Genomic DNA, 115,343 nt, shown 5'->3' with positions numbered 1-115,343 from the left:
GGCATTGCCGGACATCGGCCCCTACGATTTCTCCAACGCCACGCGCGTGACCGATGCCATGCCGCTGGGCAGCACGGGTGCGGCCATTCGCATGTCGCTCACACCGCACGCGGATATGCCTCAGTACGTCGTCAAGGCGTGCCCGAGCGCGGGGCATGCCGCGCAGGCATGGCTGGCGTCGCGACTCTTCGGCGCAGTGGGACTGGCGACGCCTACGGCCGTGCTGGTGCGCGGGTGCTCGCAAGCGTTCGATGGGACGCACGATCCGGCGCGCGTCTATCTGGCAACGACGTTTCTGTCCCGATATCAAGATCTCGGCGACTGGCTGGAGAGTGACGATGCGTGGCGTGTCTTCGAAGGCGCATCCGGTGCCGATGGACCCGGCGCGCGCGACATCTCCCGGTTGCAATCGGCGAGGGACGAGGCGACGGCGGCGGGACGGCAGATGGCGGGAATGGTGGCATCCAACGGCGCGCCGTTCCATGCGCTGAGCGGCGAGGCGGCGAAGGGGTATGCCGATGCACTGGCGCGTCGCAATGTCATGCGCCATCGGCTTTGTCACGCGTTGCCGGACGTCTATCAATGTGCGCTCGAGCGTCACTATGTCGCCGCGCTCTGGCTCGGCAACCGGGATATGTGCAACGTCTTCATGGAGAACATCGGCGTCTGGCGGGACAAGAACGACCTGCCGTATGCGATGTCGCTCGACTTCGACTCGGCGGATTTCGCCGCCACGCTTGAGGCTAACGCGCTAGCGGATGTCTCTCAACCCTACGGCGATCGTTACGCACCCTTTGCCCGTCGTCTGAAGGGACTCACGGGCGGGGCGTCGAACAAGACAGTGCACGACGAATTGAAGAACCCGGTCGGCGTGCGTGCACTGGCGGCCGAAATGGCCTACCGGCTCGGCCGGATTTCTGCGCAGGACATTCGGCCGTGGGCGCAAAGCGCGCATGCAGTGGCGAGGGCCGGAGATGCGGCGTGCGGTACTTCACCCGGCGCTGCGGCCGCGTGCTGCGAACCGGATGCGCTCGTGCCCCGGCTGCTGGCGCAACGCGATCACTTGGTGGAGCGCCTCGGCGGCACGTGGGCCGCGCAAACCTGGGCGCACATGTATGGCACGCGTGCTAAGGCGATTGATGCTCGGCAGGCGCCGTTCCGGTGTGCGGGGCAGCGTTAATCGCCGACGGTGGCCTCAGACGCTTCGGCGTCTGAGCGCCATCTGACCGTCAGGTCGCCGACGGCATCCCCAGCAATGCCGGTGCGGCGCTCACGAGCGTATCGATGGCGGCGCGCAGCTTGGGAGACGGATGACGCGTGTCGGGCCAGACCAGATGCAACGGTGTGCCCGGCACGCGAATCTGCGGCAGCAAGCGCACCAGTGTGCCGTCGTCGATCGCGCGCATGATGACCCAGTGTGGCATGCAAGCGATGCCGAGCCCCTGTTCGGCGGCTTCCACGAGCGCGATCAGATCGTCGAGGATGAAGCGCGGCGAGCGATGCGGACCGTCGGCGGGCATCATCGGCGTGGGCCATCGATACAGATTGCCCGCACGTCCGTACATCAGACATTCGTGAGCGGCGAGATCTTCAACCGTCTGCGGTGTGCCGTACGTTGCCAGATAAGCAGGGGACGCGCACAGCATCATCGTCTGCTCGCCCAGCGAACGCGCTTTGAGTCCGGGCGTATCGTGGAGCCGCCCGCTGCGCACGGCCAGATCGTAGCCTTCCTCCACCAGATCGATGCGGCTGTCGCAGAACGCCATCTCGAGGCGCAATTGCGGATGCGCCTTCGCCAGCGTCAGCAACACGGGCGCGATGCACTGCCGCCCGATGTGCACGGGCATCGTTACGCGCAGCTTGCCCATCGGCGTTTGCGAACCGGCGCTCAGTTCGTCTTCTGCCTCGGACAATTCCGTCAGCACCTTCGTGCAACGTTGATAGAACGTCTGGCCTTCGCCGGTCAGGTGCTGGCTGCGGGTGGTGCGGTGGAACAGACGTACGCCCAGCCGCGTTTCCAGTCGACCGATACGTTTGGCGACGGCCGAGCGGGTGAGGTGCAGCCGTTCGGCCGCGCCCGCAAAGCTTCCGGCGTCGACCGCCGCGACGAATGCCGAGATGCCCGAAAGCCGGTTGGGTGTGTAGGTCTCATTGGTTCTCATAAGTCGCCAATTAGTAGAGAATTTACCGTCACTGCTGCGAAGTATTCTCCAATAAGCTGATCCTTGTCCACCCGGCACACTGGGATATCCGTTTTGAAAACGTCGACGAGGAAATTGGCAATGACAACGATGCAGCAATGGCAAATGACGACGCTGGGCGAAGCCTCGCTCAAACTGGCGAGCGTGGAAGTCCCGACGCCCGGGCCGGGCCAGGTGCTAGTGAAGGTCAACGCAGTGTCGCTCAACTATCGCGACGCCCTCATGATCGACACCGGCATGGGATTGCCGGTGACATTTCCGTTCGTGCCCGGTTCGGACATGGCAGGGGAAGTGGTGGCCGTGGGCGATGGCGTGACGCGGGTGAGCGTGGGCGAGCGCGTTATCAACACGTTCTGGGATCGCTGGGACGAGGGGGAACTGGCACCGGCCGGTTTGCAGATCTTCGGTGGCACCTTACAGGGTGTGCTTCGGGAGTACGCGGTATTTGACCAGGCGGCGCTGGTGCGCGCGCCGTCCACGCTTGACGATGTGGCCGCGTCGACGTTGACGTGTGCCGGGCTGACCGCGTGGTTTGCGCTGTTCGGGACTGGCCGCAAGCTCGCGCCTGGCGAGACGGTGCTGTCCATCGGCACGGGCGGTGTGGCATTGTTTGGCGCGCAACTGGCGCTTGCACGCGGGGCAAAGGCCATCGTCGTGAGCGGCAGCGAGGAAAAGCTGGCCCGCGCGGCGGCGCTGGGGGTGACGCACGGGGTCCAACGTCGGGAAGGTTGGGCGGACGAGGTCCGTCGACTGACCGAGGGGCGGGGCGTCGAGCAGGTGCTGGAACTGGCTGGCGGCGACATGCGCGAGACGATGTCGGCGCTCGCGCCCAACGGCAAAGTCTCGGTGATCGGCACGCTGGGCGGGGATTTCCTGCAAATCCCGGTCTATCCGGTGCTGCTCAAGCGGGCGCATGTGCAGGGCATCGGGGTGGGGCACCGGCAGGGGCTGGAGGCGCTCAGTGCGATGATCGACCGCCACGGCATTACGCCGGTGGTGGACGCCGTCTACGACTTTGCCGACGCCGCGCAGGCGCTGTCTCACCTGCGCCGCGGGGCGTTCGGCAAGGTGGTGGTGCGTGTCTCCGGGTCAGTTGCCTAACGTCCCAAGCTCGCATAAACTATCGACGCCACAAACCCCGCGTGACTGGCGATTAGGGCCCACACCCTTGTGTGCCCGAGGTGGAGCAACCCACCGGGAAGCGCCGGGGTCTTATTTGCCGTTCGCCTGGGCAGCCGTGATGGTTGGTGCTGCCCTGTCTATCGTCTTCCGAAGCACAAAGGAAGACGCGCCGCAGCATCCCCTCCCGGAAAATCTGTTCAACTCAACGGAACCGCCATGTTCGACAAATCGAAATCTACCGTTGCCTCCGTCGATCCCGACGTCTGGGCAGCGATTCAGAAAGAAAACCAGCGTCAGGAAGATCACATCGAACTGATCGCGTCGGAAAACTACACCAGCCCGGCCGTGATGGAAGCGCAGGGTTCGCAGCTGACCAACAAGTATGCGGAAGGTTATCCGGGCAAGCGCTATTACGGCGGTTGCGAGTATGTCGACGTCGTCGAACAACTGGCGATCGACCGTGTGAAGGCACTGTTCGGCGCAGAAGCCGCCAACGTGCAGCCGAACTCGGGCTCGCAGGCTAACCAGGGCGTGTACTTCGCCATGCTCAAGCCGGGCGACACGATCATGGGCATGAGCCTCGCGCACGGCGGTCACCTCACGCACGGTTCGCCGGTCAACATGTCGGGCAAGTGGTTCAACGTCGTGAGCTACGGCCTGAACGAAGCCGAAGACATCGATTACGACGCCGCCGAGAAGCTGGCGCAACAACACAAGCCGAAGATGATCGTGGCAGGCGCCTCGGCCTTCGCGCTGAAGATCGATTTCGAGCGCATGGCCAAGATCGCCAAGTCGGTCGGCGCTTATTTCATGGTCGACATGGCGCACTACGCCGGTCTGATCGCCGCGGGTGTGTACCCGAACCCGGTGCCGCACGCCGACTTCGTCACCACGACCACGCACAAGAGCCTGCGCGGCCCGCGCGGTGGCGTGATCCTCATGAAGGCGGAGTTCGAGAAGTCGATCAACTCGGCCATCTTCCCGGGCATTCAGGGTGGTCCGCTCATGCACGTGATCGCCGGTAAGGCCGTCGCGTTCAAGGAAGCCGCATCGCCGGAATTCAAGGAATACCAACAGCAAGTCGCGAAGAACGCACGCGTGATGGCCGAGACGCTGGTCAAGCGCGGTCTGCGTATCGTGTCGGGCCGTACCGAATCGCACGTGATGCTGGTCGACCTGCGCGCCAAGAACATCACAGGTAAGGCTGCCGAAGCCGCGCTGGGCGAAGCGCACATCACCGTCAACAAGAACGCGATTCCGAACGATCCGGAAAAGCCGTTCGTGACGAGCGGTGTCCGTCTGGGCTCGCCGGCGATGACCACGCGTGGTTTCAAGGAAGCCGAAGCAGAAAAGGTCGGCAACCTGATCGCCGACGTGCTGGACAACCCGGAAGACGCTGAAAACCTGGCCCGCGTGCGCGCACAAGTGGCTGAGTTGACCAAGCGTTTCCCGGTCTACGGCTAAGCCACGGCGTCGCACGCATGCGCTGCCCGTTCTGCCGGCACGACGACACGCAGGTCATCGACTCGCGTGAAGCGGAAGACGGCGCCGCCATCCGGCGGCGTCGGAAATGCCCGTCGTGTGACAAGCGCTTCACGACTTACGAGCGCGTCGAACTCGCTATGCCGGTCGTCGTCAAGAAAGACGGCAGTCGCGCCGAGTACGACCGCGCGAAAGTGCGCGCCAGTATGCAGTTGGCGATTCGCAAGCGCCCTGTCAGTGCCGAAGCGATGGATGCCGCGATTGCGCGCATCGAGTACAAGCTGCTGGCCGGTGCCGAGCGTGAAGTGATCAGCCAGCGCATCGGCGAACTCGTGATGCGCGAGTTGAAGCGGTTGGACAAGATTGCGTACATCCGCTTCGCGTCGGTGTATCGAAGCTTCGAAGACATCGCAGAGTTCCGCGATGTCCTTGAGGAAATCGACAGTCCGGACGTCAAGCCCAAGCGCAAGCCGGTGACCTGAGCACGGGAGGCATACGCTGCCAGCGTTTAAGACTGCCGGACAGACCTAGGTGGGGAAAGCCCTCGCCGGTCGAATGAATGACGAAAAACCCGTCGAGCCTGAAAGGGCGCGACGGGTTTTTTTATGGGCATCCGCACGGCATCCTCATACGTTGATGACCGACATCCTCGACGTGGAACTACCCGAAATTCACGCATGGGACGCGGCTGAAAGGTGCTGTCACGCTGTTGCGCGGGCGCTGTACGCATCGACGCTTTTGGGGAAATAAGAAGCGGAATAAACATTGTTTTGGGATGACTCTGAAGATATTTAAATGATTATTATAAGAATGATCCCAAATGAAAATTCTGATTGAATTATAGGGTAAGTACTAAAAATTATCCGAGTTGACAGGATTTCGATAGTTCGTCTCTAGAATTCACAACCTTGATGGTGGCAGGCGTGTCGCCGTTTTGGCGATAGCGAGTTAATTCGCTATTTGATGTGAATTGAAATAAGAGATTTATCGAATGCAAAGGAATCATCCGAAGTCGAATGTCCTGCGTCAGACGAAGATTTGTGTGGCAGTTGCAGCGGTGGTGACCGCCGTGTTGCCCGTCTACGTTCAAGCGCAAGCGGTGCCACAGCAGCTTGCACAATGGGAAATTAATCGCAATGATCGAATTTCGGAAATTGCGAGTGCAATCGGAGGTTTAAGGGGGGATATCGATAGGGCGAGAATTACATCACGTTTTGCCGATGGAATCGATATTCAATTGTCTTTGGTAAATAAGGTTGTTGCCGATGCTGTGGGGAACGAGGATAGGGAGAAATCTTTCAAGCATCTGGCGTCCTCCATTGCCGATGATCTAAAGATCGAAGATGCGCTGCTTACCGATGCGGGTCGTAAGCAAAAGCTTGCACTGTCGGCGCTTAAGGAAAAGCTCGAAGAAGCCGCTGCCGCAGCAGGGGGTGGTCGGCAAGACGACATCGATCGTGCGCAAAAGGCACTGGAAACGGAGGTCGCAAAGCATGCTCGTTTTCTCGCCGACAGTGAACAGGCGTTGGAGGCGCTCAAGCGCGAAGCGCGTCTGCTGGGGACGAAACGCGACCGCGTGCAAGGTGTGACGTCCGAGGTCGAGCTCAATGGACTCACCAATACCCGTCAGCTCCGCGTCACCACGTCGAACGTAGCGACGCTTGGGGGGGCGCTGACGTGGAGCGACAGACATCTGACGAATTTCATGGGGGCGGACGCGACGACCGACACCCACAATGCGCTTGGCAAGGACAGCATTCTTGAATTCACCCGTCGCTCGGGAGAGGAGTCGGATGCGATCGGAGGAACGGGCGGCGTGCGCGACGTGGGCACGCTCCACGCGCGCGGGTCAGCGGACCACGATGTGCGGGTCGACGGCGGTACGCTGAATGTTCACCGGAAGATAGGGGGCGAAGGCCGACTCGGCGTCACGGTCGGCAAGGGAGGCACGCTGCACTTTGCCGACGGTGGCATCGGCGTCTCGTCGCATGCGAAGGACGTGACGTTGTGGGCCGGTCAACGACATCATCGAGGGCCGGGTGGGCGGTGCAGTCCTCGGGCAGTTGGTGCTGCTTCCCGCAGGCTCCGCCGAGCAGCGTCGTGCGGCGCGCATGCTCTCGGGCGAATCGCTTGTGAACAATGCGGATGCTGCTCATAACGCGTCAGACGCCTTTCGCAGCAGCATGCAGACGCGTATGCTCGCGGGCGGCTCGCTGCCCGACTGCAATGCAACCAACGGGCAGCGCGCGGGCCAGAACGGCGTGTCGGTCTGGGGCTCGTTCAAGGGCGCGGGCGCGAATCGAAGTGACGGCGAACAGAGCTTCTCGATCTCGGGCATCGACGGCGCCTTTGGTGTCGACAAACGCCTCAATCAGAACGCGCTCGTGGGTGTCGCGTTCGGGTTGGGCAGCCGGACGTCCCGCGCCGACGATCTGCCAGGGGACGCCAGCATCAGAAGCGCCAGCGTCGGCCTGTACGGCTCGTATCTGAGCGACGCACGCTGGTTCGCCAACGGCGGCCTCTTCTTCACCAACCATAACGTGACGACCGAGCGCACCGTGGCCGCGCGCGATGTGTCTGCACGTGTGTCCGGCAAGACCAGTGGCCGCACGCTCGGGCTGTTCGGCGAAGTCGGTCAGCGTGTGCTTGCCGGCGGTATGAACGTCGACCCGTTTATCGGCATGCGGATCGCCTCGACGCGTCTGAACGGCTACGACGAAACGGATCGCGACGCCGGACAGGGCAACAACGGCCTGCACGTCGGGTCGCAGATCAGCAACTCGCGACGGGCCATTCTCGGCGTGCGTCTGTGGCGCGAGTTGGTGAATACGAGCGGCGGCAGCGTGATTCCGTCATTAAGGCTGGCGTACGAACACGAGTTCGGCGATACGCAAAGCAGCCTTACGAACGCCATTTATGGTGCACCGCGTGCGTTCACTGTAAAGGGTGTCAAGCTCGGCCGCGATATCTTCACCGCCGATCTGGGCGCAGACGTGCGCGTCACCCGGCAACTCAACGTCCATGTCGGCGGCAATCTGAGCCTGCGCTCGGGGGAGAAGGCCATCGCGGGTGGCGTAACGGCGAAGTACATGTTCTGACGTGAACGCCAACGACAGGCGCCACAGCGCGTGTCGCAACAAGGAGGCCCCCAAAAGCAAACCGCCCGGTCAACGCCGGGCGGTTTGCTATTTCTGTGGTGCGTCGATGTCGTCAGAACGAGTGCGACACCCCGATGTAGGCACCCATCTGATTCTTGCCCGCAGGCGGATTGTCCAGCGAGTCGCTCGGAATTGCCGCTACCGAGAAGCTCTGGCCCGAGCTGTTCATCACGTACGCGATCGTGCCGTACAGGAAGGTACGTTTCGAGAGGTTGTAAGTGGTGCCCAGTTCGGCCATCGTGGCGTGCCCGAAGCCGCCTGCCACGTTGACGTGATAGACCGCCGCGTTCGCGGCCCAAGCTGCCGTCGCCTGATACTTCACCCCGGCCCAGTAGTGGTCGGCGCGTGTGGCGAAGTTGGGGGCGGGTGCGTCCGGCGCTGACATGTGCGTGTAGCCCAGCGAGATAGTGAAGCGGTTCAGGAAGATATTCGCACCGGCGAAATATTCCCGCGAGGTAGCGAATATGTCGGTGAAGCGTCCGTTGGTGTCGCGAATTTCGTCATACAACGCGCGCAACTGGAACCGGTCGTGCGTGTACGTCAGCTGTGCGCCCATGCCACGGCCGTTGTTGAACTGCCCGGCGATGTTGGAGAAGGCGTACTGACCGGCAATGTCGAACCCGCGCCAGTTCGGGCTTTGATAATTGACGGTATTGCTCGCCTGCGGCCAGTTACGTCCGCGTACCAGCGACGCCGACGAGAAGGCCTGCTGCTGGAACGGATCGAAGTCCCAGACACCGTTGCTGATGAACAGGTTGCGTCCGAGCGTCAACTGGCCCCACGAGCGGGAGTTGAAGCCGACCAGGGCACGGCGATCGAAGATCGAACCCGAGCCGTTGTTGTTGTAGCCGTTCATCAACTGGAAGCCGCCTTCCAGATTGAATACCGCATGCAATCCCTGTCCGAGATCTTCGTAGCCGCGCAGGCCGAACAGGCTCGTGCCGTAGTCGCCGCCCTGTGCGCTGAAACGCGAGGTGGTGCCGCCGTTGCCGTCCTGCAAGTTATTCATGAACTGAAAGCCGCCGTCGACGCGGCCATAGAGTTGCACGCTCGATTGCGCGTGCGCAAACGTACCGATGCCGCAAAGCAGGCTTGCTGCAATGAGCTTCTTCTTCATGATCTGCTCCCCAGGTTGCGTTTTGCCCCGCACCTTCTTTTGCGTGGTTATGCCCGTCGTCGTCGCGACACGCCCGCGCGGGGGCGTGCACAGACATCGGCGGAAAAGCCTGAAATTTCGTTACGAGTGACGAGAAATCGGCAAGCGGGGTCGCCTGGGCAACGGGCGCCGCGTGGGGGAACGCGGCCGGTTGCGAGTGATGCCTGCACGTTCTGCATATCCATTTCGGACACTTCGAACGTCACGCTCTGGCTTTCAGAGATCGTCGTCATGGCAGTCCACTGGCGTTGGGTCGGCGACAGCGCGATGCGCGCGCTGCCATGCGACCGGAGTGCGTGGCGGGAAGGGGCGTAACGATCCAGCTTGTGGGTCGATTAAGTTCGCATTACGTACGATTTCTCGACGCGATACAAACGCACCTTCGCCTGATTGGCTTCTTTATATCCGAATTCCTCCTGATGCAACATAAGGGAAAGGCTTAGTTTTTCGACTGTTGCGCGCCAACAACCAGAAAGCGCCCGGCGTGATATTCCTTTGGCGAAAAGTCCCGTGGGGACGTTTCAGTCATCCGTTTTGGTCTGCGGCTCAGGCACGTCGGTCCGGCGCACCAAAGGCTTCCATCTTGCTGGCGAGGTGCGTGAGCAAGCGGTTGGCGGCACCGGACAAGCGTCGCCCGGCGCGCGTAATCAGATGCGCCTCGGCACTGTTGAGAATCGGATGGTCGATGGGCAGGGCGCGCAACACGCCAGCGTCGATTTCCTGCGAGACGGCAAAGGTCGGCAAGAACGTTGCGCCGAGACCGGCCCGCACGAAGTGCTTGAGCACAGAAATCGAGTTGGTCGTGACCGTTGGCACGAGCCGGTGCTTCTCCGACTGCTCGGCCAGTTCCATCAGTTGACGCGTGCCGTAGGCGCCGTGCATGAGCGCGAGCGGCGCATCGTAGAGCGCGTCGAGCGTGAGCGTGCCGAGCTTGTCCGCCTTCGCGATCAGGGGCGAGCCGGGGGCGACGATCGCATGCACCGGTTGCGCCAACTGGGCGCGAGAGACGATCTTGGGCTCGGCGGGCGGGTTGTAGACGAGTCCGATGTCCGCATCGTCTTCCGCCACGAGCCGCATCACTTCGTTCGTCCCTGCGAGATCGAGCGTGAGGGTGATGTCGGGATAGCGCTTGCAGAAGAATTGCAGCGGCGCCCCCATCAGATCGCTGACGAAGCCCTCGCCGACGGCCAGCCGGATATGGCCGCGCCGCAGTCCGCGCACTTCCTGAAGCTTGGCGAGCAAGTCCTCCTGGTGCGCGCGCTGCTCGCGGTAGTACTCCATGAGCAAACGGCCAGCCTGCGTCAGGTGGACCCCGCGCTTGTGACGTTCGATGAGCGGTAGCGCCAATTCGGCCTCCAGCAAGGCGATCTGGCGGCTGACGGCGGACGGGGCGATGTCGAGTCTGTCGGCGGCGGCGCGCACCGTGCCGCACTGGACGGCTTCGAACAGATACGACAGACGGCTTTCGTTGATGGCGGGTGTCATGCCCTAAAGACTAATAATTAGAACAAAAATGTTCAAGCGTTGTCATTGAGCGTCATTTTTTTTCAATCCACACTGCGAAGCATGCGGATCGGCCCCGACGCCGTGCAACGAACCCAGGCGAGGCCCGGTGTCGGCGGTCCGATTCCGCGCCACTCACCCCTCGGAGGCACCCGATGAGCCTGACGATTCCACCGCGCAATTCGCGATTCGGCATCGATCATCCGCTGGTGACGGTCCATGACCATCCGCGGCGGCTGGCGCATTACGAGCGCATGGGATTTGCCCCGTCGCCGGTCTCGTATCACCCGTGGGGCACGGTCACGTCGCTGATGATGTTCGGCGACAACTTCATCGAACTGATCGGCGTGGACGACGCGAGCAAGTTCGGCACGAACGCCGTTGGCGACTTCTGCTTCGGACGCTATCTCGGCAGCTTCCTCGCCCGCGAAGAGGGCGTCTCCCTGGTTGCACTGCACAGTAAGGACGCTCGCGCCGACCATACCCGCCTCACGCAGGCCGGGCTGGAGACGCAGGGCATCATCGATTTTCGCCGCGCGATGCGCAAACCCGATGGCGCGCCCGACGAGGCCGTGGTGGCGCTGGGCCTGTTCATCGACGACGCGCTCGGTGACGCTTCCAATTTCATCTGCCACCAGCATCGCCCCGAGCTGATCTGGGTGCCCGAGTGGCAGAACCACGCGAACGGTGTCACCGGCATCGTCGGTATTACGTACGTGACGCCCGACACGGTGTCGTTGCGCACGCTCGCCACACGCTGGCAGCGCATGTACGGTGCACGCCACGTCGATTTGTACGACGGCGGCGCAGTGGCCGACACGGGGTGCGGGCACTTGCGGGCGATGTCGCCGCAGCGCGCCGAAGCGCGTTATGCCGCCGTGGGCCTGCCGATGGCGCAGGGCTTACGCACGCACGCCGTGGCGATCACGCTGCTCACGCCGGATCTGGCGCACGTCGAGGCGTTGTGGCGGGAGAACGGCGTGCCCTATGGCTATAACGAGCATGGACTGGTAGTGGAGCCCGAATTCGCGGGCAATGTGGTGCTGGAGTTCGTCAATCACTAGCGCCCGCCGCAAAACGCATCAACACATAACGATCCCCTGAATTTACTCACCGACCGGATGTCACGGGCGGTGTCGAGCAACGCGGCGTCGCCCGTGGGGGCGGCGTCATCTTCGCAGTCAAATTGGAGTCAACATGAAAATCATCGGAGTGGTCGGACTGGGCAATATGGGACGCGGCATGGCGCTGTCGTTGCAGCGCGGCGGTTTCACGGTGCTTGGGTTCGATCCGTCGCCGGCCGCCGGTGCCGCGCTGGCGCAGGCCGGTATCGGTCTGCGCGCGTCGGTCGCCGAACTGGCTCGCGAAGCCGACGCCCTCGTGCTGTCGCTGCCGACGTCGCAAGTCGTCGAGGCCGTGGTGAACGGCGCGGACGGCATCGCCGCGAACGGGCGTGAAGGTCTGGTCGTGGTCGACACGTCGACGGCCGATCCGGAAAGCACCCGCGCGCTGGCCGTGACGCTGCGCGAAAAAGGCATTGCCCTGGTCGACGCGCCGGTCTCCGGTGGCCCGAAGGGCGCGCTGAACGGCGCACTCACGATGGTGCTGGGCGGCTCGGCCGAAGACGTCGCCCGCATCGAGCCGGTGCTCGCCGCCATGTCGGCCAAGCGCGTGCACATCGGTGACGTGGGTGCCGGTCACGTGACCAAACTGATCAACAACCTGATGTGCGCCGCCCACCTCGTGGTGGCCGGTGAAGCGATGCGTCTGGCGAAAGCTGCTGGCGTTGCCCCGGAGCAAGTGCTCGAAGGCCTGAACGCTGGGTCGGGCCGCAGTGGCATCACGCAAACCAACTATCCGACGTGGATCCTGAACGACGCCTTCGACTCCGGCTTCACGATGAAGCTCATGCGCAAGGACGTGCGTCTGGCCATGGCGCTGGCCGAGCAGACGGGCACGCTCGCCACGGGCCCGCTGTCGGCGGAAGTCGGACGCCTGTGGGCCGCGAGCGCCGCGACCGTGGGCGACGACGAGGACTTCAACCGCATCGTGCAATTCATCGAGCCGGGCCGCGCCTGAGCGCCGCGCACCTGCATCGATGCTTTACGACGTACCTCTCTGATTTTTTGTTTTGACGACACGATGCGCACCTGAGTGCGCATCGCACGGAGCTTTCTCATGGCAGACCAACAAGCCACCGCTTTGCTCGGCGCATTCGCCAAGTTTTTCCCCAACGCCACCACCATCGGCTCGTTCGTCAATGGCGAACTGGTTGAAGGCTCGGGTGAGTCGAACATCGACATCGTGAACCCGGCCACCGGCCAGACCGTGCTGACCTATCGCGATGCGGGTGCCGCCGTCGTGGCGCAAGCCGCCGATGCCGCGCAAGCTGCACAAAAGACCTGGTGGGCGCTCACGCACGCCGCGCGCGGTCGTGTGATGCAAGCCGTCGGTGCGAAGATTCGCGAAAACGCCGAAGCGCTTGCCCAGCTCGAGTCCATCGGCGCAGGCAAGCCGATCCGCGATTGCCGTGGTGAAGTCGGCAAGGTGGCGGAGATGTTCGAGTACTACGCTGGCTGGACGGACAAGTTCTTCGGCGATGTCATTCCCGTGCCGAGCACCCACCTGAACTACACGCGTCGCGAAGCCATGGGCGTGGTGCTGCAAATCACGCCGTGGAACGCGCCGGTCTTCACGTGCGGCTGGCAACTGGCCCCGGCGATCGCCATGGGCAACGGCGTGTTGCTCAAGCCGTCGGAACTCACGCCGGCCAGCTCGCTGGTCGTTGCCGCCCTTGCCGAGCAGGCCGGTGTGCCGCGCGGTCTCATCAATGTGCTCGCCGGTTTCGGCCATACGACGGGCCAAGCTGCGATTTCGCATCCGGTCGTCAAGAAGGTCGTGTTCGTCGGCTCGCCCGCCACGGGCAGCAAGATCGCCACGGCCGCTGCGCAACGTCTGTTGCCGAGCGTGCTGGAACTGGGCGGCAAGTCGGCCAACATCGTGTTCGACGACGCCGACCTCAAGCGTGCCTGCCTCGGTGCGCAGGCCGCCATCTTCTCGAGCGCGGGTCAGAGCTGTGTGGCCGGTTCGCGTCTGCTGGTGCAGCGCGGCGTGTACGACCAGATGATCGACATGCTCGCGCGTGGCGCGGAAAAGATTCGCGTGGGTGAGCCGATGGACGACACCACCGAAGTCGGTCCGATCTGCAACCGCACGCAGTATCAGCACGTCATGAACATGATCGACGCGGGCGTCGAAGGCGGCGCGCGTCTGGCCGCCGGTTCGCAGCAACGCAGCGACGGCGGCTTCTTCGTGCGCCCGACCGTGCTGGCCGATGCCAATAACGCGATGGGCGTGGCCCGCACCGAAATCTTCGGCCCGGTGGTCGTCGCGATTCCGTTCGACACGGAAGAAGAAGCGCTGGCGATTGCGAACGACAGCGAGTTCGGTCTGGCCGGTGCCGTCTGGACTCAGGACGTGGCCCGCGCGCACCGTGTGGCGTCGCAGGTCAACGCCGGTACGTTCTGGATCAACGGCTACAAGACCATCAACGTCGCCTCGCCGTTCGGCGGCTACGGCCACAGCGGTTATGGTCGTTCCAGCGGTGTGGAAGCGCTGTATGAGTACACGCAGACGAAGAGCGTCTGGGTTGAGACGGCCGCCAATCCGGCCACGCCGTTCGGCTACGTCTGAGCGTGACACGCCGGGTGGCCGGGGGCGAAAGCCCGCAGTCGCCCGGTGGGAATTGCTGTCATCGTGCGTTCAGTTGTCGGGAACGCGTGGCGATAGGGCAATAAATGGGTAGTGAGTTTGCCGGGCACCGGTCGTGAGACGTTGTGCGGCACGCGAGCGTTTCAGCCTGCGGGACAGGGGGCCGAAACGGTGTTTTTGACCGCGTATAATGCCGCCCTCGGGTGGTTCGGCGCGGGGGATTGATTACGCTGTTGCTGTCACTAGGGTCTGTTCACATTAATACGGGCTCGTGTTGCCCGGCCAAAGGGGCGAGCGCAAGGAATGAGCCGAAGCGAATATCGGGAATATTCGCGAGGATCATGACGCCGCGATCGCCCCTTTGGGTGGAAAACCCGAAGGGAACGTGCCCTACCGGCCGTCTGGCGGCGTTGCCCGCAGCTTGCTTGGGGCGACCAAGCAAGCTGCGAGCGCCTTGCCAGCCAGCCGGTAGAACACGTTCACGAGCCCGTATTAATGTGAACAGACCCTAAGGTATGCCAACATGGCGGGCGTTCAGCCGCCATGCCCCAAGAGTTCGCCGGTGTATCCCGTCAGGATCGGATCGACGGAGTGGACCGGACGGACGGCGTGCCGAACTTCCTTAACTACCGAAATGGTGGCCGACCCGCCGAATAGCTCGACGGCGCACGGCATCGGACCGGCTCAATAGCAAGTGCAGTGGAGACCCAGATGGCAGTCATGGAACAAAAAGCGGCCAAGCCGCAGGGAGGCGCCTTCAGCGATGGCGTGCGCCTGTATGTTTGGGCAATCGTGATCCTGGTGGTCGCGGAGCTGATCGGTGCGATCAGCATCAATGCCGGTCACGGCAAGATCGTGTTGTTGCCGATGGTCTGGGCCTTGTTGCTCGGCGCGGCATTGGGCCTGTCGCAGGCGCGCTTGCCGCGTTTCGCACAGATCGACTTGTCGATGCAGCACAAGGCAGCCGCCATTCTGCAACCGGCGCTGCTGCTGTTCGTGGCAAAGCTCGGCCTGCTCGTGGGCGGCTCGCTGCCCAAGCTCGTGGCCGCCGGCTGGGCGCTGGTGTTCCAGGAGTTCGGCCACTTCGTCGGCACGATCATTCTGGGCCTGCCGGTCGCACTGATGCTTGGCATCAAGCGCGAAGCCATTGGCGCGACCTTCTCGGTCGGCCGTGAGCCGAGCCTCGCGATCATCGGCGAAAAGTACGGTTTCGATTCGCCGGAAGGCCGTGGCGTGCTCGCCGAGTACCTGACGGGCACCATCTTCGGTGCGGTGTTCATCTCGCTGTTCGCGGGCTTTGTCGCCAGCCTGAACCTGTTCCATCCGCACTCGCTCGCCATGGGCGCCGGTGTGGGCTCGGGTTCGATGATGGCCGCTGCTGCGGGTGCGATTGCCGCACAGCAGACGCCGGAAGTCGCCAAGGAAGTCGCCACGTTCGCCGCTGCGTCGAACCTGATCACGACGACCATCGGCACGTACTTCACGCTGTTCATCTCGCTGCCGCTCGCCGTGTGGGGCTACCGCGTGATGGAGCCGGTGCTGGGCCGCATGAGCAAGCGTGGCCGTGCCAACGCCGAAGCCGCTGCCGTGGCCGACGCCGAAGCCGCCAAGGAACTCAAGGAAGCCAGCAAGGCGCACACCGTCGAGATGAACTTCGGCGCACGTCTGTTCGCATGGTTCTTCTCGGGCGCCCTTGCGCTGGTCGGCAACAGCATGGCCTTCAAGACGCCGTTCCTCGACGGCGTGCCGGGCATGCTGATCATCATCGGTGCCGTGCTTGTGGGTGAAGCGCTGTACTTCGTCACGCGCCGCAAGGTGCCGGCCGTGTGCTGGGTGTCGCTGATCGCGATGTTCCTGACGTCGCCGGCCTTCCCGTTCGCGCCAGTCGTCGAGCAGTTCACGGGCAAGATCAACTTCCTGTCGCTGGTCACGCCGATGCTGACTTACGCCGGTCTGTCGGTTGCCAAGGACGTGCCCGCCTTCCGTCGTCTGGGCTGGCGCATCGTGGTTGTGTCGTTCCTCGCGAACGCCGGTACGTTCCTTGGTGCCGCGATCATCGCCGAATTCTTCCACGTGTAATGCCTGATGGCGAACGCGCGACGGTGACAGGTCGCGCTTTCGCAGGCAGTCGGAAGACGCAATAGCTGGAATGCTGGAAAGCGAAGGGCCGGGTCCTGCGGTATGCAGGCCCGGCCCTTCGTGTTTTAAGGCGGAGGAAAATCATGGCTTCGTCGTAGCGGCGTCAGCCTGCGCCCGGTCGTGATAGTAGCGACGGAAGAAGCTGCGGATTTCCGCGGCCGAGAGCTTGCCGTCGCGATTGACGTCGATCTCGTCGAAATGCTGGTACAGGAACGGCTCCGAGGCGGCGGCTTCGTCGCGGCTCAGATAACCGTCGCCATCCTTGTCGGCCGCCTTGAAATAGCGCTCGAACGTGGCGCGACGTGCCTGCAACTGGCTGCGCTGATACGCGGCCCATTCGTTGCGGTCGATCTTGCCGTCGTGATTGGTATCGATGGCGTCGAACGAACGCTGCAGGTACAGGCCGAGTGCGGCGTTCTGATCGGCGGCGTCGCCGTAGTCCGGGCCTGCCGTGGGCGGCGGCGGCGGATTCGGCGTGGTCGGCACGACACCGTTGACGGGCGGCATGCCCGACTGTGCGAAGCTCGGCATCGCGGCCAGCGACAGGGCGGCCACGCCCGCACAAACGGTCACGACAGCGAGGGTCCGGCGGCCGAGGCGTCGTGTCTTGAGCGTGCTAAGCGTACGCTGGCGAAGGGTGTCCTGGGAGTTCATAGCTCGCTTCTCCTTATTGCATCGTCAGTTGAGCGGGGGCCGTGCATCGCCCCTTAATGACAGCAGTCGGCTGCCGTCGGTCTTCGGCATGGATCAGCGACGACGGCGATCGTCCGTGATGACATTACCGATCACGCCGCCGACGACGGCGCCGCCCACGGTCGTGCCGAGGTCACCGCCGGAGATGAGGGCGCCGCCCAGTGCGCCGACGCCAGCGCCGACTGCGGTATTACGCGATTCGCGCGGGGTCATCCCGCCGCAACCGGCCAGCGTACCAATGAGCGCAGCGCCCACGAGGATCGGGGCGACCGAGCGCGAAAGACGTGAGATTTGCGAGATCCGTCGTTGTGTGGTTTTCATGACGCATGACTCCTTCGGGTGGGGCGCCAGGCCCCGGGATATCCTCAGGCAGTTCGCGGTCCGTCGGCTTCGACTCGCTGCCGGATGGCGCACCGCCTGCTGTTCGTAAATTCGTTGATTCGACGTTGATGGCTGACGTTCAGTGGGCTGTGGCCGAGCCGTTCTCCGGCGCGGCCACGCCGTCGGCCGGGTTCGATTCCCGATAAGCCGGCGGAGGCGGGGGCGGCGGATACGGTCGTCCCTGTGCATCTGTCGGATACGGGCGGCCATAAGCGTCCGTCGGCGGATAAGGGCGACCGTAGGCGTCGGTGTTCGGGACCGGTGCCGCGGGGGCTGCATACGGGCTGCACGCAGAACCCGGCGCATACGGCGGTGGCCCGCAGTTCGGATCCGCCGATCGATATGACGGATTCGTACTTTCGATACCTCGATACGGCAGTCGCGGCTGAGGCGGCGCTTCATACGCGCAACCTGCCAACGTCAACATTACCGACGCGAGTCCGACTGCTGAGGACACCTTGGCAATGCGCGACTTCATGTCACACGCCACCTCTGTATTGGCAACACCTTCACGGTTCATTCTCATCATGACCTCCGTTCGAGCGCGGTGTTTGTCCCGCCCTTCGCCATCATGGATTGCGTGAATCGAAACGATCCACCCAGGTTGGACGCAGATTGCGGGATTTGGATCGCTGCATCTTGTAAATCTTTGTAATTGCTTCGCGATGCACCGTTTCACGCGGCTTTGAGGGCATATTGCGCTGCACACAACACATCTCATATTTCATGCAGTCCGAAGTAATGTAGGAGTGCGCTGACGGTGTATGCCTACGGATCGAACAAAATGTGCTTAAGCCGAAGGCGTGAGCGTCGGATACGTGAAGTGCGTACTCATATGGGTATCTGCCGATTTCGGAGCGCGATTTTCGTATTCATTTTGTATTCGCGTTCATATACGAAACTTCCGGTGCGTCGATGCGCTTCCCATGCGAGAAATGCATGACATCGAAATTGTTCAATTTTGAAATATCGGATGGGCGACGTCGGCGGCAAAGCGGTTTTCCGGCGGCATGCGGCCAACTTGCGATAACCCCACGCATTACGCGATGTCTGTCATCGTAATTCGCGTCGTGTGCGTGGAAATACCGGGAAAGTCCGGGGGAGTGTTTGCGCTTAGTTTTCGCCGCAAGCTGCGTTTGCGCTGGCATACTGTGCGCGCTGACATTGTGTATCGATGTCAGCGGACGTTGAGAATTAACGATCGAGGTGCCCCGCCTAACGGTGCAGGCTCACATATGCCACAAGTCAAGAAAGAAGACATTCGTCTCGCCATTCTCGAAGCCTCGCATGCCCTGTTTCTCGAAAAAGGGTATGTGGACACCACAATGGTGCAGATCGCCAAGCGTGCAGGAATTTCGCACGCGAACATTTACAGCTACTTCACTGCGAAGCTGCAAGTCTTCTTCTGCGTCTACGACAAATGGTTCAAGGCGCGTATCACGACGCTTGAATCGGAAGTCATGTCGGCACACGGCGCGCATGCCCGCATGCGCACGCTGCTCGCTGGCCTGCTAGTCGACACGCCGAGGCTCGACAACGGCTTCTCGCACAATCTGGTGCAGGCGCTCTCCACGGTGACGCCGGGCGATCCCTACGATCCGTCGTTGCTTCAGTGGTTCAGGGAGCGCTTGTCGGCGATGCTGGCGGCCTGTGCGCCGAGTCTGGCGCGTGATGGTGTGCGACGCGCACGTCTTATCGACATGCTCGTGCTGACCTTCGACGGGTGCCTCGTGAACCTCCATGTCAACCCGGCCTCGCTGCCGGACGTGGCCATGCTCGAGGAGTACGTTGCTGCCTTCCTGTCGACGGAGCCCGCTGAGTCGGCGCCTGCGCCGCAGGGGGCAGATTCGGTGACGGCGTCCGGAACGACTGCGACAGCCTGAACAGGACGCCGATGCGATCACTTCCCTGGACAGCCCTTAATCTCGGACGAAAGCTCAAGTTTCACCAGCTTCAGGTCTTCGACCGCGTGCTCGAAACGGGTTCGCTCGTGCGCGCCGCTAACGAAACCGGACTTACGCAGCCTGCGGTGAGCAAGATCGTGCATGAGCTGGAAGCCTGTTTCGAAGGCCCGCTTTTTGTGCGCAGCAATCGCGGCATGCAACCGACCGAACTCGGCGAGCTGCTGGGCCATCGCGTGAAATCGCTGATGGCCGAATTGCGCTACCTGACGGACGAAGTGAACGCGTTCAGTGCGGGCACGAGCGGGCATGTGATTGTCGGCACGCTCATTTCGGCCGCCGCCGACTTGTTGCCGCGCACGATCGCCATGCTCAAAGAGCGTACGCCGGGCGTGCTGGTGACGGTGCGTGAAGCGACGACTGCACAGCTCTTTCCGGCGCTGGCCAGCGGCGATCTGGATATCGTGGTGGGACGCTTGCCCGAGCGCTCGCTGCCGGTGGCCAACGCCTTCGCACTGACTCACGAAATTCTCTTTAACGAATCGCTTAGCGTGATCGGCGGCAAGCGTCACTGGACGCATCTGCCGGACCGTGTGCCGCTCGCTGAACTGCGCGAAGGCGCGTGGATTCTGCCGGTACCCGAGTCGCCCTCGCGTCTGGCGGCGGAGCGTCTGTTTCACGATGCCGGGCTCGCGTTGCCGGAAGACGTGGTGGAGTCGCTCTCAGTGCTCACCAACATCGGCCTGATGCTGGAGACGCCTCGCGTCGCGCTCATGCCGCGTGCGGCGGCCACACCGTTCGTGGAGTCGGGCTTGCTGCGCGTGCTTGCCGACACGATGTCGGGCAGCTTCGGCGACGTCGGCTATTCGCTACGCGCGGACAAGTCGCCCAGTCCGGCCTGTGCGCGCTTCGTCGCCTGCTTGCGCGAGGCATGCGGACTTAAGCCGTAGCGGTCGTGGAACACAGAAAAAGGGCGTGCCGAGGAATCGGTACGCCCTTTTTTCATCCCGCGACGCAAGGACTTACAGGCGCGCGAGCGAAGACACCAGCCCCGGGTTCTGTTGGACCAGCCGTATCAGGCAGGCGGCCTGGGCGTTCGGGCGCGCACGCCCTTGCTCCCAGTTCTCCAGCGTTCGGGGATTGGTCCGGAGATAGTGGGCGAAGACGTTACGGGACATGCCCAGATGTTTGCGCAGGGCAAGCAACTCGTCGGGGAAGACTTCCAGCTTGGGAAGCGGTGTACGCGGCAGCTCCTTGATGTTGAGCGGGAGGTCCGCAGGGAGCCCGTTCTTGACGTGAGCAGGCTCGGCGGGCGGCGGCGCACCGGTGTCCTGCGTGAGCAGCCAGCGGAAGGGATTCGAAGGCGTATTGGTGTAAGCCATAGTCCTGACCGGTGTCGTTAGTTGTGGATCGGGTGCGCTTGCAAAGGCAATCAAGCGGAGCCGATTGCACCACATCCATTTGCTGGGTGCTTTCACAAAACACTCCCGATTTTCGCGTCTGACACCTATCGAGTACTACGCACCTCGTGGAGACGAGGTGCCGTAGAGTGTACGCAGACAGGGGATGCGCGTGGCTTGGCTTGCGCCTCAGACCCCGAGGTAGGCCTGCAATTCCGGCAACGACTGACGCAGCTTCGACGAGTCGCCTTGCCACGCCACACGGCCTTTATCGACGATGTAGTGCTGGTCGCCGAGTTCGAGCATCGGTGCCAGATTTTTGTCGATGCAGAGGATCGACAGGCCGCTGCCTTTGAGTTGCTTCAGACATTGCCAGATTTCACCGCGAATGAGCGGAGCGAGGCCTTCCGTCGCTTCGTCCAGAATGAGTAATTTCGGATTCGTCATCAACGCACGGCCGATGGCGAGCATCTGTTGTTCGCCGCCGGACAGATTGCTGCCGAGGTTTTTCTCCCGCTCGCGCAGACGCGGAAACAGGCCGTAAATACGCTCGAGCGTCCACGGCGACGCCGCGCCATGCCGGTTGCCAGCGGTCGCCACGAGGTTTTCGCGCACGGTGAGCGTGGGAAATATCTGACGGCCTTCGGGGACCAGTCCCATGCCCGCCCGCGCAATGCGGTGCGACGGACTGGCGTGTACCGGTTGCCCGTCGAACACGATCTCGCCGCGTGCGGGGCGCATCAGCCCCGTCATCGACCTGACGGTGGTCGTCTTGCCCATGCCATTACGCCCGAGCAGGGTGACGAAAGCGCCGCGCTCGATGTTCAGTTGCATGCCGAACAGCGCCTGACTCGCGCCGTAGTACGATTCGACGCCGGATAAAGACAACAAGGTGCTCATGCTGTCGCTCCCAGCATTTCGTTGCGGGTTTCGTCCCCGAGATAGGCTTCGCGTACACCCGCGTCGCGGCGGATGGTGTCGGCGTCGCCGCAGGCGATAGCACGTCCGTAGACGAGTACCGTGATGCGGTCGGCCAGCGCAAACACGGCATCCATGTCGTGTTCCACCAGCACGATGCCGTAGTCGCCCTTGAGGTCGGCAAGCAGGTGCGTCATCTGTTCGGACTCGGCCTGAGACATACCGGCCATCGGTTCGTCGAGCAGCAGCAGTTTCGGTCGGCCAGCCAGCGCCATCGCCAGTTCGAGCTGACGGTGTTCGCCGTGCGCAAGCGCGCTGGCGGGGACGTTCATGCGGGCGGCCAGCCCGGTGCGCGCCAGTATTTCGCGCGCGGGTTCGACCAGCGCCGCTTCGCGGATCGCGGGACGCCAGAAGCCGAAGCTATGCCCCTGCATCGCCTGCACGGCGACGAGCACGTTCTCCAGCGCCGTGAATTCCCGGAAAACCGAGGTGATCTGATACGAGCGCGCCAGCCCGGCACGCGCACGTTGCTCGATGGGCACCGAGGTGATGTCGTGCCCGTCGAAATGAATGCTGCCTTCGTCGGAGCGCAGCTCGCCCGCCAGTTGGCCGATGAGCGTGCTCTTGCCCGCGCCGTTCGGTCCGATGATGGCGTGCAGCTCGCCCGGTGCGACGTCGAGACAGAAGTGATCGGTGGCGGTCAGTCCACCATAGCGTTTGACCAGTTGGTCGACATGAAGGAGGCTCATGCTTTGCCCTCCACGGTGCGCGTGCGACGCGACAGACGCACTTGCAGGTCGCCCAGCAGTCCGTACAGACCGCGACGCGAGACCAGCACCGCCACGACGATGAGCGGCCCGAAGATGATCATCCAGTGCTCTGTCATGCCCTTGAGCCATTCCTCGATGAGCAGCATCGCAGCGCTGCCCAGCACCGGCCCGAAGAACGAGCCGAGGCCACCCAGCACGACCATCACGATCAGTTCGCCCGAAGCGGTCCACGCCATATAGGCGGGCGAGACGAAGTGCGTGAGATTGGCGTACAACATGCCCGACACGCCGCAAACCATCGCGCTGATGACGTAGGCCACGAGCTTGTAACGCAGCGTCGGGTAGCCGAGGGCGCGCATGCGGCGGTCGTTCTGACGCGCGCCGCGAATCACCATGCCGAAGCGCGCTTCGACCAGACGGCGGCCCGCCCACACGCACAGGCACAGCACGGCGAACGCGACGTAGTACAGCACCGCCGGGTCGTCGAGCGTCACACTCCCGAAGCGGCTGCCCGCGTTGACGGGCAAGCCGTCGTCGCCGCCGTACTGCTTCAGGCTCACGGCGAGGAAGTAGAACATCTGCGCGAACGCCAGCGTGATCATGATGAACGCGATGCCGGTCGTGCGCAGCGACAGCAGGCCCGTGAGCGCGCCGACGAGCGCGCACAGCACCAGCGTCACGCCCAGATGCAGGAAGCCGTTATCGATGCCGTGGAAGCTCATGATGCCCACGACGTAAGCGCCGAGGCCCAGATACAGGGCATGCCCGAAGCTGACCATGCCGCCGTAGCCGAGAATCAGATCGAGCGAGACGGCGGCGATGGCGAACACCACGATGCGGCCGAAGAGGGTGAGGAAGAACGGTTGCTGAGCAAACGTCGCGTAAATGGGCACCAGCGCCAGCAGGACTAGCAGCAGTATCGGCACGGCGGTGCGTAGGTTGAGTTTCATTTCCATCGTTTCCATCGTCAGCCGTGTTTCACCGGGAAGAGACCTTGCGGACGCACCGCGAGGACCGCCGCCATCACCAGATAGATCAGCATCGACGCCAGCGCGGGACCGGCGGTGTCAGCCGTGCTGCGCTCCATCATGCTGCGCAGTATCGAGGGCAGGGCAGTACGGCCCAGCGTGTCGACCACACCGACGATGAGTGCTGCGAGGAACGCCCCGCGCACCGAGCCGATGCCGCCGATCACGATCACGACCATCGTCAGAATCAGGATCGGCTCGCCCATGCCCGGCTGCACCGACAGAATCGGCCCGGCCATAAGACCGGCAATCCCGGCGAGAATCGCGCCCAGCCCGAACAGCAGCGAATTGAGCAGCACGATGTTCACGCCGAGCGCACCGACCATCTGCCGGTGCGTCGAGCCTGCACGGATCAGCATGCCGATACGGGTGCGGTGAATCAGCAGGTAGCAGCCGAGCGCGACCACGAGTCCCACCACGATGATCAGGAAGCGATAAGCCGGATAGTCGAGACCGAAGAGGTTGACCGTCCCGGACAGCCATTCGGGCACTTCCATGTAATACGGCGACGGGCCCCAGATCATGCGCGCCAGTTCATTGAAGAACAGGATCAGACCGAAGGTCGCGAGTACCTGGTCGAGGTGATCGCGGTCATAGAGCGTCTTGAGCGCGACGAACTCGACGATCAGGCCGATCAGCAGCATTGCCGGAATGATCGCAATGGCGGCCAGCGCGAACGATCCGGTGTAGTTGTAGACGGTGGCGGCGATAAACGCCCCCATCATGTACAGCGAGCCGTGCGCGAGGTTCACGAAGTTCATGATCCCGAACACCAGCGTGAGTCCGGCGGCCATCAGGAACAGCAGCACCCCGAGTTGCAGTCCGTTCAGGCACTGCATGATGAAAAGCGTGAGGCTCATGTCGCCTCCCGGGGCAGGCCCATCTGACGGAAGATGGCTTGCGTGAGCGGGCTTTGCACGTCGTTCAGCGTGAGCACGATGTCGAAGTGGTTCGTGCCCGGCATCGGGACGTACTCGCCCGTGTAACCCTTCTCGCGCCACGCGGCGAGATAGTCGTCGGTCTGGCGCTTGAACTCGGGCGTCTCGGTCTCGCCGTAAGACACGACGAGCGGGCAGCCGCGCACGGGCAGGCGCAAGCACGGGCTGTTGCGTTGTGCGTCGTTTGCCGAGAGCTTCATCCATTCGTTGATGTGCGTGAACGGAATCGGCGTGAGGTCGAACAGACCGGACAGCGGCGCGGCGCCCGCGACGACATCTTCAGGTACACCGTATTCGGCATGCCAGCCCTGCGCGAGCAGCATGCCGACGAGATGACCGCCTGCCGAACTGCCACAGATGTGAATGCGGCGTGCGTCGCCGTGATGCTCGCCGATGTGACGATGGACCCACGCGAGTGCGCGACGCGTCTGGTCGACGATGGTGTCGAGCGACGCGCCCGGCGCGAGTGAGTAGTTGATAGTGACGACCGTGGCACCCGCTTGCGTGAACGCCGGAGCCATGTTGCTCGAATCGCTCTTGTTCAGCGCGCGCCAGTAGCCGCCGTGAACGAAGAAGAACACCGGCGCGCCGGGCTGCGGCGCGGGGAAGATGTCGAGCGTTTCGTCGGGGTGGTCCCCGTAGGCGACATCGAGCACGCACGGCACGGTGGCGCGGGCGTGCGCGCTCTGCTCGGCGTATTGCGTGAGGATGTCGAGAATGTTGGGGGTGGTGGCGCGAGCGTTGTACTGAACGTCCAGCTCGGCTTCGTCGAAATTGCGGTAGCGCTTCATAAACCCTCGATAGTGCTCAAAGACCGCGGGGGCTGGGCGCCCCCGCTTTACTGCATTGCACAACGTTGAGCGGCTTACGAGCGGATCTTGCACATCGACGCGAGGTTGGCGCGCGTCTTGATATCGATCTTGCCCTTGTTCGCGAAGGCGGCACCGCTGGCGTCCTTCACTACATCCACGCGATAGAACGGCGCGATGGGAAACTGGTTGCTGGCGAACTTGAACGATCCGCGCACGGACTGGAAGTCGGCGGACTTGAGCGCGGCGCGCAGCGCCTCGCGGTCGGTCACGCTGCCTTTCGTCTTGGTGAGTGCGGAGTCGATCAGGTTCGCGGCGTCGTACGACTGCGCGGCGTACATCGACGGCACGCGGTTGTACTTCTTCTGGAAGGCCGCAACGAATTGCTTGTTCTGCGCGTTGTCGAGGTCGGGCGAGTAGGGGGCGCTGGTAATGCTGCCTACGGCCTGTTCCTTCAGTGCGGGCAGGGTCGAACCGTCGATGGTCGACACGGAGATCAGCGGAATCTTGCCGAGCAGACCGGCCTGGCGGTACTGCTTGACGAAGTTCACGCCCATGCCGCCCGGGTAGAACACGTAGACGGCGTCCGGCTTGGCGGCGGCGAGTTGGGCGATTTCAGCCGAATAGTCGGGCTGGTTGACCTGCGTGTACACCTCGTCGACGATCTGGCCCTTGTAGTCGCGCTTGAAGCCGTTCACGGCGTCGCGTCCGGCCTGATAGTTCGGGGCCATCACGTACATCTTCTTGTAGCCGAGATCGGTCGAGAGCTGACCGCCGGCTTCATGCAGTTCGTCGTTGTCCCACGAGGTCGAGAAGAAGTTCGGCGAGCATTGCTCGCCCGCAATCGGCGTCGGGCCGGCATTCGAGCCGACCATGACCACGCCTGCGTTCGTCACGTTCTTGTGGATGGCCATCATGACGTTCGAGAACGTCACGCCGGTAATGAGCGAGACCTTGTCGCGCTCCACCAGTTTGGTCGCGGCCTGCACGCCGACGTCCGGCTTGAGCTGGTCGTCTTCCTTGATCACCTGCACCGGCACACCGCCGAGCTTGCCGCCCTTTTGCTCGACGGCGAGCATGAAGGCGTCGTACTGGTCCTGCCCGAGCGCGCCGCCCGGGCCGGAGAGCGTGCCGATGAAGCCGATCTTCACCTGAGCATGGGCACCGCCCGATGCGAACATCGCAGCAGCGGCTGCGATGGCACCCAGCACGGCGATGGCTTTGCGTTGCGTGGTCTTCGTTCCCGTCATCATGGTCTCCAAACGATGAATTCAAGCACTGTCAGCTGCGGACTCGCGCCGGGATACTTGACCGCTTCTTCACGTCGGTCATGGCAGGCCAGGCGCGTCAGACTAATTCAAAACTTCCAGAATTGTTTAAGCATCAAATATTTCTATGCCCAGCCTAAACGACGCCTTTTGCGTAGGCAAGCATTTTCAAAAACACCTCGGGAAAGCACCAGTTACAGCCCGAAGAACTCCAGTGCGTTCCCGGCCAGAATGCGGTGCCGCGCGTTGTCGTCGAGGCCCGGCTGATCGGCCACCAGACGCCCGATGTCCTGCTCGCCGAGCGGGAACGGGTGGTCGGAGCCGAGCATGATGCGCTCCACGCCCATCGTGTCCACGAGCAGACGCAGGGCGCGCGGATCGAACACGGCGCTATCCACGTAGAAGCGGTCCAGATAGTGCGACGGCGGGTGCGGGCTGTCGGCGCGCACGATGTCGCGGCAATGCCAGGCGTTCTCGGCGCGGCCGAGCAGGTAAGGGAAGGCGCCGCCGCCGTGCGCGAAGCACAGCTTGAGCGAGCGCGGCAGGCGCTCGAACGCACCGGAGAGGATCAGCGATAGGATGGACAGTTGCGTCTCGGCGGGCATGGCCACGAGCCACGGCATCATCCACTTCTTCATACGGCCGTCGGTCATCATGTCCCACGGATGCACCAGCACGGGGATGTGCTCGTCGCCGCAGTGCCGCAAAAACGCCACGAGCTGTTCGTCGTCCAGATCTTTTTCACCGAGGTGGTTACCGATTTGTACGCCGACGTGGCCGGTGGCCTTGGCGCGCGAGGCTTCGGCGCAGGCCAGGTCGAGGTCTTGCAACGGCACCTGCGCCATTGCCTTCAGACGGTTCGGGGCGTAGGCGCAGTGCTCGAGCGCGAGGTCGTTCATGCGCTGGACCCAGTCCATGACGGCGCGCCCGTCGTAGCGATAGCCGAACATGATCGGCGTGGCGCATACGACTTGCAGGTCGACGCCGTGGCGGTTGAGTTCTTCGATGCGCAGCGACGGATCCCACAGGGCGCGGTAGACCGGACGGAAGGCGCGATTGTCCAGCATGATGTTGCCGGTCTCGCCGCCCTCGTCGATCCGCAGCCACGGGGCGGTGGCGGCGTCGAGGCGGGCCGCTTCTTCCTGCGTGATGCGCGGGAAGAAGTGGGCGTGCATGTCGATTTTCTTCATGACGTGACGTGTGAGTGTCTGTGTGCCTGAGTGACGCGGCCGATCAGGCCGACGTCGCAGTAGTCTTGGGTTGTGCTGCGCGGCCCGGATGGATCTCGCCGCAGCCGGGGCAGCGACGCAGCGATTCGTTACCGTAGAACGCCTCGAAGAGCGGCGGCAGATCGGTCACGATGCTCTTGAGTTGGACTTCCACGCGGTGCACCAGCGTGCCGCAGCTCAGGCAGTACCACTCGAAGCCGTCGAGCAGACCGGCCGGGCGCTGGCGCTCGATCACGAGGCACAGACTGCCTTCCTCGGGACGCTGCGGCGAGTGGCGCACATGCGGCGGCAACAGGAAGATGTCGCCTTCCTTGAGATCGATGCGCTCGGGCTTGCCGTCGATCCAGAGATTGACCCAGGCATTGCCCTTGAACTGATAAAAGAACTCTTCGAGCGGATCGTCGTGATAGTCGGTGCGATGATTCGGACCGCCGACGACCGTCACGATGAAATCGCTGTCCTGCCAGACCTGCTGATTGCCGACCGGCGGCTTGAGCAGGTGCGCGTGATCGTCGATCCAGCGCTGGAAATTGAACGGCTTGCCATACGTCAACATGCTTGTCTCCCGGGTCATGTCGCGCGATGTTATGTGTGTCAGTCTGCGTGAGCGAAGGCTCAGCGTGCGCGCGGCGCATAGGCCACGCACTTGATTTCGATGAGCAGCAGCGGATGCGGCAGCTGATGCACGGCGACCGTCGTTCGGGTCGGGCCGTTCTCGTCGAAGTATTCGCCGTACACCTCGTTGTAGCCGCCGAAGTCGTTCATGTTCACGAGGAACGAGCCGACTTCGACGACGTCCGCCAGTGTCGCGCCCTCGCTCGCGAGAATGTCGCGAATGTTCTCGATGACGGCGCGCGTCTGCTCGCGAATGTCGAGCTGCGTGACGCCCAGCGCATCGACCTGCGCGCCGGCATACGAGTTATCGGGGCGTCGCGAGCTGGTGCCCGAGACGAACAGGAAGTCGCCTGCGCGTTTGATGTGCGGGAACTTGCCGCGCGGCTTGGCTTTGCCTTCGACCACGCGGGCCTGGGTGTCTTGCGATGCGCTCATGGATTCGAGTCTCCGTTGTGTTCTTGTCATGGGACGGCGCGCGGGTGCGGCAGCCTCGACCCCCATCGAGATTGCCGCACCGTCGCCTCCCTACATGGCTCTGACGTGCCGCGTTGTTTATAGCTTGATGCAGATGTTCGTGATTTCGGAATAAAAATCGAGCGAGTGACGTCCGCCTTCGCGACCGAGGCCCGAGAGCTTCACGCCGCCGAACGGCGTGCGCAGGTCGCGCAGGAACCACGTGTTCACCCACACGAGGCCCGTCTGGAACTGACGCGCCACCCGGTGCGCGCGTGACAGGTTCGTCGTCCACACGCACCCGGCCAGGCCGTAGTCGCTGTCGTTCACGCGGCGGATGACTTCGTCTTCGTTATCGAACGGGGCGACGTGGCACACCGGGCCGAAAATTTCTTCGCGTACGCAGCGGGCCGTGTCGGGGAGTCCCGTCCAGACCGTGGGTTGGACGAAAGCACCTTCGTCGCGGGCGTCGCCAAAGGTCGGGACACCGCCGCCGGTGACCACCGTCGCACCTTCTTCGACCGCAAGTTGATAGTACGAGAGCACTTTCTCGCGATGCTTGCGGGAAACGAGCGGGCCCATCTGAACGCCTTCTGCGTCCGGTGCGTCGATGCGCAGCGCGGCGGCACGCTCGGCGAGGGCGGCGACGAAGCGATCGAAGATCGGGCGCTCGACGTAGACGCGCTCCGAGCACAGGCAGACCTGGCCTGCGTTGGTGAACGACGAACGCACCACACCGTCGACCGCTTTGTCGAAGTCGGCGTCGGCGAACACCACGGCAGCGTTCTTGCCACCCAGTTCGAACGAGATTTCCTTCACGCCGTCGGCCACGGCTTTCATGATCGCGCTGCCGGTGCGTGACTCGCCGGTGAAGGTGATGGCGGAGACGTCCGGATGCTTGGTCAGAAACTCACCGGCTGAGTTGGGACCGAAGCCGTGCACGAGGTTGAAGACACCGGGCGGCACGCCAGCGGCGTCCATAACTTCGGCAAGCAGCGTGGCGGACGAAGGCGTTTCTTCCGAGGGTTTCGCAACGACGCAGTTGCCCATGGCCAGCGCCGGGGCGACCTTCCACGTGAAGAGCAGCAGCGGCAGGTTCCACGGCGAGATGATGCCGATCACGCCGAGCGGCTTGCGCGTCACGTAGTTCATGACGTCGCCGCCGTCGGCTGCGCGCATCTCATAGACTTCGCTACCTGCGGTCTTGATGAGGTCCGCAAACATACGGAAGTTGGCGATGCCACGCGCGATGTCGAGCGTGCGGGCCTGTTCCTCGGGGCGGCCGGTGTCGGCGACTTCGGCCGCGACGAACTCGTCGAAACGTGCCTGAATGCCGTCGGCGATACGGTGCAGCACGGCGGCGCGCTCGGCGGGCGTGGTCTTGCCCCACGGGCCGTCGTGCAGGGCGCGACGGGCGGCGCTCACGGCGCGGTCGACGGTGGCGGCATCGGCTTCGCACACTTTCGCGACGAGGTGGCCGTCCACCGGGCTGACGTTATCGAACTGGCGATCGGTGGCGACGAACGCACCATCCACGTAATGCCGCAGCAGCGGCGCATTCGCAAGGCTCACGAGGTCTCCTGGAGCGGATTGTTTTGCGGGGCGGCAGGTCGCCGGTGACGCCGTGCAACGTAGCGCCACGGCACAACCGCCGGATGCTCACAAGTCTAGGCAACCGTCGATATAAAAAATAATGAAATCTATCGTGGTGTCTATTCCTTAATGGAATAGATGAGGGGGAGGCGCTGGTGGGACTTCCGGGACGTCTCCCCTGCATTCGTTAGGATGCCGCCCGAACGGCACCAAAGTCGTGTCGAAAGCCGAAGATCTGCGGAGGTCTCATAAAGTGATGCGCCGCATAGAGGCCAGGATGGAATCTCCTACCACCTGAAGGAGATTCGTCATGATGGAAGTTACCCAGCAGTCAACTGTGCCTGTCGATGTCGCCTCGCAGCAGGAGCCGCCGCAGGCGCGGGGGCAAGAACATATCAGCACAGACTTCGCCGGTGCTGCGCACCTCGCGAATCAGAGTTCGGCAAATGTAACGACAGAAGGCCTTAGTGCTTGTCGGGACTATATGGACACGCCGCCGTATTCCCACTATGCCCTGGCGAGTGCTCAAACAAGAACCGATACGGGTGGGAGCAACGCGTACCTCGGCGGCAAGTTCGTATTCGGCGAGGGTGGGGAAACGGTTTTCATACCGTCACCGGACACCTGCACTGGAACCCCATACGGTGCGAGCGGGCTCGGGTTTGCCCGCGATGTACACCGTTCGATCGCTCCGACATATGAGGGACCAGACGACCATTGGGAGGATGGCGCGCCACGCAATATCGATATGCTGGGACGGCGTGGAAAGTGGCCAGCACCGCCGCCATGGGGATTGCTTTCGGATGGCCAGCGAGCCTATCGGATAGGCAGTGGTGGGTTTGGCGGTAACGCACCGCTCGAGGGTGAGCGCAACAACGGCGGGGGGATGGGCGATCTTTTTGACATGACGGATGTGCAAGGATATTCGGCGGGCCTGCAAACCCATCGGATTGCAGGCGCGGGGCCTTCGGGTGTTTGGCCCGACGATCGCCTGTGGGACGGAGATTTTTCTCAAGTAAGGCACGGAAGATTGTCTTCGACGGGTGAGCAGCCACCCCGGGTGCACGCCACGTTCAATGTCGCCGCAAACGTGCCAGTGAGCGTTCAATTTACGACCCCGGAAAGCTCTGATGCCCGTCAAGGATCGAATCGACAGATTCCCACAGGTTATTCGCAGCGCGTCGCGACGGGCACCGATCAGGGGAGACACCTTCTGGCCGCACCCCGAAACGGTGCTGTCGGTTTCGCCGCGGCACCATCGACTCAAGCGGCGCCGCCGAGTGACCATCATATCGACGAGCCCACCCAAAAATTCGTTGCCGAGTGGTCGGCGGTGATCGGCAAAGGGCCCGAGATTAGCAACCAGTTCCTTATGGGGATAATCGACAACTCCGTCACAGCAGTCAAAAATAGGATCCACGCGGGGCTGGAGCGTGCATTGATCATGATGCTCGGACAGATGGCCGAGCATCTGAGATTTCCGACGCTCAAGAAGCTTCTCACGCAACCGAACGACAATACCTTGGACCTTGTCGAGAAGCATCTGCCGGATATCGGCAAGGTGATCCCAGAAAAACAAAAGAAAGAACTGACTGACCTTCTGGAAAGCGTTGGCATCAAGTGGCCGAAGTTGTTTGGCTGAAGCAGCGCGTATTCGTACGCCCCATGCGACGCCGCTTATATGCTGGCGTCGCATTGTCACAGCTATTACCGCCGATCCTGATGGGACGGCTCCCGCCGCATTCGTTGGGACGCCGCCTGAACGGTGTGCACGCCGTGTCGAAAGCAGAAAATCTACGGACGTCTCATGAAGTGATGTGCCGCATAGCGGCCAAGATGGAATCTCCTACCCCCCGAAGGAGAACCGTCATGAACATTGGAATCACCCCCACAACGTTGTCTACCGTTGTCGCCTCGCAAGAGTCACCGCAGACGCAGCGGCCGGAACACATCAGCATAGACTTCGCCGGTGCCGGACACTCTGCGAATGTGGGGGGAGGCATGCCATATGCCCTGGATATTGGAGGCCAGAATGCCCCGGAGAGGCTCCTTCCGACAGCCACTGGAGCCGGTGCTGCGAATGTCGCGGCCGCCCCGAGTCAAGCGATGCCGCCGAATGCCAGTCGTATCGACGCGAACAACGAAAAATTCCTTGTCGATTGGGCGAAAGCGGTCACAGAGGGGCCTGACACTTGGGACAAGTTCTATCTGGGAGTCATCGGAAATTCCGTCGCTGCGGCCGAAGCGAGGCTCCACACGGGGCTAAAGAGTACATTGATCACGCTGCTCGACAAGCTGCCCGAACATCTGAGACTGTCGGCGCTCACGCAGCTTCTCACGCACGGGAAAGGCAATACCCTGGACCTTGTCACGAAGTTTCTGCCGACGATCGAGGAGGCGATCCCTGAAAAGGATAAGAAAGCACTGACCGGCCTTCTGGATAGCATTGGCTTCGAGCCGGAAAAGGCAACTGCCTGAAGCGGTGAGCAATCGCACGCCCCATGCGACACCGCACTCATGTCGGTGTCGCAGTGGCTAGCGCAATCCCCCGCGCCTCAACGATGCGAATCGTGACTCACACGCGCCCGCGCTTCACGCAGTTCGCGCGGATCGCGCTCCTTGCCTATGGCTGCTGGGGGCAAGTCGCTGTCCAGACATTCGACCAGATGGGCGTTGAGCACGGCAGCCAGCCCTTCTCCGCCGCGTCGCATCACGTAATTGTGGTTCCAGCGGAACAACGGTCGGGCCAGCGGCGCGAGCTTGTTCATCCACTCACGCCGCGTATGGACGTCCCACGCATAGCGCACCACCGTAATCGAGCCTTCCGTCTCGAAGCGCCAAACCCCCGTGCCTTCGGCCTCGCCCGTGGCGACACTGCGCACCTCGCGCATCGGGTCGATGTGCGTGATGCGGGTTTCGAAGGTCAACGAGTAGGGCAGCGCCCCGTGCCACGTCAGCTCGCGTACGGCGCCGATACCGTCGGCGTCGCCAGGATCGAGCGTGCGCACCTCCCGCACGCAGGGCCACCAGCGGGCCCAGTGGTCGACGTCCCGTAGCGTGTCCCAGACTTCGTTCAGCGGCGCGGTGAGCCGCCACAAGGTGAGGAAGTGATAGTCGTTCATGGCCGTTCCCGGTCGTGGGTGGTGAGTGTCCTCATGCCGTGATGCCCCCCGTCGAGAGGGGGGATTTTCAGTATAGGCGGCATCCCGAAGAGCGTCGGAAGGCCCGTTTCGATAGCCGCAAATGGCTACGTCCGGGTGGACAAGGCGCCGATCCAGCGTCCATGAGGTTTCCCGGACTGTCATGAATCCGTCAAATTGTCTCCATAGAATCCCGGAGTGAAAACGTTTTCGTAAACGTTTACATTTGCGTAAAATCCGTCAACTTCAAAATTCGACGGTCCAGATAAAAGGAGCGGGTGTGGCTGATATTCGGGATGTGGCGCAGCGGGCAGGCTGTTCGATCGCGACGGTGTCGCGCGCGCTGAATTCGCCGCAACTGGTGCGTCCCGAGACGCTCGCCCGCGTGCAGGCGGCCGCCGCCGAACTCAAATTCCGTCCCAACGCGCTGGGCCGCCAACTGCGTGGCGAGCGCACCGGCCTGATCGGCGTGATGCTGCCCACGCTCGGCAACCCGGTCTTCGCCGATTGCCTCGAAGGCATCGAAGCCGCTATCGACGGCACGGGCCGCCGTCTGCTGCTCGTGACCACCCAATATGATCCGGAGCGCGAGCGCAACGCCATCGAAACCCTGCTGCAACAAAGGGTCGACGGCTTGCTGCTGACGCTCGCCGATGCCGAACACAGTGCGCTCGTCGACGACCTCGCGGCTGAGGGCGTCGCGTGCCAGCTAGTCTACAACGACGCCCCCGAGCGCCCGTGCGTGTCCGTGGACAACCGCGCAGCGGCCGCGCAGGGCGTGAACATGCTCATCGAAGCCGGACATCGCGACATCGTGATGGTGACGGGGGCGCTGCATGCGTCCGACCGCGCCAAGCGGCGCTATCTCGGCTACGGCGACGCCATGCAGGCCGCCGGTCTCACGCCGTTGCCCGCGTTCGAAATCGACTTCAACAGCGGGGCACGCGGCGAACGGGTGCGCGAATGGCTGGCGCAACTTGAGCGCGACGGCGCGCGCCCCACGGCGCTGTTCTGCTCCAACGATCTGCTCGCGCTCGGTGTCATGCGCGCGCTGCGCGAAGCCGGTCTGCGTGTGCCGGACGACATCTCAGTCCTCGGCTTCGACGGCCTCGCCGTGGGCGAACTGCTCTCGCCGACGCTCGCGACCGTGGTGCAGCCCAGTGTGGAGATCGGCCGTCATGCGGCGCAGCGTCTGCTTGCTCAGATCGATGGACGCGTAGGGGCCGCCGGTGTGACGGCGTCGCACGACCCGTCGCTCAGCCACGCCCTCATCCTGCCGCACGAGATTCGCCGGGGCGGCACAGTGTCGGCCCCGCCCGCCAGACAAGCATGACGATACGCACCACCGGTTTCGAAGCAATCGCAGCACTGCAGTACGTAGGACCCCAGTACTAGCAAGCAAGAAAGTGGCCGACGACCGACTCCATCAAGAGAGTGCGGCATTGGCCGAGGCAATCAGGCATCGGGCCGCAAGGCCTGTACCACACGGTAGAAACGTAACCTGCGGCGGCACACGCGTGCCGCCAACGCTCAGACTTTCAGGAGCCCAGAAATGAAGCTTTGGATCACCCGCGCCGCTCGCACGCTGGCGTTGTTCACCTTGCTCGGCGCTGGCGCCGCGCATGCCCAGCAGACGGCGATCTGCTACAACTGCCCGCCGGAATGGGCGGACTGGGCCGGTCAGGTCAAGTCGATTGCACAAGACACCGGCATTCGTGTGCCGCTGGACAACAAGAACTCGGGACAAGCGGTCGCTCAGCTGATCGCCGAACAGAAGGCCCCGGTCGCCGATATCGTCTATCTGGGCATCACGTCGGCTATCGAAGCGGCGAAGAAGGGCCTGCTCGCGCCGTACAAGCCTGCAAACTGGGATCAGGTGCCTGCCAACCTGAAGGATCCGAACGGCATGTGGACGACGATCCACTCGGGTACGGTCGGCTTCTTCGTGAACCGCGATGCCCTGGAAGGCAAGCCGGTGCCGCGTTCGTGGGCCGACCTGCTCAAGCCGGAATACAAGGGCATGGTGGGTTATCTGGACCCGAGCAGCGCCTTCGCAGGCTACGCGGCCGCGATTGCCGCCAACCAGGCGCTCGGCGGTTCGATGGACAACTTCGGCCCGGCCATCAGCTTCTTCCAGAAGCTCAAGGCCAACGCGCCGATCGTGCCGAAGCAAACGGCATATGCCCGCGTGCTCTCGGGTGAAATCCCCATCCTGATCGACTTCGACTTCAACGCTTACCGCGCCATCTACAAGGACCGCGCCAACGTGCAGTTCGTGATTCCGATGGAAGGTTCGGTGTCGCTGCCGTACGTGATTGCGCTTGTGAAGAACGCGCCGCACGCCGACAACGGCAAGAAGGTGATCGATTACACGCTGTCGGACAAGGGCCAGGCCCACTGGGCGCAAGCGTTCCTGCGTCCGGTTCGCGCCAGCACCATGCCCGCCGACGTCGCCGCGAAGTTCCTGCCTGCTTCCGACTATGCCCGCGTGAAGCCGGTCGATCTGCAAAAGCTTGCCGCACAGCAGGACGCGTTCGGTCAGCAGTATCTGAAGAACGTGCGCTAAGTCCTCGCGACTGAACGCACGGTAATGTCCAACGAGGAAGAGGAGCAAAGCAAGCGATGCGTGACCTGACTCTGCCGCGCGGCTGGCGCGTGGCACTTCTGCTACCGGCACTGGCGGTCTTTCTGGCCTTCTGGCTTTTGCCGATGGCCGCACTTGTGCAGGTAAGCGGCGACGGTCACGCGTTCGAGACCTATCGCGCCATTCTCACCAATGCGCGTTATCTCGATAGCCTGTGGCAAACCGTGGTGCTGTCGGCCCTTGTCACACTGGCTACTCTGGCGTTGTCGCTTGTGGCGGGCCTCTTCCTCACCCGTCATGACTTTCCGGGCAAATCGGCACTCGTGTCGATGTTGACCCTGCCGCTGGCGTTCCCCGGCGTGGTGGTCGGTTTCATGGTCATCATGCTCGCGGGACGTCAGGGTCTGATCGGCGATCTGACGTCGAAACTCATCGGCCACAAGGTCGTGTTCGCGTACTCGCTCACGGGCCTGTTTCTCGGTTATCTGTATTTCTCGATTCCGCGTGTGATTCTGGCCGTGATGGCCGCCGCGGAATCGCTCGATCATTCGCTCACGGAAGCGGCGTCGTCGCTGGGCGCAGGGCCCTTCGCGATTGCCCGCGACGTGACGCTGCCCGCGCTCGCCCCCGCGCTGATCGCCTCGGGCGCGATGTGCTTCGCGACCTCGGTCGGCGCGTTCGGCACGGCCTTCACGCTTGCCACCGACATCGACGTGCTGCCAATGACCATCTACACCGAGTTCACGCTCAACGCCAACGTGGCGACGGCGGCGGCCCTTTCGGTGATTCTCGGCATCGTCACGTGGGCAGTGCTGATGCTTGCCCGCAATTTCACTGGGCAGGCTGTCGCCGCCGGAGGTTGATCCGCATGCTCAAGAAAACCCTTTTCACGCTGCAACTGCTGCTCACGCTGCTGATGTGCGCGTTCTTGCTGATACCGGTGGGGATGTCGATTCTCGCCGGGCTGTCGGTGAACTATTTCCGTGGCCCGTCGGCCGGTCTCACGTTCAAGTGGGTGATTCAGGTCTGGCAGGACTATCACGACGCAATTCTGAATTCGTTGTACGTCGGCGTCGCCACATTGGTGCTGGTCGCGCTGCTCGGCGTGCCCGCCGGTTACGTGCTCGCCCGCTGGCAGAGCCGTTTCGCGCGCTGGATCGAAGAACTGCTCACGTTGCCCATCGCGCTGCCCGGACTGGCGAGCGCGCTGGCGCTCATCAGCGTGTACGGCGGCATGCGCGGCTTTCGCGAAAGTCTGGCATTCATCGTCGTGGGGCACGTGATCTTCACGCTGCCGTTCATGGTGCGTGCGGTGGCGGCGGCCTGCGCCGACTCGCGCATCAAGATGATGGAGGAGGGCGCAGCGAGTCTCGGCGCGAGCTTCCTGCGACGTTTCATGACGGTGGTGCTGCCTAACATCCGCGGCGAAATCGTGGCGGCGGCGCTGATCGTCGTGACGCTCTCGCTCGGCGAATTCAACCTCACGTGGATGCTGCACACGCCCGACACCAAGACCCTCCCGGTGGGGCTGGCGGACGCCTACGCGTCGCTGCGTCTTGAGATCGGCAGCGCATACACGGCAGTGTTTTTCGTGCTGATCGTGCCGCTGCTCATCGTCATGCAGATGACGGCCCAACGGGCAAAGGTCCGCAATTCTCGCGGGCGCACCTGATTACGGATATGACGATGAAACTGACTTCCATCCCCATTCATCTCGAACGCTGTGCCAAGACGTTTCACGGCAACACCGTCCTGCAGCCGCTCGATCTGACGATCGGTGCGGGCGAGACGCTGGTGCTGCTCGGCCCGTCTGGGTGCGGCAAGACCACGACCCTGCGCATGATCGCCGGGCTTGAGCGCCCCGACGCCGGCGGACGCGTTCGCTTCGGCGACGAAGACGTCACGCGCCTGCCTATCGAGAAGCGTCGCGTTGGCATGGTCTTTCAGAATTACGCCCTGTTCCCGAACTTCACCGTACGCGGCAATGTGGCGTACGGTCTCAAGTTGCGCGGTCTGCCCTCGGCGCAGATCAACAAGCGTGTGGACGAGTTGCTTGATCTGGTGCATCTCACGCCCTACGCAGACCGCGCGATCGCACAGCTCTCCGGCGGTCAGAAGCAGCGCGTCGCACTGGCGCGTGCGCTCGCACCGGAGCCGCGTGTGCTGTTGCTCGACGAACCGCTCACTGCCCTCGATGCCAAGCTGCGCGAGACGGTGCGCGCGGACATGGACCGTCTGCTGCGCGGGCTGGGCGTGACGACGGTGTACGTGACACACGATCAGGACGAAGCGATGGCGCTCGGCGACCGCATCGTGGTGATGAGCGCGGGCCGTATCGAACAGATTGGCGCGCCGCGCGACATCTATTACCAACCGGCGTCGCGTCACGTGGCGAACTTCGTCGGCACGCTCAATCGTCTGGCCGGTGTGTGGCGTGACGGGCACTTCCATCTGGAAGGCGGTCGCGTCGAATGCCCGAACGTGCGTGCCGATGTGCAGGAGTTGTACTTCCGCCCCGAGGACGCCATGGTCGTGCCCGCTGGCGACGCCCCGCTGACCGGGCAGGTCGAAGAGGTGCAGTTCCTCGGCGACCGCACGCGTCTGACGCTCAGTGGCGTGTCCACGGCCGGTGCGGTGCTCGTCGAAGTTTCCAGCCGTCGCGAGTGCCGCGTCGGCGATAAGGTGGGCCTGTCGCTGCCCGCCGCCCATGTCTTTTCGCTTCACGGATAAACCGCTCATGCTGTTCGCGCAAATCAGCGACCTTCACATCAAACGCCCCGGCAAGCTGGCCTATCGCCGCGTCGATACCGCCGCTTATCTTGAGCGTTGCGTGGCACGTCTCAATACGCTTACGCCGCGTCCCGACTTCGTCGTGCTGACGGGCGATCTCGTCGACTTCGGCGCGCGCGAGGAATACGAGCATCTGCGCCGTTTGCTCACGCCGCTGGAAATCCCGTACTACCTCGTCATCGGCAATCACGACGGACGCGACGCGCTGCGCGAAGTGTTCCCCGAGCACACATATCTCGGCAAACCGGGCGACTTCGTGCAATACACGGCCATGTTCGGGCCGTTGCGGCTCGTGGCGCTCGATACGCAGGATCCGCCCAATGGCGGCGGGAAGTTGTGCGACGAGCGTCTGGAATGGCTCGAAGCGACGCTCGCTAGCGATACGCAAACGCCGACGGTCGTCGCCATGCACCATCCGCCGTTCTCGTGCGGCATCGAGCATATGGACGTTCAGGCGCTCGACGCTGCCGATGCGGTGAAGCTGGCCGCGATCGTGCGCCGCTTCGACAACGTGGAGCGTGTGATTTGCGGTCACGTGCATCGTCCGATTCACACGCGCTTTGCGGGCACCGTAGCAAGCGTGTGTCCGTCGCCTGCGCATCAGGTCGCGCTCGATCTGCGCGAAGGCGGACCGTCCGCGTGGGTGCTGGATCCGCCGTCGTTCCAGTTGCATCGATTCACGCCGCAGACGGGACTCGTCTCGCATCTCGCATTTGTCGATGACGCAGGCGGTTCGCATCCGTTCTATGACGCGGCGGGTAAGTTGATCGACTGAGCAGGTTGCGGCAGCGATGTCGCGCTAAATACCCTCATGCAAAAAGGCTCCCTCGGGAGCCTTTTGCGTTGCGGGTGTGACAAACGTTTGCGAAGGATTACAGCAGGTGATCCAGAGCGTCCGGCCCGAAGACTTCGCGGCGCATGCGTCCTGCGGGCACACCGGCGTCGCGCAGGGCACGCCATTGCGTCTGCATGAAGGCGGACGGGCCGCACATCAGGTAGTCGGCGTCGGCAGGCAGCGAGAGACGCGAGAGGTCCATGCGCCCGGCATGCGTGTAATCGACGTCTTCACGGTCCGTGCTCAACGGCACTTCAAGGAACGTGACGGTGCGCAGATTCGGCAACTGCGTCTTGGCGAACGCCAGATGACGGCGCAGCGCCACGTGCGAGCCGTTGCGACCGGCGTGGGCAAACAGCACTTCGCGACGCGAGCCCTTGGCGGCCAGCGCTGCGACCATCGACATCATCGGCGTGATCCCCACGCCGGCGCTGAGCAGCACGAGCGGACGGGCGGAATCTTGCGGCAGCGTGAACTCGCCGTAGGCCGGACCGACCAGAATGCGATCGCCTGCCTTGACGTTCGCGTGCAACCAGTTCGAGACCATCCCTTCGGGCTTCGATGCATTGGCTTCTTCGCGCTTGACGGTGATGCGCCAATGCGGGGCTTCGGGGGCGTCCGAGAGGCTGTACTGGCGACGCTGTTGCAGGCCGTCCGGCAGCGTGACGGCGACGCTCACGTACTGGCCCGGTGCGAACTCGCCCGGCGAGCCGCCTTCCGGCGTGCGCAGGTAGTACGACACGACGTGTTCGGTTTCGCGGTCGACGTCGGCCACGACCAATTCGCGCAGTGCGCCCAGCGGTGCACGCGATTGCTCGGACAGTCGCGCTTCGGCCGCGATCAGTTCGCCCGCGAGCAGCCAGTAGGCTTCGTCCCAGGCGGCGATGAGTTCAGGCGTCGCAGCGTCGCCCAGCACGGCCTTGATGGCGGCGAGCAGATAACGTCCGACGATCGGGTAGTGCGCCGGCGTAATGCCGACAGAGACGTGCTTGTGAACGATGCGCTCAAGCACGGGGGCGAGGGCCGCCGCATTGTCGATGTTCGCAGCGTATGCAAAGACGGCGGAGGCGAGCGACTGCTGTTGTGCACCGCTTGCCTGATTACCCATGTTGAAGAGATTGCGCAACTCAGGATGCGCTTCGAACATGCTCGCGTAGAAGTGGCGCGTGATCGCAAGACCGTGTTCGCGCAAGACCGGAACGCTTGCGTCGATGTAGGGGCGGGATGCGGCGGAAAGCATGGCAAGACTCCTGAATTTATAAGATGCAAATTAAATGCATCTTTTTGGTCGTACTTGTGGGTGTTTCATCGATACCGTGGACGCTCACGCTCTGGGGCGTCCACGGTGCGGCATTCGGTCGCCGGTCCCCGGGGCTCACATCATGGACAACTCGCACAACTCGACAACAACTTTCAGGGGGCCGGCGGAGTGATTATAAGATGCAAATTAAATGCATGTTATATGGCTGCGGCGGAATGTCGCAACGGGTCGGCTGGCGCAGCTTGCTGTGAGGGCAGTTGTTGTCCCAGACGAGGTGCACGGCGGCGCTCGACGATTTGCACCGCGCGCTTGCGTGTCTGATCGATGAAGAAGAAGCCTGCGCGCACGAAGCGAACCCGTTCGGACGAAAGCGCGGTGAGCGCTGTGTTGCCCGCGTTGTTGGGCCGGGTCGGATCGCCGCCGTAGCGCAACGCCGTGTTGAGCAGGTAATCGGCGTAGATGGCATCGCGTGGATGGTGCGTCGTCGCGGCAAGGAAGTGCATGATCGAGTTGCCTTCGTACACGGGTGCGTTGCAGTCGGGATGAAGGGCGAGCAGTACCTCGGCTGCACCGCAAAAGCCCCGCGACGCGAGCCAAATCACCGGCGGTGTGCCGTCTGCATGCTGCTGGGTCAGATCCATGCCGCGTTGCTGGAGCCGCGCGGCCAGCGCAAACAGCGCCTCGTGCGCGAGCAAGGGGTCTTGACCGGCATCGCACAACCGCTTCGCTTCGTGCATCATCGCGGCGCTGGCGGCGGTCACGTTCTCCGTCGTCTCGTTGCCGGGTAGCGTGTCTGGGTTGGTAATGACGTGCACGGCGCGCTCGCGTGCCTGCTTCACCATCTTCTGCGTCAAACGAAGGTAACTCACAAGACTGTCCGGCAAGAGCGAGACGGGGGTGATGCCCGCGTCGTTGGTTCGATCAGGATCGCCGCCGTAGCGCACGGCGAGGATGAACAGAAAATAGGCGGAGAACGAGTAGGGCCGCAACCGTGTGGTGGCCGCGAGCTGATGCATGAGCGTGTTGCCGTCACGGCCGACCTCCGCCGTGCTGCAGGCGGCACCCAGCGAGAGCAAAACGTCGGCCGCTGCGCAGTAGCCGTTGAACGCCAATAGCACAACGGGAGGTGAACCCGTGAGCGCCGGTTGTGTGAGATCAGCACCGTGCGATACGAGCATCTTTCCCAGACGAAAGAGCGAATCGTGTGCCACGAGCAGGTCACAACCGTTCAGATGCAGACGCTCGGCTTCGGCGGCCATCGCCGTGGCAATGAGCGGCACGCCGTTCGCTGTCGCCTGATTGACGTCTGCACCGAGGTCCAATAGAGATGGCAACCATTCCACGGCAACGTGACCGCACAAATGGGTCAGCGGCAGATGAACGTCTCCTGCGAGCTCGGACACCGGGACGTTGTTGGTCTTGTCGCGACCGCACGCAATCAGCACGCGCAACGCATTGGAAACGGTCGGCGACGGGAGTGTGGGGAATTCGTTGGCCATGAGTGCGTCAACGAACACCGTAGGGTAGGCGGACGGCTCCGCTGCGTAACGGAGCCAGAGTTGCAGGCCCATGTCGCTTAGCAACAGATCGGCGTTATCCGGCTCGAGGTCGTCGCGTGCTGACCGGTTAATGAAGACACCGGCATTTTCAAGATCGCTCAGGGTTCTGTGCTGCACCGGTGTGCAAAACAGCGTGGACATCGAGAAGACCAGTCCCCCGGGATTTTCCGGTCTCGCTAAGGAACAACTGTCGTGGAGTTCTCGGCCGGCGGCCGTCGCAGGGCTCATCAAGATGTCCCACACTTGGCGCGATGTACAACGCGCCTCGCGCTGCGCGCGCAGGAGTGCTTCGAGCGTGAGGCCGTCCGGCAAGGCAACACTGTCGCTCACGGAACCTAGATGCGTCGCTGGCGATATCGAGTGGGGCGTGACTGAGGGTATGGGCATGTCGGGCGAGAAGGTCAGCTAAGGGCTCTGATGCGACGAAAGGCGGCTGTGCGGACGGTCGTGAGGAATGCGTCGTCGACTTGCGGGCCGAGCAATGTGGGTTCGGGCAAGCATGAGCGGGCCGTGTGTCCCGCTGTGTTCGGCACATCCAGATTGCCGCCGTGGTGGAGGGCTAGGATCAGGACGTAATGAGCGAGCCTGGCGTTTTCCGTATGCGCTGGGGACTCGCGCATGTGAATGGCATGCGCCAGGTGATGCATCAATGTGTTGCCATGCTGGTCGATCGCATTTGGACTGGCTCCGCTCGCGAGCAGCGCTTCGGCCGCACCACACAGCCCGTGAAACGCGAGCAGCGCGACAGCGGGCACGCCGCGCCCGTTCGGTTGTGTCAGATCGGCGCCGTGCCGTTTGAGCAGTTCGGCGAGTTGTCGAAGTGAGGTGTGCGCGCACATGAAGTCTCGCCCGGCGTGGTGCAGCCGGATCGCTTCGGCACGCATGGCGTTCACAATCAGCGGCACGCCCCGTTGGCTCATCTGATGCGGGCAGCCGCCGAGTTCGAGCACGCGACGCAACCAGTGCGGCGCGACCTGACTGCACAGATGAGAGAGCGGATTGATGGGGGGGAGGTCGGACGGATTCGACGGCGTGGCGGCGGTGCGATCGCGTCCGCAGGCTACGAGAATCCGCAGAATCTTGGCAATACGCGTCCGGTCGTGCATGGACGTCGCACCGAAGATGTCGGAGCCGTCGAACACCCTGAAGTAAGCCGTCGGTGTCGCGGCGTATTGCAGCCAGAGGAGCAGTCCTTCGTTACTGCGTAGCAGGGCCGCGTCTTCGGGGCGCAGATGTCCGGCACGCGCCGGAATGAGGAAGACGCCCGCGTCCGTGAGTCGGTCCACTGTGCGCTCCGATTCGGGCATGGTCAGCAGCGTCACCATTTCGAGAAACAGCGGACCGTTCGGCGACGCAGCTTCGCAAGCGCTACGCAACTCGCGCCCCGCACAACTCTGCGGATCGACGAGCATGTTCCAGATGTCCTGTGTGCGGTATAGCGAGCCACGTCGCACGTCGAGCAGGTCGACCAGCGACGTGGCCGACAGATGACGGCCTTCGGGCTGCGGATGAGAGGCGGGGACGCTGTCGCGCGTACTGTGGGAGTAGGTGCTGTGCGCACTGGTAGTGATGGGCGGGGTACCGGGCATGGTCGTTGGACGCGTGGCGTGAAGAAGCCGCATGGTCGCGCACACGCCGGGTGCTGGTTTTGGCATTCGCCCCGTCGGGTTCTCCAAGACGGACATGCCGACGCGGTGCGAATGCCGCACTACAATGCGGTATTCATGAATCATCGCCACGCATTTGTATGACGGAGAAAAACATTCCAGACGCCGCGTCCGCCACGAACCCGTTGCAGACGCAGGACAACGAGGCCGTGATTGCGGCGACGCGCCACTGGCTCACGCGCGCCGTGATCGGCCTGAACCTTTGCCCCTTTGCGAAGGCGGTGCACGTCAAGGATCAGATCCGGTATGTCGTGAGCGCCGCGCGCGATATGGAGGGCGTGCTGCTCGATCTGGAGAGGGAGTTGCAGTGGCTGGCGCAGGCCGACCCGCAAGCGGTCGATACGACGCTGCTGATCGTGCCGGACGCGTTGCTCGACTTCCACGAGTACAACGACGCATTGTTCTTTGCCGAGCGGATGCTCAAGCAGTTGCAGCTCGAAGGCGAACTACAGATCGCGAGTTTCCATCCGGACTATCAATTCGAAGGCACCGATCCGGACGACGCCGAGAACTTCACGAACCGCTCGCCGTATCCGATACTGCATTTACTGCGCGAAGCGAGCATCGACCGCGCGGTGGAAGCCTTCCCGGAAGCGGAAACGATTTACGAACGTAACGAGGCGCTGATGCGCAAGATGGGTGTCGCGGGCTACCACGAATGGATGGCGCAACCCGCCGAAGACGAAGACGGTGCGAACGACAATGCCATCGATGCTGACGAAGGTAACGCCGCAAAGTGATGAGGACTGCGGAGAGGGGGAGGATTCGATTCCTCTCTCCGGTATTAGCGATACGCCGAAAAACAAAAAAGCCGCGCGACATAATCGGGCGGCTTTTCTGTTGACTGCTGAGTACTTCGTCTTGCTTGCATCACCAGGGACTGAGTAAGTCGCTGGTGCCGGAGAGAGGAATCGAACCCCCGACCTTCTCATTACGAATGAGCTGCTCTACCGACTGAGCTACTCCGGCGCTGCGAAGAAGTGAGATATTAGCAGACTTTACGGATTTGTCACTACTTTTTTCGAAGATTTTTCGCTGTGACTGCGTCAGTCACGCGTAAATCATTGAAATTTCAGAAATCCTGCGCTTCCGTCGCCGCGAAAAAATTTTCACGACATTGCATCGTCTTCGCGACGACGAATCCGCGTCTTTACATCGCTTACTTCTTGTCGGCTTCGTGGTGATAACCGGTCACACGTTCGACTTCGTTCTTCGAGCCGAGGAACACTGCAACACGCTCGTGCAGCTTCTGCGGCTGAATGTCGAGAATGCGCTGCGTGCCGTTCGTGGCCGCGCCGCCCGCCTGCTCGACGAGGAAGCTCATCGGGTTCGCTTCGTACATGATGCGCAGCTTGCCCGGCTTGTCCGGATCGCGCTTGTCGGCCGGATACATGAACACACCACCGCGCGTCAGAATGCGATGCACGTCCGCCACCATCGACGCGATCCAGCGCATGTTGAAGTCCTTGCCGCGCACGCCTTCCTTGCCTTGCAGCAACTCGCCGATGTAACGCTGCACCGGCGGATACCAGTGACGCTCGTTCGACATGTTGATCGCGAATTCCTTGGTGTCTTCCGGAATGCGCATGCCTTCCTGCGTCAGCACCCACGAGCCCATCTCGCGATCGAGCGTGAAGCAGTTCACGCCATGACCCGTCGTCAGCACCAGCACAGTTTGCGGACCGTATACCGCATAACCGGCCGCCACTTGCTGCGTGCCCGGTTGCAGGAAGTCCTTCTCGGTCGGATCCGTCACGCCTTCCGGGCAACGCAGCACCGAGAAGATCGTGCCGATCGACACGTTCACGTCGATGTTCGACGAACCGTCGAGCGGGTCGAACATCAGGAGGTATTCGCCTTGCGGATAGCGGTTCGGAATGTGGAAGACGTCTTCCATCTCTTCCGAAGCCATCGCCGCCAGATGGCCACCCCATTCGTTCGCTTCGAGCATGATCTCGTTGGAAATCACGTCGAGCTTCTTCTGAACTTCGCCCTGCACGTTCTCGCTGCCGGCGCTGCCCAGCACACCACCGAGCGCGCCCTTGGACACGGCGTGGCTAATGGACTTGCACGCACGTGCGACGACTTCGATCAGCAGACGAAGTTCGGCAGGAATGTTGTTGAATTCCCGCTGCTGTTCGATCAGATATTGGGTAAGGGTCTTGCGCCGCATGTGGGCCTCCGGGAAAGCGAAAAAGCGTACATATCGAGATGCCCGCAATTTTACTCGTAAAGCGACACTGCCCCCGCGAAAAATCCTTGGGGGCAGTGCAGTATCGGCATCATCCGACGAACGATTCGGATTTCTCCGATGCGTTCGCGGCGTGCGAAATCAGTCGAGGCCGTCGAACAGCGCGTCGTCCGGACCGATGTGCGACGGCGAGCGCCAGGCGGCATCGCGCATGCTGTGCTGGACTTGCTTGTCCACGCCGAGCAGGATCGCGAAGATCGCCATGCGCACCGGAATGCCGTTGTCCGTCTGACGGAAGATGGCCAGACGCGGATCGTGATTCAGGTCAGTCGACAGATCGTTTGCGCCCGGGCGGCTGTCTCGCGGCAGCGGGTGCATGATGATCGTGCGGCTATCGCAGTACTGGTTGATCAGCGCTTCGTTGATCTGGAAGTCCGGCGTGTAGCCTTCGATGGCCTCGTCGGCAAAGCGCTCCTTCTGGATGCGCGTCGCGTAGACCACGTCCGCACCGGCCAGATCGGCGAGCGAATTGCTCTGCACGATGACGTGGCCGTTCTGCGAGATCTGGTCGAGAATGTACGTCGGCATTTCCAGCGACGGCGGCGAGATCAGCGTGAACTTCAAGCCGCGATACAGCGCGAGCAGCTTGATCAGCGAGTGCACCGTGCGGCCGTAGCGCAGGTCGCCGACCATCGCCACATGGGCGCCGTCGACCAGCTTGCCCAGACGCGAGAACTCGCGGCCGATGGTGTACAGATCGAGAATGGCCTGACTCGGGTGTTCGCCCGGGCCGTCGCCACCGTTGATGACGGGGATGTTCGTCGCGCGTGCGAATTCGGCGACCGAGCCCTTTTCCGGGTGACGCACGACAAGCGCGTCGACGTAACCGCTCATGACACGGCTCGTGTCGTAGATCGATTCGCCCTTGGCCATCGACGAGAACGTGAAGCCGGTCGTGTCGCACACCGAGCCGCCGAGGCGGCAGAAGGCGGAGCCGAAGCTCACGCGGGTGCGGGTACTGGCTTCGAAGAACAGATTGCCGAGCACTGCGCCTTCGAGCACGCGCGAGATCTTCTGGCGGCGCGCGATCGGTTGCATGATGTCGGCAACGTGGAACAATTCTTCCAGCGAATCGCGCGAGAACTGATCAACGGAGATCAGATGCGGCTTGCCGTCGAGGCCCATGCGTTCGCGCAGCGGCTTGTGTGCGCTTTGCGTAGATTCCGCAGACGGCGCTTCGCGACCGAGAATTTCACCGACGAATTTCTCCACGATGCTCGGCATCGTGCGATATTCGCTGGAATCTTCGGGCAGCAGCCAGGTGTCGAGGGCGCGCCGACGAACGCCGATGCGCTCGGCGAAGGTGTCGCGGGTCATGTTCAGGCGACGCATCGCGTCGCGCAGGAAAGTCTGCTGTGCACTCATGGTCGGGTCGGCAGGAATGTGTACGCGATGCGTATAATAGGCGTCGATTCGTTGTTTGTCCAGCAAAAGACGTGCCCCTCGCGGGGCCGCGCCAGCCGGGCGTTTCCGGCATTTCCGGTGTATTGCCGTACGGGTATGGAAAACCTTCTCCGCAAGCTTGACCTCACTTCTTTGCGTCTTTTCGTGGCCGTCTGCCAGGAGCGGAGCATGGCGCGTGCTGCCGAGCGCGAATTCATCGCGCCTTCCGCGATCAGCCGTCGCATTGCCGACATCGAAGCCATCGTGGGACTCCCGCTTATTCAGCGTCACCAGCGCGGCATCACCGTCACGCCGGTGGGCGAGACGGTACGCCGTTACGCTGAACGTATTCTAGGCACGATCGAATCGCTGGGTGCCGAGCTGTCCCAATTCCATGAAGGCGCGCGCGGCAGCGTGCGCATTGCGGCCAATCTGTCGGCCATTGTGCAGTTCCTGCCGGAAGATCTGGCGGCGTTCGGGCGTGTCTTTTCCGCCGTGGATGTCGAGCTCGACGAACAGCACAGCAACGAAGTGCTGCAACGCGTGGCCGAGCGCGCGGTGGACGTGGGCATCTGCAATGCCGTCGAAGGCATTGAAGCGTTCACGATGGTGCCGTACCGCCGCGACCGGCTCGCGGTGATTCTGCCCGCGGGGCATCCGCTTGCGGCGCGTACCGGCGAGATTCCGTTTTCCGCGTGCGTCGGCGAAACGCTTGTGGGGCTTCAGGGCAACAGCGCGCTCACGCAGATGCTGCGTCAGCAGGCGAGTGCAGCCGGTGAGTCGTTGCGGATCAAGATCCGCGTCTCCAGCCTCGACGCGCTGTGCCGCATGGCTCACGCCGGACTTGGCATCGCCATCGCCCCCGAGCAGGTGGGGCAGTTGTACGTCGGCAAGCTGGACATCGTGGTGCGCCCGCTCACGGACGAGTGGGCGCATCGTCAGCTCTGGCTGGTCTTCCCGTCGCGTGAGCAACTCAGTGCGACGGCGTCGGCCGTGGTGAATTTCCTCGCGCAAGGACAGGGTGCACAGAGCCCACAGAGCCCACAGAGCCCAGAGAGCCTTTAAGCACCCAGGCGCCCACGCTTTCCCTCCTTCGCCATCGGTCACGCCCGCCTTGCCGAGACGGCACGGCAGGACGACGACACGGCCGCTATGCTGTCTTCCGGAGGTGAATGCCGCATGGAAGACATCATTCGTTTCGATGGCCGCGTGCTGTTTCTGTCCGACGACCCGGCCATCGTGCGCCGCCAGTTGTCGGGCGAGTCCGTCACGCGCGCCGAGGCTGGCGTGCTGCGCGACAACGTTTCAACGGACGAAATCACGCCCGTCACCGTCATGCTGACGTACGACGAGCGACTCGGTCGCTATCCGTACGTCGGTTTCAAAGCGGGAAACGAGATGCCCGTGGGCGAGCACGAGGTGCGTCGCGGTGGTTTTCAGGTCACCGTCGCTGGCAAGCGCTATGGCAAGGGCTCGTCGCGTGAGTCGAGCCCGCTGGCGGAGTTGTCGGCGGGTATCCGTCTGATCGTTGCCGAGAGCTTCGAGCGCATCTATCAGCAGAACTGCGACAACATCGGCATTCTGACGACGACCGATTTCGGTGTGCTCGACCGCATTCTCGCGGGCGAAGCCATTCCGATTACCGAATTTCTCAAGGGGCGCGATGCCCTCACGCAGCAGATCATCCGCAGCGGCGGTCTGCTCGCGTACAGCAAGTTTGCGGAGTGGCCTGCGCCGCGTGCGCATGACGACGCAGCGACGACGCCAACCCAGTCGCCCCGCACCCTCGTAGAAAAGATCATGGCGCGCCGCCTGCATCCGGCCACGCCGGGTGCCGAGCATGGCGACGGCGTGTTCGTGCGCGTCGACTGGCGTTTCTCACATGATTACTTCACGGGGATGTGCGCGCATTTGATGCATCGTGCATTCGGTGAACCGGCGGCGCTGCACGATCCGGCGCGCATCATCGCGTTTCAGGACCATCTGGTGCTCGCGGCGCAGAGTTTCCCGCACGTCTCGCAAGGGCTGTTGCCCGGTGTCGCGAATCTGACTAGCGGTCATCGCGAGTTCGTCGCGCGCTATCCGGTGCTGGCGCACGGGCAACTCGCAGACGACGGTGAACACGGTGCCGACGGCATCTGCCACGCGCTCATGGCCGAGCGCTACGCGTTGCCCGGCCAGATCGTGATCGGTACCGACTCGCATACGCCGCACGCGGGCGCGCTCGGTTGCCTCGCGTTCGGCGCGGGGGCTACGGACATCGCGAACAGCTGGGTGACGGGCTACGTGCGCTGCAAGGTGCCGCAGACGTTGCGCATCGAGATCGACGGCGACCTCGCGCCGGGTGTGACGGCCAAGGACGTCGTGCTGCATCTGCTGCGCCTCGACGCCATCCGAAGCGGCGGCGCCATCGGCCTCGTCTTCGAATATGCGGGGAGTGCCGTACGGGCCATGTCGGTCGACGAGCGCGCCACGCTCACCAATATGGTGGCCGAGCTGGGCGGCTTTACCGGCATCGTCGCACCGGATGAGAAAACGGTGGCGTTCCTCAAGGAGCGGCGAGGCATCGACTTCACGCTCGAACCGTGGATGACGAGCGACGTCGGTGCGCGCTATCGCGACGTGATCCGCATCGATGCCGCCGCGCTCACGCCAATGCTCGCGCGTCCGGGCGACCCCGGCAACGGCGTGGCGCTCGCCGAGTTGGACGCTCCCGTCGCCATCGACATCGCCTACGGCGGTTCCTGCACCGCAGGCAAGCGCGACGACTTCGACGCTTATCACGACGTGCTCGCGTGGGGTGTCGCCCACGGACTGCGCGTCGCACAGGGGCGGTCGCTGTTCCTGCAATTCGGCACGATGGACGTGCGCGCCTACTGCGAGGTGCAAGGCTATCTGAAGACGTTCGAAGAAGCGGGCGTGACGCTCATCATGCCGGGCTGCGGCGCGTGTGCGAACTGCGGGCCGGGGCAATCGACGTCGGCGGCGCAGGTCACGATCAGCGCGATCAACCGCAACTTCCCGGGACGCTCGGGGCCGGGCAGCGTCTGGCTCGCGAGTCCGTATACGGTCGCGGCGAGCGCGCTGGCGGGGCGCATCGTCAGCTTCGACGAATTGAAAGCGACGGCATTGCAGTAACGCGCGTTGCGACGGTTTCGCTGTGTGCGACGCATGCCGCAGCACATCGACGATTCGATACGATGTGCTGCGCACCGTCACATCGGAAAGAGGCTGTGCTGTTGTTGGTGAACATCGCAATTTTTCGTAGTACGTGGCAAAGGTGACTGGCGCGGTGTCATTCGTGGCACAATTTCGGCCTCGCGCCTGTCGATTCATGGTGTATCCGATGTCCGAAGAGACGTCGGACTGTGAGCAGTTCGGCCATGACCGAACGGGCCCGGAGACGATTTCCATGCCATCCCCCGACGTATCAATGCCTTCCATGCCTCGCGCCGCTCAAGCAACGACAGCGGCAACCCGCCTGACCGCAGGCGACATTTCCGCACGACTCGACCGTCTGCCCCCGACCCGCACTGTCTGGAAACTGGTGGTGCTGCTCAGTCTCGGTTTCTTCTTCGAACTCTACGACTTGCTCTATACCGGTTACATCGCACCGGGTCTGGTGAAAAGCGGCATCCTCACGCCCACGACACCGGGCCTGTTCGGCACGACCGGTGTGGCGAGTTTCATCGCCGCGCTGTTCTCGGGCCTATTCATCGGCACCATTGCGTGCGGCTTTCTCGCCGACCGCTTCGGGCGTCGCGCGGTGTTCACCGGCTCGCTGCTCTGGTACACCGTCGCCAACGTCATCATGGCGTTTCAGGAGACGGCCACCGGCGTGAACTTCTGGCGCTTCGTGGTCGGCCTCGGCATCGGCGTGGAGCTGGTGACGATCGGCACCTACATCGCGGAGCTTGTGCCCAAGCAGATTCGCGGGCGCGCCTTCGCGTGCGAACAGGCCGTCGGTTTCACGGCGGTGCCGGTCGTGGCGCTGCTCGCGTATTGGCTCGTGCCGCGCGAATTCCTCGGTCTGGAAGGCTGGCGCTGGGTGGTGCTCATCGGCGCGCACGGTGCGGTGTTCGTCTGGTGGATTCGCCGTGCTCTGCCGGAGAGCCCGCGCTGGCTCGCGCAGAAGGGGCGTCTGGATGAGGCGGAGCGTGTGCTTTCGGCGCTCGAAGCCAAGGTCGAGCGCGAGTACGGCAAGCCGCTGCCTGCGCCGGGCGTGCCGGAGCCGGTCGTGCCCAAGAGCGCGTTTCGCGACATGTGGGTGCCGCCGTATCGCAAGCGCGCCATCATGATGATTCTGTTCAACATCTTCCAGACGGTCGGCTTCTACGGCTTTGCGAACTGGGTGCCGACGCTGCTCATCAAACAGGGCATCACGGTGACGACGAGTCTCGCATATTCGAGCGTGATCGCGCTGGCCGCACCGGTCGGCCCGCTGATCGGGCTATGGATGGCCGACAAGGTCGAGCGCAAGCACGCCATTGTGTGGACGGCCGGTATCGGTATCGTGTGCGGGATGGTGTTCTCGCAGGTCACGTGGTCGGTCATGCTGATCGCGATGGGCATTGGCCTGACGCTTGCGAACAACATCATGTCGTACAGCTATCACGCGTATCAGACGGAGTTGTTCCCCACGGGCATTCGCGCACGTGCGGTGGGTTTCGTCTATTCGTGGAGCCGCTTCTCGGCGATTTTCACGGCGTTCCTGATCGCGTCGGTGCTGCGCAATTTCGGCGTGACCGGCGTGTTCGCTTTCATCTCTTGCGCCATGCTGGTCGTCATGCTCGCCATCGGTCTGATGGGGCCGCGCACGAAGGACATCGCGCTGGAGAAGATTTCGCAGTAAGACATTGCAGTAAGACATGCATCGCGCCGACGAGGGCGATTCCCCGTCGCTTCGTGGCGCGACCGCTCACCGCATACCCGAGATCCCGATCATGGCGGATTTGCAGACCGAAGCGGCCTATGAGGCCAATGCCGAACGCTACAGCGAGGACTGGCTGGAGCAACCGCCGCCGGACGATATGTACGCACTGCTTGTCCGTCATTTCGTTCCGGGCGGCCGGACAATCGACGTGGGATGCGGTAATGGGCGCGACGCCGCATGGCTCGCTCGTCAAGGTTTCGACGTCGCAGGCTACGACGCCTCACCGGCGCTTGTGGCGCTCGCGCGCAAGACCTTCCCGTGGGTGATGTTTCACGTCGACCGTTTGCCGTCGATGGAAAGCGTGACGACGCAGTTCGACAACGTGATCTGCGAGACGGTACTGATGCATCTGCCGGTAGATGAGGTGGCTCAGGCCGCAGATCGGTTATGGACGCTGGTGCGTCCGGGCGGTGTGCTCTACGTGTCGTGGCGCGTGACTGAAGGGGCCGATCTGCGCCACGACGACGGCCGTCTCTATAGCGCGTTTGATCCCGCAGTCGTTCGCGCAGCGCTGCATGAGGGCGTTGTGCTCCATGAAGAAGACGTCACGAGTGCGAGTTCAGGCAGGCGCGTCTGCCGCCTGATCGTGCGGCGCCCCGCCTGACGACTGGCAACACGGCGGAGGTTTCGCTCCGCCCGCACACGTCGTCAGATCAACTCGATGCCTGGCAACGTCAGCAGACTTGTCTCGCGCATGATCGAGACGAATTCGCCGATGTACGGGCGTGCCGTTGTTGCCGGTAGCGTGGCGGCCCACAGTTCGGCCGTCAGCCCTTGCGGCGTGATGGGCCGTGCGCTCACGTAACGACGCTCCAGATAGCCGGTAATCGCCCACAGCGGCAGTGCGGCCAGCCCGCGACGGCTCGCCACCAGTTGCAGGATCGCCACCGTCAGCTCGGTCGTGCGGCGTGTCGGCTCGATGCCCGCCGGGCGCAGCACCTGTCGCACGATGTCGAGCATGTCGTCGGGCACGGGATAGGTGATGAGCGTCTCGTCACGGAAATCCTCGGCGTCGACATGCGACTTGGCAGCAAGCGGATGGTCGTTCGCCATGAGCGCCATCATCTGAAAGCGGAACAATGGATGGAAGTCCACCGCTTCGCCTTCCTCATGCTCGGAGATGATCGCCAGATCCGCGCGGTCCTGATGCAGCAGCCCGATCGGGTCGGCATGAAAGCCCGACACGATGTCCAGTTCCACTTCCGGCCAGCGCTGACGAAACGCATCCATCGCGGGCATCAGCCAGTCGAAGCACGTATGGCATTCCACGGCGATGCGCAATGTCCCCTGTGTCCCCTGAGCGAGCCGGGTGAGATCGCGCCCCGCTTCGTCGACGGCGGGGACGACGTCTTCCGCGAGCGCCAGCAAGCGCTTCCCCGCCGGAGTGAACACGAGCGGGGCCGACTTGCGGATGAACAGCGGCAAGCCGTAGAAATCCTCCAATGCCTTGATCTGATGCGACAGAGCGGATTGCGTCAGGTGAAGCCACAACGCCGCGCGAGAGACGCTGCCGGTGTCGCGCAACGCCAACAAGGTCTGCAAGTGACGAAGTTCGATAGGGGTGCGTTGCATGAGCAAAATTAATCGAAAATGTAAAAAACGTTCGTTTTGATAATACACGCGCACCCAGGATACTGCCAGAGGCTCACGCACCCGGCTTGTCGTGCATAGGCGTGCAGCCGACCGCCGCGCACAGCGCGACGTTGGCCTCGACTGAATCGGCGTGGGCGCCTTTCAATGGTGCGACAGGTGCTTTGGAAGGGAGGGGGCGACGCAGCACCTGTCAGGGTTGACAGGTGCGCAATTGCATCGCGTTGACTAGACTGCGCTCCAAATGGCGCGCATGCATGAGAGAAACAAGAAATAGCAAGTTGCGCGCCTATGCGGGTGACGGCAAGACACGCTCGCGGCAACGACTCGGAATTGCAGAGCAGAAGTCGGGAGGTAGCGCATGGATGAGTTCATTCTCCTTTCGCGCGGTGATCTCGTGCCGCCAGTTTCCGTCGACAGCCGCTATCCAAGGGTGATGATCGACGAGCAGGGAACGCCGGAACGCGCAGCGTTGCACTACGACGGCTGCATGAAGTCGTGGTGCTACGACGGCGAGGAAAAGCGGCGTTTTCTGCCTGTCGACGTGCGGCTGGATGTCGTGGATGGCTCGCCCCACTGGTGGAGTGTGCGTGCGGAAGTACGCTCACCGGTTGCGTCTCACTCGGCGTTCGACGAGTCGCTGCGCCTCACGTTTCGCTCGCACCTGCGCAACGGCACCTACGAGGTCGAGAGTCCGCCGGACGCCGACGTGATGATGATCTATCAACTGACGTTTCGCGACCCGCCCGCCTATCCGGGACAGGATGTGCACATCACTGTCAGTGCGATGAGCGGAAAGGTGACGTTATGCAACGATCCCGCCAACTTTCTCATGGGCGGGACGTTCGAGGATGTGGTGATTCCGGTGCCGGCGCTGCGGCCGTTGATCGGTGCGGGGCCGCGCTGGCCTTACAAACTTTGCCTTACCTGCGGGTACTTCGAAGTCATGCGGCCGTGACGGTGATCGCCCCCGGCCGCATGCCTTTGACATCGATCAGGCGAGCGCCTTCTCGACGATCTCGCGCACGTCTTTCGACAGCGCCTGATGCTGCGCCACTTGCTGCAAGGCGTCACGCATACGCTCGCGCAGCGCGGGCGTGTACTTGCGCCAGCGGTCGAGCACGCGCGCCAGTCGGGCGGCGACCTGCGGGTTGAGCGCATCGAGCGCCAGCACCTGCTCGGCCCAGTACTGATAGCCCGAACCGTCGGTGGCGTGGAACTGCGCCGGATTGCCGCTGCAGAAGCTGAAGATCAGCGAGCGGGCGCGGTTCGGATTCTTCAGCGTGAAGGCCGGATGCCCCATGAGCGCGCGCACCGCATCGATCACACAGTGGCTGCCGTCGCCACGCTGCATCGCCTGAAGTGCAAACCACTTGTCGATGGCGAGCGGTTCGTTCTCGAAGCGCTGATAAAAGTCCACAAGCGCTTCGGCGGCGTGGTTCGGGCCATGAGCTGCGTCGCCTTCGCGTGCCGCACCGCCGCGTTGTACCAGCGCGGTGAGCGCGGAGAAGCGGTCGGTCATGTTGTCGGCCGTGTCGTATTGCGTGCGGGCGGTTTGCGCCACGCCGGCGTCGGACAGTTCCATCAGATACGACAGGGCGAGGTTCTTGAGCGCACGCTCACCGGCCGATGCTGCGTCGGGCTGATACGGGCCCGGCACACGATGGTTGTGATACGCCGCGAGCCATTCCGTATGCAGCGATGCGGCCAGACGTTGACGCAGATACTGACGCGCCGCATGAATGGCGGCCGGATCGATCTCCGTCATCTGCTCGCCGAGATACGACTCAGCGGGCAGCGTGAGCGCCTGCGCGCGGAACGCCGGATCGAGCGTTTCGTCGCGCAGCACCTGGCGGAAGGCTTCGAGTACATAGCTGTCCACGCTCGGCAACTGGCCCATCTGAATCGATTCGACGAGGGCGAGCAACTGACGCGTCGCGAGACGCTGTCCGGCTTCCCAGCGGTTGAACGGATCGCTGTCGTGCGCCATCAGGAACGCGAGTTCGTCGATGGTGTACTCGTGTTCGACGATCACCGGTGCCGAGAAGCCGCGCAGCAGCGACGGCATCGGCGTGTGAGCGACGTCGACGAACGTGAAGCTCTGACGCTCCTGCGTGAAGTCGAGCACGCGCGTGGTAGATGCCGGTGCATCGGCCGCTTCACCGTCGAGGCGCAGCACCATGTCGCGGCCGTCGCGATCGAGCAGTCCCACGGCGAACGGAATGTGGAACGGTTGCTTGACGAGCGTTTCGACCTGCAACTCGACGCCGACCTTCGGGCAACGTTGCGTGAGCGTGAGGGTGTACGTGTGGGCGGCTTCGTCGTAGACGGCATCGACCGTCACACGCGGCGTGCCAGCCTGGCTATACCAGCGGCCGAACTGTGTGAGGTCACGCTGATTGGCGTCGGCCATTGCGGCGCGGAAGTCGTCGCACGTGACGGCCTGACCGTCGTGACGCTCGAAGTACAGGTCCATGCCGCGACGGAAGCCGTCACGGCCGAGCAACGTTTGATACATGCGCACGACTTCGGCGCCTTTCTCGTAAACGGTAACCGTGTAGAAGTTGTTGATTTCGACGTAGCTCTCGGGGCGCACCGGGTGGGCCATCGGACCGGCGTCTTCCGGGAACTGCGCCTGACGCAGCACGCGCACGTCGTCGATGCGCTTGACTGCGCGGCCCGACTCGGAGCCCATCATGTCGGCGGAGAATTCCTGATCGCGGAACACCGTCAGACCTTCCTTGAGACTCAACTGGAACCAGTCGCGGCAGGTCACGCGGTTGCCGGTCCAGTTGTGGAAGTACTCGTGGCCCACGACCGCTTCGATGTTGCCGAAATCGTCGTCCGTCGCCGTGGCGGCGTCGGCCAGCACGTACTTCGTGTTGAAGATGTTCAGGCCCTTGTTCTCCATCGCACCCATGTTGAAGTCGCTCACGGCGACGATCATGAAGCGATCGAGATCGAGCACACGGCCGAAGCGCTCCTCGTCCCAGCGGATCGAGTTGACGAGCGAATGCATGGCGTGTTCGGTCTTGTCCAGATCCTGCGGCTGCACCCAGACCTGGAGGAGCTTCTCGCGGCCGTCGCCAGCGACGATGCGTTCCTCACGGCAAACCAGACGTCCGGCGACTAGCGCGAACAGATAGCTCGGCTTCTTGAACGGGTCGTCCCAGACGGCGAAATGGCGGCCGTCCGGCAGATCGCCCTTGTCGATCAGATTGCCGTTGGCGAGCAGCACCGGATACACCTCGCGGTCGGCGCGCAGCGTCACGGTGTACGTCGCCATTACATCCGGACGGTCGAGGAAGTAGGTGATCTTGCGGAAGCCCTCGGCTTCGCACTGCGTGAAGAAGTTGCCGCCGGAGACGTACAGCCCCATGAGCGACGTGTTCTCTTGCGGACGGCAGCGGGTGACCAGCGTAAGTTCGAACGTTTCGGGCGGTGCAACGACGGTGAGCGATTCTTCGCCGGTGCGATAGCCGGACCACGGCTTGCCGTCGATTTCGAGGCTGACCAGTTGCAAGCCCTGGCCCACCAGTTCGAGGTCGCCGCCGGGGCCGGCCGGATTGCGGTGGATGCGCAATCGGCTGGTCACGGTGGTCACGTCGGGGGCGAGGTCGAAGTCGAGTTGGACGGTGTCGATCAGATACGCCGGGGGCGTATAGTCGGAGCGTTGGATGACACCTGCGAGGTCGGTTCTGAGCATGGACGGTAATGTGCGGACGGCCAAGGATTCACAAATTGTAACGGAGTGGCGCGCGCTTAGTGTCCGAGCCGACAATTTGCTGAATTTTCGTTCAACGCAACCGTCAAACGATTCGGATGTGCGCGAGATGCCGTCCTATGCTTAAATCGTCGCAACAAAATGACCAATGAGGCTGATGAGGCGCAGCGGCACCGAGGCGTCTACAGCGGGTTTCGGAATCGGGAGTACAGAATCATGTGGAAACGATGGGGAATGGCGACGTTGGCCGTCGCCAGCGTGTTACTGGCCGGATGTGCCAGCACGGTGACCAGCCAGGTCACGGCGTTCGGCACTTCGCCGGGCTTCGAGGGGCCGCGCACGTATGCGCTCACGCGCACCCCCGAGCAGCAGAACAATCAGGAGCATGCGACATACGAGCAGTGGCTGCGCACGCGTCTCGCGGGGGACGGTTTCAGTGAGCAAAGCCCGTCGAGCGCGCACTATCTGATCGGCATGTCCTACGGCATTACGCAGCAGGTGATGCGCGTGACGGAACCGGCCTACGACCCGATGTTCGCCCCCGGTCCTTGGGGACCGTGGGGGCGTCCGTGGGGCTGGTACGGTTATCCGTACGGCGCGCCGCCGGCGTACATCCAGCGCGATTACCCATACGGCCTGGCTGGCTTGCAACTGCGCTTTACGGACCGTCCGACGGGCAAGGAGGTGTATCGCGTGCAGGCCGAAACGAGCGATGCCGGAACGTCGATGGCCTCGGCCATGCCGTTTCTGATCGACGCGGCGCTCAAGCAACTGCCGTTCCCGAGCGGGCAAACCGTCAACGTCCAGCAAAAAGTCGGGCAGTGAAGGTGTGATTGATGCAAAGAAGACCGGCCGATCCCAGGCCGGTCTTTTTCGTTTACCGAAGTGATGGCGAGATCATTACTGCATCAGCGTGATGACGCCGAGCACGAGGAAAATCACGGCCGCCACGGCATGCACGGCGCGGGTCGGCAGGCGTCCCGAGAACTTGTGGCCGACGAGCACGGCAGGCACGTTCGCGAGCATCATGCCGAGCGTCGTACCCGCCACCACACCGAAGAAGTCCTGATAGCGCGCGGCGAGCATGACCGTCGCGATCTGCGTCTTGTCGCCCATCTCGGCGATGAAGAACGTGATGACGGTCGAGAGGAATACGCCGAACTTGCGACGCGTGTCGGCCTCTTCGTCGTCGAGCTTGTCGGGTATGAGAATCCAGATCGCCATGCCGATGAAGGAAGCCACGACGGCCCATTTCATGATGGCGGGACTGATGGCCGTCGACAGCCATTCGCCGACCGCCCCGGCAAAGCCGTGGTTGACGAGCGTGGCGACGAAAATGCCGAGAATGATCGGTACGGGCTTCTTGAAGCGCGCAGCGAGCACAAGGGACAACAACTGGGTTTTATCGCCGATTTCGGCAAGCGCGACCACACCGGTCGATACGAGGAATGGGGACACCTTATTTTTCTCCGCCGGGCCGTGTACATGCGAGCCAATGACAATGCGTCCCGGCCCGGGTGGCGGAAGCATCGTCATCGGTCTCGCCAGGCCCGAGGGCTGCGCACGCCATAGCCGGAACCGGCCAAGTCTGTTGACGTACGCCCCTGCCGAAGACTGATGTCTATGACAGGGCGGCTACTCCCCAATGAATCGAGGCGGATTATAGCATCGGCGCAGGGCTATCGCGCAAGCGACGGTTCCGTGACATCGCGGTAACCGGCGACGCAATGCAAAAAAGGGCAGCCATCGGCTGCCCAAGGAGATCCCCGACCGTTTGCCCCTTGCGCACGGTCGGCGACCGCGAGGGCGCGCGCGTCGCCAGAGCGACGACGCCCACGCCTCGCGTAAGACATCAGGCCTGCGGCATGCGCCAGCAGACCGGATCGGTGCAACGACTGCGATCAGCGCATCAGGCCATCATTCCATCAAGCGGCCGCGCGGTGATGGACCGGCTTGCCAGCGGCATACGTCTTGGCAATCGCGCGATCGTCACCGAGCATGGCGAACGCGAACAGCAATTCCTCCAGCGACTCCGCCAGCGCCGTACGACGCGCGAGCAACGGCGTCGCCTTCGGATCGAGCACCACGAAGTCGGCCTCGGCGCCCACGGCGAGCGTGCCGATGGTGCCGTGCAGATCCAGCGCGTGTGCAGCCCCTTCGGTCGCGAGGTAGAACATGCGTTCGGCCGAGAGGTGATACCCCGACAGACGCGCGACCTTGTGCGCTTCGTTCATCGTCTGCAACATCGAGAACGTGGAGCCGCCGCCCACGTCGGTCGCGAGCGTGACCGGCATGCGCGTCGCTTCGGCAGCAGCAAAGTCGAACAGGCCGCTACCGAGGAACTGGTTGGACGTCGGGCAATGCGCGGCCACCGTTCCCGTCTCGAACATACGGCGACGATCATGCTCGTCGAGCCAGATGCAGTGACCGTACACGGCGCGCTTGCGCAGCAGCTTGTAGTGATCGTAGACGTCGAGATAGCTGCGATGACCGGGGAACAGCGAGCGTACCCATTCGACTTCGTCGGTGTTCTCGGCGACGTGGCTCTGGATGAACACGTCCTGATACTGTTCGGCAAGTTCGCCGCACACGCCGAGCTGCGCCTCGGTCGAGGTCGGCGCAAAGCGCGGCGTGAGCGCATACAGCTGACGCCCCTTGTTGTGCCAGCGCTGAATCAGCGCTTCGCTGTCGCGTGCGCCGGTCTCGGCCGTGTCGCGCAGGAACTCGGGGCAGTTGCGATCCATCATCACTTTGCCCGCGATCATGCGCAGGTTGCGCGAGTCGCTTTCCTTGAAAAACGCGTCGGCCGAGCCGGGGTGCACCGTGCAGTACACCAATGCGCTCGTGGTGCCGCCGCGCAGCAATTCGTCGAGGAAGAACTGGGCAACATCCGCCGCGTATTCCGGATTCTCGAAACGGCGCTCGGTCGGGAACGTGTACTTCTCGAGCCAGGGCAGCAGCCCCGGCGCGGGCGACGCGATCATATCCGTCTGTGGATAGTGGATGTGCGTGTCGATGAAGCCCGGTGTGATGACTTTGTCGCGCAGATCCTCGATGGGTGTGCCGGCGGGCAGCGTCGGCGCAACCTTGGCGTAGTCGCCGACGGCCGTGATGCGGCCGTTCTCGAACGCGACGATCCCGTCCGTGTGGTGAACGGTGCCCGGCGTGCCATCGAGATAGGCGCGCGCCGGATCGTGCGTGAAGTAGACCAGTTGCGCGCGGACGGCGCGCAGGGCCTGCGGCGTCGTGTTTGTGGTGGACATTAGCGGGGTCCTTGTGTCGTTACATTTGCGTGAGCAGCAGCACCGCGAGCGCGGCGACGATCCACATCGCAGGCTTGATTTCCTTGATGCGTCCCGTGAACAGCTTGAGGACGACGAAGGCAAGGAAACTGTAGGCGATGCCGTCGGTAATCGAATACGAAATCGGAATCATCACGAGCGCGATGAAACTCGGGATGGCTTCGTCCATGCGATGCCACTCGATGCGCGCCACAGATTCCATCATAAACACACCGACGAGAATCAGCGCCGGGGCCGTGGCGATAGCGGGCACGAGCGAGAGCATCGGCGACAGGAACAGGAACGGCAGGAACAGCAGCGCGCAGACGACAGCGGTCAGGCCGGTGCGGCCGCCCTGTGCGATACCCGCCGCCGACTCAATGTAGGCGTTTGCCGGGCTCGTGCCGAGCGGGCCGGAGATCAGCACCGAGAACGAGTCGACGATCATCGCTTGACGCATGTTGCGCGGATTGCCGTCCCGATCCTTCATGTTGCCCGCTTCGGCAATGCTCATGAAGGTCGAGAGGGTATCAAAGAACGCCGTGAAGAGCATCACGAAGATGAACGGCAGGTACGCCACCTTCAGCGCGCCCAGCAGGTCGAGCTGGCCGATGCCCGAGAAGTCCGGTGCAGCGAAGAAGCCCTGGAAGTTCACCAGCGTGGCCGTGGCGATTTCCTTGGGGAAGTAGCCGCTGCCGTCGCCCCAGAGGCGGCCGATGGGCACGGCCATGAGGGTGGTGACGACGATACCGATCATCAGCGCGCCGTTCACGCGGCGTGCGACGAGCACGGTCGTGAGCGCCAGGCCGATGAGGAACGTGACGGTCGGCGGCGACAGGTGCGCCAGACGCACCACCGTGACCGGATCGCTGACCACGAGCTTCGCGTTGACCAGCCCGATCACCGTGATGAACAGACCGATGCCGCACGAGATCGCGTAGCGCAGGTTCGAGGGAATCGCTTCGACGACGAAGCGTCGCACGTTGAGCGCGGCGAGCAGCGCGAACAGAATGCCCGACCAGAACACACAGCCCAGCGCCGTCTGCCAGGGCATGCCCACGCCGTGCACCATCGTGAAGGCGAACAGGGCGTTCAGGCCCATGCCCGGCGCAACCAGCACCGGATTGCGCGCGTAGAGACCCATCGCGCAACTGCCGAAAAAGCTGATGAGCACCGTAGCAGTGAGTGCCGCCGGGAAGGCCATACCCGTCTTCGACAGAATGGCCGGGTTCACGACGATGATGTACATCGCCGCGAGGAAAGTCGTGATACCCGCTATCACTTCGGTGCGGAACGTGGAGCCGAGCGACGTGATGCCGAAATAGCGGTCGAGTGTCGACGTGGGTTGCGCGCCCGCCACGCGCGTGTTGTCGTGTGCTGCGTCCGGTGCAGCCGGGGCTGCACCCAGCGTTGCCGCTGCTGCCGCTGCTGCATTACTCGCCGGGGGGCTGAGCGATGAGTCCATGGGGTGTTGTCTCCGATATTTTCTATGTGATGAGCGCCCGGCGTTGCGCGGTGTGGGGGCACCTCGCGACGTGTATCAGGGCACGCTCGAAAAATAGCATCGGGCCCCAGCGAAAATATTCCTTATGGGGAATGTTCGACATCATCGGGAGGTAATGTGACGACCCACCCAAACGTCGATTTGCGCCGCGCAGACATAAAAAAACGCCCGAATGATTCGGGCGTTTGACCTCAGGCGAGGCGAATGCGCGATCAAACCGTTTGCGCCGCGCGGAATTGCTCCAGTTCGCCGATCAGACGCTGCTTCTCGCTGTCGTCGATGAACGAGGCGTCGAAGCTATTCCTTGCCATCGTGTAAGCGTCGTCGAGCGTCATGTCGAGGGCGTCGAACGTCGCAAGGAAGTTCTCGTTGAGATAGCCTCCGAAGTAAGCGGGATCATCCGAGTTGATCGTCACGGCCAGTCCGCGTTTGAGCAGTTGGTGCAGCGTGTGCTGCCCCATGTGATCGAACACTTTGAGACGCACGTTCGAGAGCGGGCACACCGTCAGCGCGATCTTTTCGCGGGCCAGACGGTCGAGCAGCGCTTCGTCTTCGATGGCGCGCACGCCATGATCGACGCGCTCCACGCGCAGCATGTCGAGCGCTTCGTGAATGTACGCGGGCGGACCTTCTTCACCGGCATGCGCCACGATACGCAGCCCGAGCGCACGGCAGCGCTCGAAGACACGCGCGAACTTGTTGGGCGGGTGGCCCTGTTCCGACGAATCGAGCCCCACACCCACGAGACGATGGCCGTGGCTGTTGAAATAGGGCAGCGCAGTTTCCAGCGTTTGCAGGGCGTCTTCCTCGGGCAGGTGGCGCAGGAAGCACAGGATCAGACGACTTGTGATGCCTTGCTGTGCTTCGGCTTCAGCCAGCGCGCGTTCGATGCCGTTCACCACGGTGGCCATCGACACACCGCGCGACGTATGCGTTTGCGGGTCGAAGAAGATTTCCGTGTGACGGATGTTGTCGGCGGCGGCGCGCGCCATGTAGGCGCGCGTCATGTCGTAGAAATCGTCTTCGGTGAGCAGCACGCTCGCGCCGGCGTAGTAGATGTCCAGAAAAGACTGGAGATCGGTGAAGGCGTAGGCGTCGCGCAGGGCTTCGACGCTCGGATACGGCAGCTTCACCTGATTTCGCTCCGCGAGCCGGAAGATCAGTTCGGGCTCCAGCGTGCCCTCGATGTGGAGATGCAGCTCCGCCTTGGGCATGGCGCAAAGGGTCTTGGCGAGTTCTGGCGTGAGGGGCATGGTGTGTCTTCTTGGGGGGAGATGGGCGGGATTTTACCGTCGCAGGCGTTTGTCGTGCATTGGCGCGTCGGGTGGTCGCTCCGGTGTCCGGGGGGAGGCAGGCCGCGTTTCAGACAGGAATACCGCTGTCCTGCGCACCGGCCGGTGCGCTCTGGCGCATCTGTTGTTCACGCACGCGCAGCAGTTGTGCGGTCACGGCAATCGCAATCGTCGCAGGCGCTTTGCCGGAGATGCCCGCCACGCCGATGGGGCAGATCATCTGCTCGAAGCGCTCGGGCGGCACGCCCCGGTCGCGCAGACGATGCTCGAACTGGCGGCGCTTGGTCATCGACCCGATCAGCCCGAAATAGGCGAAATCGTCCCGTTTGAAGATCTCCTCGCACAGACGCTGGTCGAGCGCATGGTTGTGCGTCATGACGAGGAAGAACGCGCCCGGCGGCGCTTCGGTGACGAGGGCCTCGGGGGTGTCCGTGGATTCGACGACGGTGTTCGGCGGCACCGTCTCGGGGAACGTTTCGGTGCGCTCGTCGGCCCAAGTGACGCGGCACGGCAGCGTGGCGAGCACCTGCACGATGGCCTGTCCGACGTGTCCCGCACCGAACAGCACGATGTGAAAGTCGCTCGGCGCGAGGCGCTCGCTCAGCCACAGCCAGCCGTCGCTGCCTTGCCAGAAGGAACAGGCGGCGTCGTCGGCGTCGCGGGTGAGGGTGTGCGGGTGGGCGAGAGGTTCGTCAGCATCGAGTTCGGTCAGCATGACCGGCCCGCCCTGATGCTGGCTGGCCGCAGCGTCTGCGCCGGGTGCGCCAAACGCTACGCTGCGCAGGCTCGCCTCACCGGCCGCCAGACGTTTGTGCAACGCGCTCACCCAGGCCAGATCGCCCAGCGTGAGCACTTCGAAGGCGAGGGTGACCGCACCGCCGCAGCACTGCCCGAGGCTCGGGCCAAGGGCGAAGCGCTCGACGTGACGCGCGCCTTGCTGTCCGTACTGACGCAGCAGCTGACGGGCGACGTCCATCGCTCGCCATTCGAGATGGCCGCCGCCGATGGTCTCCCACACGTGCTCGCGCGTGACGAGGAGATGCGTGCCTGCCTCGCGCGGTGCAGAACCCTCCACGCGCGCGATCGTCACCAATACGGCGGCCTCACCGCGTACGAGCAGTTTGTGGGCGGCGTCGACCCAGCGATGCATCAGGCGGCGCTCCGCGTGCGCAACTCGGTGATCGCCATGAGCAGCGCTTCGGACGTGGCCGGCGCGTTCAGCACCGGTTCGTCGCGATAGTCGTTCACGCTGGCTACGGCGTCGCGCAGTGCATTGAAGACCGAGAACGGTAGTAGCAGCGGCGGTTCGCCGACCGCTTTGGAGCGGTGGATCGAGTCCATCACGTTGGCGTTGTCGAACAGATTCACGCGGAAGTCCGTCGGGCAATCGCTGATGCCGGGGATCTTGTACGTGGAGGGGGCGTGCGTCATGAGCTTGCCGTCCTTGTTCCACCACAGTTCTTCCGTCGTCAGCCAGCCCATGCCCTGAATGAACGCGCCTTCGACCTGTCCGATGTCGAGCGCCGGGTTGATCGACTTACCGGCGTCGTGCAGCACGTCGGCGCGCAGCAGACGCCACTCGCCGGTGAGCGTGTCGAGAATGACTTCCGAGACCGCTGCGCCGTACGCGAAGTAGAAGAATGGGTTGCCGTTCATGGTCTTGGCGTCCCATGACAGGCCCGGCGTGGCGTAGAAGCCGTCCGACCAGAGTTGCACGCGCGCCCAGTAGGCGGCTTCCACGAGATCGGGGAAGGGGATGTGATTCCCGTTCGCGCTGACGACATCGTTGGCGAACGTCACTTCGTCGGCGGCGCAGCCGTACTTCGTTGCCGCGAACTCTGCCAGGCGCTGACGGATTTGCCATGCAGCATTCTGTGCGGCCTTGCCGTTCAGGTCCGCACCGGTCGATGCGGCGGTGGCCGACGTGTTCGCGACCTTGGTCGTGTCGGTCGCCGTGACACGCACGTGCGAGAGGTCGACGCCCAACTCGTGCGCCACGACTTGCGCGACCTTGGTGTTCAGGCCCTGACCCATCTCCGTGCCGCCGTGGTTCACGAGCATCGAGCCGTCGCGGTAGACGTGCACGAGTGCACCGGCCTGATTGAAGGCCTGCACGTTGAACGAGATACCGAACTTGAGCGGGGTGAGCGCAAGGCCCTTGCGCAGTACGGGACTTGTGCGGTTGAACGCCTGCACGGCGTCGCGACGCGCGCGATAGTCGCTCGTCTGTTCCAGCTCGGCGACCAGCTCGTGGATGATGTTGTCCTTGACGAGTTGCCCGTACGGCGTGGTGTTGCGCTCGGTCTTGCCGTAGAAATTCACACGGCGCACGTCGAGGGCATCCTTACCCAGACGTCGCGCGATGGCGTCCTGCACCACTTCCATGATGAGCGCGCCTTGCGGGCCGCCGAAGCCACGGAACGCCGTGTTCGATTGCGTGTTCGTCTTGCCGCACAGGGCGCGCAGATCGGCGTCAGGCACGAAGTAGGCGTTGTCGAAGTGGCAGATGGCACGTGTGGCGACCGGGCCGGACAGGTCGGCCGAGAAGCCTGCGCGCAGCGTCATGTCGACCTTCGCGCCGGTGATGCGACCGTCGTCGTCGAAGCCGACGTCGTACTCGAAGTAGAACCCGTGACGCTTGCCCGTCATCATGAAGTCGTCGTCACGATCCAGACGTAGCTTGACGGGCCGCTTCAGACGAGACGCACACAGTGAGGCCACGCACGCGAACAGGCCCGATTGCGATTCCTTACCACCGAAGCCACCGCCCATGCGTCGGCACTCGACGTGCACCTGATGGCTATGCCAGCCCAGCGCGTGGGAGACAAGCGCCTGCATCTCGCTCGGGTGCTGCGTCGAGCAATAGAGGTGGATGCCGTCGTTTTCCTTGGGGATGGCGTACGAGATCTGTCCTTCGAGATAGAACTGCTCCTGCCCGTTGCATTCGAACGTGCCGCTGATGCGGTTGGGCGAGGCTTGCAGGGCGGCATCGGCGTCGCCGCGACGCAGTTGCATCGGCGGGAGTACACCCGCGCCAGCTGCTTTGGCGGCCTGAGGCGTGAGGATGGCGGGCAGGTCTTCGTATTCGCCCTTGGCCAGTCGTGCGGCACGACGGGCGGCGTCGTGCGATTCGGCGACCACGGCGAACATCGGCTGGCCGATGTACTGGACGACACCGTCCGCGAGGATCGGATCGTCGTGGATGACCGGGCCGCAATCGTTCACGCCGGGGATGTCGGCGGCGGTGAGCACGGCGATGACGCCCGGTGCGCGGCGCACGGCGTCGAGATCGAGCGAGAGAATGCGGGCGTGTGCCTTGGGCGACGCCCCGAGCGCGCAGTGCAGCGTGCCTTGCAGCTGGGGAATGTCGTCGGTGTAGGTGGCTTCGCCAGCTACGTGAAGCTCGGCCGACTCATGCGGGCGCGAGCGGCCAACCTGGGCAGCTGTCTGTGCGGTCTGCGTCATGAAGCCTTCGACTTGCGTGTTCATGGGCGGCTCCGGTTAGACGTTGGCGAACGCGTTGACTTCGTGTGCCGCAAGCGGCGCGTCGTTGCGCGTTTCCAGGAAAAAACGATACAGCAGATTCTGCGCACCGGCCAGTCGGTAAGCGCTCGTCGCGCGCATGTCCGAGAGCGGCTGATAGTCCGTCGACAGGGCGGCCATCGCGGCACGCACGGTCGCTTCCGTCCACGGCTGGCCGTTCAGCGCGGCTTCGATGGCGCTGCCGCGCTTGGGCGTCGCGGCCATGCCGCCGAAGGCGATACGGGCCGAACGCACGGTATCGCCGTCGAGTTCTACAGCGAATGCGGCGCACACGGCGGAGATGTCCTGGTCGAAGCGTTTCGCGAGTTTGTACGTACGGAAACGTTGCGACGATGCGGGCAGCGGCACGCGAATCCCCTGCACGAACTCGCCCGCTTCGAGGGCGTTCTTCTGATATGCGATATAGAAGTCTTCGAGCGGCATTTCACGCACCACGCCTTCGCGATGGAGCACGATACGCGTGCCGAGCACGATCAGCGCGGGCATCGAGTCACCGATGGGCGAGCCGTTCGCGACGTTGCCGCCCAGCGTCCCGGCGTTGCGGATCGGGAACGAGGCGAAGCGCTGACGCAGTTCGGCCAGATCCGGGTAGTGGTTGACGAGCGCATCGAACGCATCGTTGAGCAAAGCTCCCGCACCGATATAGATGCCGTTCGGACCCTCGGAGATCTCGCGCAGTTCCGCCACCTGGCCGATGTAGATCAGATGCTTCAGCTCGCGGAATTGCTTCGTCACCCACAGGCCAACGTCGGTGCTACCGGCGAGAATGCGTGCGTCCGGATAAGCGGCGCGCAGACGGCCCAGTTCGGCCAGCGTGCGCGGGGCGTGGAAGACGTGACCGTCGTGCTCGTACGAGAGCGTGTCGCCGCGTTGCAGCGCCTGCAACTGCTCGGCGAGCGCCTTGCGGTCGAATTCGTGACGCGGCAGGTCGTACATCTTCTGGGCGGCGTCGACGATGGGGCGGTAGCCCGTGCAGCGGCACAGGTTGCCCGACAGGACGTCGTCGATCTCGCGGCGGCTCGGGCAGCCCGCTTCTACCGGACGGTTCAGATACATGGCCCACAGCGACATCACGAAGCCCGGCGTGCAGAAACCGCACTGCGAGGCATGGCAATCCACCAGCGCCTGCTGCACCGGGTGCAGCGTGCCGTCGGCATGGCGCAGGTCTTCGACCGTGAAGAGCGCGCGGCCGTCGAGCGTGGGCAGGAACTGGATGCAGGCGTTGACCGCGCGCAGCGCCACATTGCCATCGTCGGCCAACTCGCCGATCACGACCGTGCAAGCGCCGCAATCGCCCTCGGCACAGCCTTCCTTGGTGCCGGTGCAGTGCAGGTCTTCGCGCGTGTACTGAAGCACGGTGCGGGTCGTGGCTTCGCCAGTGACCTCGTGCACCTTGCCGCGGTAAAAGAAGCGGATGGCTTGTGTCTCCATGATTCTCAGTGTAGTGCAGTGCAATTGTGGACGCGCCGGCGTTGCCGCATTGGTCTTTTTAACGGCCGGCGTGGGGATGAGCCGAAGATAGCACCGGCGGCACAGGGAAATATTTCGCCGCCATGATGATGGCTATTCGGACGCCCCGATGACCCGCCATTGTCATAAACTACGGCTCAACCCGCCGTTTTCCGGTCTTCAACACGCCTTCAGAGCGCCCCCGCACATGCAAAGACCCCGCGAACAGATCGACGCCTACCTGCTGCGGGTGCTCCATACGCTGCTCACAGAGCAAAGCGTGTCGCGCGCCGCGCTCAAGCTCGGCCAGTCGCAGCCGGCCATCAGTAACTCGCTGCGCCGTCTGCGCGAGATCACGGGCGACGCCATTCTGGTGCGCGGCAAGAGCGGTATGGTCGCCACCGAGCGCGGTCGTGAGCTGCTGGGCTACGCCACCGATGCGCTCGCCGCGATCGAACGCATTACGCACCCGACCACGGAATTCGCGCCGCAGACCACCACGCGGGCGTTCCGGCTCGGTGCGCCGGACTACCTCGACGCCGTTTTTCTGCCCAATATCGCCGAAGTGCTGCGCCGCGACGCGCCGTCGGCCCGTCTGCACGTGCAACCCATCAACGCCGGTTTCGACTATGCGGGCGCGCTGGAAAACGGCTCGCTAGACGTGGTGATCGGCAACTGGCTGGAACCGCCGCCGCAGTTGCATATGTCGCGTCTGTTCGACGACGAGGTGGTCTGTATGCTCGGCGCACAGCATCCGCTGGCCAACAAGGGCATCTCGCTCAAGCACTACCTGGAATTGCCGCACCTCGCGCCAATGCCGTATGTGGCCGAGCGTCAGAGCTTCATCGACGGTTTTCTGGCCGAGCAGGGCCTGCGTCGCAACATTCAGATGACGATGCCGTATTTCGGGCTCGTCCCGTACGTGCTGATGCGCACCGATCTGGTGTTCACGACGGGGCGTCAGTTTGCGCAGCATTACGCGCGCTATCTGCCGATCCGCGTAGTGCCGTCGCCGGTCAACTTCCCGCCGATGCGCTTCTATCAGTTGTGGCATGAACGCACGCACGCCGCGCCCGAGGTGACGTGGTTGCGCCGACGGATCGCCGAAGTGGCCACCGAACTCGACGCGGCCAGCGGCGCAGGAGAGCCGACGCCGGCGCTGGTGCGGCCTTGACGACGTTCGAGTGACTGCCAAAAAGCCAACGGCCGTCGCCCTGAGGGGCAGACGGCCGTTGTGCGTTTGGGAGCGCCGCCCGGTGCGTTAGCGCAGCGAAATGGCGCGGCGCGGGCGATGCAGCGCCAGCGCGAGGAAGATCACGACGAATGCCGCGAGCGACCACATCGGCAGCGTCAGACCGAGGATCGGCGGGTACATCGTCTGGCACATACCCTGCACCTGGAAGACCTGCGGCAACAGGCGCGAGGTCGGCAGCGCGTCCACAAACCCTTCGACGACGTCGTAGCCGCAGCTCACCATCGGATTGGCCTGCACGTAGATGAGATACGCCGACGCAGCCATCCCGCCAATCGCCGAGAGCGCCGCGAGCACGCGTGCCACTTTAATCCCTGCCCAGCCGCGCGAGACCGCGCCGACCAGCCCGAAGATCGCGATCAGCACAAGCGCGTAGCGCGCCAGAATGCACAGCGGACACGGGTCTTCGTGAAGCACGTACTGGAAGTACAGCGCACCGCCCAGCAAGGCGAGGCAAACCACGGTGAGCAGGAGATACAGCAGACGTTCGCGGCGAAAAGCCGGGTCGAGTTGAGCGTTCATTTCACTTCAGGCGGTAGGCCATCACGAATCCCACGAATCCCGCAAATCCCCGCATGACGCCGGGCGGCAGGCACTTGGGCTGGGATTGTAACCCCAGCCCGATTCGCATGTGAGATGAAAAATTGCGGGATTTTTCGGAACTTTCCATCGAAAAATCGGACGTTTGCGCGCATTTCTGTACGAAATCGTCCGAAAGTTGAGGATTGCGCTCAGCGGGCCGGGCGCAGGGCCTGCTCGATGGCGCGGGCGACCGGGAACAGGCGCGCGTCGTCGCCTGCAGCACCGCTGACCATCAGGCCGATGGGGGCCTCGCCCTGACCCTGACACGGCAGCGAGAAGGCGCACCCGTCGATCATGTTGATGGCCGTTGGGTTGCGCAGCACCAGAGCGTTGGTGGCGGTGAAGGTGTCGTCGCTGGCTTCGAGCGGTGCGATGGCCGGTGGCGTGAGCGGCACGGTCGGGCACAGCACGGCGTCGAAGCTTTGCCACACGGGATTCGCCGCTGCGATGAGCGCGGCGCGGGCGTTCAGCAGATCGATGTAGTCGGCCGCGCCTGCCGGTTCGCCCTTGCGAATGCGCACCAGCACGCGCGGGTCGTAGCCGTGCGCACGCTCGGCCAGCAACTTGCGATGCCATGCGTACGCCTCGACGGGCGAGAAACCGAAGCGGTTGATCGCGGGCAGGGTGTCGAACGGAGCGAATTTGAACTCGACGAGCGTTGCACCCGCCTTGGCGAGCGTGGCAAGGGCGCGCTCGTAGATGGCGAGTGCGGCGGGTTCTGCGCCGTCGAGCACAAAATTCGTCAAGACGCCGAAGCGCATGCCACGAAGGTCGCGCGGTGCGACTGGTGTTTCATTTGGGATGGCGCCCGACAGAATCGCATCGACCCACGCGCAGCAATCGACCGAGCGGCCGATGGGGCCGACGGAGTCGAGCGTGGTCGAGAGCGGCAGCGCGCCATCGCGCGGCGTGCGCGAAGCCGTCGGCTTGAAGCCCGTCAGACCACAGAACGCGGCCGGAATACGGATCGAACCGCCGGTATCCGTGCCGAGGCCGACGGCGGCCATGCCATCGGCCACCGACGCGGCGGCGCCTGAGGACGACCCGCCCGCGATGTGCCCGACTTCACGCTGCCACGGCGAGCGCGGCGTGCCGTAATGCGGATTCAGGCCGAGACCGGAGAAGGCGAACTCGGTCATGTTGGTACGACCGACGATCACGGCACCTGCCTGACGCAGACGCGCGACGGCCAGTGCGTCGTGCGTGGCGGGGGCGGCGTCGGAGAGCACCGTGGAGCCTGCACGCGTGACCTGACCTGCCACGTCGAACAGGTCTTTCACCGAGACGGGAATGCCCATCAGCGGCGACAAACGGGCGCCGGCGCGGCGCAGGGCGTCGAGGCCGTCGGCGGCGTCGCGGGCGGCTTGTGCGTCGACCTGCGTGAAGACGACCCTGCCCTGACCGGCCGGATCGGCGATGCGCGCGAGCGCCTGCTCGGTGAGGGCACGGCTGGTGGTGCGGCCTGCGTCGAGCGCGGCGGCGAGGTCGGACAGGGGGCGTTGCAGATCGATGGCGTCGTGGCTCATGTTCAGATCGCTTTCAGAATATGGGTGCGGAATTCTTCGATGTGACGGGCAATCGCCCGTCGGGCGCGTTCGCCGTCATGGGCGGCCAGCGCTTCAAACAGTTCGAGGTGCTCTTCGTAGACGCCTTCCAGATGACTCGGCGTCGACAGTGCGAGAAACCAGAAGCGCAGCGAGCGCTCGTGCAAGCCGCGCAGCAACTCGGCAAGCGTCTGGTTGCGCGATGCGCGTGAAATCGCCAGATGGAATTCGCGGTCGATGCGCATCATGGCGGCGACGTCGCGCGCTGCGATGGCCTCACGCGAGCGGGCCAGCACGGCCTCGATGGCGGCGAGATCCTCCGGCGTTGCGGCGCGGGCGGCCAGCTCGACACAGTACATCTCGTTGACCATGCGCACATCGATGATTTCGAGTGCGTCGTTCAGCGAGACGGGCGCGACCATGGCCCCCTTGCGCGGCAAGATGACCAACAACCCTTCGAGTGCCAGACGATGCATCGCCTGATGCACGGGCGTGCGTCCCAGCCCCGTCGACTGCATCAATTGCGCTTCGTTGAGCGTCTCGCCGGGGCGCAGACGCAACGTGATGATGTCGTGCTTGATGGCTTCGTAGGCGCGCTCGGTCAGGCTGCGGCCGTCATGTGGCACAGACGGCTCAGGCGGCATGCGGTGGGCGTCGCCCGCGACTTCCGTCTGGTGGGGCTCGAAAAGTGTCTCGTTGGGCATCGGATGGGGGCAGTCAGTCGGCAATCGCCAGCGCCTGCGTGGCGTAGCGGTGCCGGATCGTGCGGCCGAAGACCGGGTCGTGCAGTTCGATCTCGAACTGCTCGCCGCCAGCCACGCCGCCAATGGCAGCGAGTGTGCCACAGAACATTGCCGCGCCTGCGGGCAAGCCGTCCGGCCCGAGTTTGGCCATCAGTTCCTGCGGCGAGAGCAGACCCGCGACCGTGCCTTCCTGATAAAGACGCCGCTCGCCTGCACGCGTCACCCATGAGCGCAGTTCCAATTGATCCCAATGCGCCGCGACATCGGCAAAACGCCATGCTTCGCGTGCCACGGGCTTGGCGCAGACCTGCTTGGAGACGGTCACCCCATAGGCTTCGACCTCGCGGTCGGTATGGTCCGAGCCGATGCTTACGAACAGTTCGTCGCCGTGGCGGACCAGCACGCATTCGGCTTCGCCGCTGCTTGTCTCGCCGACGACGTCGATGGCGTCGTCCTGAGCGAGCAGGGCGGGGGCGAGGCGATAGAAGCAAGGGGTGGTCGACGGACGGCGCACGCCCAGCGCGGCCAGTTCGGCGATGTGATGCTCGACCGCGTGTCGGTCGCGTCCGGCCCATCCGGCAATGATGAGCGTGTCGATGGAGACATCGATACGAAGGGCAGCGCCGTCACCGGCCACCGTGAAAGACAAACAGGAACTCATACGTCGACCACTCCAGGGAATTACACAGTGAAATTCAATTGATATTTGTGTGATATTTCACAAGGAGACAAGACAAAAATCAAGAAAAAAAATTTCGTGCGATGGTGTAGAAAACGGGAATTTTTTATGAAAACCCCCGTCAATCTTGGGTTGCGCGCGTGTCAGGCCATCGCGTATATTGATCCGGCGCCCGTTTTGGGCCGAATGTTCGTTGGCTTTTCCGTTCCGGTCTCCGAACCGGAGCCCTTTGATACGAGGGCGTCGGCAACGGGTTCGACGGCTGGTCCGTCCGGACTTGCAGGGAATCGGGCGAACGAACGCAACGTCTATCAAGTCGGCAGGCAAGCAGCTCATACGCTGCCCACGGCCGGCTTCCCACCTTCATCAAGCATCACGTCTCGTGTTGTCGCTGCGCCTCCCGGGGGAGACGCGGCGTGTCATCGGCGTGGAGTCAAGAACATCAATATCGGCGCAACGCGCTGCGGGGAGAACGTATCGGATGCATCACGCCATCGACTTCATTCAGGATCTGGCCGTCATCATGCTGCTGGCAGGCATCGTGACGGTCATCTTCAACCGGTTCCGGCAGCCAGTCGTGCTCGGCTACATCGTGGCGGGCGTGATCATCGGGCCGTACACGCCGCCGTTCGCGCTGATACATGACGAGAAGACCATCGGGATCCTTGCCGAACTTGGTGTCGTGTTCCTGATGTTCTCGCTGGGTCTGGAGTTCAGCCTGCGCAAGCTCGCCCGGGTGGGCGTGACGGCGTTCGTGGCGGCGATTACCGAAATCGTGCTGATGCTCTGGATCGGCTACGAGATCGGCCGCTTCTTCGGCTGGAAGGCGATGGATTCGATCTTCCTCGGTGCGATGCTTGCGGTCTCGTCGACCACGATCATCGTCAAGGCACTCGACGAACTCGGCATGAAGCGCGAGCGTTTTGCGCAACTGATCTTCGGCGTGCTGATCGTGGAAGACGTGCTCGCCATCGGCATGATCGCGCTGCTCTCGGGCATCGCCATCAGCGGTCAGGTCGATGCGGGCGAAGCGACCTTCACGCTGGGCAAGCTGCTGCTGTTCATGGTCGTGTCGCTGGTCGTGGGCATTCTGCTGGTGCCGCGCATTCTCGGCTATGTGGCGAAGTTCAAGAGCGACGAAATGTTGCTGGTCGTGGTGCTGGGCCTGTGCTTCGGCTTCTGCCTGCTCGTGATTCAGATGGGCTACAGCGTGGCGCTCGGCGCGTTCCTGATCGGCGCGATCATGGCCGAAGCGCGGGAGTTGCACACCATCGAGCGGCTGGTCGCGCCTTTGCGCGACATGTTCAGCGCGGTGTTCTTCGTGACCATCGGCCTGCTGCTCGACCCGCATGTGCTGGTCACGTACGTGTGGCCGATTCTGGTGATCACGGTGGCTGTGGTGGTCGGCAAGATCGTGTCGTGCGGGCTGGGCTCCTACCTCTCGGGGCAGGACGGCCGCACGTCGATGCGTGTGGGCATGGGGCTGTCGCAGATCGGCGAGTTCTCGTTCATCATCGCGTCGCTCGGTCTGTCGCTGAAGGTGACCAGCGACTTCCTTTATCCCATTGCGGTGGCCGTCTCGGTCATCACGACGCTGCTTACGCCGTATCTGATCAAGGGCGCCGACCCGTTCACCGGCTGGCTGGGTCGCGTGATGCCGGGGCGTCTGTCCTATGTGCTCGGACAGTACACGCAATGGCTGCAAAGCATTCAACTGACGGGTGACAGCGCGGCGCTCGTCACCATCGTGCGTCGTATTGTGGTGAGCGTGGCGATCAATCTGGCGCTCGTCGTGACGATCTTCCTCGGTGGTGCGTTCTTCTATCGTCGTCTTGCCGATCTGATGAAGCCGTGGGTCGCAGACCCGAGTCTGCAAAGTGCGGTGGTCTGGGGCGGGGCACTGGTGTTGTCGCTGCCCTTCCTGATCGCCGTGTACCGCAAGCTCAAGTCGCTGTCGTTGCTGCTGGTGGAGTTGTCGATTCCGCCGAGCCTCACGGGCCGCTACACCTTCGAGGTGCGCCGCGTGGTCGCCGAGATCCTGCCGATTGCTGCGATGGTCGGGGTCATTCTGCTGGTGGCGGCGCTCTCCGCGAGCATCCTGCCGTCGACCGAGATGATCGTGCTGATTGTGGCGGGCACGCTGGTGCTTGCAGTCATCATGCGTAGCTGGTTCGTGCGCATGCACGCCAAGCTTCAGATTGCGCTGAAAGAGACACTCGAACATCAACCCGATGGTGAGCATGGCGGCGGGGGATCGTCGTCACACTGAAGGACACGCTACGGTTGAGTCTGCCGTCACGTGAAAAAGCCCGCCGGGATGCCTCGGCGGGCTTTTTCTTTGGTACGACGGGAGGCTTATGCCTTCTTCGGCGGGAAGTCGAAGATCAGGCAGGTGGTCGTGGCATGGGCGTAGAGCGTGCCGTCCGGCCCGACGATACGGCCTTCCGCAATGCCGATCTGCCGACCCGCCTGAATGACCTTGCCTTCGGCGCGTACGACGGGCACGTCACGCGTGAGGGCGCGGACCATGTTCGTCTTGAGTTCCAGCGTGGTGTAGCTGCGTCCGGCCGGTAGTGTCGAATGGATCGCGCAGGCCACGGCCGAGTCGAGCAGCGTGGCGAACCATCCCCCGTGGATAGAACCGAGCGGGTTGTAATAGGGCAGCGCCGGACGCCCCTGAAACACAGCGCGGCCATTGGCGACTTCCACGGCGATGAAACCCAGCGTCTCGCTGATCGGCGGCATCGGCAGCTTGCCGTCGAACATCGCGTCGAAGATTTCCTGGCCGGTGAGGCCGGTCACGTCGGACGGCGTCGCGACGCCATAACGCGCCGGACCGTTGCGCGTAATGCGCTCACGCACGGCGGCTTCGTCGGCTTCCCATTGGGCCAAAACGGCGGCGGCTTCCGGTTTGGTGCTCATGACGTCTTCCTCGTAACTTTTATGATGCTAGGCAATCGGCTTGTCAGCGATTATAGAAGTCGCCGCGCCCGGATGTGCGTTTCGCGTTAGAGGGAAGCGTCGACCGATAGGTGACGATGGGGCGAGATCGGTGGAGGCCGATGCCCGGAGCCGGATGGAGGCGATGCGGCAACGACGTGATGCGTCGTTGCCGCAAGGGCTGTCGCTTACCCGATCAGCGTTCGATCAGGCGGCTTGCGCGTGGCTGAGGCGGTAGGTCGCCAGTTCGTCGATGGTGAGAATCGGCAGATCGTGCTGCTTGGCGAAGCGCTCGATATCGGCACCACGCGTCATCGTTCCATCCGGATTCATCAGTTCGCACAACACGGCGGCGGGCTTCAGGCCTGCGAGGATCGCGAGGTCGACGGAGCCTTCCGTGTGTCCGCGACGCGTGAGCACGCCACCCGGCTGCGCGCGCAGCGGGAAGACGTGGCCGGGGCGGGAGAGGTCGGAGGGCTGGGCGTCGTCGGCGATGGCGGCGCGGATCGTGGTGACGCGGTCGGCAGCGGAAACGCCGGTACTCACGCCCTGACGCGCTTCGATCGTCACCGTAAAGGCGGTGCCGTAACGGCTCTGATTCTGCTCGACCATCGGCGGCAGATCGAGACGGCGCAGCGTCTCGTCCGGCAGACAGAGGCAGACGATGCCGCTGCATTCGCGGATCAGCATGGCCATCGTGGCGGGCGTGATTTTCTCTGCGGCGACGATCAGATCGGCCTCGTTCTCGCGGTCCAGATCATCCATCAGAATGACGGGACGGCCTTCGCGCATGGCGTCGAGCGCAGCGGGCAGACGAACTTCCACCGGCGGCAGGTCGACGAATGCGGGGTAGGCATGCAGGTCGTCGGTCGAGGCGGCGGAGGGGGTGTCGTGCGAAACAGCCTGGGTGTTGCGGGTACTGGTGGACATGAAACGCTCCTCGCGTAAGTCAATCGGGCGAAAAACGTTTTCGGGGCATGCGAACGGACGTCGCCATGGGACGGCATCCCATAGCACGCGGGTATCGACGCATCTTCTCTCATCCGGACTATGACCGTCGGCTCTGGCTTCGCACCAGATCTGCTGACCCTGCCGATGTCGCGAAAGCGACGGTGACAAGCGCTCGCGGGCTCATGACGACGCAGCGAACTGCGTGGTGTCACATACCGCCGGTGGGGACTTTCACCCCGCCCTGAAGACGTGTATGCCGTACGAACGTTGCGTTGCATCGCGTGGTAGTCACGCATTGCGCGGCGTCATTACGTATGCGGCGAGACAGAGCGTAGCACAGGGCGGGAGAGGTCTGCAGGGAAGGCCGCGCGAGGCGCGTGGGATTGCACATCGGCCACAAGACGCGGGGAGCCTCTTGTGGCCGTGTTTGATGTGGGCAGATGGCGTCGGCTGAGGGCGTCGAACGTCCGTCGAACGAAGTTCAGGCCAAACTTGGACGCTGGTCGGCCGTCACTCAATCAGGCGCTGGTGCCCTTGACCGTGTAACCGGCGTCGGTGATGGCGGCGCTGACTTCTGCGGGCGACAGGTCGCTTTGGACGTCTACGCGACCAGCACCCAGATCGACGTTGACCTTCGCATCGGCGTCCAGCTCGGTGATCGCACGCGTGACGGCTTTAACGCAATGGCCGCAGCTCATACCTTCGACTTGGACTTGCATGTTGCTCTCCTTGAAAGACGATTCAGTTGACGGTGACACTGATCAGGTGAATGGATGATAGACCTTCCCATAGAGGTAAGCTCAAGCGCTTTTTTCAGACGAATCGCGTGTCGGGTCAGACGTCCCCCAAACATGGCCGGTTCCGGTAGCGCTATCGTTGAAGTGTGACGGGTGTGGTCCTGCTGTTTCCACCGGAATGCGTAACAAGTTGCCGCACAGTGCTTGACCTTCCTGTCATGGCAAGATCTATGCTGTGACGCATGATGACAGTCCTCCTGGAGGCCTATAAATGACTCAGAACTGGTCGGTCGGTATTGAAGGCATGACCTGCGCATCCTGCGTGACGCGGGTGGAGAAGGCCTTGCGGCGCACGCCCGGTGTGGCGAGCGCCAGTGTGAACCTTGCGACCGAAACGGCGGCGGTGGAGGCTGCGGCTGACGTCGCGCCGGCCGCGCTGCTGGGCGCGGTTGAGGCCGCCGTCAGCGACGCCGGGTATCAGGTTGCGGAGCAATCGTTCGAACTGGCCATTGGCGGCATGACATGCGCCTCGTGCGCCGGGCGCGTGGAAAAGGCGTTGCGCAATGTGCCGGGCGTGGTCGAAGCCAATGTGAATCTGGCGACCGAGCGCGCGGCGGTGCGTGGTGTGCGCGGGGTGGTCGATGTTGCGGTACTGAGTGCTGCCGTCGAGAAGGCGGGGTATGAGGCGTCGGTCGTCACGGACCCCGCGCAGGCGGCATCGGCGCAGAGCGGTCCGGCATGGTGGCCGGTGGCGGTCGCTGCCGTGCTGTCGCTGCCGTTGTTGCTCCCCATGCTTGTCGAGCCGTTCGGTGTGCATCTGATGCCGCCGCCGTGGGTGCAGTGGCTGCTCGCCACCCCTGTGCAGTTCTGGCTGGGCGCGCGTTTCTACCGGGCGGGTTATAAGGCGGTGCGTGCCGGAAGCGGCAACATGGATTTGCTGGTGGCATTGGGCACGTCGGCGGCCTACGGTCTGAGCTTGTATGAGTGGTGGCGCGCACCGGCGGGCAGCATGCCGCATCTGTATTTCGAAGCGGCGGCGGTGGTGATCACGCTGGTGCTGCTGGGCAAGTGGCTCGAAGCGCGGGCAAAGCGGCGGACCGTGGAAGCGATTCGGGCGCTGGCGGCGCTGCGTCCGGAGACGGCGCGTGTCGTGCGTGACCCGCACGGCGCGGCGAGTGAAGTCTCGGTGCCGCTGGCGCAGGTGAAGGTGGGCGACTGGGTTGTGGTGCGCGCCGGTGAGCGTGTGCCGGTCGACGGGGTGATCCGCGATGGCGCGAGCCAGCTCGACGAATCGTTGCTGACCGGTGAGCCGTTGCCGATCGACAAGGCCGATGGCGACAAGGTTGTGGGCGGTTCGATCAACGGTGCAGGCACATTGCGTGTGGAAACGATGGCGGTGGGGGCCGATACGGCATTGGCCCGCATCATTCGCATGGTCGAGGACGCGCAAGCGGGCAAAGCGCCGATTCAGCGCGCTGTGGATCGGGTGGCGGCGGTTTTCGTTCCGGTGGTTGTGTTGATCGCCATTGTGACGGTCGTCGCCGGTTGGGCACTGGGGCTTGGACTTGAGGCCTCGCTGCTCAACGCTGTCGCGGTACTCGTCATCGCCTGCCCGTGCGCATTGGGACTGGCGACGCCAGCGGCAATTATGGTCGGCACCGGGGCGGCCGCGCGACAAGGCATCCTGATCAAGGACGCCGAGGCGCTGGAGCTGGCGCACCGGATCAGCGTCGTGGTGTTCGACAAGACGGGGACGTTGACGGAAGGCAAGCCGCGTCTCGTCGCGCACTTGCCTGCGCAAGGCACGAGCGCCGACACGCTGCTGCGTTGGTCTGCTGCGGTGCAGTCGGGAAGCTCTCACCCCCTGGCCAAGGCTGTGACGACGGCCGCTGAGGAGGCCGGGCTGGCTTCGGCGGTGCCGGTCGCGTCCGATATTGCTGCATTGCCGGGACGCGGTATGCGGGCCGACATTCGGGAAGTGCAGGGTGCGGGTGCTGTGAGCGGCTCCTTTAGCGGCTCATTGAGTGACCCGTTAAGTGGCCGTCACACCCTCCAGTTGGGCAATGCGCGATTGCTCGATGAACTCGGTATTTCGCAGGGGGCGCTGGCGTCGGAAGCCGTGCGGCTGGCAGGCGAGGGACGGACTGTCTCGTGGCTGGTCGAGACGGGCAGTGCCGACGTGGGCGACGTCGCGGGGGATGTTGCGAATGAGCGTGCTCGCGGCGGTCGTCTGCTCGGGCTACTCGCGTTCGGCGATACGCTCAAGGCGACCGCTCGTCCGGCTATCGACCGCCTGCACGCGCTGGGTGTGCGGTGTGTGATGGTGACGGGCGATAACGCAGGGAGCGCGAAGGCGGTTGCCACGGCGCTGGGGCTCGACGAGGTGCATGCCGATGTTCTGCCGGAACACAAGGCGGAGGTCATCGCGCAACTCAAACGTGACGGCGCGGTCGTAGCCATGGTCGGCGACGGGATCAACGACGCACCGGCACTGGCTGCCGCCGATGTGGGCATTGCCATGGGCTCGGGCACGGATGTCGCGATGCAGACTGCGGGGATTACGCTGATGCGCGGCGACCCGCTGCGCGTCGCCGACGCCATCGATGTGTCCCGCCGCACGTGGTCGAAAATCCGTCAGAACCTGTTCTGGGCGTTTGCGTACAACGTTGTGGGGATTCCGCTCGCGGCGTTTGGCATGCTCAGTCCGGTGATTGCCGGGGCGGCCATGGCGCTCAGTAGCGTCAGCGTCGTCAGTAATGCACTGTTGTTGCGCCGCTGGCGTCCTGCCGATCAGGAGACGACCTCCGTGTCGGCAGGCAGCGCCGGAAAGTCGGATGCCGTTGGAGAGGCCCGCCGGGCGGGAGTTTGAGAGGGTTCCCACGGGCATAAGGTGAACGGCGCATAATGAAATGATCAGGGGCGACGTCCTGGAAGCCACCTTCCGATGCGTCGCCCGGATTTCCACCTGACTTGAAATTCGCCGAAAGCGACATCATCTAGGTGATATCGTCTGTCTTCCGGCACGGAGTCAATGCTGCCGCCTATGAATAGTCTGCATATTGCGAGTTACAACATCCACAAGGGCTTTTCCGCGTTCAACCGCTTGCGCGTCCACGAACTGCGCGCGGGGTTGGAGGGGCTCGCACCGGATCTCGTCTTCCTGCAGGAAGTGCAGGGCATGCACCAACGCCACGCAGTGCGTCACACTAACTGGCCGGTACAACCGCAACACGAGTTTCTGGCGGGCGCGATATGGCGCGATCATGCTTATGGACGCAATGTGGTCTATGAGCACGGGCACCACGGCAATGCGATTTTGAGTCGTTATCCGATCGTCAGATCGGACAATCACGACATCACGACCTATAGTTTCGAGAAGCGGGGCATGCTTCATTGCGAAATCGCCGTGCCGGGGCTGCCCCAGCCGCTGCACTGTCTCTGCGTGCATTTGTCGCTCGCAGGGCAGGGACGTCGGCGTCAGTTCGAAATGTTGACGGAGCGGGTGGCCGATGCCATTCCTGCAGATGCGCCGCTGATCATCGCGGGCGATTTCAACGACTGGAGCAATCAGGCGGACCGTTTGCTAGCCGACAAGCTGGCATTGACGGAGGTGTTTCAGAACAGTGTCGGGCGTCCGGCACGCAGTTTTCCGAGTGGATTGCCGCTGTTGCGACTTGACCGCATCTACGCGCGCGGCTTTCATATCGAAGGGGCGCAAGTCTTGCACGGGCGCCCCTGGTCACGGATTTCCGATCATGCGCCGATCAGTGCCCGACTCGTGCCGTCGGATACCGGGAAGGACATGAACGGTTCCTCTCTCCCGTCGTTCAACCCTCGTTCCCCCCAGTGAGGTAGCTATGAACATCGGACAAGCGGCGCAGGCCAGCGGCGTGACGGCCAAGATGATCCGGTACTACGAGAGTATCGGCCTGATGCCTCCGAGCCCTCGCTCCGAGGCAGGTTACCGACGATATGGCGAGCAGGACCTGCATCTGCTTCGGTTCATTCGTCAGGCGCGTCGGCTCGGTTTCGGCATCGACCAGATTCGCCAGTTGCTGGCGCTCTGGCAGGACAGGGGGCGCTCCAGCGCACAGGTGAAGGCGCTCGCGCAGTCCCATGTAGACGAACTTAACCAGCGCATCGGCGAACTGGTCGCCATGCGCGACACGCTCTCGCATCTTGCGATGCATTGCCACGGCGACGACCGCCCTGACTGCCCGATTCTGGAAGGGCTGGCATCGGCGGATCTGTCCGGCAATTTGGGCGCAAAGAGCGATTGCGCGACGAATGCAGCGGCCGCGTGCGGCACCGCGACACAACCGGGCACCGTGCCGACGACGTCGACCACCGGGGCACCCACCGGCGGGGCGGTCGCTGACGGCGATGCCCAGGTCGCACGCCACGTGCCGTAAGGGTGCCGAGGTCGTGACAGTCATGTGACGGTACGGATCCGTCACATGGGAAGCCTCATTTTTCAGGATGACGCGCCGCAACAGCGGCGCTTTTTTTGTCTCGCGAATTTTGATTGCGCAGTGCGACGGCATGCCGCAGCGGGTCGTTTTGGTGCTGTTGTTTTTATATAAACATTTGATTTTTATGTGAATTTTATGGAATTGACTCCATTCGAAGTGATGCTCTAGCAGAATTTGTTGGTTTTTCACATATAGGGGCTAACCCTTAACGGGAAAACCCTATATAATGCGAAGCACTGCTGCGATGCAGCACACTAATGAATTGGAGAAACGTCATGTTTGCCGCCCTGTTTGAAGTCGTGAACACTTGGTTTGAAACTGCTGAGCGCCGTCGTCGTGAAGCATTCCTGGCTGAGTCGAAGGACATCATTGAGTTGGAACACCGTATCCGCGCGCTCGAAACCGCCGGTTACTAAGCAAGTCAGAAGTCCTTCCGGACGAGCGGTCGCTGCTGGCGCAACCAGGCAAGTCGATCGTCTTATCGGGCGATTCCCGTCATCGTTGTGATGACGTGCGACGGCGCCCAACCGTGAGTCCGGATGCCACTCCCGCTGTTCCGGGATTGGCCACACAAGCCCGCCACTTTGGCGGGCTTTGTCGTTTACGGCGGCCCCATCGCGTCGTCGCACGCTCTTTGCTGTCGGCCGTCCGCCTCCCTTCATTTCCGTCCCCTCCCGAAACTGATAGGTTTTCCTCAACGGCTCAGTGAGTCGAACGGCACTACTGTGCTCAAGTGCCTACCTGACGTGCATGAGCGCTTGATTCGCAACCGATTTGCCCTCAAAGCCGTAGCTCGATTCAAGGCCGCCTGACGTGTCGTTTTTAGTAATGGTATTGATAATCATTACTATTATTATTAAACTTTCGCCGAATTGAGATGTCGCGTCGTGCCCGGCGAGGCTCTCGAGGGTGCCGTTGTCGTACGCAGTTTTCCTCTCTTGTGGAAAGGGATTCGCCGCCGACCGGCAAGTCTCTTCCCAGTCCAGGTATCGGTCCGTTGCCGGGGCGCACTCCAACAAGTTGTTCCTCATGTCGCTCGCTTCCCGTTCTTCCCGTTTTGCTCGAGTCTCTCGCGCTGGCATCGTCACGCCCAGTGCAGGTCAATGGCGCTCGCTGCGCCCGATTGTCGTCGCGTCGGCGCTGACCTTCGGCTCGGTCGTTTTCGGTGGCAACGCCGTGGCGCAGCCTGCGCAGGCGGGCGATGCTGCAGGGGCAGCACAGGCTGGCGCACAAAATCCTGTCGCATTGCCAACGGTGACCGTGTCGGGAGATCGGGAGACGTCGCCTAACGACACGCAGCCAGCGTATGTGGGCGGACAGGTGGCACGCGGCATGAGCTTCGGGGTGCTCGGTAATCAGAGCACGCTCGACGTGCCGTTCAGCATGAGTGCGTACACGTCGAAGATGATCGAAGATCAGCAAGCGCGCACGCTTGCCGACGTGCTCGATAACGACCCGTCGGTGCGTATGTCGCGCGGCTTCGGCAACTTCGCACAGACGTTCGTGATTCGCGGCTTCACGCTGGCGGGCGACGACATTTCGCTCAATGGGCTCTATGGCATCACGCCGCGTCAACTGGTTTCGACCGAAGCGCTCGAACGTGTCGAGCTGTTCAAGGGGGCGAACGCGTTTTTGAATGGCGCGTCGCCGGGCGGTTCGTCCATCGGTGGCGGTGTGAATCTGCAACTCAAGCGGGCAGACGACACGCCTCTGAACCGTGTGACCATCGATGGCAGCGGTTCAGGCGAATTCGGGACGCACATCGACGTCGGCCGCCGCTTCGGCAGCGAAGGCCAGTTCGGTATTCGTGTGAATCAGGCGATTCGTGACGGTGAGACCGCCGTCGACCGGGAGCATTCGAACTCGCGGACGACATCGGTTGCGCTTGACTGGCGCGGCGACAAGTTGCGTCTGTCGGCGGACTTCCTCTATCAGAAGCAGCACATCGGCTCGGGTCGGGCGCTGTACAACTTCTCGGGCAACGTGCTGCCGCAACCGCCGGCGGCGACGTCGAACTACGCGCAGTCGTGGAGCTACACCACGCTGGAAGACAGCGTCGGTATTCTGCGTGCCGAGTACGATTTCCTGCCGCACTGGACGGCCTACGTCACTGGCGGTATCCGTCACACGAACGAGAACGGGGAGTATTCGAATCCTACGTGGAAGGGGGCGTCGAGCCCTGTGACGGCGACGCGTCTGAATGCACCGCACCAGGAAGATGCGCTCTCCGGTGAAGTGGGCGTGCGCGGTCGCTTTACGACGGGGCCGGTGTCGCATTTCTTCACGGCAGGGGCGTCGGGAACGCGTCTGGACTCGCAGTCTGCGTTCACGTTCGCCTCCGCTTTCAATACGAGCTTCGTCAATCCGCCGCAAGTGGCCTATCCGGCGACGTCGTCGCAAGGTGGCAACCTGAACGACCCGCAGACGACGGCGCTCACGTTGTTGCGTAGTGTCTCCGCGTCGGACACGCTGGGTTTCTTCAACGACCGCGTTTTGGCCACGGTCGGCGTGCGTCATCAGTCGATCGGTGTGAACAACTACGGTTACACCGGTGTGCAATCGCTGGCTTACAACGACGCCATCACCACGCCGCTGTTCGGCATCGTCGTCAAGCCGTGGCAGAACGTGTCGTTGTTCGCGAACCGTAGCGAAGGTCTTGCCGCAGGGACGACGGCACCGCAGGGGACCGTGAACTACGGTCAGTCGTTACCGCCGTATCGTTCGAAGCAGATTGAATTCGGCGCGAAGTACGATACGGCGCGTTTCGGTGCGTCGATTGCGTTCTATCAGATCGAAAAGCCGTCGGCTTATACGAATGCATCGAACGTCTATGTGGCAGACGGGCTTGAGCGCCACCGCGGCGTCGAAGCTTCGGTGTATGGCAGCCCGGTCAGGAATGTGCGCGTGATCGCCGGGGTGTCGTACATCAACGGCACGCTGCTCAATCAATCGAGCGCGGCGACGAACGGCAATCGTCCGGTCGGCGTGCCGACGTTCCAGTACAACCTCGGTGCGGAATACGACATTCCCTGGGTGCAGGGCCTGACGTTGAACGCGCGCTGGATTCACACGGGCCGTGAGTACGCGAATATTGCGAACACGGCGTCGATTCCGGCATGGGATCGATTCGACGTGGGCGCGCGTTATGCCACGCAGATTTACGGCAAGTCGACGACGTTCCGTCTGAGCGTGCTCAACGTGACGAACAAGGCGTACTGGTCGAGCGTGTCGTCGAGCAACTACCTGACGCTGGGGGCGCCGCGTACGTTCCTGCTGTCCATGACGACGGACTTCTAAGTCGTCGCGGTCCTGGCGACCTCACTGCCTCGCTGACGACGGAAAACGCAGCTTGCAGTCGCGCCCCGGTGCTGTTCGCAGCCCGGGGCGTTTTTTCGTCCGCTTTTTGTCCGCTTGCCGGATGGATCATTTCTCGATGCTGAACTCGGTCGCGATCGCCGCTCCGTTGGCGAGAGAAGTGACGCCGTAGTATTTGTCGCCCACCTTGAACATGAAGCGGCACCAGTTTTCGGTGAGCGCTCGCCATTCCAGATTCACGCAATAGGAGCCGTTGTCGTTGACCGACCAGGTGCCGGTGGCATGCGCGACCTGCACACTGCGCCCACCCGATCCGATGTTGCCTTTGTTGTCGCTCGTCGCATTGAGCGATCCGCCGGACTCGTTGACCCACTTGCGTGTGCTGCCGTTCTGAATAACGTTAGTGATGTGAGCGCCGGGCATTAGCGAACGTAAGTCGTCGACACTGAGTTGTTGGCCGTTGGCGTCTTTGATGTCGGAGAGATGCATCGGATCGGCGGCGGCGAGTCCGGGCAACCAGAGAAGCGCTGCGACCGCAGCGAGGGTGGTGATGCGAAGGGGCTGGGGGACAGAAGAAGCGAAGCGGTGAACCATGATGACTCCCGGACGAGGCTTGCCGACACATACGCAAGCCGACGAGGCGCACACCTGACGGGCGCATCGTCTGGCACTTTTGCCCCCGCGCTGCGGCGGGGTGTCGCTATCGGTCCGGGCGATGAGCGGTCGGGAAGGCCGACCGCGCCATGCGTTACCACTATAGGTGACAGTGCGAGGTCTGCCCAGTTTCCCGGTCAGTCAGTGCCGTACTTCGGCGAACGCGGACCGTAGAGCATGCCGTTAGGACGTCCGGCGGACAGCAGACGCGCATTGGCCGTGCCTGCGACCGTGTAACCGGCGTTCGACACGCTGTTGACGATCTGCTTGACGGCCGCTGTGACCAGCATGCCGATCAACCCGCCGCCACCGCTGTTGTTGCCCTCGTTGTTCGACGCACTGGCTGCGCCGCTCCACAGCTTCGCACCGTTGCGCAGATCGATGAGTTCGGCCGAGACCGTCACGACGGTGGCGCTGTCGAGCACCATGTACTTCGTGCCGTACTGACTGATCTTGATGTAGAGCGCAGCGTCCGCGCCGAAGATTTCACGCAGCTTGGCCGGGCTGACCTGATGGATGTCACCGGCGACGGTCAGACCGTTCTGACGGAACGACTCGTCGACCAGCGTCACCGGCATCACGTAGTAGCCGGCTTCGCCCAGCGGCACCGTGACTTGCGAGAGCACGCTGTAGGTCGCGTCGATATCCGGCGATTCGTTCAGCGGCGGCAGTACGAGAATCGACTTCGGCTTGCTTTCCTTGAACGCGGTGTAGTCATACGGCTTGGCTTGATGCACAGCGCAACCGGTCATCACGGCGGCGAGCGCGGCGACCGTCATCCATTTGCAGAGTCGGGCGATCATTGCTTGGCCTCCGGGGTCTTGTTCTTAAGCAGGAAGTCGATGTAGCTGGCCGATTCGGGGAACAGTTGCTTTTCGGTCTGGAACTCTTCGACCATCTTGTCGGACTTGCCGACAGAGGCGTAGAGCAGGCCGAGGTGAGCGTGATACCCGGGGGGCGCAGCGTGATTGGATGCCTTGATCTTCTCCAGATCGCGCTCCAGCGCAATGATCTGGGCTTCCTTCGATTCGCCCTTGAAGTATTCGTAGACTTGCGGCTGATAGCCTTCCCAGTCATACAGCGGCTTGGGCGGTGTGGCGCAGCCGGAGAGTGCGAGGATGACGCTGCCCGCGATAGCGGCGACGGCGATCCGGCCGGACGAGAACGTGCGATTCATGACGATTGATGTCCTGACGTGCAAAGCCGAGCGCGTGACGAATCACACGCTACGGCTTGCTGCAAAAAAGGGTGTCGGTGCGCTTACTTGCCCGGCTTCCAGGCACCGCTCTCGATACCGGCAACGAGCTTGTCGACGGCTTCGCGCATGGCGAGGTCAAGCACCTTGCCATTGAGCGTGGAGTCGTAGCCCGCAGTGCCGCCGAAGCCGATGACTTCGCGATTGGAGAGTGCGAATTCGCCCGCGCCGCCGCTTGAGTAGACAACCTCCGACGTGGCGATATCGACCACGTTCAGGTTGACCTTTGCGTAAGCGATCTGCTCGCGGCCACGGCCGAGAATGCCGAACAGTTGCTTGTCGCCCACTTCCTTGCGGCCGAACTCGACCACATCGCCGGTGATCACGTAGTCGGCGCCCTTGAGCGTCTGCTTCGTCTTCTTGATGTCGGCTTCCTGACGGATCTCGGCCATGTTGTCGCGGTCGAGCACGTTGAAGCGCTGGGTCTGTTGCAGATGGGTAATCAGAATCGTCTTGGCCTGGCTGCCGAGGCGATCGACGTTATCGGAAAAGACGCCGCGCATGTACGCGGAACGGTTGTCGAACTTGCCGACAGCGATCGGCGTGCGCACGCCAACGTACGGACGGCTGGCACTCTCAACCTTGGCGACTTCCACGGTACGCGAACTTTCGGTGGCGCAACCGCCGAGCACGGCCATAGCGAGCGTGGCAGCGCTGAGCAGCGCAATGCTGGACTTCCTTTTCTGCACGGTGATACCCCTGAGTGTGTTGTCACCCGCCGGACGATGCATCGTGGCATCGTTCCGATGCGGACATCTGAAGCCCTTACCTCTTTAAAGTTGTCTGTCGCTTGTAGTAAGCGTTGGTAAGGGGTGCTGATGGTAGCACGCGTTTTCGGTGCGTTGTAACGCCCACTTGCATCCTGCGTACCCTGAGTCCGCGGTTCACGTGGGAGACTGCAATTCAGAAAGTTCGCATGGTCGAGGATGGCTGGACTCGCGTGATCCGGCGCGAGTTGCGTTGGCTTATATGGCCGATAGCCGCTGGCCTGAGTGACCTCGGTTTGTGAGTTTTCCTATCGTCTGGAGACATTTCTGTCGACATTGGCCGTTCTCAGCCCAGCCCGAAGATCAGCAAGAGATTGGTCGCAGTGATGACGGCAAAAAGGCACCACGCGAACACCTGCGTCGGACGTCCGATCGTATTGCCGTTCATCACGCGCGCATCGCTGACCGAGCGAATGAGCGGCCACATGGCAAACGGCAGTTGCAGGCTGAGCAGCACCTGACTCCACACGAGCAGTTTGCCCACAGCACCGTCGCCGAGCCACAACACCCCGATCAGCGCGGGCACGAGTGCGAGTCCGCGCGTAATCAGTCGACGCTGATAGCACGGAATCTTCATGTGCAGGAAACCGTCCATGATGACTTGCCCGGCGATAGTGCCCGTCAGTGTCGAACTTTGCCCCGACGCGAGCAGGGCGATGCCGAACATGAAGGCGGCAGCACCCCCCGCAATCGGCGTAATTAACTGATACGCCTGCTCGATATCGGTGACGTTGGTCTGACCGCTGGCGTGAAAGACAGAGCCAGCAAGAATCAGAATTGCCGCATTCACACACATGGCGATCAGCAGCGAGACCCAGGTATCGATGCGCACTAACGCGAGCGTGTCGTGCACGTCGCCGCGCTTGCCGCCGACGACCCGCCGGGTCTGCACGACGGAAGAGTGCAGGTACAGGTTGTGCGGCATGATCGTCGCGCCGACGATGCCCAGCGCCAGTACGATCGCGTCGCGCCGGTCGTGACTGGGCGCGCCCGGGACAAGACCCGCGGCCACCGCGTGCCAGTCGGGCGGCACCATCGCGACCTGCGCGATGAAACAGAACGCCATCGTGCCGATCAATCCGAAAACGATGGCTTCGATCTGACGGAAGCCTTTGCCCTGTAGTCCCAGCACGATCATCGTGTCGAGCGCGGTGAGCACGATCCCCCACGCGATGGGTACGCCCAGCAGCAGCTTGAAGGCCAGTGCGCAGCCGAGCACTTCGGCGATATCGCACGCAATGATGGAAATCTCGGCCGTGATCCATTGGATGAAACGACCCGTGCGGCCGTAGCGTTCGTAGCTGGCCTGCGCAAGATCGCGCCCGGCGACCAATCCCAGACGCGCTGCCAGCATCTGCAAAAAGATGGCGGCGAGACTCGAGAGCGCCACGACCCAAAGCAGCGAGTAACCGAATTGCGATCCTGCCTGAATGTCCGTCGCCCAGTTGCCGGGATCCATGTAGCCGATGGCGACGAGCAGTCCGGGGCCGGCGAAGCGTTTGAGTTTGGTCCAGCGCGACTGACGCGCGTCGATGACGATGCTGCCTTTGACCTCGGCGGGGCAGAAGGGAGCGGTGGCAGTGGTCGGGAGCGGCATGAGGAGTGGGTTGCGTGTAATGACGCTCACGTTAGCCGGGCCGGCGTTTGGCCGCAAGCGCGATCGGCGTGATGGGGCGGCCATGAAGATGCCGTCGACGGCAAATGAACTGCTATACTGTACATTCATACAGTATTTGGGCGCATGATGACCCTGCCGCTTTCCTCCCCTCTGCCTGCCGGGCTATGGCGTGCCAGTGAGCTGGCGCGTTGCCATCGCGCGGGCCACACCACCGGCTTCGCCGCGCTCGACGCCGAGCTGCCCGGCGCGGGGTGGCCGCATGGCGCGGTGACGGAACTGCTGAGCGATCGTCCGGGCATCGGTGAATGGCGTCTGCTGGCACCGGCATTGCGCGATCTGACGCAGGCAGGAAAGCCGGTCATAGTGATTGCACCGCCGATGCTGCCCTATGCCCCGGCGCTGGCGGGGTGGGGCATCGATCTGCGGTGGTTTAGTGTGGTAATGCGCCCGTCTTATACAGCGTCCCCGGCGTCCCGGTCGACGCGCACTTCCCGAGTGCGGCGCGGGGCCGGGGGGCAAGGCGGAGGACAGGGTATGAAGCCCGAGGACCGCGACATGCTGTGGTGCGCCGAGCAGGCGCTCAGGAGTGCGTGCTGCGGAGCGGTGCTCACCTGGCTACCGGCCGCGACACCCGAGCAGCTTCGGCGGCTTCAGGTGGCCGCTGGCGGTGGCGAAACGCTGACCTGGGTGATGCGTCCGTCGGCGGCCGTGTCGACCGCGTCCGCAGCGCCATTACGGCTGGGACTGGTTGTCGCAGAGGAGAGCCGCCTCGGCGTGCAGTTTCATAAGCGTCGTGGACCGCCTCGCTCCGAACCGCTCTGGCTGATGTTGCCTTCGCCCTATACGCGCGCGCCGCAATCGCTGACCAGAGGCGCAGACGACGAAGCGCCGCTGCATGCCCAGCCCGATCCGGCACCGTCGCCCGTGCCGTCCACGGTGTCTTTTGTTTCTGCTTCCGGAGTCTCGCATGGCCTGCTGGATCGCCCTGCATCTGCCCTGTCTGGCACTCGAGATCGCCTCGCCGCTCACGTCACTCCCGTCGCGCATACGGGCTGACGTGCAGGCAGGCGAGAGCGACACGCAAGCCGACACGACGGTCGTGCTGGCGCAGTCGCGTGTCTGGCAGGCGAGCGAGGCGGCGCAGGCGGCGGGTGTGCAACCGGGCATGCGTCGCGGCGGTGTTCTCGCGCTCTTGCCGCAGGCGCGGTTTCACGATCGCGACGAAGCCGCCGAGGCGCTTGCGCTTGAAGCGCTGGCGCTGGCGTTGCTGCGTTTCGGCCCCGATGTGGCGATTGCCGCGCCGCAGTGTGTATTGATCGATGTCGCGCCGAGTTTGCGTCTGTTTGGTGGATTGGCGTCGTTGGCGGCACAGGTGCTGGAAAGTGCCGAGTCGCTCGGGCACCGGGCATCGCTGGGTATTGCCGCGACGGCCAGTGCGGCAACGCTGCTCGCACGCGCCGCGCTGGCTGTGCCGTCACACGTCGATCCTCATGCGCCGACGTCTCAGGACATGCAGGCAGCGATGAAGTCGCGTGCATCGCGTCGCTCGATCGTGCCAGTGACGAAGTCGGCAGCGGGGGCGACGTCATCCTTGTCATCCTCGTCGTCGTCGCCTTCCGAGCCACTGCTGCCGCCGCCATTGACGGCGCTACCGGCGCAACTCGATCCGCTCCCGGTGGCGTTGCTGCCAGAAGCGCAGCCGTGGCTCGACTGGCTCGCCCAGATCGGTTGCGCGACGTTGAGCGAATTGCGTGCACTGCCGTCGGCGGGTGTGAGACGTCGCTGCGGTGCCGCGCTGCCTGCATCGCTCTCGCGCGCCTATGGCGAAGCGCCGGAAGCGCCGGCGTGGTATCGCGCGCCGCCGCATTTCGAAGCCGTGCTGCCGTTACCGTCGCTCACGCATGACGTTGAAGTCTTGCTGTTCGGCTTGCGCCGTCTGCTCGCGCAACTGACGGGATGGCTCGCCGCCGGGCAACTGGCCACGCAGGCCTTGACGCTGATTCTCGAACACGAGCCGCTTGGTCGGGAGACCCTGGAACCGACGCGTTTCGACATCCGTCTGGCCGAAGCGAGCGCCGCACCGGCGCACTTGCTGTCGCTCTGCAAGGAACGACTGGCACGTTCTCCGTTGGTCGCGCCGGTGCTGACGCTGCGGCTCGACGTCACGCAGACGGCGCAGCATGTCCCGCAAAGCGGTTCGTTGCTGCCCGAGCCGGGGCGCGAGCGGCAGGATTTCGTGCAATTGATGGAGCGCGTCGCGGCGCGTCTGGGAGATGAACACGTGCGGCGTTTGCAGGTGCGTGGAGATCATCGTCCCGAAGCGGCGTTCGTGAGCGTGCCTTATGGAGTGAACGCGGGAGCGAATGCAGGCATGAGTGCGGAGGCAGGGGCGACGTCTGCGTCGAATCGTCATCTGCCGGATACCGTGAGCGCACTGCCGCCGCGTCCGGCGTGGCTGCTCGACGCGCCCCAGCGGCTCAGCATGCAGCAGGAGCGTCCGTGGCGGCAGGGGCCGTTGCAACTGGTGAGTGGCCCGGAGCGTATCGAGGCTGGCTGGTGGGAGCCGGGCACGGTCACGCGCGATTACTTCATCGCAGCGGACACGACGGGGGCGTTGTTGTGGGTGTTTCGTGAGCGTCCCGTGAAAGGGGCAGACGCTGCCTGGTATTTGCATGGCCTGTTCGGTTAAGACGAACGGGGACGCAGTCTTATGAATGTCGACGATTTTCTCCCGTGGCAAGGGCCGACCGAAGGGCTGGCCGCGAACGACGACGGTGCCGATACCCCCGATGCGGCACCCTCTGCCCTGCACGGACAGGAAGACGACAGCCTGCCCGCGTATGCCGAATTGCACTGCCTGTCGAACTTCTCGTTTCAACGGGGGGCGTCGCATCCGGAGGAGTTGATCGCGCGCGCAGTGCATCTGGGTTACACCGCGTTGGCGATTACCGACGAGTGTTCGCTGGCCGGTGTGGTGCGGGCGCTGGCAGAGTCGGCCAAGCACGAGCCACCGTTGGTGTCACTGATCGTGGGGAGTGAGTTTCGATTGACGCCCGAAGTGGACACGTTGTCTGCCTCGGAACTTGACGCCCTCGGCACCGTGCATCTCGTAGCCCTCGCGCAGCATCGCGAGGGCTACGGCAATCTGTCCGAGATGATCACGCTCGGGCGTATGCGAGGTCCGAATCGCAGCTATCGCCTGCATGCGAGGGATTTCAGCGCGCCGGACGAGGCGCACGCCCATCTGCTGGGTTTGCGAGGTTGTCTGATCATCCTCGTGCCGGATCCCGACGCGAGTGATGAGCATACGCAGGCGCAGACTCGCTGGGCAGCGCAGACTTTTGGCGAGGGGCGTGTATGGCTGGCGCTGGAGCGTCGTCATCGTGCCGACGACGAGGCGCAACTGGCGCGCCTTCACGCCATTTCTGCCGAGTGCGGCGTGCCGCTCGTCGCGACGGGACACGTGCTCATGCATGTGCGCTCGCGCAAGCCGCTGCAGGATACGCTCACAGCCATCGGATTGGGCAAACCGGTACAAGCATGTGGCCTGGCATTGACGGCGAATGCCGAGCAGCATCTGCGTACGCGACTGCGGCTTGCCTGGCTTTATCCGAAAGATGCACTGGCGCAGACGATTGCCATCGCTTCACGATGCCATTTCGATCTGCGGAGTCTGCGTTATGAGTACCCCGAAGAACTGGTGCCTGCGGGGCATACGCCGGAGTCGTATCTGCGTCAGGAGGTGGAAGCGGGCGCGAAGCGACGTTATCCGGGCGGTTTGCCGTTGAAGGTGCGCCAGCTCATTGAGAACGAGCTGGCACTTATCCGCGACCTTGAGTACGAGCCGTACTTCCTGACGGTCTACGACATCGTGAGCTTTGCTCGTAGTCAGAACATTCTCTGTCAGGGCCGAGGTTCGGCAGCCAATTCGGCGGTTTGTTATTGCCTTGAGATCACGGCGGTGAATCCCGACGAGGTGCAGTTGCTGTTCGGGCGGTTTCTCTCGAAGGAGCGCAACGAACCGCCGGATATCGATGTGGATTTCGAGCATCAACGGCGCGAAGAGGTCATCCAGTACATCTACAAGAAGTATGGCAACGACCGGGCGGCGTTGGCTGCGACGGTCATCAGTTACCGCATGCGTAGCGCGGTGCGCGACACGGGTCGGGCGTTGGGGATCGATCTGTCGATCGTCGAGCAGGTGGCGCAGAGTCAGCAGTGGTGGGACGGCAAGGAGAATCTCCTCGCACGCATGGCGGCGCAGGGGCTGTCGCCCGACGCGCCGACGACGCGGTTGTGGGCCGATCTGGTGGCCCGTCTCATCGGTTTTCCCCGGCATCTGTCGCAGCACGTGGGCGGCTTCGTGATCGCTCGCGACCGACTCTCGCGGCTCGTGCCGATTGCGCCGGCGGCGATGGAGAACCGCTACGTCATTCAATGGGACAAGGACGACATCGAGACTCTCAAGCTGCTCAAGGTCGACGTGCTTGCGCTCGGCATGCTGAGTGCACTGCGTCGTACGCTCGATCTGTTAGGGGAGTGGCGTGGCGCACCGATCGGGCTTGCCGATATTCCGCGAGACGATCCGGCGACGTACGGCATGATTCGTCGTGCCGACACGGTAGGCGTTTTCCAGATCGAGTCGCGAGCGCAGATGAGCATGCTGCCGCGTCTGAGACCGGAGACGTTCTACGATCTGGTGATCGAAGTCGCGATTGTGCGTCCCGGGCCGATTCAGGGCGGGATGGTGCATCCGTATCTGCGCCGCAAGCAGAAGAAAGAGAAGGTGGTCTATCCGCGTGAGGAGATCAAGGTCGCGCTGGAACGCACACTGGGTGTGCCGATCTTCCAGGAGCAAGTGATGCAGATCGCGATGATCGCTGCCGATTTTTCAGCGGGCGATGCGGATCAATTGCGTCGCTCGATGGCCGCATGGAAGCGCAAGGGCGGATTGGAGAAATTCCAGACGCGCATCATTTCCGGCATGCTGAAGAACGGTTACCCGCTCGAGTTTGCCGAGGCCATCTGCCGACAGATCGAAGGCTTTGGCGAGTACGGATTTCCCGAGAGCCACGCAGCGAGCTTCGCGTTGCTCGCCTACGCAAGTGCGTGGCTCAAGTGCCACGCGCCGGAGATGTTCCTGTGCGGCTTGCTCAATAGTTTACCGATGGGATTTTATTCCGCATCGCAGCTGGTGCAGGATGCGCGTCGGCATCGTGTCGAAGTTCGGGCGGTGGACGTGTGCGTGAGCGATGTCGAGTCACGTCCTGAGGTCAGGATCACCCGATATGGGGAGGCCCGTCGTCCGGCGGTGCGATTGGGCTTGTCGCTGGTCAAGGGGCTATCGGCCGAGGGGGCGAAAGCCATCGAAGAGGCCCGTCGTCGACGGCCCTTCACCGATATCGATGACCTCACCGCCCGAGCTGCGTTATCGCGCCGCGACCTCGATGCGCTGGCTGCTGCAGATGCACTGTCGGCGTTGTTGGGCGGACGTCGTCAGGCGCGCTGGACGGTCGCTGCGTGGCAGCCGCCCACGCCGCTCTTGGGCGCAACCGTCTTGCGCGACGCCGCGCCCGGCAGCACAGACGAGCAGGTGGCCCTGCCGCCGATGCCCGAGGGGCAGGACATCGTGGCCGATTACGCGAGTACGGGGCTCACGCTTCGGCGTCACCCGCTGATGCTGTTGCGCGAGAAGCTGAACAAGATGCGGGTGCGCACGGCAAAGGAGTTGCAGTCCGAGGGCGTGAATGGCCGACGTGTACGCACCGTCGGCATCGTGACGGGACGACAGCGGCCGGGCACCGCCAATGGCACGGTCTTCGTGTCGCTGGAAGATGAGACGGGCGTCATCAACGTGATCGTCTGGCCCGATCTGGTGGAAGCGCAGCGCAAGGAGTTGCTGGCGTCGTCGCTATTGGGCGTGGAAGGGGTATGGCAGCGCGAGGAGCGTGTGACCCATCTGGTCGCACATCGCCTGATCGATCTCTCGTCGATGCTCGGCGAACTCACGATCTCGAGTCGGAACTTTCACTAAGCGGATTTCGATAGGATGGTGTGTCTTCGGCCCCCAGCCATGCGTGGACTCGCCTTCTCGATTTGACGTGACCGGCGCCTCGTTTTACTATTGACGTCGCGCGTTAATAACGCGTTACGTTATTATGTTTTTTGATTGAAAATTTCAAATGCAGGGATACGGCACTGCTGTTCAGCGGGCGTCGCGTGATGCGCTGGCGTGCGGTCGAGTCGGCCGCTATGCGTAAGCTTCAGCAACTCCATGCGGCGGCCACACTGAGTTTCTTACGCGCGCCACCGGGTAACAGACTTGAAGCGCTGCGCGGAAATCGTCTGGGACAGTACAGCATTCGGATCAACGACCAGTGGCGGTTGTGTTTCCGTTTTGACGCGGGCACCGCTTCCGACGTCGAAATCGTCGACTACCACTGATCGCAACGCGCCCGCAAAGGTGGGTGTGTTCCGATATTTCTGCTGAGTTCGAGAAAGGTCGATGGAGGACAATCATGACCCGACAAGTACCATTGGCAACACCGGGCGAGATTCTCGCGCAAGAGTGGCTCGGCCCGATGGGCATCTCGCAATACGCACTGGCTAAAGCCATTGATGTGCCCCCTCGCCGGATCAATGAGATCGTGCTCGGCAAACGGGCGATTACCGTCGATACCGCACTGCGTTTAGGGGCGTTCTTTGGCGTGGATGCGCAGAGCTGGCTCAATCTCCAAAATCAGTACGATGCTGAAATCGCGCGCGCGAACATGGTCGATGTTCTGAAGACGATCAAGCACCGAGCACGGGCGTTGCTCGCAGCCGCATGAGGTGCGGCTGCATCGCAATGTCATCCATCAATGCGCAGCATCCGCCTGTTTGCCCGCTTCCTGCGCGAGCGCATTCGCTTCCTCTTCGCTACGCAGACCGTTGAAATGGGCATTGAGCAGGACCGCGCTGATCGACGCGAGCAGAATGCCGCTGTGGAAGAACGGGGCGAGTGCGTGCGGCAGCTTCATGAAGAACTTGTCCGACGCTACCGGAATCATCCCCACACCGATGCTGATCGCAATGATGTACAGGTTGTAGCGGTTCTTCGACAGATCCACCGTCGACAGAATCTTGATGCCCGTGGCCGTCACCATGCCGAACATCACGATACCCGCGCCGCCCAGCACGAATTGCGGCACCGACGCCACCACGTGCGCCACCTTCGGAAACAATCCCAGCACGATCAGAATCAACCCACCCATCGCGCATACCCAGCGGCTCTTCACGCCCGTCACGCCGACCAGCCCCACGTTCTGTGAAAACGAGGTGTACGGGAACGTGTTGAAGATGCCGCCGATCACGGTGCCGAGGCCGTCGACACGCAACCCGCGCACCAGCGTCTTCTGATCGACCGGACGCCCCACGATGTCGCCCACCGCAAGGAACATACCGGTCGATTCGATGAACGTCACGAGCATCACGAGCGTCATCGTCGCGATGGCGATCGGATCGAAGCGCGGCACGCCAAAATGGAACGGCATGACGAAACCGAACCACGGCGCTTCCGACACCCCCGCAAACGACACCTTGCCCAGCGCAATCGCCACTATCGTGCCGAACAGAATCCCCAGCAGCACCGCAATGTTGGAGAAGAAGCCACGCACGTATTTCGTGATGAACAGGATGCAGAGCAGCACCGCAAACGACACGCCCAGATACAGCGGGTTACCGAAGTCAGGGTTGCCGAAGCCGCCGGCTGCCCAGTTGATGCCCACGCCCATGAGCGAAATGCCGATCACCGTGATCACGGTGCCTGTCACCACAGGCGGGAACAGCCGCAACAACTTGCCGATGTAAGGTGCGATCAGAATGCCGATGATCCCGGCGGCAATCGTCGCGCCGTAAATATCGAGCAAACCGAGGTCGGGATTCGTGCCGATGGCGATCATCGGCGTGACGGCAGTAAACGTCACCCCCATCATGATCGGCAGACGCAGGCCGAAGATCCACAGGCCGAGCGTCTGAATCAGTGTGGCGATACCGCACGCAAACAGATCGGCGTTGATGAGAAACGCAATCTGATCGACCGACATCTTGAGGGCGCCGCCGATGATCAGCGGTACTGCGACAGCCCCCGCATACATCACCAGCACGTGTTGCAATCCCAGCGTGAACAACTTGGGGAGCGGCAGGCGCTCGTCGACCGGATGTACCGGTGCAGCAGCAGATTGCGTCATGTCTTCTCCTGGTCCGACGGTACGAATTGATTTGCTTGGCGAAACCGAGCGTAAATTTTTTACCGGGGCGCAGCGAGTCGTGTCAAAAAACACCCGGTCTCACGACGGGCGACAGACGACCAGTGACCGACGCGCAGTCGTGGAGAAAAACTGCGGTCTGGCGACATAGTACGCCTGAGTTCTTACGGCCATGTCCGAATGCGTGGAATCCTTGTGCGGCAAGGGTTGACGGGTGGTCGGAGGCGACGATTCCACCGGCGCGAAGGCGACCGCCCGTATGCAAAATGTCCTGTGCCGCAGGGACGCCACAGGACCGACGTTTCGGCACATATCGGATTCGCAATACCAAAGATTGCGTCTGACGTATGAAACGCCGAGACACCGGGAGCGGTGACGACATCATCCCGGCGACATTATGGTGTCTGTGGCGTGCGTCGGGAAGGGGAGCGTGGAAAGCGAAGGTGAAAGTGAAACGCCCGCCGACAATCGTCAGGCGGGCGTTGGTGAGACTGTCCGGTGTCGTGAAGCGTGTCAGCGCCCGGCGGTGCCCGACGGTTTGCGGGCAAGCGAGTCGGCCACATTCGTGCCGCTCGCGGTGTTTTGCTGCGCCACGCTTTCGAGCTTGCTGGAAATCTCCTCCCCCATGTAATGCAGGAACTCCATTTCCTTCGCCCCGATGCCGCCGGCGCACAATGCGCCGCCCCAGTCGCCGTAGAGCAGCGCCACGGTCTGGTTACGCTGGCGAACCGGCAGCAGGAAGAACGATTTCACGTTCGAGAAATGCTGACGGTGCCACAGCGGAATGCGCGGTACGATGCGCGGCTCGCGGGCATTGTCGATCAGGATCGCCCGGCCGTTGGTCAGCGCGAGATGGAAGACGTCCGGCTCGAACGCTTCGGGGAAGGTCAGGCCCAGCAACGGCTGTACCTCGCGACCAATGCCGAAGCGCATCTCGAAGACCTTGCTCGCGGGCGAGCGCACGAAGGCTGCACAGTTCACGAAGCCGAGCGACTGGAGAATCGCTTCGAGCGTCAGGTTGAGCAGGCCCACGGCGTCGGTCTCGCCGGTGGCGGCGCGCACTTCGGAAAGCCCGTCGGCCAGACGCCGCGCCGAATCCAGCGGCTTGCCTGCCGGTGGCTGACGCGTATTCGACGCGCCCGTGCTGATGGCGATGAATTCCTGATGGCTCGTGTCGCGCGCCATTTCTTCGCCGACCGACACCACCTCGCTGATGTCCAGCGCCAGACGGTCGGCATAACGCTCTGCGAGTTCGGCAAGGCGCTCAGGATCTGCGCCGCGCGTGAGCTCTGTCACCATCTCGTTGGACATGTTCGCCACCGCGCACAGCCAGTCGGCGTGCGAGAGCGGGGCGTCGCCTTCGAGATCGATCGGACGCATGCTGGTCGCAATCGACTCCGGCAGACCCCACTTGCGGGCGGCAGCCTCGGCCAGTTCGGGGAACGTGATGCCGAGCACCTGCTCGCAGGCGTCGCTGTCGCTGATGCCCCGCTCGGCGGCAATTTCCTGAATCTCGACCCATTCGTTCGGGAAGCAATACGTCACCAGCAGGCGTGCCACGTGATGCAGCAACGTGCAGACGACGGCTTCTTCGCCGTCGCGAATCCCATTCTTGGCCGTAATGTCGCGTGCGAAAGCGCCCGCCAGCGTGGCGCGAGCCAGTTCGCGCGCCATGTCGTCGCGACGTGCGGCGACTTCGCCGAAACCTTCGAGCAGCTTCAGGCTTAGGGCGAGGTGGCCGATCGTGTCGACGCCCAGAATCATGATCGCGCGCGAGACCGTCGTCACGTTGCAGCCGAACGGCGCATACATGGCGGAGTTGGCCAGACGAATCACTTTCTGGGTGAGGGCGAAATCCGAGAGCACGGACGACGCGAGGTCGGCCGTACTGGTGTTCTCGCTTTGCATGGCAGACACGATGCCCGTAACCGAGCGTTGCAGCGACGGAAAGTCGCCGCGCTCGGCCATGCGCTGCCACAACAATTCGAGCGTTTTTTCTTTGGTAAGGCTCATGGTAGCGGGGTTGTCCGGTCAGTGGCCGGCATCCACGTTGAGACGCCCGCTCGCAAAGGCCGCCTCCAGTTCTCCCGCAGGCAGGGCCTTCGATACCAGCCAGCCCTGGATGGAATGGCAGCCGCGATCGATCAGCATCTGCCGTTGTTCTTCCGTCTCGACCCCTTCGGCCACCGCCGACAGACCCAGCTCGCGTGCCAGTCCCAGGACTGCCGTCACAATCGTACGGTCGTTCGGTGACGTGGGCATGTCTTTGACGAAACTGCGGTCGATCTTGAGCGCGGAGAGCGGGAACCGCTTGAGGTAGCCCAGACTCGAGTAGCCCGCGCCGAAGTCGTCGACGGCGAAGCGCACGCCCAGCGTCTGCAACTCGCGCAGCACCAGATTGGCCTGCTCCGGGTCGCGCATGAGCACGCTTTCGGTAATTTCGAGCACAAGGCGGTGACCTTCCACGCCGGAGTCGGCAATGGCCTGCCACACGAGGCTCGGGAAAGACGGATGGTGAAACTGTTGTGCCGAGACGTTGACGGACATGTAGATCCCGTCGAGCCGGGTGCGATCCCAGCGCGCGAGCTGCATGCACGCGGCGCGCAGTGCCCAGCCGCCCAGCAAGTTGATCAGACCGTTGGCTTCGGCCAGCGGAATGAACTCGGCGGGCGAGACCGGACCGAGCGCCGGGTGCCAGCGCATCAGCGCTTCGACACCCTTCACGTTCAGCGAAATCGGGTCGCAGATCGGCTGGTAATGCAGGCTGAATTCACCGTTGTGAATGGCCTCGAACATCGCCGATTCCAGCGAAAACGCCTTGCGGTGCAAATCGCCCAGATCGTCCGTGTAGACGAACAGTCCGTTGCGACCGCGATCCTTGGCGCAATACATGGCGGCGTCGGCATGCTTGATGAGCAGACCGGCCGAGTCGCCGTGTTGCGGGTAAAACGAAACACCGATGCTGGTCGTCAGGTGCAGCAACTGGTCGCCGACCTGGAACGGTTGCTGCACCGCCGAAAGCAGTCGCTTCATGATGCCGCTGAGCGCCTGTTCGTTGTCGCAGCCGGGCAGCACCAGCACAAACTCGTCGCCGCCCATGCGCGCGGCCATGTCCGTCTCGCGAATCTGTGCGATCAGACGTTGACCTGCATCGCGCAGCAATTGGTCGCCCACGTCGTGGCCGAGCGAGTCGTTGACCTTCTTGAAGCCATCCAGATCGAGCAGAGCGACGGCGAAGTTCGGACCGCCTTCGCGCGCATGCTGGATCGTCTCTACGATGCACTGCTGAATATATTGACGATTCCCGAGCCCGGTCACGGCATCGCGTACCGCCAGATCGGACAGACGCGCTTCGTTTTCCTTGAAGGCGGTGATGTCTTCGCCGTGCACCAGAAACGATGCGCTTGCACCCGCGATGCGGGGCGTGTACTGGGCAATGCGCAGACGCATCCAGACCCGGTCGGTCAGACCACGCAGCAGGCGCACGGTGCACTGTTGAGGGCCGAGGGTCTGGGCGGCGGAAAAGGCGTCCTGAAGCAGGGGAACGTCTTCGATGCCGGTCAGCTCGAAGAGGGTGGCGTGGTCGATGTACTCACGCGAGTACTCGAGCAGGCGCAGGGAGGCTTCGGCAATGAAAAGGAAACGGCCATCGGCACCCACATGTGCCGATAGTCCGCCGGTCAGCTCGACCAGCGCCCGGGACAATGCCGGGGCCGGCGCCGTGGCATTGGCCTCGGCGATTGCCGGTGCCAGGGCCGAAGGTTCGACCAAAGGCACACCGGCTGGGAGTCGATCTGAACTCATTGTTGTTGTCTGTACATGCATCACGTCGAGCGCGCTGCCGCTCATGTGCTTCCCCGTTCAGGCAAACGCGCTCATGGCCGGACCTTGGTCCGGCGGGTGTTCGATGGATTGTGGGCCATTATAGCTAAAGACGCCAGCGATTTTGATGGCCTCAACCCCCGTTTTAACCCCGTTGCACGCCGCTTTTCGTCCGAATTCCCATGTTGGATTTTTTCCTACAAGACGATCGGGATTTTTTCCCGCAAGGCCGGTGGCGTTCGGTCTACGTACGACCCGAATCGTCCGCCCGGTGCACCTCCATGCCGCCGGTGCAACCCCGGCGCGATCATCGTGCGTGCGCCAGTCTACCCAAGCGCGAGCGACTTGAGGGCACCGCAATCGTGGATTTTTATCATTGCGATGCAACATCGCAACAGCGGCACAAGCCCCGCAGTGCTTCGCTGTGCCATGAATTCGCGGCGGATGAGAGTCACGCCGGAAAATTGAGAATCGGGAGACGGCGAGTGCCGTCGATGTCGAATCAGCCGTGCGCGTGCATCTCGTGCGCGAGCGACCACGCGATGCACGCGCGGGCGAGTGCTGCGGACGCGTCCAGCCCAAATCGCCCGAGTGGTGTTTCACACGTGGCAAGGGCGACCGGGATTTCGGTGCAGCCGAGAATCACGCGCTGTGCGCCAGCCGCGAGCAGTTGCTCCATCGCCATTGCAAGCGCTTCACCGCCGCGACGAATTTCCCCTGCCTTGGTGAGCCGGATGCCTTCGTTCACGAGCGTCTGGTGCGCAAGCGGGTCGCTGGCCGAGACAAAACGGTATCCCAGCGCCTCGAGCCGTGGCCGGTAAACGTTGGCGTGATGGGTGCCTTCGGTCGCCATCAGGCCGATGGGCGAGCCGGCGGCGACACAGGTGGACAGTTCGCCAGCGACGGCTTCGACCACGTCGAGCACCGGCAGACGGGTGCGATGACGCAGCGCGTCGAGCCAGGCATGGGCGGTATTGCACGCGATGGCGATGCAGCCGACACCCGATTGCTCCAGCGCATGCACGCCGTCGAGCATGCCGTCGAGCGGCGAGGCGCCGTCGCGCAGCAGGGCTTCGGTCCGGTCGGGGATCTGGGGCACCGAATACAGGATGAACGGGATGTGATCCTGATCGCGGTTGGCCGGATGTTGATCGACGATCTTGCGGCAGAGGTCGATACCGGCGGCGGGGCCCATACCGCCGAGAATGCCGAGCGTGGCGTGCGAGTTCATGATGGTGGTGAATCTGCGGGAACTGCAAAAAACGGGATCGCGAAGTGCAGGGACCGTGGTCACAGCACTTCGCACACGCCGTCAGGATCAGTCGTAAGCCTTCGTGATCGGATCCTTGAACATGGCGCGCATTTCAGCCGTCATCGGGTAGTTCATGTTCTGACCCTTCGGCGGCACCGGCTGCGTGAACCACTTGTTGTACAGCTTCTCCATTTCGCCCGACTTCTCCATGTCGGCGATGACCGTGTTCACGACCTTGGTGAACGCCGGATCGTCCTTGCGCATCATGCACGCATAGTTTTCGAACTGGAGGTTCGGGCCGACGACTTCGTAGCCCTTCGCCTCGTCGGCCGACAGGGCGGCACGCTGACCGTAGAGCAGCGGTTCGTCCATCACGAATGCGACAGCGCGGCCTTGCTTGACGGTCAGGAAGCCGTCCGAGTGTTCCTTCGTCTGGATCAGGTTGAAGCCGATTTCGCCCTTCTTGCCCGACAGAATGCGGTCAGCCGTGGTGCCGGCGGTCGTCGCGATGGTCTTGCCCTTGAGGCTGTTCAGGTCGGTAATGCCCGAACCCGTCTTGGCGATCATCTTGATCGAGTACAGGAAGATGTTGTGCGAGAAGCCGACTTGCTTGGCGCGATCGAACGTGTGAGTGGTCGAACCGCATTCCAGATCGATCGTGCCGTTTTGCATCAGCACGATACGGTTTTGCGACGTGATCGGCGTTTCGGTGACCTTCAGATTCGGCATGTTCAGGTCTTTCTTAACCGCGTCGACGATCTTAAGCGCGATTTCCTGCGAGTAGCCGATGGTCTTGCCGCTGTTGTCGGAGTACGAGAACGGAATCGACGATTCGCGCACGCCCAGTGCGATCACGCCGTTGTCCTTGATCTTCTTGAGCGTGCCGGTGAGTTCCTGTGCGCTCGCGGTGTGCGCGAACAGGGCGGCGGCAGCGCTGACGAGCAGCAGGGGAGCAAACAGCTTCTTCATGGTCTCTTGTCCTATCGGAAGTGGTGGCACGGTGGTCCGTGCCGTTGGAATGTCAAAAGCCTCAAACACCGAAAACACAGATACAACCCGATACGTCCCCCATCGGTCCCCGTGGGAGTGATGCCGCAGCGCACTGGTGCACGAACGTGTTATCCGGCTGGCACGCTATGGTCCAGCCTCATCGCTCATGCAGCCAGCCGGGCAAACCCTGCAAGATCGACGGCGGGACGCTTGCCGTCGATGGCGTCGGCGATGGCGCGTGCAGCCCCCATCGACAACGTGAAACCCAGTGCGCCGTGGCCGACGTTCAGCCACAGATTGCCCACCTTGTCCGCACGTCCGAGCACCGGTCGTCCGTGGGGCGTGGACGGGCGCATGCCGGTCCATTCCAGCGGCGCGGGCGTGCCGCGCAACGACGGGAACAAGCCGGTCGAGAGCGTGCGCAGCGCATCGATACGATGCTTGACGATGCGGTAGTCGTAGCCCACCAGATCGGCGATCCCGGCCACGCGCAGATGCTCGCCAAGGCTCGCGTACACGACCTTGTTGTCGGCGTCCGTGACGGAGACCTGCGGGCGGGCGTCTGCCGGTGCGCCGCGATACGTCAGGCTGTAGCCCTTGAGCGGATACATCGACACCGGCTCGCCCACGGCGCGCAGCAGCGGCATGGCGGCCAGACCGTTGGCGACGACGCAGGCATCGACCGGAATGTCGCCAGCGCGCGTGCGGACGGCCCGAACGGTGTTGCCGCGTACATCGAATCCCGTCACTTCGCGCTCGAACAGCAGCGTGCCGCGCTCATGAGCGCCGATCAGGCGCATCAGTTCCTTACACAGCATCTGGCAGTCGCCGGTGCCTTCGCCCGGCGTGTGGATGCCGCCCGCCAACTCCCCGGCGATCTTGCTCAGCGCCGGTTCCAGCGTGACGCAGGTGGCCGCGTCGACGCGCCGTTGCGTGTAGCCCAGGCCATTGGCCATTTCAAGCGAACGCTCTGCGGCAGCGAGCTTGCCGGCATCGCGATACACCACGAGCTTGCCGCTCAGGCGGTAGTCGAACGTCCCCGACGCCTGTGCCAGAAACTCCAGCATCACCTCGCGGCTATGCAAGCCGAGCGAGAGCAGTCGCAGCGTCGAGCTGGCGTTCGCCTGCGCGTTGCAATGTTTGACGAAGGCCAGCGACCAGCGCCAGAAATCCGGATCGAGCGACGGCTTGATCCGCAGCGGCCCGGTGCTGGAGAACAGCAGCGAGGGCAGTTGCGAGAGCACACCGGGGGCGGCGAGGGGCGACACATAGCCATAGCTCAGCTGACCGCCGTTGGCGAAGCTGGTCCCCAGACCGCCGTCGCGCGCCGCGTCGATCACTGTGACTTCGTGGCCTGCGCGAAGCAGCTGATACGCGCTGGCGAGGCCGACGATGCCCGCTCCGATAACTCCAATGTGCATGACGATAGATAACGACAAAAAGCTGATGGAAAGCAAGGCGGGAAAAAATTGCGACACGCGGCGAGCGCCTCGTGGCAGGTCTTCTGCACAGCCTTTGCTACGCAGTGTAGAGGGAGAAAATTCGCTAACCTATGCGGTTTTGAGGCAGCATATGTCTTTTGGCTATAGGGTCGGCCGCGCCAGTGCGCAGGCGGGCGGGACACGGAGACGACGTCAGGCATGAAATTGCGGCATATCGAGACCTTTCGCGCAGTCGTGCTGACCGGATCGGCCAGCGGCGCGGCGCAATTGCTCAACGTATCGCAACCGGTCGTCTCCCGCGTGTTGCAGCACGCGGAGCAGCAACTCGGCTTCAAACTGTTCGACCGGGTGAAAGGCCGCCTCGTGCCCACGGCCGAAGCACGCCGCCTGTATCCCGACGTCGAGCGCATCTTCAGCGATCTGGAGCGCCTGCGCACCACGTCGCGCAATCTGCGTCAGCACGGCGTGGGGCACCTGCGCATCGCGGTGACGCCGAGTCTCGCGCAGAGCCTGTTGCCCGCCGCCATCGAGCGCATGCGGCGGGCGCATCCGGATGTCGTCTTCGAACTCATCACCCATCACACGAACGAGACCATCACCGCGATCCTCACGTCGTCGGTGGATGTCGGCATCGTTTCTGCGCCGCCGATGGCTGCCGGTATCGTGAGCCGTCCCGTAGCGCAGGGGCACATCGTGCTGGCCGTGCCCGCTGCGTGGCCGAAGCTCTCGCGGCGCGGGCCAGCCAGCGCCGACGCGCTTGCCGGGCGCGATCTCATCAAGCTGCACGACGACACGCCGCTCGGCGCGCTGATCAACGAGCGTCTGGATCAGACGGAACTGCTGCAGGATGCCGAAGTGATGGTGCAGACGTATTCGCTCGCGGCGGCGCTCGTCGAGCACGGCCTGGGATACGCGCTGCTCGACCAGTTCACGGCGGCGAGTGCGCATGTGCAGGCGCAGCGTTTGTATCGTGTCGCGCCGGCCATCGAGTTTCCTGTCGAGATGCTGCGCCCCGCACATGAGCCGGAATCGGTGCTTGCGGATACGCTGCGGCGGCATCTGGCGGACGTCGCCAACGAACTCAGCGAGCGCGCCGAAGCGTTATGCGAAGGGCGCGAGATCGTGCTCACACCGGCAGACGCGGCGCAGGAGAGCTGACTGGTTGAAGCTGACGGTCAGCGGCAACTCGGCTCGCTTTTCACTTCGTAATAGGTAAACGGTTGCGGCTGGAGCTTGTCGGCCAGCGACGGGTAGTTCGCCTGCACGAAACGTCGCGCGCCTGCCATGTCGAATTCGGTGCGCAGCCAGATCTTGCCGTCGTGATTGTCGAGGATCAGCGTGCCCGCGTAGACGACGTCGCCACGGTTGACTCGCACCGTCGGCACCTTGCGTCCCTTGCAGTAGCGAAAGCGATAGCTGTTATCCGCCGGGGTGAACTCCATCGGACCGAAGCGCTCGTTGCGCATGAGCGGTGAGACGCGCATGGCAATGTACCCGCGCGTGGGCGGATTGCTGTTGAGCGTGCGGGTGATCTTGCCGCCGATGATGCCGTTGACGGTCTGATTGAAGTCCGAGTAGGTCCACGGTCCCCAGGTGCTTTGCAGCGGCGTGTCGAGACCGACGATGACGAGGGCATACTCGTCGAGCGTGTCTTCGGTGAGGGTGGGGTTGGGCGCAACGCCCTTGGTGCTGCACGCGGCCAGCCAGGTCAGTCCACCGGCCGCCAGCAGGATGAGCGCGAGACGCCGCGCCGCCGGGAAGCACAACAGGGTACGCATCGACCTCATTGCAATCTCCTCGTGGCGCGTCGCGCTCAGGGGATGGATCCGAAAATTAATCCTGCAAGAATCTTACCTTGACCTTGCGGCCCTTCACACGGCCGTCGGACAGCTTGCGCAGCGCCACCGGGGCGATGTCCCGGTCTACAGCAATATACGTGAAGTTTTCGAGCACGTTGATCTTGCCGATCTGCGCGGCGGCGAAACCGGCTTCGCCGGTTAGCGCGCCGAGCACGTCGCCCGGACGGATCTTGTCCTTCTTGCCGCCCAGCATCTGGATCGTCACCATCGGCGGCAGCAGATGTCCGCTACCCGTCGGCGTGAGCTCCGAGAGCTTGTGCCACTGGACTTCCCCGCCCATCGCGGCTTCGATATTGCCCACGCGGCCCATCTCGTCCATCGTCGCCAGGCTGAACGCCCAGCCGTCTTCGTCGGCCCGGCCCGTGCGGCCGATGCGGTGCACGTAGACCTCGGGATCGGGCGTCACGTCCACATTGATGACGGCTTCGAGCTGCGCGATGTCCAGACCGCGTGCGGCGACGTCGGTCGCCACCAGCACGGAGCAACTGCGGTTGGCGAACTGGATCAGAACCATATCGCGTTCGCGTTGTTCCAGATCGCCGTGCAGCGTCAGGGCGTGGAAGCCCTCGGCGCGCAGCACGTCGGTCAGGTCGTTGCACTGTGCGCGGGTGTTGCAGAACGCAATCGTGCTGACCGGGCGGAAGTGATCGAGCAACTGTCCCACGGCGTGCAGACGTTCCTCGTCGCGCACTTCATAAAAGCGCTGGCGAATCTTGCTGGCGTCGTGCTTTTCTTCCAGACGGATCTCGCGCGGCGTCTTCAAGAAGCGTTGGGCGAGCTTGCCGATGCCTTCGGGGTAAGTGGCCGAGAACAGCAACGTCTGGCGCGAGGCGGGCGTTTGTTTCGCTACGGCGGCGATGTCGTCGAAAAAGCCCATGTCGAGCATGCGGTCGGCTTCGTCGAGCACCAGCGTCTTGATGCCGGTCAGCGAGAGCGTGCCGCGGTCGAGGTGATCCATGATGCGGCCCGGCGTGCCCACGATCACGTGGGCGCCGTGCGCGAGGCTTTCCGCCTGCGGACGGATCGGCGAGCCGCCGCACAGCGTCAGGACCTTGATGTTGTCCTCGGCGCGCGCGATACGGCGTACTTCCTGGGCGACTTGCTCGGCGAGTTCGCGCGTGGGGCAGAGCACGGCGGCCTGCACGGCGAAGTCGCGGGCGTCCACGCGCTGGAGCAGGCCCAGCGAGAAGGCGGCGGTCTTGCCGCTGCCGGTCTTGGCCTGCGCGATGATGTCGTGGCCGGCCAGCATGTCGGGGAGCGACGCCTGCTGGATGGGCGTCATCGAGGCGTAACCGAGCCGTGCGAGGTTCTCCTGCATGGCAGGCGAGAGCGGCAGGCTCGAGAAGGGAGTGGCGGGGGCGCTGTCGGTGCGCGAATCGGTGGCTTTTGAGTTCATGCGCGATTATACCGGTGGCGTGAGTGACGTCGGGGTGATCGGATGGCTCGGGCGGACCGGCTCAGCATACCCGAACTCGGGAATCACGCCGTTGCCAGTCCGGGGCCGCCGGGCGTAGCATGGCCTTGCCTGTCCACAAGCCAGTGAATGGCCGGTAACTTATCCCTCGTTCGCCGGTCGAAGTCTCGTCCAATCCCGCAGAGGTGCCCATGCCCGCGAATCCGGAAGAGAAGGTCCGCCAGCACATGGCGGAAGTCGTCGCGATGGCCCGTGAACGCGCGCCCGAAGTGGCGGCGCTCTTCGAGCCTTTCGTCCAGCAGTATTACGGTCTGGCCGACGCCGAGGATGTCGTCTCGCGCAGTGTCGCCGATCTTTATGGCGCGGCGATGGCGCACTGGCAACTCGGCCAGAAGTTCGTCTCCGGCGAGCCGCGCATCCGTATCTACAACCCCACGCTCGATCAGCACGGCTGGCATTGCAGCCATACGGTCGTCGAAATCGTCAACGACGACATGCCGTTCCTCGTCGATTCGGTGACGATGGAGATCAACCGGCAGGGGCTGGCGCTGCATTCGGCTTTCCACCCGGTCTATCGCATCCGGCGCGACGCGGCGGGCAAGCGCCTGAGCGTCGCACCCGGCAGCAGTCCGGCGGGCAAGGAGGGCGAGGACGACGGCAGCCGCTTCGAATCGTATATCCACATCGAAGTCGACCGGTTCTCCGAGCCGGAGCGCATTCAGGCGCTGGTCGACGGGCTGCAACGCGTGCTCGGCGACGTGCGCGCCGCCGTGGATGACTGGCGCGCGATGCAGGCCGCCGCGCATGCGGCCATCGAATCCCTGACCGAGCGCGCCGCGCAGCAAGGCGTGGCGGCGCAGGAGCGCGCAGAGATCGACGAGGCGCAGGCGTTTCTGGACTGGATGCTCCAGCGTCACTTCACCTTTCTCGGCTATCGCGACTACGAACTGGTCCAGCGCGACGGCGAGCACTACCTGCAAGGCGTGCCGGGCACCGGCCTCGGCGTGCTGCGCGAATCGCGCCGCGACGCCAGCACGCCCGACGTCACGCGCCTGTCGCCTGGAGCCATCGGTATCGTGCAGGCCAGTGCCCCGATCTTCCTGACGAAGGCCAATTCGCGCGCCAGCGTTCACCGTCCCGGCTATCTCGATTACGTGGGTGTAAAGCGCTTCGACGCGCAGGGCAAGGTCTGCGGCGAACGGCGTTTTCTGGGGTTGTACACCTCGACCGTCTATATGGTGCCGGCCGACGAAATTCCGCTGGTGCGCCGCAAAGTCGCCGAAGTGATCCGGCGCGCCGGGTTCCTGCCCAATGGTCATCTGGCCAAGACGCTTGAGACCATCCTCGAACAATATCCGCGCGACGAACTGTTCCAGATCGACGTCGAGCAACTCGCCGACATCGCGCTGGGGATTTTGCGATTGCAGGAACGTCAGCGCACGCGACTCTTCGTGCGACGCGATCGCTTCGATCGCTACGTGTCGTGTCTCGTGTTCGTGCCACGCGAGAAATTCAACACCGATTTGCGCGTGCGGGTGCAGAATCTGCTGCTGGCGGCGTATCACGGCACTGGCGTCGAGTTCACGCCGCAACTCTCCGAGTCGATGCTCGCGCGGATTCAGATCACCGTGCGGACCGAGCCGGGGCACGTGCCGGAGGTCGACGTCAACGAGCTGGAAGCCCGCATCGTCGAGACCACGCGCCGCTGGCAGGACGACCTCTCCGACGCGCTGCGCGAGCAACTGGGCGAAGAACGCGGTACGCGCGCGTTACGACGCTACGCACAGGCATTCCCTGCGGGGTATCGAGAGGATTACGCTGCGCGCGTGGCCGTGCGCGACGTGGAGCTGATCGAACCGCTACTGAACGCGCCGCAGCCCGCGCAAACCACGCCTTCCGGTAGCTCGGGCGCAACGCCGCTTGCCATGCAACTGTATCGTCCGCTGGAGGCTGCGCCCGGTACGCTGCGCTTCAAGATCTATCAGGCGGGCGAACCCATCGCGCTCTCACGCAGCCTGCCGATGCTCGAACACCTCGGCGTGCGGGTGAACGACGAGCGGCCTTACCGGATCGAGCCGTCCGATACCGGCGTCGTGTGGATGCACGACTTCGGCATGACGAGTCTCGACGGGGCAGACGTCGATCTGGAGCACGCCCGTGCGCGCTTCGAAGACGCCTTCGCACGTATCTGGGCGGGCGATGTCGAAAACGACGACCTCAACCGTCTCGTGCTGCAAGCTGGCCTGACGTGGCGCGAGGTGCGCATACTGCGGGCGTACGCAAAGTACATCCGCCAGGTCGGCTCGACCTTCAGCAATGCCTACATCGAGAATGCACTGACGGGGAACCCGTCGATTGCAGGCATGCTCGTGCGCCTGTTCCTCGCGCGCTTCGATCCTTCGTTGAGTGCGGAGGTCCGCGAGTCGCGTGCCGAGCAATTGCGTACGCAGATACACACGGCGCTGGAAGACGTCCCCAATCTCGACGAAGACCGCATCCTGCGTCAATTCCTCGGTGTTCTCGAAGCCACGCTGCGGACCAACTACTTCCAGACGGCACAGGGCGGGAGTGGTGGAAGTGGTGGAAGGGGTGGGGACGCGCAGAAGGCGTACCTGTCATTCAAGTTCGACCCGTCGAAGGTGCCGGGGCTGCCTGAGCCGAAGCCGATGTTCGAGATCTGGGTGTATTCGCCGCGCGTGGAGGGCGTGCACCTGCGCGGTGGACGCGTTGCGCGCGGCGGCCTGCGCTGGTCGGACCGCCGCGAAGACTTCCGCACCGAAGTGCTGGGGCTGGTGAAGGCACAGATGGTCAAGAACACGGTCATCGTGCCGGTGGGGTCGAAGGGGGGCTTCGTCGTCAAGCAGCCGCCGTCGCCGGGAGACCGTGACGCTTACCTCGCCGAGGGCGTAGCGTGTTATCAGACATTCCTGCGCGGGCTACTGGATCTGACGGATAACTACGTCGACGGTCAACTCGTGCCGCCGCCGCAAACCGTTCGTATCGATGGCGATGACCCGTATCTCGTGGTGGCCGCCGACAAGGGCACGGCGACGTTCTCCGACTATGCGAACGCGATCTCCGCAGAGTACGGCTTCTGGCTGGGCGACGCGTTCGCCTCGGGCGGTTCCGTCGGTTACGACCACAAGAAGATGGCCATCACGGCGCGCGGCGCGTGGGAGTCCGTCAAGCGGCACTTCAGCGAGATGGGTGTCGATACGCAGACGCAGGACTTCACGGTGGTGGGCATCGGCGATATGTCGGGCGACGTGTTTGGCAACGGCATGTTGCTCTCGAAACACATCCGGCTCGTGGCGGCGTTCGATCACCGTCACATCTTCCTCGATCCCACCCCGGATGCCGCGACCTCGTTTGCCGAGCGCGAACGGCTGTTCCAGTTGCCGCGTTCCAGTTGGGCCGACTACGACGCGAAGCTGATTTCCAAAGGGGGCGGTATCTTCCCGCGAACGGCGAAAGCGATTGCGCTGTCGCCGGAGATGCGCGAGTGGCTCGGCACCGAAGCCACTGAAATGGCGCCGAACGATTTGCTGCGTGCGTTGCTGAGCGCACCCGTTGATCTGCTCTACAACGGCGGCATCGGCACTTATGTGAAGGCGAGCACCGAAACGCATGCGCAAGTCGGCGACCGCGCGAACGACGGGCTGCGCGTGAACGGCGCAGAACTGCGCTGCAAGGTCGTGGCCGAGGGCGGTAACCTCGGGCTGACGCAGCTCGGACGCATCGAGTACGCGCAGCACGGCGGTCGTATCAACACCGACGCCATCGATAACTCGGCAGGTGTCGATTGCTCGGACCACGAGGTCAACATCAAGATTCTGTTGGGCCTCGTCGTGACCGACGGCGAAATGACGCTCAAGCAGCGCAATACGTTGCTCGCAGAGATGACGGAAGAAGTCGGATCGCTCGTGTTGCGCGACAACTATCTGCAAACGCAGGCGTTGTCGCTCGGGCGTCTGCGCTCGGCGTCTGCGCTCGATGGAGACGCTCGCTTTATGCGGTATCTGGAGCGCGCACAGCGGCTGGCACGCGCCATCGAGTTCCTGCCGGACGACGAAGCCCTCGATGCGCGTCGCGCGGCGGGCGCCGGGCTGACCTCGCCGGAGCGCGCCGTCCTCATGGCGTACAGCAAGATGTGGCTCTACGACTTGTTGCTGGCGAGCGATCTGCCGGACGCCGAATTCGTGGCCGACGGATTGCCGTCTTACTTCCCGACGCCACTGGCGAGCCGCTGTGGCGCGGCGATGCTGCGTCATCCGCTCAAACGGGAAATTCTCGCGACGATGCACGCCAATGCACTCGTCAACCGGGCGGGCGTGACGTTCGTGCATCGCCTGAGCGAAGAGACGGGCGCTGAGCCAGCCGATGTCGTACGCGCCAGTCTCGCCGCGCGCGGGGCGTATGGACTCGACGCCGTGTGGCTCGACATCGATGCGCTGGACGCCCGGGTGTCGCACGAGACGCAGGCGTCGCTCTTCACGGCAATTGCGCAGTGGCACGAGCAGGCCACGCTGTGGTTCCTGCGTCGGCGGCTGACCGACGTGCCGCAGACCGTGGAGCGCCTGCGCAGTGTGCTCGATCCGATTCTCCCCACGCTCGACACGCTCGTGAGCGGCGAAGCGGCGGATGAAGCCCGCACGCGCTGCCAGACCATGATCGACGCCGGTGTGCCGCCGCGGCTCGCGCAAACGGCGGCAGGTGTCGGTGCACGCGTGGCGTTGCTCGACATCGCCGAGGTCGCGAGTACCAGCGGATGCGAGCCGTCGCTCGCGGCGCAGGTGTACTTCGCGCTCGACGCGCCGCTGGGCTACGGCTGGTTGCAGACGGGCGTGCTCGGCCTGCCGATGCAAACGCACTGGCAGCGTCTCGCGCGAGCGACCTTGCTGGAGGAGTTGTCGGTGTTGCGTCGACGTCTGACGGCGAGCGTGCTGGAAGGCGGGAAGGGGACGGGGACGGGGAAGGGGAAGGGGACGGGGAACGATGCGGCTGCATCACCGGAGGCTGCCGACCAGAGTCCGGCCGCCCGGCTCGTCGCCGGATGGCAGCAGACGCACACCGAAGCGCTCGCCCGTTATCACCGGGTGCTGGCCGACCAGATCGCCGTCGGTAACGCCGACCTTGCTATGTTGTCAGTGAGCCTGAAATCCTTGGCGGAAGTCGGGCGCTGACGTCGAACGATGCCGCTCAAACGCTTGTCGCGCGGGGCTGTGGGCGATTAGCCCCGCACGGCAAGCAACGGCAGCAGGGTACCGCTGTTCGTCGTCGCAGCAACATTTTTTAAGCGTTTACACAAAAGCGGCGAAACGGCGTATGATCCGGGAAAACCCTAGGATTGAGATGACCCGCGCGCATGCTTGCCCGTCGCGCGGGTGGTCGCGTCCTGGGGTTTCGTCGATTCCTGATCCCCTGCGCAATGCCTACCGACACCCGCCCTGCGAACGGCCAGTTCGCCACGACGTTGCAGATCGTCTCCACCGTGTTCTTCACGTTCCTCTGCTATCTGACGATCGGCTTGCCGCTCGCGGTGCTGCCGTCGTTCG

At 63.3% G+C, this 115,343-nt stretch carries 92 protein-coding genes, 1 tRNA gene, 1 pseudogene and 3 riboswitches (2 of these 97 only partly in view); of the genes and pseudogenes, 42 read left to right on the top strand and 52 right to left on the bottom strand.

Translation table 11 applies throughout. The annotated features are described in order from the left end of the window. On the top strand, positions 1 to 1,180 hold the 3' portion of the coding sequence (locus NTU39_RS18875; protein WP_150666080.1) for a hypothetical protein. 152 nt of this gene lie to the left of the window's left edge; only the last 1,180 of its 1,332 coding nucleotides appear in the window; its start codon lies beyond the left edge, outside the window; its stop codon occupies positions 1,178 to 1,180. A gap of 49 nt (positions 1,181 to 1,229) precedes the next feature. Here NTU39_RS18875 and NTU39_RS18870 read toward each other — a convergent pair whose 3' ends face one another. Beyond that, the gene (locus tag NTU39_RS18870) at positions 1,230 to 2,162 is read right to left on the bottom strand and encodes a LysR family transcriptional regulator (RefSeq protein ID WP_150666081.1); all 933 of its coding nucleotides are present in this window, start codon (positions 2,160 to 2,162) and stop codon (positions 1,230 to 1,232) included. Between the two features lie 129 nt (positions 2,163 to 2,291). On the opposite strand from NTU39_RS18870, the gene NTU39_RS18865 reads away from it, so the two are divergent. The 5 genes from NTU39_RS18865 (at position 2,292) to NTU39_RS18845 (ending at position 7,903) form a co-directional block, all read left to right on the top strand. Further along, positions 2,292 to 3,302 carry a zinc-dependent alcohol dehydrogenase family protein gene (locus NTU39_RS18865; protein ID WP_257960106.1) on the top strand — a complete coding sequence of 337 codons (1,011 nt, stop codon included), beginning with the start codon at positions 2,292 to 2,294 and terminating at the stop codon, positions 3,300 to 3,302. Positions 3,303 to 3,333: 31 nt separating this feature from the next. Then, a riboswitch (ZMP/ZTP riboswitch) is annotated at positions 3,334 to 3,441 on the top strand. Positions 3,442 to 3,539: 98 nt separating this feature from the next. Further along, positions 3,540 to 4,787 carry a serine hydroxymethyltransferase gene (gene glyA, locus NTU39_RS18860; protein WP_150666082.1) on the top strand — a complete coding sequence of 416 codons (1,248 nt, stop codon included), beginning with the start codon at positions 3,540 to 3,542 and terminating at the stop codon, positions 4,785 to 4,787. 17 nt (positions 4,788 to 4,804) lie between these two features. After that, positions 4,805 to 5,287 (top strand): transcriptional regulator NrdR, encoded by a 483-nt coding sequence (gene nrdR / locus NTU39_RS18855; protein WP_257958285.1) that lies wholly within the window; start codon positions 4,805 to 4,807, stop codon positions 5,285 to 5,287. A 509-nt stretch (positions 5,288 to 5,796) separates the two neighbouring features. Continuing rightward, a complete protein-coding gene (locus NTU39_RS18850) occupies positions 5,797 to 6,963 on the top strand; it encodes a hypothetical protein (RefSeq protein ID WP_257958284.1) in 1,167 nt (388 codons plus the stop codon). After that, positions 6,845 to 7,903 (top strand): autotransporter outer membrane beta-barrel domain-containing protein, encoded by a 1,059-nt coding sequence (locus NTU39_RS18845; RefSeq protein ID WP_257958283.1) that lies wholly within the window; start codon positions 6,845 to 6,847, stop codon positions 7,901 to 7,903. Before NTU39_RS18850 ends, NTU39_RS18845 begins: the two co-directional genes overlap by 119 nt. Before the next feature lie 112 nt (positions 7,904 to 8,015). Here the strand turns inward: NTU39_RS18845 and NTU39_RS18840 are convergent, their stop codons facing one another. Together NTU39_RS18840 and NTU39_RS18835 are read right to left on the bottom strand one after the other, a co-directional pair. Next, entirely contained in the window at positions 8,016 to 9,080 is a 1,065-nt protein-coding gene (locus NTU39_RS18840; RefSeq protein WP_150666085.1) for a porin, read from the bottom strand. A 585-nt stretch (positions 9,081 to 9,665) separates the two neighbouring features. Continuing rightward, positions 9,666 to 10,604, bottom strand: coding sequence for a LysR family transcriptional regulator (locus NTU39_RS18835; protein WP_257958282.1), 939 nt, complete (start codon positions 10,602 to 10,604; stop codon positions 9,666 to 9,668). Positions 10,605 to 10,777: 173 nt separating this feature from the next. Here NTU39_RS18835 and NTU39_RS18830 point away from each other — a divergent pair, with 173 nt between their 5' ends. The 4 genes from NTU39_RS18830 (at position 10,778) to NTU39_RS18815 (ending at position 16,412) form a co-directional block, all read left to right on the top strand. Then, entirely contained in the window at positions 10,778 to 11,686 is a 909-nt protein-coding gene (locus NTU39_RS18830) for a VOC family protein (RefSeq protein WP_257958281.1), read from the top strand. 133 nt (positions 11,687 to 11,819) lie between these two features. Continuing rightward, positions 11,820 to 12,701, top strand: coding sequence for an NAD(P)-dependent oxidoreductase (locus NTU39_RS18825; protein ID WP_150666088.1), 882 nt, complete (start codon positions 11,820 to 11,822; stop codon positions 12,699 to 12,701). Positions 12,702 to 12,800: 99 nt separating this feature from the next. After that, the gene (locus NTU39_RS18820) at positions 12,801 to 14,315 is read left to right on the top strand and encodes an aldehyde dehydrogenase family protein (RefSeq protein WP_150666089.1); all 1,515 of its coding nucleotides are present in this window, start codon (positions 12,801 to 12,803) and stop codon (positions 14,313 to 14,315) included. Positions 14,316 to 15,044: 729 nt separating this feature from the next. Further along, complete coding sequence (locus tag NTU39_RS18815; RefSeq protein WP_150666090.1) at positions 15,045 to 16,412, top strand: DUF3100 domain-containing protein; 1,368 nt, start codon at positions 15,045 to 15,047, stop codon at positions 16,410 to 16,412. Positions 16,413 to 16,553: 141 nt separating this feature from the next. On the opposite strand, the gene NTU39_RS18810 is transcribed toward NTU39_RS18815, so the two are convergent. Further along, complete coding sequence (locus tag NTU39_RS18810; RefSeq protein ID WP_150666091.1) at positions 16,554 to 17,126, bottom strand: EF-hand domain-containing protein; 573 nt, start codon at positions 17,124 to 17,126, stop codon at positions 16,554 to 16,556. 93 nt (positions 17,127 to 17,219) lie between these two features. Then, positions 17,220 to 17,486 (bottom strand): YMGG-like glycine zipper-containing protein, encoded by a 267-nt coding sequence (locus NTU39_RS18805; protein ID WP_246184715.1) that lies wholly within the window; start codon positions 17,484 to 17,486, stop codon positions 17,220 to 17,222. Between the two features lie 1,295 nt (positions 17,487 to 18,781). Between NTU39_RS18805 and NTU39_RS18800 the strand changes: the two genes are divergently transcribed. Together NTU39_RS18800 and NTU39_RS18795 are read left to right on the top strand one after the other, a co-directional pair. Continuing rightward, positions 18,782 to 19,429, top strand: coding sequence for a TetR/AcrR family transcriptional regulator (locus NTU39_RS18800; RefSeq protein WP_174985030.1), 648 nt, complete (start codon positions 18,782 to 18,784; stop codon positions 19,427 to 19,429). Positions 19,430 to 19,440: 11 nt separating this feature from the next. After that, entirely contained in the window at positions 19,441 to 20,397 is a 957-nt protein-coding gene (locus NTU39_RS18795; RefSeq protein ID WP_150666093.1) for a LysR substrate-binding domain-containing protein, read from the top strand. Positions 20,398 to 20,469: 72 nt separating this feature from the next. Here NTU39_RS18795 and NTU39_RS18790 read toward each other — a convergent pair whose 3' ends face one another. The 11 genes from NTU39_RS18790 to NTU39_RS18740 form a co-directional block, all read right to left on the bottom strand. Beyond that, entirely contained in the window at positions 20,470 to 20,829 is a 360-nt protein-coding gene (locus tag NTU39_RS18790; protein ID WP_150577059.1) for a helix-turn-helix domain-containing protein, read from the bottom strand. A 207-nt stretch (positions 20,830 to 21,036) separates the two neighbouring features. Further along, positions 21,037 to 21,747, bottom strand: coding sequence for an ABC transporter ATP-binding protein (locus tag NTU39_RS18785; protein WP_039396980.1), 711 nt, complete (start codon positions 21,745 to 21,747; stop codon positions 21,037 to 21,039). After that, complete coding sequence (locus tag NTU39_RS18780; protein ID WP_150666094.1) at positions 21,744 to 22,514, bottom strand: ABC transporter ATP-binding protein; 771 nt, start codon at positions 22,512 to 22,514, stop codon at positions 21,744 to 21,746. The genes NTU39_RS18785 and NTU39_RS18780 overlap by 4 nt, the downstream gene beginning before the upstream one ends. Next, positions 22,511 to 23,485, bottom strand: a complete 975-nt coding sequence (locus tag NTU39_RS18775) for a branched-chain amino acid ABC transporter permease (protein ID WP_150666095.1) — start codon at positions 23,483 to 23,485, stop codon at positions 22,511 to 22,513. The genes NTU39_RS18780 and NTU39_RS18775 overlap by 4 nt, the downstream gene beginning before the upstream one ends. A 17-nt stretch (positions 23,486 to 23,502) precedes the next feature. Continuing rightward, the gene (locus NTU39_RS18770; RefSeq protein ID WP_150666096.1) at positions 23,503 to 24,423 is read right to left on the bottom strand and encodes a branched-chain amino acid ABC transporter permease; all 921 of its coding nucleotides are present in this window, start codon (positions 24,421 to 24,423) and stop codon (positions 23,503 to 23,505) included. Next, positions 24,420 to 25,292, bottom strand: a complete 873-nt coding sequence (locus tag NTU39_RS18765; protein ID WP_150666097.1) for an alpha/beta hydrolase — start codon at positions 25,290 to 25,292, stop codon at positions 24,420 to 24,422. The genes NTU39_RS18770 and NTU39_RS18765 overlap by 4 nt, the downstream gene beginning before the upstream one ends. A 74-nt stretch (positions 25,293 to 25,366) precedes the next feature. Further along, positions 25,367 to 26,560, bottom strand: a complete 1,194-nt coding sequence (locus NTU39_RS18760) for an ABC transporter substrate-binding protein (RefSeq protein ID WP_150666137.1) — start codon at positions 26,558 to 26,560, stop codon at positions 25,367 to 25,369. A 212-nt stretch (positions 26,561 to 26,772) separates the two neighbouring features. Continuing rightward, positions 26,773 to 27,768 (bottom strand): amidohydrolase family protein, encoded by a 996-nt coding sequence (locus NTU39_RS18755; RefSeq protein WP_257958278.1) that lies wholly within the window; start codon positions 27,766 to 27,768, stop codon positions 26,773 to 26,775. 43 nt (positions 27,769 to 27,811) lie between these two features. Then, positions 27,812 to 28,363: a 3-hydroxyanthranilate 3,4-dioxygenase gene (locus NTU39_RS18750; protein WP_150666099.1), complete on the bottom strand. Its 552-nt coding sequence runs from the start codon at positions 28,361 to 28,363 to the stop codon at positions 27,812 to 27,814. Between the two features lie 59 nt (positions 28,364 to 28,422). Then, positions 28,423 to 28,857, bottom strand: coding sequence for a RidA family protein (locus NTU39_RS18745; RefSeq protein ID WP_150740123.1), 435 nt, complete (start codon positions 28,855 to 28,857; stop codon positions 28,423 to 28,425). Between the two features lie 117 nt (positions 28,858 to 28,974). Further along, positions 28,975 to 30,447 carry a 2-hydroxymuconic semialdehyde dehydrogenase gene (locus NTU39_RS18740; protein WP_257958277.1) on the bottom strand — a complete coding sequence of 491 codons (1,473 nt, stop codon included), beginning with the start codon at positions 30,445 to 30,447 and terminating at the stop codon, positions 28,975 to 28,977. A gap of 331 nt (positions 30,448 to 30,778) precedes the next feature. Here NTU39_RS18740 and NTU39_RS18735 point away from each other — a divergent pair, with 331 nt between their 5' ends. Together NTU39_RS18735 and NTU39_RS18730 are read left to right on the top strand one after the other, a co-directional pair. Then, a complete protein-coding gene (locus tag NTU39_RS18735; protein WP_257958276.1) occupies positions 30,779 to 32,110 on the top strand; it encodes a hypothetical protein in 1,332 nt (443 codons plus the stop codon). 227 nt (positions 32,111 to 32,337) lie between these two features. Further along, the gene (locus tag NTU39_RS18730; RefSeq protein WP_257958275.1) at positions 32,338 to 32,946 is read left to right on the top strand and encodes a hypothetical protein; all 609 of its coding nucleotides are present in this window, start codon (positions 32,338 to 32,340) and stop codon (positions 32,944 to 32,946) included. 77 nt (positions 32,947 to 33,023) lie between these two features. Here the strand turns inward: NTU39_RS18730 and NTU39_RS18725 are convergent, their stop codons facing one another. Next, entirely contained in the window at positions 33,024 to 33,590 is a 567-nt protein-coding gene (locus tag NTU39_RS18725; protein ID WP_257958274.1) for an SRPBCC family protein, read from the bottom strand. Between the two features lie 298 nt (positions 33,591 to 33,888). Between NTU39_RS18725 and NTU39_RS18720 the strand changes: the two genes are divergently transcribed. The 6 genes from NTU39_RS18720 to NTU39_RS18695 all read left to right on the top strand — a co-directional run bounded on the left by NTU39_RS18720 (position 33,889) and on the right by NTU39_RS18695 (position 39,757). Beyond that, positions 33,889 to 34,941, top strand: coding sequence for a LacI family DNA-binding transcriptional regulator (locus NTU39_RS18720; RefSeq protein WP_150666105.1), 1,053 nt, complete (start codon positions 33,889 to 33,891; stop codon positions 34,939 to 34,941). A 219-nt stretch (positions 34,942 to 35,160) separates the two neighbouring features. Beyond that, positions 35,161 to 36,174: an extracellular solute-binding protein gene (locus tag NTU39_RS18715; protein WP_150666106.1), complete on the top strand. Its 1,014-nt coding sequence runs from the start codon at positions 35,161 to 35,163 to the stop codon at positions 36,172 to 36,174. 56 nt (positions 36,175 to 36,230) lie between these two features. Beyond that, positions 36,231 to 37,055 carry an ABC transporter permease gene (locus tag NTU39_RS18710; RefSeq protein WP_039397005.1) on the top strand — a complete coding sequence of 275 codons (825 nt, stop codon included), beginning with the start codon at positions 36,231 to 36,233 and terminating at the stop codon, positions 37,053 to 37,055. A gap of 5 nt (positions 37,056 to 37,060) precedes the next feature. Further along, complete coding sequence (locus NTU39_RS18705; protein WP_039402597.1) at positions 37,061 to 37,864, top strand: ABC transporter permease; 804 nt, start codon at positions 37,061 to 37,063, stop codon at positions 37,862 to 37,864. Positions 37,865 to 37,878: 14 nt separating this feature from the next. Next, positions 37,879 to 38,922 (top strand): ABC transporter ATP-binding protein, encoded by a 1,044-nt coding sequence (locus NTU39_RS18700; protein WP_150666107.1) that lies wholly within the window; start codon positions 37,879 to 37,881, stop codon positions 38,920 to 38,922. A 7-nt stretch (positions 38,923 to 38,929) separates the two neighbouring features. After that, positions 38,930 to 39,757, top strand: coding sequence for a phosphodiesterase (locus tag NTU39_RS18695; RefSeq protein ID WP_150666108.1), 828 nt, complete (start codon positions 38,930 to 38,932; stop codon positions 39,755 to 39,757). 97 nt (positions 39,758 to 39,854) lie between these two features. On the opposite strand, the gene NTU39_RS18690 is transcribed toward NTU39_RS18695, so the two are convergent. The 3 genes from NTU39_RS18690 to NTU39_RS18680 all read right to left on the bottom strand — a co-directional run bounded on the left by NTU39_RS18690 (position 39,855) and on the right by NTU39_RS18680 (position 44,226). Next, positions 39,855 to 41,057, bottom strand: a complete 1,203-nt coding sequence (locus NTU39_RS18690; RefSeq protein ID WP_150666109.1) for a globin domain-containing protein — start codon at positions 41,055 to 41,057, stop codon at positions 39,855 to 39,857. Between the two features lie 218 nt (positions 41,058 to 41,275). Further along, positions 41,276 to 42,778, bottom strand: coding sequence for an ankyrin repeat domain-containing protein (locus tag NTU39_RS18685; protein ID WP_257958273.1), 1,503 nt, complete (start codon positions 42,776 to 42,778; stop codon positions 41,276 to 41,278). Positions 42,779 to 43,038: 260 nt separating this feature from the next. Continuing rightward, the gene (locus NTU39_RS18680) at positions 43,039 to 44,226 is read right to left on the bottom strand and encodes an ankyrin repeat domain-containing protein (RefSeq protein ID WP_257958272.1); all 1,188 of its coding nucleotides are present in this window, start codon (positions 44,224 to 44,226) and stop codon (positions 43,039 to 43,041) included. Between the two features lie 158 nt (positions 44,227 to 44,384). On the opposite strand from NTU39_RS18680, the gene NTU39_RS18675 reads away from it, so the two are divergent. Next, positions 44,385 to 45,044, top strand: a complete 660-nt coding sequence (locus tag NTU39_RS18675) for a DUF1415 domain-containing protein (RefSeq protein ID WP_257958271.1) — start codon at positions 44,385 to 44,387, stop codon at positions 45,042 to 45,044. Positions 45,045 to 45,197: 153 nt separating this feature from the next. Here the strand turns inward: NTU39_RS18675 and NTU39_RS18670 are convergent. The 3 genes from NTU39_RS18670 to NTU39_RS18660 all read right to left on the bottom strand — a co-directional run bounded on the left by NTU39_RS18670 (position 45,198) and on the right by NTU39_RS18660 (position 47,920). Further along, a tRNA-Thr gene (locus NTU39_RS18670) sits at positions 45,198 to 45,273 on the bottom strand. Between the two features lie 190 nt (positions 45,274 to 45,463). Next, complete coding sequence (locus NTU39_RS18665; protein ID WP_039397012.1) at positions 45,464 to 46,477, bottom strand: class 1 fructose-bisphosphatase; 1,014 nt, start codon at positions 46,475 to 46,477, stop codon at positions 45,464 to 45,466. Between the two features lie 159 nt (positions 46,478 to 46,636). After that, complete coding sequence (locus tag NTU39_RS18660) at positions 46,637 to 47,920, bottom strand: aspartate carbamoyltransferase (protein ID WP_039402605.1); 1,284 nt, start codon at positions 47,918 to 47,920, stop codon at positions 46,637 to 46,639. A gap of 207 nt (positions 47,921 to 48,127) precedes the next feature. On the opposite strand from NTU39_RS18660, the gene NTU39_RS18655 reads away from it, so the two are divergent. The 4 genes from NTU39_RS18655 to NTU39_RS18640 all read left to right on the top strand — a co-directional run bounded on the left by NTU39_RS18655 (position 48,128) and on the right by NTU39_RS18640 (position 53,475). Then, entirely contained in the window at positions 48,128 to 49,003 is an 876-nt protein-coding gene (locus tag NTU39_RS18655) for a LysR family transcriptional regulator (protein WP_505557878.1), read from the top strand. Positions 49,004 to 49,117: 114 nt separating this feature from the next. Further along, positions 49,118 to 51,076, top strand: coding sequence for an aconitase family protein (locus NTU39_RS18650; protein ID WP_257958268.1), 1,959 nt, complete (start codon positions 49,118 to 49,120; stop codon positions 51,074 to 51,076). 295 nt (positions 51,077 to 51,371) lie between these two features. Beyond that, positions 51,372 to 52,790, top strand: a complete 1,419-nt coding sequence (locus tag NTU39_RS18645) for an MFS transporter (protein WP_257958267.1) — start codon at positions 51,372 to 51,374, stop codon at positions 52,788 to 52,790. Positions 52,791 to 52,881: 91 nt separating this feature from the next. Continuing rightward, complete coding sequence (locus NTU39_RS18640; protein WP_150666531.1) at positions 52,882 to 53,475, top strand: class I SAM-dependent methyltransferase; 594 nt, start codon at positions 52,882 to 52,884, stop codon at positions 53,473 to 53,475. 44 nt (positions 53,476 to 53,519) lie between these two features. Here the strand turns inward: NTU39_RS18640 and NTU39_RS18635 are convergent, their stop codons facing one another. Then, positions 53,520 to 54,443, bottom strand: coding sequence for a LysR family transcriptional regulator (locus tag NTU39_RS18635; RefSeq protein WP_257958266.1), 924 nt, complete (start codon positions 54,441 to 54,443; stop codon positions 53,520 to 53,522). 379 nt (positions 54,444 to 54,822) lie between these two features. On the opposite strand from NTU39_RS18635, the gene NTU39_RS18630 reads away from it, so the two are divergent. Beyond that, positions 54,823 to 55,419 carry a hypothetical protein gene (locus NTU39_RS18630; RefSeq protein WP_150666459.1) on the top strand — a complete coding sequence of 199 codons (597 nt, stop codon included), beginning with the start codon at positions 54,823 to 54,825 and terminating at the stop codon, positions 55,417 to 55,419. A gap of 36 nt (positions 55,420 to 55,455) precedes the next feature. On the opposite strand, the gene pepN is transcribed toward NTU39_RS18630, so the two are convergent. Further along, the gene (pepN, locus tag NTU39_RS18625; protein ID WP_257958265.1) at positions 55,456 to 58,167 is read right to left on the bottom strand and encodes an aminopeptidase N; all 2,712 of its coding nucleotides are present in this window, start codon (positions 58,165 to 58,167) and stop codon (positions 55,456 to 55,458) included. 234 nt (positions 58,168 to 58,401) lie between these two features. Between pepN and NTU39_RS18620 the strand changes: the two genes are divergently transcribed. Then, positions 58,402 to 59,010: a DUF4136 domain-containing protein gene (locus NTU39_RS18620; protein WP_150740104.1), complete on the top strand. Its 609-nt coding sequence runs from the start codon at positions 58,402 to 58,404 to the stop codon at positions 59,008 to 59,010. Between the two features lie 75 nt (positions 59,011 to 59,085). Here the strand turns inward: NTU39_RS18620 and NTU39_RS18615 are convergent, their stop codons facing one another. From NTU39_RS18615 to xdhA, 7 genes are all read right to left on the bottom strand, one after another. After that, positions 59,086 to 59,643, bottom strand: coding sequence for a TMEM165/GDT1 family protein (locus tag NTU39_RS18615; protein WP_257958263.1), 558 nt, complete (start codon positions 59,641 to 59,643; stop codon positions 59,086 to 59,088). A 13-nt stretch (positions 59,644 to 59,656) separates the two neighbouring features. Next, a riboswitch (yybP-ykoY riboswitch) is annotated at positions 59,657 to 59,841 on the bottom strand. A 269-nt stretch (positions 59,842 to 60,110) separates the two neighbouring features. Beyond that, complete coding sequence (guaD, locus tag NTU39_RS18610; RefSeq protein WP_150666463.1) at positions 60,111 to 61,448, bottom strand: guanine deaminase; 1,338 nt, start codon at positions 61,446 to 61,448, stop codon at positions 60,111 to 60,113. A gap of 19 nt (positions 61,449 to 61,467) precedes the next feature. After that, positions 61,468 to 62,931 carry an NCS2 family permease gene (locus NTU39_RS18605; protein WP_246184755.1) on the bottom strand — a complete coding sequence of 488 codons (1,464 nt, stop codon included), beginning with the start codon at positions 62,929 to 62,931 and terminating at the stop codon, positions 61,468 to 61,470. 251 nt (positions 62,932 to 63,182) lie between these two features. Further along, positions 63,183 to 64,223: an adenosine deaminase gene (locus NTU39_RS18600; RefSeq protein WP_257958262.1), complete on the bottom strand. Its 1,041-nt coding sequence runs from the start codon at positions 64,221 to 64,223 to the stop codon at positions 63,183 to 63,185. 109 nt (positions 64,224 to 64,332) lie between these two features. Beyond that, positions 64,333 to 65,412: a xanthine dehydrogenase accessory protein XdhC gene (gene xdhC / locus NTU39_RS18595; RefSeq protein ID WP_150666465.1), complete on the bottom strand. Its 1,080-nt coding sequence runs from the start codon at positions 65,410 to 65,412 to the stop codon at positions 64,333 to 64,335. Then, entirely contained in the window at positions 65,412 to 67,751 is a 2,340-nt protein-coding gene (xdhB, locus tag NTU39_RS18590; RefSeq protein WP_257958261.1) for a xanthine dehydrogenase molybdopterin binding subunit, read from the bottom strand. Before xdhB ends, xdhC begins: the two co-directional genes overlap by 1 nt. A gap of 12 nt (positions 67,752 to 67,763) precedes the next feature. Next, the gene (xdhA, locus tag NTU39_RS18585; protein ID WP_257958260.1) at positions 67,764 to 69,236 is read right to left on the bottom strand and encodes a xanthine dehydrogenase small subunit; all 1,473 of its coding nucleotides are present in this window, start codon (positions 69,234 to 69,236) and stop codon (positions 67,764 to 67,766) included. Positions 69,237 to 69,462: 226 nt separating this feature from the next. Between xdhA and NTU39_RS18580 the strand changes: the two genes are divergently transcribed. Next, entirely contained in the window at positions 69,463 to 70,428 is a 966-nt protein-coding gene (locus tag NTU39_RS18580; RefSeq protein WP_150666468.1) for a LysR substrate-binding domain-containing protein, read from the top strand. Positions 70,429 to 70,515: 87 nt separating this feature from the next. Here NTU39_RS18580 and NTU39_RS18575 read toward each other — a convergent pair whose 3' ends face one another. From NTU39_RS18575 to NTU39_RS18560, 4 genes are all read right to left on the bottom strand, one after another. Then, positions 70,516 to 71,028, bottom strand: a complete 513-nt coding sequence (locus NTU39_RS18575) for a disulfide bond formation protein B (protein ID WP_150577024.1) — start codon at positions 71,026 to 71,028, stop codon at positions 70,516 to 70,518. A 209-nt stretch (positions 71,029 to 71,237) separates the two neighbouring features. Continuing rightward, entirely contained in the window at positions 71,238 to 72,614 is a 1,377-nt protein-coding gene (locus NTU39_RS18570; protein WP_257958259.1) for an amidase, read from the bottom strand. Between the two features lie 2 nt (positions 72,615 to 72,616). Next, positions 72,617 to 73,276 (bottom strand): GntR family transcriptional regulator, encoded by a 660-nt coding sequence (locus tag NTU39_RS18565; RefSeq protein WP_257960105.1) that lies wholly within the window; start codon positions 73,274 to 73,276, stop codon positions 72,617 to 72,619. A 73-nt stretch (positions 73,277 to 73,349) separates the two neighbouring features. After that, positions 73,350 to 74,036: a DUF2848 domain-containing protein gene (locus tag NTU39_RS18560; protein WP_257958258.1), complete on the bottom strand. Its 687-nt coding sequence runs from the start codon at positions 74,034 to 74,036 to the stop codon at positions 73,350 to 73,352. 499 nt (positions 74,037 to 74,535) lie between these two features. Here NTU39_RS18560 and NTU39_RS18555 point away from each other — a divergent pair, with 499 nt between their 5' ends. Next, on the top strand, positions 74,536 to 76,323 hold the full coding sequence (locus NTU39_RS18555; RefSeq protein WP_150666471.1) for a cation:proton antiporter: 1,788 nt from the start codon (positions 74,536 to 74,538) through the stop codon (positions 76,321 to 76,323). Positions 76,324 to 76,409: 86 nt separating this feature from the next. Here NTU39_RS18555 and NTU39_RS18550 read toward each other — a convergent pair whose 3' ends face one another. From NTU39_RS18550 to NTU39_RS18540, 3 genes are all read right to left on the bottom strand, one after another. Then, positions 76,410 to 76,976: a PaaI family thioesterase gene (locus tag NTU39_RS18550; protein WP_257958257.1), complete on the bottom strand. Its 567-nt coding sequence runs from the start codon at positions 76,974 to 76,976 to the stop codon at positions 76,410 to 76,412. Between the two features lie 225 nt (positions 76,977 to 77,201). Next, positions 77,202 to 77,924: a 3,4-dihydroxy-2-butanone-4-phosphate synthase gene (gene ribB / locus NTU39_RS18545; protein WP_150666473.1), complete on the bottom strand. Its 723-nt coding sequence runs from the start codon at positions 77,922 to 77,924 to the stop codon at positions 77,202 to 77,204. 97 nt (positions 77,925 to 78,021) lie between these two features. Further along, positions 78,022 to 78,198, bottom strand: a riboswitch (FMN riboswitch). A 265-nt stretch (positions 78,199 to 78,463) separates the two neighbouring features. Further along, positions 78,464 to 78,664, bottom strand: coding sequence for a heavy-metal-associated domain-containing protein (locus NTU39_RS18540; protein WP_150666474.1), 201 nt, complete (start codon positions 78,662 to 78,664; stop codon positions 78,464 to 78,466). A 289-nt stretch (positions 78,665 to 78,953) separates the two neighbouring features. Here NTU39_RS18540 and NTU39_RS18535 point away from each other — a divergent pair, with 289 nt between their 5' ends. The 5 genes and pseudogenes from NTU39_RS18535 (at position 78,954) to NTU39_RS18515 (ending at position 86,451) form a co-directional block, all read left to right on the top strand. Next, positions 78,954 to 81,551, top strand: a complete 2,598-nt coding sequence (locus tag NTU39_RS18535) for a heavy metal translocating P-type ATPase (RefSeq protein ID WP_257958256.1) — start codon at positions 78,954 to 78,956, stop codon at positions 81,549 to 81,551. A gap of 174 nt (positions 81,552 to 81,725) precedes the next feature. Further along, positions 81,726 to 82,532 carry an endonuclease/exonuclease/phosphatase family protein gene (locus NTU39_RS18530; RefSeq protein ID WP_257958255.1) on the top strand — a complete coding sequence of 269 codons (807 nt, stop codon included), beginning with the start codon at positions 81,726 to 81,728 and terminating at the stop codon, positions 82,530 to 82,532. A 7-nt stretch (positions 82,533 to 82,539) separates the two neighbouring features. Beyond that, positions 82,540 to 82,932, top strand: a pseudogene (cueR, locus tag NTU39_RS18525) (Cu(I)-responsive transcriptional regulator); the annotation flags it as partial. Between the two features lie 497 nt (positions 82,933 to 83,429). Further along, the gene (locus NTU39_RS18520) at positions 83,430 to 83,570 is read left to right on the top strand and encodes a DUF3563 family protein (protein ID WP_150666478.1); all 141 of its coding nucleotides are present in this window, start codon (positions 83,430 to 83,432) and stop codon (positions 83,568 to 83,570) included. 613 nt (positions 83,571 to 84,183) lie between these two features. After that, entirely contained in the window at positions 84,184 to 86,451 is a 2,268-nt protein-coding gene (locus NTU39_RS18515; protein WP_257958254.1) for a TonB-dependent receptor, read from the top strand. A gap of 126 nt (positions 86,452 to 86,577) precedes the next feature. Here the strand turns inward: NTU39_RS18515 and NTU39_RS18510 are convergent, their stop codons facing one another. The 5 genes from NTU39_RS18510 to NTU39_RS18490 form a co-directional block, all read right to left on the bottom strand. Continuing rightward, positions 86,578 to 87,063 (bottom strand): DUF995 domain-containing protein, encoded by a 486-nt coding sequence (locus tag NTU39_RS18510; protein ID WP_150666480.1) that lies wholly within the window; start codon positions 87,061 to 87,063, stop codon positions 86,578 to 86,580. A 197-nt stretch (positions 87,064 to 87,260) separates the two neighbouring features. Next, complete coding sequence (locus NTU39_RS18505) at positions 87,261 to 87,926, bottom strand: DUF799 domain-containing protein (RefSeq protein WP_217426192.1); 666 nt, start codon at positions 87,924 to 87,926, stop codon at positions 87,261 to 87,263. After that, on the bottom strand, positions 87,923 to 88,300 hold the full coding sequence (locus NTU39_RS18500; protein WP_039397056.1) for a DUF4810 domain-containing protein: 378 nt from the start codon (positions 88,298 to 88,300) through the stop codon (positions 87,923 to 87,925). The genes NTU39_RS18505 and NTU39_RS18500 overlap by 4 nt, the downstream gene beginning before the upstream one ends. 83 nt (positions 88,301 to 88,383) lie before the next feature. Further along, entirely contained in the window at positions 88,384 to 89,016 is a 633-nt protein-coding gene (locus NTU39_RS18495) for a CsgG/HfaB family protein (RefSeq protein ID WP_246184761.1), read from the bottom strand. 415 nt (positions 89,017 to 89,431) lie between these two features. Continuing rightward, the gene (locus NTU39_RS18490; protein WP_150666481.1) at positions 89,432 to 90,742 is read right to left on the bottom strand and encodes an Nramp family divalent metal transporter; all 1,311 of its coding nucleotides are present in this window, start codon (positions 90,740 to 90,742) and stop codon (positions 89,432 to 89,434) included. Between the two features lie 144 nt (positions 90,743 to 90,886). Between NTU39_RS18490 and NTU39_RS18485 the strand changes: the two genes are divergently transcribed. The 5 genes from NTU39_RS18485 (at position 90,887) to NTU39_RS18465 (ending at position 97,593) form a co-directional block, all read left to right on the top strand. Further along, positions 90,887 to 91,819 (top strand): damage-inducible protein, encoded by a 933-nt coding sequence (locus tag NTU39_RS18485; RefSeq protein ID WP_257958253.1) that lies wholly within the window; start codon positions 90,887 to 90,889, stop codon positions 91,817 to 91,819. After that, positions 91,731 to 93,452 (top strand): Y-family DNA polymerase, encoded by a 1,722-nt coding sequence (locus NTU39_RS18480; protein WP_257958252.1) that lies wholly within the window; start codon positions 91,731 to 91,733, stop codon positions 93,450 to 93,452. The genes NTU39_RS18485 and NTU39_RS18480 overlap by 89 nt, the downstream gene beginning before the upstream one ends. Positions 93,453 to 93,473: 21 nt before the next feature. Continuing rightward, complete coding sequence (locus NTU39_RS18475; protein WP_150666483.1) at positions 93,474 to 96,797, top strand: error-prone DNA polymerase; 3,324 nt, start codon at positions 93,474 to 93,476, stop codon at positions 96,795 to 96,797. 188 nt (positions 96,798 to 96,985) lie between these two features. Then, positions 96,986 to 97,207 carry a type II toxin-antitoxin system RelE/ParE family toxin gene (locus NTU39_RS18470; protein ID WP_505557877.1) on the top strand — a complete coding sequence of 74 codons (222 nt, stop codon included), beginning with the start codon at positions 96,986 to 96,988 and terminating at the stop codon, positions 97,205 to 97,207. 74 nt (positions 97,208 to 97,281) lie between these two features. Beyond that, positions 97,282 to 97,593, top strand: a complete 312-nt coding sequence (locus NTU39_RS18465; RefSeq protein WP_039397058.1) for a HigA family addiction module antitoxin — start codon at positions 97,282 to 97,284, stop codon at positions 97,591 to 97,593. Positions 97,594 to 97,620: 27 nt separating this feature from the next. On the opposite strand, the gene NTU39_RS18460 is transcribed toward NTU39_RS18465, so the two are convergent. The 6 genes from NTU39_RS18460 to NTU39_RS18435 all read right to left on the bottom strand — a co-directional run bounded on the left by NTU39_RS18460 (position 97,621) and on the right by NTU39_RS18435 (position 106,494). After that, positions 97,621 to 98,991: a nucleobase:cation symporter-2 family protein gene (locus NTU39_RS18460; RefSeq protein ID WP_150577008.1), complete on the bottom strand. Its 1,371-nt coding sequence runs from the start codon at positions 98,989 to 98,991 to the stop codon at positions 97,621 to 97,623. Positions 98,992 to 99,522: 531 nt separating this feature from the next. Further along, positions 99,523 to 101,022 (bottom strand): HDOD domain-containing protein, encoded by a 1,500-nt coding sequence (locus NTU39_RS18455; protein ID WP_150666485.1) that lies wholly within the window; start codon positions 101,020 to 101,022, stop codon positions 99,523 to 99,525. An 18-nt stretch (positions 101,023 to 101,040) separates the two neighbouring features. Beyond that, on the bottom strand, positions 101,041 to 102,813 hold the full coding sequence (locus NTU39_RS18450; RefSeq protein WP_174985136.1) for a putative bifunctional diguanylate cyclase/phosphodiesterase: 1,773 nt from the start codon (positions 102,811 to 102,813) through the stop codon (positions 101,041 to 101,043). Between the two features lie 520 nt (positions 102,814 to 103,333). Next, on the bottom strand, positions 103,334 to 104,062 hold the full coding sequence (gene cuyB / locus NTU39_RS18445; protein WP_150666487.1) for a cysteate racemase: 729 nt from the start codon (positions 104,060 to 104,062) through the stop codon (positions 103,334 to 103,336). 87 nt (positions 104,063 to 104,149) lie between these two features. Then, a complete protein-coding gene (locus NTU39_RS18440) occupies positions 104,150 to 105,052 on the bottom strand; it encodes a transporter substrate-binding domain-containing protein (protein ID WP_150666488.1) in 903 nt (300 codons plus the stop codon). A gap of 185 nt (positions 105,053 to 105,237) precedes the next feature. Then, on the bottom strand, positions 105,238 to 106,494 hold the full coding sequence (locus tag NTU39_RS18435) for a D-amino acid dehydrogenase (protein ID WP_150666489.1): 1,257 nt from the start codon (positions 106,492 to 106,494) through the stop codon (positions 105,238 to 105,240). 219 nt (positions 106,495 to 106,713) lie between these two features. Between NTU39_RS18435 and NTU39_RS18430 the strand changes: the two genes are divergently transcribed. After that, positions 106,714 to 107,673 carry a LysR family transcriptional regulator gene (locus NTU39_RS18430; protein ID WP_039397066.1) on the top strand — a complete coding sequence of 320 codons (960 nt, stop codon included), beginning with the start codon at positions 106,714 to 106,716 and terminating at the stop codon, positions 107,671 to 107,673. 17 nt (positions 107,674 to 107,690) lie between these two features. Here NTU39_RS18430 and NTU39_RS18425 read toward each other — a convergent pair whose 3' ends face one another. Both NTU39_RS18425 and dbpA read right to left on the bottom strand, forming a co-directional pair. Continuing rightward, the gene (locus NTU39_RS18425) at positions 107,691 to 108,302 is read right to left on the bottom strand and encodes a hypothetical protein (RefSeq protein ID WP_150666490.1); all 612 of its coding nucleotides are present in this window, start codon (positions 108,300 to 108,302) and stop codon (positions 107,691 to 107,693) included. Between the two features lie 46 nt (positions 108,303 to 108,348). Beyond that, positions 108,349 to 109,770, bottom strand: coding sequence for an ATP-dependent RNA helicase DbpA (gene dbpA / locus NTU39_RS18420; RefSeq protein WP_150666491.1), 1,422 nt, complete (start codon positions 109,768 to 109,770; stop codon positions 108,349 to 108,351). 209 nt (positions 109,771 to 109,979) lie between these two features. On the opposite strand from dbpA, the gene NTU39_RS18415 reads away from it, so the two are divergent. Together NTU39_RS18415 and NTU39_RS18410 are read left to right on the top strand one after the other, a co-directional pair. Further along, positions 109,980 to 114,971 carry an NAD-glutamate dehydrogenase gene (locus NTU39_RS18415; protein ID WP_257958247.1) on the top strand — a complete coding sequence of 1,664 codons (4,992 nt, stop codon included), beginning with the start codon at positions 109,980 to 109,982 and terminating at the stop codon, positions 114,969 to 114,971. A gap of 245 nt (positions 114,972 to 115,216) precedes the next feature. Further along, positions 115,217 to 115,343, top strand: the 5' portion of a protein-coding gene (locus NTU39_RS18410; protein WP_257958246.1) for an MFS transporter. The gene runs 1,121 nt beyond the window's last position; only the first 127 of its 1,248 coding nucleotides appear in the window; it begins with the start codon at positions 115,217 to 115,219; its stop codon lies beyond the right edge, outside the window.

It is taken from the genome of Pandoraea commovens, assembly GCF_024704525.1.
GTDB lineage: Bacteria > Pseudomonadota > Gammaproteobacteria > Burkholderiales > Burkholderiaceae > Pandoraea > Pandoraea commovens.
This window is presented reverse-complemented; position numbering and strand designations above follow the sequence as displayed.

Bases quoted from the DNA above. Each gene is read 5' to 3' on its own strand.
- NTU39_RS18870 (WP_150666081.1), bottom strand. From the start codon at position 2,162: ATGAGAACCAATGAGACCTACACACCCAACCGGCTTTCGGGCATCTCG.
- NTU39_RS18865 (WP_257960106.1), top strand. From the start codon at position 2,292: ATGCAGCAATGGCAAATGACGACGCTGGGCGAAGCCTCGCTCAAACTG.
- glyA (WP_150666082.1), top strand. From the start codon at position 3,540: ATGTTCGACAAATCGAAATCTACCGTTGCCTCCGTCGATCCCGACGTC.
- nrdR (WP_257958285.1), top strand. From the start codon at position 4,805: ATGCGCTGCCCGTTCTGCCGGCACGACGACACGCAGGTCATCGACTCG.
- NTU39_RS18850 (WP_257958284.1), top strand. From the start codon at position 5,797: ATGCAAAGGAATCATCCGAAGTCGAATGTCCTGCGTCAGACGAAGATT.
- NTU39_RS18840 (WP_150666085.1), bottom strand. From the start codon at position 9,080: ATGAAGAAGAAGCTCATTGCAGCAAGCCTGCTTTGCGGCATCGGTACG.
- NTU39_RS18835 (WP_257958282.1), bottom strand. From the start codon at position 10,604: ATGACACCCGCCATCAACGAAAGCCGTCTGTCGTATCTGTTCGAAGCC.
- NTU39_RS18830 (WP_257958281.1), top strand. From the start codon at position 10,778: ATGAGCCTGACGATTCCACCGCGCAATTCGCGATTCGGCATCGATCAT.
- NTU39_RS18825 (WP_150666088.1), top strand. From the start codon at position 11,820: ATGAAAATCATCGGAGTGGTCGGACTGGGCAATATGGGACGCGGCATG.
- NTU39_RS18820 (WP_150666089.1), top strand. From the start codon at position 12,801: ATGGCAGACCAACAAGCCACCGCTTTGCTCGGCGCATTCGCCAAGTTT.
- NTU39_RS18815 (WP_150666090.1), top strand. From the start codon at position 15,045: ATGGCAGTCATGGAACAAAAAGCGGCCAAGCCGCAGGGAGGCGCCTTC.
- NTU39_RS18810 (WP_150666091.1), bottom strand. From the start codon at position 17,126: ATGAACTCCCAGGACACCCTTCGCCAGCGTACGCTTAGCACGCTCAAG.
- NTU39_RS18805 (WP_246184715.1), bottom strand. From the start codon at position 17,486: ATGAAAACCACACAACGACGGATCTCGCAAATCTCACGTCTTTCGCGC.
- NTU39_RS18800 (WP_174985030.1), top strand. From the start codon at position 18,782: ATGCCACAAGTCAAGAAAGAAGACATTCGTCTCGCCATTCTCGAAGCC.
- NTU39_RS18795 (WP_150666093.1), top strand. From the start codon at position 19,441: ATGCGATCACTTCCCTGGACAGCCCTTAATCTCGGACGAAAGCTCAAG.
- NTU39_RS18790 (WP_150577059.1), bottom strand. From the start codon at position 20,829: ATGGCTTACACCAATACGCCTTCGAATCCCTTCCGCTGGCTGCTCACG.
- NTU39_RS18785 (WP_039396980.1), bottom strand. From the start codon at position 21,747: ATGAGCACCTTGTTGTCTTTATCCGGCGTCGAATCGTACTACGGCGCG.
- NTU39_RS18780 (WP_150666094.1), bottom strand. From the start codon at position 22,514: ATGAGCCTCCTTCATGTCGACCAACTGGTCAAACGCTATGGTGGACTG.
- NTU39_RS18775 (WP_150666095.1), bottom strand. From the start codon at position 23,485: ATGAAACTCAACCTACGCACCGCCGTGCCGATACTGCTGCTAGTCCTG.
- NTU39_RS18770 (WP_150666096.1), bottom strand. From the start codon at position 24,423: ATGAGCCTCACGCTTTTCATCATGCAGTGCCTGAACGGACTGCAACTC.
- NTU39_RS18765 (WP_150666097.1), bottom strand. From the start codon at position 25,292: ATGAAGCGCTACCGCAATTTCGACGAAGCCGAGCTGGACGTTCAGTAC.
- NTU39_RS18760 (WP_150666137.1), bottom strand. From the start codon at position 26,560: ATGACGGGAACGAAGACCACGCAACGCAAAGCCATCGCCGTGCTGGGT.
- NTU39_RS18755 (WP_257958278.1), bottom strand. From the start codon at position 27,768: ATGAAGAAAATCGACATGCACGCCCACTTCTTCCCGCGCATCACGCAG.
- NTU39_RS18750 (WP_150666099.1), bottom strand. From the start codon at position 28,363: ATGTTGACGTATGGCAAGCCGTTCAATTTCCAGCGCTGGATCGACGAT.
- NTU39_RS18745 (WP_150740123.1), bottom strand. From the start codon at position 28,857: ATGAGCGCATCGCAAGACACCCAGGCCCGCGTGGTCGAAGGCAAAGCC.
- NTU39_RS18735 (WP_257958276.1), top strand. From the start codon at position 30,779: ATGATGGAAGTTACCCAGCAGTCAACTGTGCCTGTCGATGTCGCCTCG.
- NTU39_RS18730 (WP_257958275.1), top strand. From the start codon at position 32,338: ATGAACATTGGAATCACCCCCACAACGTTGTCTACCGTTGTCGCCTCG.
- NTU39_RS18725 (WP_257958274.1), bottom strand. From the start codon at position 33,590: ATGAACGACTATCACTTCCTCACCTTGTGGCGGCTCACCGCGCCGCTG.
- NTU39_RS18715 (WP_150666106.1), top strand. From the start codon at position 35,161: ATGAAGCTTTGGATCACCCGCGCCGCTCGCACGCTGGCGTTGTTCACC.
- NTU39_RS18710 (WP_039397005.1), top strand. From the start codon at position 36,231: ATGCGTGACCTGACTCTGCCGCGCGGCTGGCGCGTGGCACTTCTGCTA.
- NTU39_RS18705 (WP_039402597.1), top strand. From the start codon at position 37,061: ATGCTCAAGAAAACCCTTTTCACGCTGCAACTGCTGCTCACGCTGCTG.
- NTU39_RS18700 (WP_150666107.1), top strand. From the start codon at position 37,879: ATGAAACTGACTTCCATCCCCATTCATCTCGAACGCTGTGCCAAGACG.
- NTU39_RS18695 (WP_150666108.1), top strand. From the start codon at position 38,930: ATGCTGTTCGCGCAAATCAGCGACCTTCACATCAAACGCCCCGGCAAG.
- NTU39_RS18690 (WP_150666109.1), bottom strand. From the start codon at position 41,057: ATGCTTTCCGCCGCATCCCGCCCCTACATCGACGCAAGCGTTCCGGTC.
- NTU39_RS18685 (WP_257958273.1), bottom strand. From the start codon at position 42,778: ATGTCCACGCTGTTTTGCACACCGGTGCAGCACAGAACCCTGAGCGAT.
- NTU39_RS18680 (WP_257958272.1), bottom strand. From the start codon at position 44,226: ATGCCCGGTACCCCGCCCATCACTACCAGTGCGCACAGCACCTACTCC.
- NTU39_RS18675 (WP_257958271.1), top strand. From the start codon at position 44,385: ATGACGGAGAAAAACATTCCAGACGCCGCGTCCGCCACGAACCCGTTG.
- NTU39_RS18665 (WP_039397012.1), bottom strand. From the start codon at position 46,477: ATGCGGCGCAAGACCCTTACCCAATATCTGATCGAACAGCAGCGGGAA.
- NTU39_RS18660 (WP_039402605.1), bottom strand. From the start codon at position 47,920: ATGAGTGCACAGCAGACTTTCCTGCGCGACGCGATGCGTCGCCTGAAC.
- NTU39_RS18655 (WP_505557878.1), top strand. From the start codon at position 48,128: ATGGCGCGTGCTGCCGAGCGCGAATTCATCGCGCCTTCCGCGATCAGC.
- NTU39_RS18650 (WP_257958268.1), top strand. From the start codon at position 49,118: ATGGAAGACATCATTCGTTTCGATGGCCGCGTGCTGTTTCTGTCCGAC.
- NTU39_RS18645 (WP_257958267.1), top strand. From the start codon at position 51,372: ATGCCTTCCATGCCTCGCGCCGCTCAAGCAACGACAGCGGCAACCCGC.
- NTU39_RS18640 (WP_150666531.1), top strand. From the start codon at position 52,882: ATGGCGGATTTGCAGACCGAAGCGGCCTATGAGGCCAATGCCGAACGC.
- NTU39_RS18635 (WP_257958266.1), bottom strand. From the start codon at position 54,443: ATGCAACGCACCCCTATCGAACTTCGTCACTTGCAGACCTTGTTGGCG.
- NTU39_RS18630 (WP_150666459.1), top strand. From the start codon at position 54,823: ATGGATGAGTTCATTCTCCTTTCGCGCGGTGATCTCGTGCCGCCAGTT.
- pepN (WP_257958265.1), bottom strand. From the start codon at position 58,167: ATGCTCAGAACCGACCTCGCAGGTGTCATCCAACGCTCCGACTATACG.
- NTU39_RS18620 (WP_150740104.1), top strand. From the start codon at position 58,402: ATGTGGAAACGATGGGGAATGGCGACGTTGGCCGTCGCCAGCGTGTTA.
- guaD (WP_150666463.1), bottom strand. From the start codon at position 61,448: ATGTCCACCACAAACACGACGCCGCAGGCCCTGCGCGCCGTCCGCGCG.
- NTU39_RS18605 (WP_246184755.1), bottom strand. From the start codon at position 62,931: ATGGACTCATCGCTCAGCCCCCCGGCGAGTAATGCAGCAGCGGCAGCA.
- NTU39_RS18600 (WP_257958262.1), bottom strand. From the start codon at position 64,223: ATGCCCCTCACGCCAGAACTCGCCAAGACCCTTTGCGCCATGCCCAAG.
- xdhC (WP_150666465.1), bottom strand. From the start codon at position 65,412: ATGCATCGCTGGGTCGACGCCGCCCACAAACTGCTCGTACGCGGTGAG.
- xdhB (WP_257958261.1), bottom strand. From the start codon at position 67,751: ATGAACACGCAAGTCGAAGGCTTCATGACGCAGACCGCACAGACAGCT.
- xdhA (WP_257958260.1), bottom strand. From the start codon at position 69,236: ATGGAGACACAAGCCATCCGCTTCTTTTACCGCGGCAAGGTGCACGAG.
- NTU39_RS18580 (WP_150666468.1), top strand. From the start codon at position 69,463: ATGCAAAGACCCCGCGAACAGATCGACGCCTACCTGCTGCGGGTGCTC.
- NTU39_RS18575 (WP_150577024.1), bottom strand. From the start codon at position 71,028: ATGAACGCTCAACTCGACCCGGCTTTTCGCCGCGAACGTCTGCTGTAT.
- NTU39_RS18570 (WP_257958259.1), bottom strand. From the start codon at position 72,614: ATGAGCCACGACGCCATCGATCTGCAACGCCCCCTGTCCGACCTCGCC.
- NTU39_RS18565 (WP_257960105.1), bottom strand. From the start codon at position 73,276: ATGCCGCCTGAGCCGTCTGTGCCACATGACGGCCGCAGCCTGACCGAG.
- NTU39_RS18560 (WP_257958258.1), bottom strand. From the start codon at position 74,036: ATGAGTTCCTGTTTGTCTTTCACGGTGGCCGGTGACGGCGCTGCCCTT.
- NTU39_RS18555 (WP_150666471.1), top strand. From the start codon at position 74,536: ATGCATCACGCCATCGACTTCATTCAGGATCTGGCCGTCATCATGCTG.
- NTU39_RS18550 (WP_257958257.1), bottom strand. From the start codon at position 76,976: ATGAGCACCAAACCGGAAGCCGCCGCCGTTTTGGCCCAATGGGAAGCC.
- ribB (WP_150666473.1), bottom strand. From the start codon at position 77,924: ATGTCCACCAGTACCCGCAACACCCAGGCTGTTTCGCACGACACCCCC.
- NTU39_RS18540 (WP_150666474.1), bottom strand. From the start codon at position 78,664: ATGCAAGTCCAAGTCGAAGGTATGAGCTGCGGCCATTGCGTTAAAGCC.
- NTU39_RS18535 (WP_257958256.1), top strand. From the start codon at position 78,954: ATGACTCAGAACTGGTCGGTCGGTATTGAAGGCATGACCTGCGCATCC.
- NTU39_RS18530 (WP_257958255.1), top strand. From the start codon at position 81,726: ATGAATAGTCTGCATATTGCGAGTTACAACATCCACAAGGGCTTTTCC.
- NTU39_RS18520 (WP_150666478.1), top strand. From the start codon at position 83,430: ATGTTTGCCGCCCTGTTTGAAGTCGTGAACACTTGGTTTGAAACTGCT.
- NTU39_RS18515 (WP_257958254.1), top strand. From the start codon at position 84,184: ATGTCGCTCGCTTCCCGTTCTTCCCGTTTTGCTCGAGTCTCTCGCGCT.
- NTU39_RS18510 (WP_150666480.1), bottom strand. From the start codon at position 87,063: ATGGTTCACCGCTTCGCTTCTTCTGTCCCCCAGCCCCTTCGCATCACC.
- NTU39_RS18505 (WP_217426192.1), bottom strand. From the start codon at position 87,926: ATGATCGCCCGACTCTGCAAATGGATGACGGTCGCCGCGCTCGCCGCC.
- NTU39_RS18500 (WP_039397056.1), bottom strand. From the start codon at position 88,300: ATGAATCGCACGTTCTCGTCCGGCCGGATCGCCGTCGCCGCTATCGCG.
- NTU39_RS18495 (WP_246184761.1), bottom strand. From the start codon at position 89,016: ATGGCCGTGCTCGGCGGTTGCGCCACCGAAAGTTCGCGTACCGTGGAA.
- NTU39_RS18490 (WP_150666481.1), bottom strand. From the start codon at position 90,742: ATGCCGCTCCCGACCACTGCCACCGCTCCCTTCTGCCCCGCCGAGGTC.
- NTU39_RS18485 (WP_257958253.1), top strand. From the start codon at position 90,887: ATGATGACCCTGCCGCTTTCCTCCCCTCTGCCTGCCGGGCTATGGCGT.
- NTU39_RS18480 (WP_257958252.1), top strand. From the start codon at position 91,731: ATGGCCTGCTGGATCGCCCTGCATCTGCCCTGTCTGGCACTCGAGATC.
- NTU39_RS18475 (WP_150666483.1), top strand. From the start codon at position 93,474: ATGAATGTCGACGATTTTCTCCCGTGGCAAGGGCCGACCGAAGGGCTG.
- NTU39_RS18470 (WP_505557877.1), top strand. From the start codon at position 96,986: ATGCGCTGGCGTGCGGTCGAGTCGGCCGCTATGCGTAAGCTTCAGCAA.
- NTU39_RS18465 (WP_039397058.1), top strand. From the start codon at position 97,282: ATGACCCGACAAGTACCATTGGCAACACCGGGCGAGATTCTCGCGCAA.
- NTU39_RS18460 (WP_150577008.1), bottom strand. From the start codon at position 98,991: ATGACGCAATCTGCTGCTGCACCGGTACATCCGGTCGACGAGCGCCTG.
- NTU39_RS18455 (WP_150666485.1), bottom strand. From the start codon at position 101,022: ATGAGCCTTACCAAAGAAAAAACGCTCGAATTGTTGTGGCAGCGCATG.
- NTU39_RS18450 (WP_174985136.1), bottom strand. From the start codon at position 102,813: ATGAGTTCAGATCGACTCCCAGCCGGTGTGCCTTTGGTCGAACCTTCG.
- cuyB (WP_150666487.1), bottom strand. From the start codon at position 104,062: ATGAACTCGCACGCCACGCTCGGCATTCTCGGCGGTATGGGCCCCGCC.
- NTU39_RS18440 (WP_150666488.1), bottom strand. From the start codon at position 105,052: ATGAAGAAGCTGTTTGCTCCCCTGCTGCTCGTCAGCGCTGCCGCCGCC.
- NTU39_RS18435 (WP_150666489.1), bottom strand. From the start codon at position 106,494: ATGCACATTGGAGTTATCGGAGCGGGCATCGTCGGCCTCGCCAGCGCG.
- NTU39_RS18430 (WP_039397066.1), top strand. From the start codon at position 106,714: ATGAAATTGCGGCATATCGAGACCTTTCGCGCAGTCGTGCTGACCGGA.
- NTU39_RS18425 (WP_150666490.1), bottom strand. From the start codon at position 108,302: ATGAGGTCGATGCGTACCCTGTTGTGCTTCCCGGCGGCGCGGCGTCTC.
- dbpA (WP_150666491.1), bottom strand. From the start codon at position 109,770: ATGAACTCAAAAGCCACCGATTCGCGCACCGACAGCGCCCCCGCCACT.
- NTU39_RS18415 (WP_257958247.1), top strand. From the start codon at position 109,980: ATGCCCGCGAATCCGGAAGAGAAGGTCCGCCAGCACATGGCGGAAGTC.